The following is a 106645-nucleotide window of genomic DNA, read 5'->3' on the forward strand; positions in this document are numbered from 1 at the left end:
CGTGGTGCCGGCCCGGTGGGATCCTCGACAAGGACGGCCCCTCCGCCTCGATCCACCTGTTCGAACCCGTGTCCCGTCGTCGAACGCGGGATGCGATCGTCGACGCCTACCTGGCCGAGCAGACCGACGTCGGGATCGGCAGGCATACTGGCAAGGCTGGCTAAACAGAACCGTCGGAATTCGCCGGAATCTCTTCGAACTCCGTGGGATCGAACTTGGTGCAGGTGGATGAAGTGAAACCTGCCCTATTCGTCGCGTTGACGCTTTCACCTGCTCGACGGTGACTCGACAAGATTCGGTTCGGCCATCGTGACACCTGCCGACTGGGCAGACTCGCCGGGATCCGTCGTATGAGTTGCGCGGCATACCGGGCCGTCTGAGCCGAACTGTCAAGTATTTGAATCAGGTCGAGCTGAATGTGTCCGCGCGGAACTATCCGACGGTGTCCGTTGTTGACGCATGCAGCAGTCGCGGAGTATCGCGGCACTCGACGAAGGAGCACAAGAGATATGCGCATCGGAATCATCGGAGCTGGTCAGATCGGTGGCACGCTGACACGCAGGCTGACTGCGCTTGGTCACGATGTGCGCGTGTCGAACTCTCGGACACCCGACACCCTCGCCGACCTCGAGGCGGAGACCGGCGCGAAGGCGGTACTGAACACCGAAGCCGCCGAGGGTGCAGACCTGGTGATCGTGAGCATCCCGCAGAAGAACGTCGTGGACCTTCCCACCGACATCCTCGCCGGCGCTGCCCATGGTGCTCCGGTGATCGAGACCAACAACTACTACCCGCAGCAGCGAGACGGATTGATCGCCGCCATCGAAGACGGTCAGGTGGAAAGTGAATGGGTGCAAGAACGCCTCGGAGTGCCGGTATTCAAGGCGTTCAACGGAATCTGGTGGAAGCACCTTCTCGAGAAGGGCCTCCCGGAGGGGTCGAGCGGCCGGATCGCGCTCCCCGTCGCCGGCGACGACGCAGTGAAGAAGCAGGTGGTGTTCGATCTGATCAATCAGCTCGGCTTCGACCCCGTCGATGCGGGCACGGTGGAAGATTCCTGGCGTCAGCAGCCGGGAACCCCGGTCTACGGTAAGGATTTTGATCGAGAAGCGACGTTGACGGCACTGGCACAGGCAACGCCTGAGCGCACAGCCGAGTGGCGTGCTGTGGCGGAGTGAGCGATCGGTGCCGAGCGGCGGTTGCCGAATAGAACCACGCCGCGCGGCCGGTGGGTTGGTCCTGGGTGCGACGCGTTCCCAGGACGGCATCGGTGCCGAGACCGAGCGGCGCGGGCCCCGATCCGGTGGACGGCAAGCCGCTGGGCAGCGTGCGGGCGGTGGACCGGATCGGGACCTGGTCGACGATTCGATCCCTGGCTCCTCGGCGGCCGGCCTACACAACATCACATCGCGACCCACGCTGAGTTCGTCTCTCACTTTGTCGTGGCGGCGCTAGCGTTGTGTCGCGTCGGTCAACAGTTCGGCGACCAGGTCGATGTCGTCGGTGGTGATGTCGCGGTCGCCGACTGCATGGATCCGTTGAAGTGATTGTGGGCGGTTGCGGGTGAACCACAGGTCGACGTGGAGGGCGATGTCCTGCGCGGTGGCGGCGTCGGCGGTGCGGATCTGGGCCAGTGCTGCCGGGCGGGTGCTCTCGTCGAGCATCAGGTGCACGATGTCGAGCAGGTCGGTGCCTTGTTTGTCCGCCGAGCGGTTCATCACCGCTTGGAGTTTCATTGCGATCAGCGGTCCGGGCTCGGCGACCGGGGTGGTGACCGCAATTCGCTCACCGTTGGTGCGGATCACCTCGATGGTGATGTCGGTTGCGGTGTCGTTAGCCCAGGCGTGCGCCGAGGCGTGAAGGCGGTCTCCGGGGTCGTCGCTGGGGTGGTCGAGTTCGACCTGCCGGACTTCGAGCACGTCGACCTTGACCGCTCCGTACCGGGTGGGCAGCAGGACGGCCGCTGGCTCGACCGGTTCCGCGCCGTCGGCGGCGCGAAGGACCTCGAGTTGGGGGAGGTCGCCGAGAAGTCGGTCGACGAGGTCGAGGTCGACGGTGGCGCGGTAGGGGTTCGACAACCGTGACAGCACGGCGAGGCCACCGACGATGACGGGCGCGTGGCCGATGAGTGTACGAACCTCGATGACACCCGCGGCGACGGCGGCCATGGCATCGCCGACGAACACGACATGGCGGCTACCAGACACGGGTCCACCGATCGCCGGGTGTCCAGGCATCGAGGATTTCCCGGCCCCGCCCGAGGTCTTGGGCGAGATCGAGGGCAACGAAGAGTGGATGTGTGAGCGGCCATTCGAGCGGGTTGGTGTCCAGGTCGATCCGGGGCTGGATGGCCGCGGGAACCGGGGCGACCCGCACGGTGGCGTGCGCGTGCCGGGCGGACTCCGCGGTCCCGAGCAGGGTGCTCGCGCGCCGAAGGGTCGAGGGGTCGGGGACGAAGAAGTCGACGGATTGACCTTCACGGTATGCGAGAGGTGCACCGTATGCGGCGGCGGCAGCGGAGTCGGTCAGTGCCCACCCGGGCCCGTCGAGCGCGTCGAGACCGAGCCGGAGCGTGCGCTGCAAACTGGTATCGCCCGGCGTCGGGGGCCGGGCCAGGTGAACCCGCGGGCCCGTCCACCGGTCGGCGACCTGCCAGAACAGGTCGGTGCCGACCAGAGCATTGTTCTTGTCGAGGAGGCCGTCTCGGCGCAGGGCGGCGAGAATCTCCGAGACCGTGCTGGGGGAGCGACCGACCTCGCGCGCCAACCCGCGCACCGTGCCGGCTCGTTCGGGGCGGCGCAGGATGGCGGTGGCGACCTCGAGTCCGGCCTTGCCGGCGAGCGCCTCGGACCGTGCGGCGCGTTCTGTGACCGGCGCCACGTCGGCGTCGATCACCAGGCGATCGGTGCGCAGTGCGAGTCGGCCACGCAGGTCGAGGTAGCCGCCATGGTGGCGGATGAGTACGGTGCGCGCCGCGTCGGTCACGCGATCGGCCACGACGAGTAACGATGTGGACGCGCCCGAGGTGGTCGCGGGCGGGACTTCGGTGAGTAGCCGTTCGGCAACGTCGTCGGTGACTAACGTGCGGAACTGCAGCCGGATCGGCACTGTCACGCCGTCCGGGTCCACGACAAGGTCGGCGCTGCTCCTGGAGGCGGTCACGGGCGGGCGGGCCTCGATGTCCAACTGCGCGAAGGCATCGACTGCGAAGGCCTCGATGTCCGCCTCCGCGCGCCTCTGGCGCCGTCCGTTCACCGGTCCCATCCTGACAGGTGTTCGGTGTTCGGTCAATACCGAACACCGAACACGGAACAAATGCCCACGGTGGGGTGTCGGGCGTGCAGGGGGGGCGGTCACGCCTGGTGTCGCGGCCCGGCCCGGCCGGCCGCGGTGTCGGTGGCCGGCGGTGCGGAGTTGTGTGTGCAGCGCCTTTGGATCCGCTAGAGGTTGTCAGGCGTAGAGGAAATCGACGAAACCGAGCTCGTGGAGCCGCGAGTGACGAGAGTCCAGTAAGGACAGGGCCGTTCACGACAATGGCGAGCGCAGGGAATGGGGGACGATGTGGCACTGCTTCTGTCGCGCCACTGAGTGTGGGTTGCTGTACCCGGGTGGCCACCCCCGGCCCAATGACAGGCGACTGCGTCGGGGGCGTTTCTGATCGTGGGTGGTGTTCGTGCAGGTCGGGTCGCGTAACGGGCCGGGCGGTGCCTATGCTCAATCTCGGGAGTTTCACCGAGCGAAGAGGTGCATCAGCATGGCCCGAAACAGCGGCAACCGGCCGGTCGATGGCCCGGAGTTGACGGTCGGTGTCCGGGTGCTGGTCCGCAGGAGTTCCGGGGCCGATCTCACCGGTGAGGTGGTCGAGGACTATGCGGCAGTGACCGACCCGGGTGGCGGTGGTCACGAGTGGGCGCCGGTGCATCGGTGGGCGGTCGCGCTCGACGACGGGCGACTGGTCTTTGCCGACACCGACGACCTGACCATCGATCCGAGCTTCCCCATCCCCAACCCGAATCTGAACCCGGATTCGGCCGTGCGGACACCCGGCCGGCGCCGGGGAGAGTGATCGGCGGCAGCCGCTTCGTGGCCGGTTCTGGGCGGCGTCAAACATTGTGCACACGAATGTCGATAGCAGTCAGTCGATTACATGACTGACGCGGATGAGGTCCTGAAGGGGTGCTTCGATCTCACCGCACGATCTGCCGGGGTATGCCTGAGCCGTGGTACGGCGGTACCGGACGTGTTCTGTGCTGTGGTGTTGTTCGGAACTGACGTTTCCGGCTTACCGTGTCCGGTATGAGAGATGATGAGGCCCGCGTGGCCCGGGACTTCGCGGGTTGGTTGTCGTCTCAGGGGTGGACCGTCCGTACCGAGGTCGATTTCGTCGACATTGTTGCCGAGAAGGACGGACACCGGCTCTACGTCGAAGTCAAGGCTACGACCGAGGCGCCGGAGTTGGACGTCGATACCGCGATCGGACAGCTCGTTCGGCGGATGCCGAGCGAGGCGGATCAGGCGGTGTCGTTCGCGCTGGTCGTTCGGGACGAGCCGGGATCGGTGGAGGCTGCGGTGCGGACACCTGCGCGGATTCTGGATCTGTTGGGGATGGCGCTGTATGCGGTCGACGAGGACGGTGGTGTGCGGCAGCTCTTCGGCCGCGTGTGACGACTGCCCTGGGCACGAGCGGCGACGGTCAGCGCTGTGGAGTGGCCATCGCCGGGCCCGCGGGGCGGGTGGTGGGGTGAATGGGACGGTAGCTCACTTCCTGGGGCGGTGAGGGGATTGTGAGGCGCCGTTGCATGTCCCCTTGAGCGAGGCATGTCGTCGCGCATGCTGCAGGCTAGCGGCCGTCTCGACGTCGCCGAGGGTGGCACGATTCTGACGGTGGCGCGCTCGGGCAGGATTTGAGTCGTGAGCGACCGGACTGCAGCCGACCTCAAGCATGAAGTCGCCATGCTCGCCTTCGTTCGTGATCGTCTCCGGGCGTCGGAGGGCGAGGATGTCCGTCTCCCGACCACCGCCGTCGATCAGGTTCTCGACGAGCTGAGCAGTCTCGCACGATCGCCGCGGGTCCCGACCCGATCCGCGCAGTATACGGCCGAGATGACACGTCGTCCGGCTGTACCTCGACCGCAGCGGCGCTCGACCATCACGCCGGCACAATGACCGCCGGGTGATGCGGTCGGCCCGCCCGGCAGGGGATGGAGTACGCAATCCGTCGCTCGAGGCTAACTCGATGGCACGTCGAACTGTTTCCACTCGTGTGCCCAGCGCCGCAGCCGGTTTCGGGTGAACAGTCGGTGTGCGAGGGCTGCGATCAGCAGGACGGTGCCGGCGGTGAGTGCCCAGAGCCCGCAGGCGGCGGTCACCGCGAGGACGGTGTTCTCCCGGCTGTCGGGGATGGGGCCGGTGAGGTTGCCGTCGGCGTCGACGCTGATGGTGATGGTCTGGCCGGCCTTCGCGGGGGTGGCGGTGGGGACGGCTCCGGTGCGCTCCCCGTCGGGTGTGGTCCAGCGGGCTCGGGCGGTGTTCTGGGTGCCGACGGGACGAATCGCGTAGTCGGGGGTCCCGGGGGCGAGATAGGTGCCCTCGAGCAGGACCGCGGGGACGTGGTGCACGCCGGCGGCCAGTGCCTGGGCTTGTCGCTCAAGCCGGGTGTGCGTCGCGGTGCCGAACGCGGCGGCGACGGGGATCAGCAACAGAACCACGGCCGCGGTCAGCAGCACGATCATGGCCTCGAAACGGTCGCTGGCGCGCATCAGCTGGTTGCGGCTCCACGGGCGCAGCCGCCACCACCGAACCGGCGCGGCCACCGGTACCGGTGCTGGTTCCTCCCGACGCATGGTCACCTCCAAGGCGATAGCGCTCCCCCTTTCCTTCGATTGTGCGTCGGAATCCGAGGTGGCCGTGGGCGCCGGTCGCCTCGCAGATGCGGGGGAGGCTCGCGGCCAGCGGTGGCGGGGTGCTCGCACGCAGCCGAGATGGCCACCTTTACGGCCTGGAACTGCGGGTATAAGATTGCTTATAGAGGAGGTGTCGGTTATGACGATCATGATCGACCGGGACCGGTTGTTCAGGGGCATGGCCGAGAACCGGGCGCGTGAGGTGGTCGCGCATATCGGGTTCCTCCGCAACCTACGGCAACTGCACGAGGGCGGGGTCACCCAGACCCGGCTGGCGCAGGTCAACGGCGTCAGCCAGCCGGCGATCAGCCAGATGCTCCAGCGCGCCCGCATCGAGGCGCCGGATGTCCGGCCGGACACCCACGGCGGCACCGCATACGAGATCGCCGCCCGGTGCGCGGCGGGGGAGATCGATCCGGCGACGATGCGCGCCGAGCTGATCGGCTGGCAGTACGACAAGCCCCTACCTCCGAGCGGCTACCCGGATGTGGACGATGTCCGCCCCACCCCTGAGGGCGGCTTCAACCACCAGGTCGGCCGGGCGCTGTCCCACGGGTTCCTCACCGGTGAGGACTACGACCTGATCCTCGACGCACTGGCCGACTGACCTGTGCCGACCCACGAATTGGAGGATCGGCGTGCCTTTCTCGCCTCGCTGTCCACACCCGGTGGCCGCTGACGATGGATGCCGGGAGCGGTGCCACCGTGGTGCCGGGTGCGGCGCCGAGTTGCGACATGGCCGTTTCCGATCCTCGGTACCGGCGGTGGGCTGCGGTTGAATGGGAGGCATGGGGTCGTCCGCGGTGGAGCAGCTGTGGCAGACGTTGTCAGAGAACGAGTTGGCGTTGGTGTGCGTCCGGGGCCCGGAGTGTGAGTGGGCGGATCTGACGACGGCCTGGGACCACGTGGTGGGGGAGCTGACCTGGCTGGCCCGGGAGACAAGCGAGATCGCCGAGCAATACCCCCGAGGCGCCGGTCACCGCACTTCGGCGTCGTGACGGCGGGCGAACCTCACTGCGGCAGGGTGGGACGCGGTGTGGGCCGCCGATACCGCCGCCGTCGTCGGTATCCCGGACCACGCCGAGACTGCCAACCGGGAGGCCGCGCTTGCCGTCGTAGGGTGGTCAGCGCCGCTCGCTCCCAGACTCGGGCGGCCTCGACCCCGCCGGCCGGTACACAGTGCGACTCGCGATTGGCCGGCGGGGAAGGGATCAGCGCTGGCACGTCAGTTCGCAGGTATCCGCTGGCATCGCACTGGCGATAGTGCGCACGCTCGCGCGTCACGTCGTCTGCCGTGGTCGACTGCGGTTTCAGGGTGCTGGCGGCCCGTGATCTGCCGGGATCTCGGTCGGGCCCATTTCGATGGGGCCGTTCAGTGTGATCGGCCACTCGGCGGCGTGGGGTGGATCGGTCGGGGCCGCGGTGGACGGTATCGGGCGTGTGTGGGTACCCTGAAGTGGAATGATTCATTGTGAATCACGCGAAGAGGTGCTTGTCGTGAACACCATCGACCACCAGGCTGTCGCCGCACTCGATGCTGCGGCCGCCCGCCGCCGGGTCGCCGACCTCGACGTCCTGCGGGCGGTGGCCGAGGCGAACGCCGCCCACATCACCCAACGGGTCATCCATGAGCACATCGGAATCTCGCAACCGACGATTCACCGCATGCTGCGCACCGTGCTGGAGAACCCGGCCCTGCTCGACCGGACCCCGACCGAGGTCATCGACCGCCGCACCGCCGGCCAGATCAGCGATACCGAGATGATGCAGGTTCTGCTGGACTGGACCTTCACCTTCGGCCGGGTCCCGGTCAGCGGCGGTATTTCGGCGGATGCGTACGAGCCCGGTAGTTGGGACGAGATCGAACGCGCCTACTACCGCGGACTGCTGACCGACGATGAGATCGGCCGGCTGATGGAACTAAACAGGGACGCCCTTGAGCAGGCGGCACGGTCTGCGTGAACTCCCCGGATCCGCTGCGCGGCAAGGTCGCCGCGCAGCTCACCGCCATGTCCGTGGCCCGCTGCACACCAAGTCCGGCACCAGCACGATGGTCCGCCTCGCGGCGCCCCACGCCATGGGCTCCGATCCTGACCGGCGATCAGCTGGCGCGGCTGGGTTCGGGTGACGCCGTCCGACGCCGGGTCCTCCCACAGCGACCGCCTGCCTAACTCAGGGGTGGGGGTGAGAAACCCAAGACGGGTCAGGTTGTGAGCGAACGGCGGTCAGTTCGACGGGCGCACAGCGGTGTGCGTTGCCGCCGCCTTCCGGCGCCGGATCTTCGCCAGCGCGATGGTGGGGATCAGGGTGAGCGCGATGATGACGGTGCCGACGGCTGCCGGGCCGTCGAGGCCGAGTGACGAGGTCAGCGCGGCGCCGGCAAGCGGTGTGGTGACTGCGGTGCCGACATTGAACGCGGCCACGCTCAGCGCGGAGCCGAGTGTGGCCGCCGTGCCTGCGTATCGGACGGCGAGGTGGATCAGCACGCTGTTGGCGCTCAGGCCGAACAACCCCAGCAGTACGACCGCCGCGATCATCGCCCACGACGATTCGGACAGCAGGACGATGGCGAGCATCAGCACGGTGGTGATCGCGGGAGTGACGATGGTGACGGCGTGCGGGCGGGTGTCCCCGAGGCGCCCGCCGAGGAGGGTTCCGATGAAAGAGCCGATGCCGAACCCGGTGAGGACGAGCGGGACCATGGATGCGGGCACGCCGGCCCGGTCGGTCAGCAGCGGTGTGATGAACGAGTAGACCGCGAGTACTCCGCCGCTGGTGGTGGTGCAGGCGAGGAGGACGAGCCACAACCGGGCGGAGCGAAGACCGGCGAGCTGGGAGCCGATGGACGACGGAGTGTGGTCGGGAGGATCGGCCGGTACCTGGCGGATGATGAGAACGGTCACGAGGGCGGCGGCGAACGCCAACGCCGAAAAGGTTCCCCGCCAGCCGACGAGCTGAGCGATATAGGCGCCGAGCGGGACGCCGAGCACGGTGGCCAGCGAGCCGCCTGCGCCGACGATGCCGACCGCGCGGGAACCCAGCGTGGGTCCGGCAGCGCGGGTGGCGACCACGGCGGCCACCGCCCAGAAGGCACCCGTGGCCAGGGCGGTGATGAAGCGCGCGAGCATGATCTGGGTGAAGTCGGCACCGACCGCCACGAAGATGTGGCCGGCGACGAAGATGACGAGCGCGAGGATCAGCGTCAGCCGCGTGGACAGGCGCAACGTCAGCATCGTCATCACCGGCGCACCGACGACCATCCCGATCGCGAAGACGGTGATCAGCGAACCAGCCTGGGTGAGTGAGATCTGCAGGTCCGCGGCGACGTCGGGGAGGATGCCGGCGACCACGAACTCCGTGGTGAGCATGAGGAATGTCCCCAGCGCCAGGATGTAGACGACGAGCGGGAGACGGGGGGAACCGGTCGCCTCGGTGTCCTTGCCGGACCGCTCGGGGGCGGTCAGAACGGTGTGGTCCTGCATGTGAGCCTCGTGATTTTTCGAATAGTGGGGGTGTCGGTGCGCGTGGGGCAGCATTGTGTCGTGACCGGTCGCGACCCCGGCCACGAAAGCGAGTCGGCCGCGACTAGCCCCGGGGCCCGACGGCACGCGCGAGCGCGGTGATCGTCTGTGCGATCGGGGTCTGTCCGCCGGTCACGTCGACGACGATTGTGCGGTGGAGGTCGGGGTGGGTGGGGCCTCGACGATGAACCCGGCCAGGTTCTCGTCTCGGATATCCGTCTCGCGCAATGCGAGTGCTGCGGAGTTCAGCCCGTCGCCGGCGCCGCCCCGGAAGTGGCGGGGGTGAACGATGATCGGAGTCCGGGGCGGTGCAGTGAGATCGATTTCCGCGTGACCCTTCACTCTGATGTTGTGCTCGAAGCCTCCACCGAAACCCCTGCCGCTGGGAATGCGGACGTGCGTGGTGCGGTCAGTTGAGGGTGGTGGTGTCGATGACGAAGCGGTAGCGGACGTCGGAGGCGAGGACTCGTTCGTAGGCTTGGTTGATTTTGTCGGCGGGGATGAGTTCGATGTCGGATCCGATGTTGTGGGTGGCGCAGAAGTCGAGCATTTCCTGGGTTAGTGCGATGCCGCCGATCATCGATCCGGCGAAGTTGCGGCGGCCGCTGATCAGGGACATGACGTTCACGCTGAGTGGTTCGGCGGGGGCGCCGACGTTGACGAGGGTGCCGTCCACGGTGAGGAGACCGAGGTAGGTGTTGAGGTCGATGCCGGCGCTGACGGTGTTGATGATGAGGTCGAACCGGCCGGCGAGTTGTTCGAAGGTGGTGGGGTCGGAGGTGGCGTGGTAGGCGTCGGCGCCGAGGCGCAGGCCGTCCTCCTGCTTTTTCAGGGTTTGGGAGAGGACGGTGACGTCGGCGCCGAGGGCGTGGGCGATTTTGACGGCCAGGTGCCCGAGGCCGCCGAGGCCGACGATGGCGACCTTGGTGCCGGGGCCGGCATTCCAGCGGCGCAGCGGGGCGTAGGTGGTGATGCCGGCGCACAGCAGCGGGGCTGCGGCGGCCGGGTCCAGGCTTTGTGGGACGGACAGGACGTAGTCGGCGTCGACGACGACGTGGGTGGAGTAGCCGCCCTGGGTGGTGGTGCCGTCTCGGTCGACGCCGGCGTAGGTGGGGATCATGCCGTTTTCGCAGTACTGTTCGTCGCCGCCCTGGCAGTGGGTGCAGTGGCCGCAGGAGTTGACCAGGCAGCCGACGCCGACGCGGTCCCCGATCTGGTGGCGGGTGACGTCGGCGCCGGTCTCGGTGACGACGCCGACGATCTCGTGGCCGGGGACGATGGGGAAGGGTTGTGGGCCCCAGTCGCCGTTGACGGTGTGGATGTCGGAGTGGCAGATGCCGGCGTACTGGATGTCGATGAGGACGTCGTTCGGGCCGACGTCGCGGCGTTCGATGGTGGTGGGGGCCAGCGGCTGGCCGGCGGCGGGGGCGGCGTACGCGTTCACGCGCATGGCGGATGTTCCTTACGTCTGTGGTGGGCCCAGTGGTGGGCGGGGCAGGGCTGAGTGACCGGCGGCGCATCAGTGGATGGGGGCGCGCCGGGGTGGTGGTGTGGTGGGTGGGGTTAGCGCTTCTTGGTGCGGAGTTGGTCGGCCAGGGCACTCGCCTCGGCCGCGAGGAGCTCGGCACGGGGCTCGTCGCCGGCGTCGATGGCGTGCCAGTAGTCGATCTTGAGGTCGACGTAGCGTTGCCGGAGGGCGATCTGCTGGGCCTCGAGCTCGAGTTGCTGCCGGCGCTGGGTGAGCAGTTCGATCTGCGCGGAGGCGGCCGCGGCCCCGTGGTGTCCGTTGGCGACGTACTCCTTCATGTCGCCGACCGACATCCCGGTAGCGGCCAGGCACGCGATCCCCAGCAGCTGGCCCAGGTCGTCCTCGTCGAAGACCCGATGCTTGCTGCTTTCCCCGCGGCTGATCGGCGGAATCACCCCGACCGATTCGTAGTAGCGCAGCGTGCTGGCCGGGAGTCCGGTCAGCGCGGCCGCGTCCTTGATCGAGTAGTCGCGTGGGGTGGTTCGTGCACTCACGTCATCGACGCTAAGAACTTCAAGTACTTGAAGTCAAAGGTCGGATGAGTCACACCCCTGGTGGGGCGGTCGCGGCTGACGACGGCCGTGCGGTCTTTGTCGACGATGGTGACATCGAACCCGCGAGAGCCGGAGCGACGACGTCTCGCATGCTGACGCCTCGTCCGGAACGGTGCTCGGCAATCGCAGCGATGATCAGGGGTGCTGCGGTGGGCCCCAGCGCCGCCGGAAGATCGGGGTTTGGGACGGTTCGGCACCTCGGAATTACACGGACTGTGATGTCGGTGTACTTGTTCTCGGCGAGTAGTTGCTCCACGACTTCCTTGTACGTCCGGGGCCGATGATGACTTCGCGGATCGCGTTGACGTCGGGGATGACAGCGTGCGGTGCGGTCGAATCTTCACACACTTATCGCAGGATGGCAGCCGCGATGGGTACTGGTGGGCGAGTGTCGCGTGTCGTCGGCGCCGTGCGATGCGCTCTCCCGTGGCGTCTTACGGGTTCGCAGTCCAAATCCCACGCTTTTCGAGGGTTTCAATCAGCCGGTCCGCACCGGTCGCCGCCTGTGCGATCGATACCGCGGCGGCGGGCAACATGATCAGTTGCGCCCCTGGTGGAAGCACTCACTCTTCTCCAGCGCACGGATACAGGTGGCGCGGTGACCGGACCGAACCGAATGTTCACGAGGTGCGTCGGGCGTCGCCGATGCGTGGGATCGTGCCGGACGGGCGAAGGATGCGCTGCAGAAAGACGACGGTGAGAGCGATGGCGGCGCGGCGTTTCCGGAGCAGCCTCTCGAGGACGGGAAAGGCGTGCAGGGGTCCCGCGTTCGGCGGCGCGGATGTGTGGCAATTGTGCCGATGGTCACCGGGTGCGGCGTAGCAGCGCGGCGAGGGCCTGTCCGCCGCCGATACACATGGTGACGATGCCCAGTTCGAGATCGCGGCGTACGAGGTCCTTGGCCACGCGCAGGGTCAACATCGCCCCGGTTGCCCCGACCGGGTGGCCGAGGGCGATTGCGCCGCCGTAGGGGTTGGTTTTGGTTGGGTCGAGTTTGGCGTCGCGGATGACGGCGACGGCCTGCGAGGCGAACGCTTCGTTGAGTTCGATGGTGTCGATATCGGCTGGGGTGGTGCCGGTCTGCGCGAACAGTGTGGCGAGGGCGAGGACCGGTGCGTAGCCCATCAGCTCGGGTGCGAGCGCGGCGGTGGCGACGGATTCGATCACCGCGAGTCCACCGAGTCCCCGCTCGCGGGCGGCGGATTCGCGGGCGAGCACCAGCACGCCGGCGCCGTCGTTGATGCCCGAGGCGTTGCCGGCGGTGACGGACCCGTCGGCGACGAACGCCGGACGCAGCGCGGCGAGGGTTTCGAGGGTGGTGTCGGGCTTGGGGTGTTCGTCGGTGGTGACGGTCCGGGGCTTGCGGCCGCCGACCTCGACGGGGGTGATCTCCTCGGCGAATGCGCCTTTGGCGGCATCGGTGGCGGCGCGGCGCTGCGATTCGACGGAGAACTCGTCCTGAGCGGCGCGACTGATGCCGAATTCGCGGGCGACGTTCTCGGCGGTGACGCCCATGTGGATGCCGTGGAACGGGTCGGTGAGCATTGCGACGGTACCGTCGACGAGGGTGCGGTCGCCCAGCTTGTAGCCGTTGCGGGCGCCGAAGTCGTAGAACGGCATCCGTGACATGTTTTCGTCGCCACCGGCCAGTGCCAGGTCCGTTCCACCGCAGCGGATCTGCATCGCTGCCGACCAGATTGCCTGCAGGCCGGAGCCGCACAGGCGGTTGACGGTGTAGGCCGGAACCGAGACGGGCAGCCCGGCCGCCAGCGCGACGCGGCGGGCGTTGTAAGCGTCGGGGCCGACCTGTCCGATACAGCCCATGACGACCTCGTCGATGTCGTCGGCCGCGACACCTGCCCGGGCGAGGGCGGCCTTGGCGGCGGTCGCGCCGAGTTCGTGGGCGGGCATATCTTTGAAGGCACCGCCGAAACTGCCGATGGGGGTGCGCGCACCGTCGACGACGACGATCCGGTCCACGTTGCTCATTGGGGTAGTCCTGTTCTCACAAGCAGGTGCTGACGGTGTGTATGGGACATAAGGTTTCGCGGCCGCAGCCGGTGTACTCGCATCGAAGGTGGTCCGGAGCGCTGCAGCGCTCCGAACCACCCACCGCGCTGTTACGCGTGTCGAATCCATTCTTGGTAGAACGGTGGCATCGCCGATGCTCTCTCGGCGAATTTCGGGCCGCGCTTGTCGAGGAAGGCGTGCACTCCCTCAGCGCCGTCACCGCTACTGGTGTAGAACATCGCCAGTGAGTCGACGCGGTGCGCTTCGACGGGATGCGGCGCGGCCGAGTTGCGGTAGAGCATCTGCCGGATGAGTGCAACGGACACCGGTGATCGGTCCCTGGTCCACGCGTCCGCCAATTTCCGTGCCTCGGTGAGGAGTGCCTCGGGTTCGTGCACGGACTGTGCGAGCCCGGTTTCCCGAGCCGTGTCGGCGTCGAGGATGTCGGCGCGGTAGGCCAGGTCCAAAGCTGTGGTCATGTCGACGATTCGGGGCAGGAACCATGTCGAACACGCCTCGGGGACGATGCCCAGCCTTCCGAAGACCAGACCGAATCGTGCTCTGGACGAAAACAGGCGCGCGTCCATTGCGAGGGTCATCGTTGCACCGATGCCGACGGCGGCCCCGTTGATCGCGGCGATCACCGGCTTGCGGCACGCGTGGATCGCGAGCGTCACCCGCCCCCCGGTGTCGCGGATGCGGCGTAGTTCCGGGTCGTCGAGATCGGCCATGTCGGCCAGGGACGGGGTCTTCGATTCGTCGAGTCCGAATACGTTGCCCTCGCTGGACAGGTCCATGCCGGCGCAGAATGCGCGTCCCTCGCCGGTGACGATCACTGCCCGTACCGAGTCGTCGTCGTTGACTGCGACGAAGGTGCGTTCGAGTTCGTCGGCCATCTCGACGGTGAAGGCGTTGAGGTGCTCCGGCCGATCGAGATACACGGTGAGGATCCCGTCGTCGACCTCGTGCCGGATCGTGGTGAATTCCATGTTGTTCCTCTCCGGGGCTTGGTCAGCGGAGGCCGGAGCCGAGCCTGCGAATGGTGGACTCGGCGCCGGTGACGATGTCGGAAATGATTGTCTTGCAGGGAAGTACTGCGTCGATGAGACCTTGTGATTGGCCTGCCCACCACATGCCGCCCTCCATGTCGCCGTTGTGCAGTACTTCGGTCCGTCCGCGCGCACCGGAGGCGAGATGCGCCACATCGGCGAATTGTGCGCCGGGTCGGGCCGAGATCGCCGTGATCTCCTCCGAGATCGAATTCCGTGCGACCCGTGCCGTGTTGCCGAATTCGCGGAACACCAGGACCGTCTGGCGTTCGTCGTTGGCGACGATCTGCTCCTTGACGTTGGGATGGACGGGCGCCTCCTCGCTGGCGACGAAGCGGGTGCCCATGTTGATCGCGCAGGCGCCCAGAGCGAGGGCGGCTGCCAATCCCTCGCCGGTGGCGAATCCGCCGCTGGCGATGATCGGGATGTCGAGTACTCGGGCCGCTGCCGGGATGAGAATGAGGCCGGGGATGTCCTCGTTGCCCGGATGTCCGGCGCACTCGAACCCGTCGATGCTCACGGCATCGACTCCCAGTGCCTGCGCTTTGACGGCATGCCGGACTGCCACGGCCTTGTGGATGACCTTGATTCCGGCGGCCTTGAACGCGTCCACGTGCTCTTTCGGATTGCTGCCGGCGGTCTCGACGATCGTGATGCCGCTGTCGATGATCGCCTGACGGTATTCCTGGTACGGGACCGGCGTGACGGTGGGGAGGATGGTGAGGTTGACTCCGAACGGCTTGGCCGTCATCTCCCGGCAGTGAGTGATCTCGGCAGCGAGGGCCTCGGGGGTGGGCTGGGTGAGCGCGGTGAGGAAGCCGAGACCACCGGCATTGGCCACCGCGGAGATCAGCTCTGCGGTACCCACCCCGGTCATGCCCCCGCACACCACCGGGTGCTCGACGCCGAACAGTTCGGTGAAGCGTGTGTCGAGCATCGGTCAAGGCCTCCCGGCGTGCGGAATGTCGACGGTCGTGGACAGGATCTTGGCCTCGCGGGCGGCGCTGCGCTTGGTCTCGTCGAAGTCCGGGGCGACCGACAGGAACAACGTCCTGCCGTCGTGCCCGCCCAGTGCTACCGCAAATACGCCCAGCGGCGCGGTGCTGACCTCGTCGAGGATCTCCGCGCCCTCACCCAGGCGCAGCGCGCGCTGGTTGACGCAGTCGGCCACCCACACCGCACCCTCGGCGTCGAGCGCCTGCCCGTCCGGGGCGATGGTGCACGCCGCGAGACGCTTCTCCACGCTCGGTTCGTTCCCGAACTCGCCGAAGGACGCGAAGTCGCGGCGGGGGCCGAGTGATCCGTCTTCGGTGATATCGAATTGTGAGACCCGGTTTCCGAACAGTTCGTTGACGAACAGGGTCCCGCCGTCGGCGGAGATGGACATCCCGTTCGGGAAGGAAAGTCCCTTCGCGACCACCTGGGACGAGCCGTCGGGGTCGACGAGGACGACGACGCCGTCTTCGTGATCGGCGCCGCCCATCAGATCGAACCCGAACTCGCCGACGTAGGCCTGGCCGCTGTGCGCCACGACCATGTCGTTGGCGTGCCCGCCGCAGTGGTCGCCGATGTCGGCGTGCACGACCAAAGATCCATCGAACTCCCTGCGCAACACCGTGCGGTCCTTCATGGACACGACGAGCATCCGCCCGTCCGGCAGCCAACCGAGACCGGACGGCTGATGCTCGACAGTGCACACCCGCTCGACGGAGCCGTCCTCGCCGACGACGTTGACCGAGTGCGTGTAGAAGTCCACGAACCACAGCCGGCCCTCGTGCCAGCGGGGACCCTCGGTGTAGGTGAAGCCCCTCACGACTTCGGTGAGTTCTCGATCGGACACGTCGGTACCTCTTTCTGTGCGAACTGCGTAGGAGTTGCGCCGCCGGTTTCCGGCGTTCGCAGGGGTTTTCGAGATCCGGCCGGTGGATCCTGGTGGTCGGGGTCGTCTCCGATCAGTGTCGAGGCGGGCAGTGCGGTGGTTGTGTCTCATATCGCGACAGTCGAGTTCGCCGGGGGCGATTCCTCGGGATGCGGCCGACTGTCGCGATTTCGGACGGTCGGGGCAGGTGGCGGAGGTGGACGCTGTCTGACATCACCCACCGACCGGAGGTATGTCGCATGCTCACCACGATGATGGATCGTCCGCTGCTAGTGAGCTCTCTGCTGTGGCGGGCCGAGAGCGTCTTCGCTGATCGGGTCAACGTGACCTGTGAGAACGGGCTGGACACCGACTTCACGTACCGGGACCTCGGCCGGGCCGCCCGGGGGCTGGCCGGTGCGCTCGACGACTTGGGAATAGGGGTCGGTACCCGAGTCGCAACCCTGGCGTGGAACAGCGCCCGGCATCTCGCCGCGTACTACGCGGTTCCGGGTATCGGCGCGATTCTGCATACGGTCAACCACCGGATGTCCGCCGACCACATCGCGTACTCGATGCACAAGGCGGAGGACGAGGTGGTGCTCGTCGACGCGGATCTCCTCCCGATCGTCCTCGAGATTCTGGACCGCCTTCCCCGGGTGCGTCACGTAGTGGTCCTGGGCGAAGACACCGACGCGGTGGCGGAACTGCCGGCAAGGGTCGCCGGCTGGTCGTTCGACCGGCTGCTTCGCGAGGCCACGCCGATCGCCGAGTTCGCGGAGTTCGCCGAGACCACCGCGTCGTCGATCTGCTTCACTTCGGGTACCACGGGCCTGCCGAAGGGGGTGGTGTACAGCCACCGCAGCACTGTTCTCCACGCGATGGCGATCAGCGCCTCCGGGGGTGTGGCGATCGACGGCTCGCACTCCTACCTGCTCGCCACCCAGATGTCCCATGTCCACAGTTGGGGCGTGCCTCACGCCGGCGTCCTCCAGGGGGCGCGGTTGATCCTGCCCGGTCCGCATCCGACGCCCGCGGACCTGCTGCGGATCACCACGGATCAGTCCCCGGACGTCTTCGTCGGGGCACCGGCGGTCGCGGCGCTCATTCGAGAGCAGTACGAGGCCCGGCCGGCGGACTACGACCTGGGAACCGTGCAGACCCTCTGGCTGGGCGGTCAGACGCCGCCCTCCGGCCTGGTCAACTGGTGGACGCAACAGGGCACGACCGTCGTCAACGGGTGGGGGATGACGGAGACGTCGCCGATGGGAACGTTTTCCCGGACACCTACCAGTCAGGGCAGGCCGCTGCCGCTGTTCCAGGTGCGGATCGTCGACGAGGAGGGCGTGAACCTGCCGTGGAACGGTTTCACCACCGGCGAGCTGCAGGTCCGCTCCCCGTGGGTCACGGGTACCTATCTCGACGACGATCGTGCCGCCGGAGCGTTCGACCGTGGTTGGCTGCGGACCGGGGACGTCGCCGTCATCCATCCCGATGGGCAGGTCGAGATACGCGACCGGGTCAAAGACCTGATCAAGAGCGGTGGAGAGTGGATCTCCTCGATTGAATTGGAGAACGCGCTCATGCTTCATCCGGCGGTCGTGGACGCCGCGGTCATCGCGGTGCCCCACGACACGTGGCAGGAGCGACCGGTGGCGTGGGTTCGGCTCGTCACCGACGTTTCCGACGACGAGCTGAGGGCACACCTGTCCGCGCGGTTCCCGAAGTTCTGGATCCCGGACGTTTTCGTCCGGGTCGGGGAGATCCCCCGGACGTCGGTCGGCAAGATCAACAAGGCCCGGATGCGTCAGATCTGGAGTGAGGACGCCGCTGTGTAGCGTTCTCGGACACTCCCCGGGGCTGTGACTTCGGTTACATAATGGAACGTGTAATCGGCGAAGGGGTGTTGCGGAATGACCGGTCCGGTCGACAAGGCCAACTGGCGCGCGCGGGAGCTTTTCCTGGATACGCGAAACGACGATCCGACAGGTCTGCGGCCGGAGATCGAACAGTCGTGGCGCCGGTGCCGCGCGATCGGCATGGACGTGGGGGAGTCTCACCTCCTGTATTCGAACGACACGGCGGTCGATTCGAAGCTCACGCGTGCCGCCACACCGATCGTGAACCGGCTGGCCGAGCAGTTGGCGGACGCCCCCGTGACGATCCTGCTGGCAGATCAGGACGCGACCATCGTGGACCGCCGTGCCGGGCAGCGGCCACTGCTCGGCAGGCTCGATCGCGCGCAGGTGGCGCCGGGATTCACGTTCTCCGAGCAGTGCGCAGGCACCAACGGCATCGGCACCGCCCTCGAGGAGCGCAAAATTTTCCGGGTCCGCGGCGGCGAGCACATGCTGGAATCGCTGCAGCCGTTGGCCTGCGCGGGTTCACCGATCGTGGACCCCGTGTCCCGCACCGTGGTCGGAATTCTCGACATCACGTGCAAAATCGAGGACGTCAGCGATCTCATGGGCCCGCTCATCGTCTCCGCGGTCCGTGACATCGAGGAGCGACTGTTCGCCGAGTCCGCAGTCAGCGAACAGGTGCTGCTGCGCGAGTACCTGCGCAGCAGGCGGCGTGGCAATCCCGCCGTGGTGGCGATGAGCCGCGACACCGTGATCGCGACCCCCACCGCGTCGCGGCTGATGGACTCCACTGACCAGATGATGATCTGGGACTGGATCAGCAGCCATCTCGCCGGCCGGCAGGAATGGGAGGGCCCGCTCCGCTTCGCCGACGGAATCGAGGTCCGGATCCACGCCCGCCGCGTCGGCGAACCGGGCGACTCCCTGAGCGCGATCCTGGAGCTGCGACCCATGGTCTCCTCGACCGCCCGCGCCATCGCACCGCCGGCCCGCCCGGCCCCGCGTGGTCGCTCGTCCCTGACCTCCGGGGCGCGGCTGGCCGGCCGCAGCCTGGCCACCTGCCGCCTGCAGAGGCAGCTCGACGAGGTCGCCACCGACGTCGGGCCGGTCCTGGTGACCGGCGAACGAGGGGTCGGCAAGTCGTACGTGGCCGAGTACCTGCAACGCCGGTGGGGAAGCGGTGACGACGTCGTCGTCATCGACGGCGCCGCCCTGACCCCGACGTCGGTGGTGGATCTGCGCACGCAGCTGAGTTCTGGTGCGGCCCTGGTCATCGAGCACTTGGATGAGATCCCCGACGCTGCGGTCGGCCCGGCACGCCGTCTGCTCGACGAGGCCGCCGCGGGCCCGTCTGCGTTGGTCGCGACACTCACCTCGGGCGGACCGGACGGCGGACACCAGCTGCACGACCACATCCGCCGAAGGGTCTCTGTGTCGCCCCTCCGGGAGCGGATCGAGGACCTCGACGACCTGGTTCGTGAACTCATGGCCCGACACGTTCAGGACAGGCCCGTCCCACAGCTGCAGCCGGCCTCACACCGCGCTCTGATAAATCATGACTGGCCGGGCAACATCCGTGAACTGGACGCGGTCCTCGGGTCGGCGCTGATCCGCTCGATGGGATTCGACATCAAGCTCGAACACCTACCGAACGAGTATCGGACCATTGCGTCGGGTCGCAACCTGACCTCTCTCGAACGGGTCGAGCGGGGGGCGATCATTCGCGCACTCGACGAGACGGACGGCAACAAGTCGCTGGCCGCAGACCGGCTCGGGATCGCGCGGTCCACGCTCTATCGGAAGATTCGTGCCCTGGGCCTGGAGAACGGTCGCTTCACCGGGTGATCCGCGCGCCGTGTCGCATATCGGGACATCCCGGTGACCGGTCGTGCGACAACGATGACGGCAGGACCCGGCGCACGCGAGTTGCCGGGGCCGCTCCGTCCCAGTCGGGCGGTGCGCCGAACCGACGCGAAGGAACGAAAACGACGATGAAACGCGCCCTCTATGGAGAAGACCACGCCGCCTACCGGGAGTCCGTGCGCAGCTTCCTCACACGCATCTACGATCCGCAAGCCGACGATGTGCGCACAGGCAAGGGATTACCGCGAAGCTTCTGGCTGGAGGCGGGGCGCCACGATCTGCTCGGCTTGGAAGTTCCCGAGGCCTACTCGGGGGCAGATGCCGGTGATTATCGGTTCAACGCCGTGCTCATCGAGGAGCTCGCCCGGGTGAACGCTGCTCTCGCCTCGTCCGTGAGCATCCACTGCGATGTCGTCGCCCCGTATCTGGTCGAGCTCACCACCGACGAACAGAAGCAGCGGTGGTTGCCGGGCGTCTGTTCCGGCGAGATGCTGACCGCCATCGGGATGACCGAACCCGGGGGCGGATCAGATCTGGCCAACCTCAAGACCACCGCCACGGCGGACGGTGACAGCTGGATCATCTCCGGCGCCAAGACGTTCATCACGAACGGATACTCGGCAGACCTGGTGGTGATCGCCGCGCGGACTTCTCCCGAGAAGAAGGCCAGGGGCATCACACTTTTCGGTGTCGACACCTCGCTGGAGGGGTTCAGCCGCGGCCACAAACTCGACAAGGTGGGCCAGGACGAAGCGGACACATCCGAGCTGTTTCTCGACAATGTACGGGTGAGCGGCGCCGACGTGATCGGTGAACTCGACCAGGGTTTCATCCACATGATGTCGTTCCTGCCGCAGGAACGGCTCGGATGCGCGGTCTCCAACATCGCGCACGCCTCGCAGATTCTCACCGAGACCATTGCCTACTGTCACGAGCGCAAGGCATTCGGTGAGGCCATCGGGTCGTTCCAGCACAACAAGTTCCTGCTCGCGGACCTGACGACCCGCATCGAGGTGACCCAGGCATTCGTCGACCGCTGTATCGAGGCGCACGCCGACGGTGACCTCACCCCGATCGACGCCGCAAAGGCAAAGTGGTGGACGGCAGATGTCCAGAACCAGGTGATCGACCACTGCGTGCAGCTACACGGCGGGTACGGATACATGAACGAGTACCGGGTGGCGCGTGCCTGGCGGGACGCCCGAGTGAGCCGAATCTGGGCCGGATCGAACGAAATCATGAAGGAACTCATCGGTCGCGATCTCGGCTTCTAACCACGCCCCGACTCGACATCCTCGGTGATCAGTTCTGCAAGAAAAGATTTCGACACACCCGGCCAGAGGCCGCGCTTCTGGTCGTCGTGCAGGTCGCGAAGCATGGCGCCGAGCCGCGGACCGGCGTCGAGCAGACAGCGTCGCAGACCCTGCTCGGCGCAGACGGCGACTACGTCCGCGAGAACGGCGTGAGCTTCGTCGTCGTGTCCGGACGCGGCGAGGCATTCGGCGAGCAACCGCTTGGCCTGCAGGGCGCCGCGCCGCCGGGGACCGTGTTCGAGCACTGCGGCCCACTCCCGGGCGCGGGTGCATGCCCGCTCAACGCCGTCGGTTGCATTGCCGCGAAGAAGCAGCCGGATCGCCGTCTCGTCCACGAGCTGCGCGGTCCTGAGGCGGATGCCGTCGTCGGCCGGATTCGGCGCCTCGGGTCGAAGTTCGACGGCGGACTCCACCGGAAGCCCGAGCAGGACCCGCTCGTTGACGATCGCCGCGCGCAGCCGGGCGAGGCCGAGTGACTGCGCCGCCTGCGTTCCGTCGCGCAGGCATCGGTCGGCGCTGTCCAGGTCGCCGCGTACCGCCTTGATGCGGGCGGCCACGAGGTACCGCGCGATCATGAAGTCGACCATCCCGCCCTCCGAGCCGAGCTGATAGCTCTCCTCGACGAGGCGCTCTGCCTCGTCGATCCGGCCCTGGTCGTAACGCAGTTCGGCGAGGAGCGCTCCGGCGAGACGTGCAGCGTGCGAGTGGATTCCGCCCGCCCGCCGTGCGACGTGCACCGCATCGGTGAGCTGCGTGTCCGCATCGGCGATCTGGAGCTGCTCGTATGCCGCGAGCCCGGAGAAGGCGTATCCGTACATCACGCTGAACGGGCCTCCGGTGCGGGAATGGTAGGTGCTCGCCCACGCCTGCAGGGCGGGGATGGCCTCGAAGCGGTGCCGGTTCATCTCGACGAATGTCTTGATGTTGGCTGCAGCCGAGACCGTCCAGGGGCTGACCGCGTCGGGGCGGTCGAGCGCCTCGCACACCAGGTCGGGGATGGCGTCGATCCGGTCGGCGTACATCTCCAGCGCACTCTCGGCGACCGAGGCCTCGATGCGGATGCTCTCGCGATCGGCCGCCGCGAGCCCGCTGCGTTCCAACGCGGTGCGGACGCGTCGCAGTGCCGGTACCGCTGGGCCGGTGCGCTGCAGCAACATGTTCGCCCACGCGAATGCCAGTTGAAGGGACGCACTGTCGGTGACGAGCGACGGCGGGAGTTTGTCGATCAGGCCCAGCAAGGTCGACATTTGGGAGTGTTCGAGCAGGTAGGTCTGATTGTCCTCGACGAGCCCGACCGCCACGCGCTCGTCGCCGGCGGCGAGCGCGTGGTCGACGGCCTCGGTGAGGTAGCGATGCTCGGCGAACCAGTGTGCTGCTGTTCGGTGCAGGACCGGGATGCGGTCGGGGTGGTCACGCTCGAGTCGGCGGCAGAGGAACTCCGCGAAGAGATGGTGGTAGCGGAACCATTCCCCCTCGTCGTCGATCTGTCGTAGGAACAGGTCGCGGCGCTCGACCTCCTCCAGCCGTGCCCGGCCGTCGGGAATCCGCGCGAGCGCCGATGCGAGGGACCCGCAGAGACGTCCGGTGACCGCCGTGGCCATCAGGAAGTCGAGCAACTCCGGCTCGAGAGTGTCGAGGACGTTCTCGGCCAGGAATTCGCCGATGGCCTGGTGGCGGCCGGACAGTCGCCCGATGATCCGGGCGGGATCATCGCAGCCGCGCAAGGACAGCGAGGCCAGTTGCAGCGCCGCCGCCCAGCCGTCGGTGGAATCGGTGAGGTTCTCGACGTCGCGCTGCTCGAGCGGCAGGCCCGCCAGGTCGACCAGGAACGACCGCGACTCCGCCGGGTCGAACCGCAACGCCGCGGCATCGATCTCGAGCAGTTCGTTGCGCACTTTCATTCGGCTGAGCGGAAGGCCGACGCGGGTCCTGCTCGTCACGATCACCTGCACGTGGTGGCAGCAGTTGTCGAGCAGGAAGGCCATCGCAGCGTGCGTTTGCGGGCTGTCGACGCGGTGCCAGTCGTCGAGCACGACTGCTACTTCCTCTCCGCTGCGGTGGATTTCGTTGATCAGCGTCGACAGCACGTACCGCTCCGCCTCGTCGCCGTGCTCCTCGAGGACCTGGCCGAGCTCCCGGGCCAGGGCGGGCCGGACCTGCCGGATCGCCTCGACGAGATGTGAGAGGAACCAGACGACGTTGTTGTCGTCGGGGTCGACGCTGAGCCAGGCGGTCGGTGTGCCCTCGCCCGTGAGGACCTCGCGCCATTGAGCGGCCACCGTCGTCTTGCCGTAGCCCGCCGGGGCGTGGATCACGGTCAGGTGCCGGCCTTTGCCCGCACGTAGCGCGTCGAGCAGCCGGTCGCGCGCGACGAGCCGCCGGTTGGCAGAGGGTGGGCGGTACTTCGTCGTCGGCACGATCGGCGTTCGCGCGTCCCTGAGATGCCCGGGAGAGCCGCTGTCGAGCGGCCGCGGTGCGGCCGCAGTGGCCTCGGGGAGGTCCCGCTCGGCGGCCGCGCGTCGCGCGGGGGAGGGCAGCGCCATGTCGATCACAGTGAGGTCGTGGCGGTGCTGGGCCTGCTCGAGCTGTGCGCCGAAGTCGGCGGCTGTCGCCGGCCGGAGATCCGGTGACGACGCCATGGCATGTTCGATGGCGGCGCACACGTCCTGCGGGATGCCCGTCTCACGTAGATCGGGTACCGGCTGGTGTGTGATGCGGAGGAATTGCGCGACGAGTTGTTCGCCTTCGCGGCGCTCGAAGGCCGCATGCCCGGTGACCGCGCAGAACAGGGTGGCTCCGAGGCTGTAGACGTCCGCTTCGGGTGTGGGCGAGCGCCCGTGCAGAACTTCTGGCGCGGTGTATGCGGGCGAGCCGGTGACGATGCCCGTCGATGTCTCGAACCCGCCGACGATGCGGGCGATACCGAAGTCCGCGAGCAGGGGCTCGTCGTAGTCGTTGATCAAGATGTTGGCGGGCTTGACATCACGGTGCACTGTGCCCAGCCGATGCGCCGTCTCGAGCGCGCCGCACACCTTCACCCCCAGGGCGAGTGTGTCGCTCCAGGACAACGGGCCGCAGCGGCGAATCGTCGATTCGAGCGTCCCGTGTCCGCAATAGCGCATGGCCAGATACGGACGCCCGGTTCGAGTGACGCCGCAGCCGTAGATGTCGACGATGTGCGGGTGGCCCGAGAGCCGTCCCAGCGCCCGCTGCTCACGCAGAAATCGCTCGAGATTGTCCGACGACAGATCGGTGGTGAGTACCTTCACCGCCACGGTGCGGTCGAGCGCGCGCTGCAGACCACGGAAAACGACCCCGAACCCGCCTCGACCCACCGCCTCGGCGCCGGAAAACCCTTCGGCATCCAGCTCCTCGGCGATGGCGGCATCCTCGGCCGCCATGGTGGAATCACCCCCGCTCGGGGCGACCGGTTCAGATCCGGCCATTTGGTGCCTGCGAACCCACGGACCACCTCTTCGATCCCTACCGGCCCTTATGTTACCGCGGTGGAGCGCGACCGGGCCGACCGACACAGAAGGGGCTGTGGCACTCCGCCACAGCCCCTTCGGTCGTTCCTGTTGCCTCCGGTCGATCAGCTCATCTCGTAGGCCTCGTAGCCGTTGGCCTTGATTTCGTCCCAGCGAGAGAAGTACATCGGGACGCCACCCGAGTAGTTGAGCATCTGCGCCGGCTTTCCGGGCACGTTCGCGCCCCAGTACCAGGAACGGGCCTTGGTGAACATGGAGTCCAGGAACAGCTCGTCGACGTGCGCGCGCCACTCCTTCTCGACCTGCTCGGTGTTCTCGAAGCGAGTGACCCGGTTGTCCCTGAGATGCTCGAGGAACTCGACGACGATCTCTCCCTGGTACTCCGCGGAGGTCGGACCGTTGCAAAAGCCGGACGGGCTCTGCGGACCGTACAGGAACATCATGTTCGGGAACCCGTGCGTCGACAGCCCCATGCACGTGTCCACACCTGAACCCCATTTGTCCTGGATGCTTCGGCCGTCGACGCCGCGGATGTCGATGGCCATGATGCCGCCGCTGTTGTTGTCGAATCCGGTTGCCAGAACCAACAGATCACACTCGATGAGGCCGTCGTCGGTCACCACGCCCTCCGGGACCACGCGACGGATCGGGGTGAGATTCGAGTCGATGACGTCGACGTTGCTCTGATTGATGACGTCGTAATAGTCCTGCTCGAGCGAGGGGCGCTTGACACCGTACGGGTGAGGCGGCGTCTCCGGCGCCACGATGGCAGCCTTCTTCGGATCGGTGACCCGCTCGAGGACCTTGTTCCGCCAGAAGTCGTAGAAGGTCCGGTTGGCTTCCTCGTCGAGGAGAATGTCCTGGAAGTTGCCCAGCCAGAGCTCGAACCCGCCTTCGGCCCACATCTTCTCGTAGACCGCGTCGCGCTCCGCCTTGCTCAGGTCGACGGCGTTCTGCGGGAGGAAGTCGAAGTCGAAGCCCGCGAACGCCTTGTACCGTGCCTCGAACCGATCGGGCAGGTTCTTGCGAAACTCCTCGTTGTCCTGGTGCGTGAGCTTGCGCTGCTGCATCGGAATCGAGAGGTTGGGCGTGCGCTGGAAGACCGTGACGTGTTCGGCGACGTGCCCTGCCTCCTGGACCACCTGGACGCCGCTCGAACCGGTGCCCATGACGACCACCTTCTTGCCGGTCATGTCGACGCCGCCCTGCGGCCAGCGCGCGGTGTGGTAGCACTCGCCTGCGAACGAGTCGAGGCCCTCGATGGACGGGTAAAGCGGCTTGGCTCCGAAACCGGTGGCCACGATCACCTGGCGTGCTCTCTGCACCTTGCCGTCGGAGGCACGAACGGTCCAGATGCGCGAGTCCTCGTCCCAGACGCTCGATTCCGCGAAGGTGTCGAAGACGACGTCACGAGTGAGATCGAGCTTCGAGTCGACATACTCGAAGTACTCACGCACGCCCGCGAAGTCCGGGTACAGCTCCGAAAAGTTGTGGTCTTTCCACAGGTCCTTGTGAGAGAACTGGTAGATCTGTCCGGTGCTGTCGGTGCGGGCACCCGGATAGCAGTTCCACCACCAGATCCCGCCCAAGTCTCCCGCGGCATCCCACACCTTGACTGCGAATCCGAGATCGCGCAGGCGGTCGAGTGCGTACAGGCCGGAGAATCCGCCGCCGATGATCAGGACGTCGAGCACGTCGCGGTCTGCGTGCGAGCCGGTGCGGGTGGACGGGTCGGTCAGGGGTGCCGCCATTGCGTTCTCCTCGGGGTTCTGCCGGGACGTGCTTTCCTGCCCGGGTAGTGACGACACTAGGATTCGGTGTGTGACACAGAGTGTCCGAAATCGAATCAGGTTCTCGACAGACCCGAGAACCATGTATCCATGGGGCGAATGTCGCAGTGGAACGGCGACGGCGACCGTCATCGCCGCCAACACACCCGGCTGCGCGGACTTCGGCACCCGGCCGCACGAGTGAGCGGCGTGGGCGCAATGCCCACGCCGCTCAAGTGTTTTCGATGTATCAGCGTTGGATCGACTGGGTCGTCAGGAAGTCCTCCAGCCCGAACGAGCCGAACTCCCTCCCGTACCCGGAATCGCCGAATCCACCGAACGGCGCAGCGGGGTTGAACTGACCGCCGTTCACCTCGACCTGACCGGCGCGGATCCTCCAGGCCGTCGACTCGGCGAGCGTGCTGTCGGCACCCCACACGCCGGCGGCCAGCCCGTAGCGGGTGTCGTTCGCGATCGCGACGGCGTCGTCGAGGTCGTCGTACGGTTGCAGCACGAGCACCGGGCCGAAGACCTCCTCCCTCGACACCTCGGCCTGACGTCCCCGATCGGTGAACACCGTCGGGCGCACGTAGTAGCCCACCTCGAGTCCGTCGGGCGCGTCGGTGCCGCCGTGCACGAGTCGCACCCCGTCAGCGATGGCACGCTCGATGAATCCGCGCACGGTCGAGCGCTGACCGTCCGAGACCACCGGGCCCATCCGCGTGCGGTCACCGAAGGGGTCGCCGACCGGGAAGGTCGACACGGCGGCGGTGAGCACCTCCTCAGCGAGCGACACACGTCGTTGTGGCACGACGAGCCGTGTCAACGCGCTGCACATCTGGCCGGAGTTGATGAACGACCCCGACACCACTCGACGCAGCGCCTTCTCGTAGGCGGTGTCGTCGAGGTCGTCGAGCAGGACGGCGGGCGACTTGCCGCCGAGCTCGAGCGAGGTCGGGCGGGCACGCTCGCCGGCGAGGGACGCGACACGCGACCCGGCGCCGGTCGATCCGGTGAAGGAGACCATGTCCACCGACGGATGCCGCACGAGAGCCTCGCCGATGCGCGCGCCCGCGCCGGTCACCATGTTGAACACACCTCGCGGGAGGCCGAGACCGTCGATTATCTCGGCGAGAACAAAGGCGGCGAGCGGTGTCACCCCTGCCGGCTTCAGCACGACTGTTGCGCCCGCGGCCAGCGCGCCACCGACCTTGGCGGCGATCTGGTGAAGCGGGAAGTTCCACGGGGTGATCGCGGCCACGACCCCCACGGGTACGGACCGCACGAGCGAGTTGCCGATCGTCGTCTCGAACTCGTGGGTCTCCACGGCGTCGGCGAGCGCCGCGAAGTCCTTGATCGCCAGCCCGACCTGGATCGCCCGGCTCAGCGGGCGGGGCATGCCCAGATCGAGGGTGATCAGATCGGCCAGCTCCTCGGCCCGCTGCTCGAGCCCGTCCGCGATCGCACGGCAGGCCGCCGCCCGCTGGGCCGCGGGCACGGCCGACCACACCGGCAGCGCCGCTGCCGCGGCCTCGCAGGCGGCATCGATGTCGGCCTCGGTGCCACTCGGGATGTGGGCGATGACCTCCTCTGTCGCCGGATTGCGCACCTCGATGCGGTCGTGGCTGGACGCTGGTTGCCAGCGGCCGCCGATGTATATCCGCGACGTGTCCGGGATCGTGGACGTGGTGGTCATGCCGCACCTCCCTCGATCAGGATGACGGTCCGGGCGCCCCGGCCGTCGCGCATGTCGGCGAACGCCGTGTCGATCCCGGTGAGATCGCTGGTCGACGTCCTGAGTGCGGGAAGGTCGAGCCGTCCGCTCGCGTTCAGCTCGAGTAGTCGCGGTATGTCGACGTCGGGGTCGCTCCGACCGTAGACACAACCGTGGAGACTGCGCCCGAACCAGTAGAGCTCGAGCGCGGTGAACTCGACCTTGCTGTCCTTGCCGCCGACACCGACGACGGTGACCACTCCGCCGCGGCGGGTCGCCGACCACGCGGCCCGGGTGGTGACCGCACCGCCGACGCAGTCGAACGCGTGGTCGGCCCCGCGTCCGCCGGTCAGCTCCCGGACCCGTCGGGTCGCGTCCGGTCCGGCCGGCACGAAGTCGGTGACTCCGTGATCGCCGACGAGCTCACTCTTTTCCGCCGACGTGTCGATGCCGATGATCGGATCGGCCCCTGCGATGCGCGCGGCCTGGGCCACGGACACGCCGATGCCGCCGAGCCCGATGATGACGACGGACTGTCCCTTCTGCACGTCCGCGGTGTGGAACACGGCGCCGGCGCCGGTGAGCACCGCACACCCCATCACGGCGACATCGGACAGGTCGGTGTCCGCAGGCACCTGCACGACGGCACGCTCATCGACGATGGTTTCCTCCGCGAAGGCGCCGGTGCCGAGACCGGCATATACCGGAGTGCCGTCCGTCAGCTGCGCGTACGGCTCGGCCGCGGCGTCGTCGCCGCGCTCGCAGAGGTAGGGCTCGCCCTGCCGGCAGAACCAGCATTCGCCGCAGGACGGCGACCAGTTGAGCAGGACCTTGTCGCCGACACCGACGCGATTCACCTGCGAGCCGACGGCGATCACCGTGCCCGCGCCCTCGTGACCGAGAACGGCCGGCACCGGCTGTCGGAGTGTGCCGTTGGCGAGAGAAAGATCCGAGTGACACACACCCGCGGCGTACAGGCGGACGCGGACCTGCCGGGGGCCGGGCTCGGGGAGCACGATCTCGCAGATCTCGAGCGGCATCCCCGGTTCACGAAGTAGAGCTGCTTTCACCATTGTGTGTCCTTTCACCGGCACGCTGTCCGATCTGGTGGGATTTCGGTGCGACGGGCTCAGCGGAACGCGGCGATCCCGGTCACGGACTGGCCGACGGACAGTGCGTGCATCTCCTCGGTGCCCTCGTAGGTGAGGACTGTCTCGAGGTTCGCCATGTGCCGCATCACGGGATACTCGAGCGAGATTCCGTTGGCTCCCAACACGGTTCGTGCGCTGCGCGCAACATCGAGCGCTGCGCGTACGTTGGCCAGCTTGCCGACGCTGACCTGATGGTGGTGCAGCTGGCCGGCGTCCTTGAGCCGGCTGATCCGTAGGGACAACAGACTGGCCCGGTTCACCTCGACGACCATGTCTGCGAGCTTGCGCTGGGTCAGCTGGAACGATGCCAGTGGCCGGCCGAACTGCTCCCGAGTCAGTGCATAGTCCCGCGTCGCCAGGTAGCACGCGCGCGCCGCACCGACGACACCGGCGAGGATCCCGAACCGCGCCTCGTTCAGGCAGGTGAGCGGTCCGCGGAGGCCACGGACCTCGGGGAACGCCGCGTCCTGCGGCAACCTGACACCGTCGAGCACGAGCTCGGAGGTCACCGAGGCCCGCAGCGACAGCTTGTGTTTGATGACGGGCGCCGAGAAGCCGGGGGTGTCGGTCGGAACGACGAACCCGCGGATTCCCTCGTCCGTCTGCGCCCAGACGACCGCAACGTCTGCGACCGAGCCGTTGGTGATCCACATCTTCGTGCCGTCCAGCACCCAGTCCGACCCGGCGCGACGCGCCCGGGTCCGCATCGAGCCCGGGTCGCTGCCGGCATCCGGCTCGGTCAGGCCGAAGCAGCCGATGGCGTCACCGGCAGCCATCGCAGGCAGCCACGTGGTCTTGTGCTCCTCCGTGCCCCATCGGTGAATCGCCTTCATTGCGAGCGACCCCTGCACCGAGACGAAGCTACGCAGACCGGAGTCGACTGCCTCGAGCTCACGGCACGCGATGCCGTACGCCGTGGCACTCATCCCTGCGCAGCCGTACCCGTCGAGATGCATACCGAAGACGCCGAGCTTGCCGAACTTGGCGGCGAGTTCGCGGACGGGGAGAGCGCCCTCCTCGAACCACTCGCCGACGTGCGGGCTGAGCTCGTGGTGGGCGAAGTCGCGAACAGCGTCGCGGATGGCGAGGTCGTCACTGTCGAGCTCGGAGTCGACGTCGAGGAAGTCCGCAGGATCAGGGTGGGTGGTGTGAACAGGCATGCGGACAACATAGGGAGCCGGTCACGGCCCGCAGTGTCCGTTTTCGCAACACGTTCCGGCGCCCTCCGTCCGGCGCGTACGCCTCGGATGATCGAGCGCGGAGACACGCTCCAGGAGGGAGCGGACCTCGTCGGTGCGTGCGGTGATGTTCGATGCGGTGGGTGCTGCGTGCCAGCTGACCGCGAGCGCGGCGTGGGCGTGCTGTTGCACCGCGTGGACGACGTCGTGCCATCGCGTCAGGTGTCGGTCGTCGGCACCGAGTCGAGGCATCAAGTCCGCGCAGGCTAACACTTCGAACCGCAGATCACGGTGGGTCTTTCGGCCTTCTTCGGTGAAGGAACTGCCGGCGGCCGCGTGATCGAGTGCCGCTGTCGTCGCCCGCAGTGTGCGGGTGAGCTGCCGCTGCGCCGTCCGGATCGGCACACGGCGACCGGTGCTCACCAGTACGACAAGCGCGGTGGCTACGCCGATCAGGGTCGCGAGGACGCGTTGCACGACGAGACAGGACGTGACGTCGACCGAGGTGATGGCAATGTTGGCCTGCAGGGTCATGACCGTGATGAAGCCCGCAGCCAGCGCGTAGTTGCGGGGAAGAAACAGATTCATCCCCCACACGGCGACGATGACAATGGTGAGCTGGAGCACGGGCGGTGGCTGAAGCGGTTCCACGGCACTGATGACCAGTACCCCGACCAGCGTGCCGGCCAGTCGGTGACCTGCCCGCAAGAAGGTCGAGCCGCGGTCCAGGCCGCCGTGCAGCACGATCGTCGCCGACAGCACTGCCCAGTACGAGTGCCCGACGTGCAGAGCGAGGGCGAGCACTCCGGCTGTCAGCCCGGCGCCGGCACAACGGAGGCCGACCAGCAGGGGCAAGCGGACCGGATCTCCGCCGAAGGTGCGTCGCAGCAGATAGCGTGCAGAAGGCCGGCCAAGGGGGTGCGGGTACGGGCCGCTCCGTTCGTGCGCGGGGGCACCGGGATAGTCCTGCAGAAGCGCGCCGGTACCCAGTTGCCCGTGCAGCTGATGCAATTGCCGGCCGAGTTGGTGACGAACACGGCCCGGGGGGCGATGCTGCGATCGTGCAGCGCCCAGTACGGACGCGGCATGGTCGACGGCTGCTGTGGCGGTATGGCGCAGATGGCGTATCCGCTCCTCGTGCCGACCCGACTCTCCGGTCGAGGATGCCGCGTGGAGGAAGTCCTGGACGGCGGCTCGAGCGGCCGTGATTGCCTCGCGTTCCGGTGCGTGGCGGCGGAACAGGAGGTCGCTGAGGCTGAGTGTGGCGGTGAGCGCAGCGGACACCGCCGTCACCGTCACGATCGGCCATCCGTCGTCGGTGCTGCTTCCGAGGTATATCCCGATTGCACAGGCGTACAAGAGGTGGAGTGGTCCGGGGCCGGGTCCGAGAAAGAAGACGTGATATGCGACGGCCACCAGGAAGATGACGAGTGTCTGAGTTGCGATGGCGAGCGGGGGATGGGGTCCGACCCAGACGCCCAGCGCCATCGAGGCCGGAAATATCGGGGCCACCGCCGCATACATCCGTAGTCGGGAGCGCAGCGATCGGCCGGTGTTCCACAGTGAGATGAGGGAGCCGAATACCGCCATGGCGCCGAGTTGTATGCCCGTGAACGCCGTCACAGCGATGAGGGACGCCGCCATGGGTGCGGTGGTCAGCGTACCGTGCAGCCAGGCACCGGGTAGGGGTGCGATGTGGAAGAACCGGTGAAGTTGCGAGGCGAGCCGCCGCTGCCACACCCGGGCGAGGTCGGGGAGGGCGGCCGGCATGTTCAGGATTTCCTTCCGTCGGAGAATGGGGGCTTCGATTGGTCGTCGCAGTGCAGGTCGGTTCAGTCCGGATTATCCGACCAGGCGTACCGGCTGCTTCACGCTGCCTTTCCCACCGTGTGTCAGCAGCGCGCGTGTGTCGCGGATCGACTGTGCGGCATCAGCATCGAAGGCCGTGGTCGGGAGTGCGCCGATCTCGCTGCGGAGCAGTTCCACATCTTTGAGTAGGAGGTCGTCCTGCACGTCGATGAAGTTGTCGCTCATCCAACTCCGACCGGACGACACGCCGATCACGTCGAGGAAGTCGTTCGCACGAATTCCGAGATCCTCGGCCAACGCGAGCATGTGGGCAGTGGAGAGCAGGTTGAAGGTGCCCAGGGTGTTGTTGAGGAGTTTCACGGTCGCTGCGTCACCGTAGTTGTGCATGCGAAACACGCGACCCGAAATGTCGGCGAGCAACACCTCCTCCGCGGGAGTGCACGGGGGACCGCTGAGGAATACGGTCATCGTGCCCTCACGCGCGCCGTGCGGGCCGCCCGATACCGGTGCCTCGAACACACGCCAGGATTCCGGTGTCGAGGAGAAGAGCCGCCGAGCGTCTCTCGCGGCGAGTGTCGTGACCACCATGACGGTCAATGATCTTCCTGAGCAATACCTCTGAAGCGCATCAAATACCGAGGTGACCTGATCTGCCGTTCGTACCGCGACGATGACGGTGTCCACGGCCGGCCAGTCAACGGCGTCGAGGACGGAGCCGGCGGGTGCTCGAGTAGCTGCCGCCCAGTCCTGGGCCCGATCCGGGGCGAGGTCGAATCCGTATACCTTCCGACCGAGTTCGGCGAGTCGTTCGCCGATGTTTGCTCCGATCGGTCCGAGGCCGAATACCATGTACATGTTGGAACTCCCGTGATTGTCGTGGCTGAATGCGGCGACGTCGACAAGGGGACTCGACGTCGGTGATATGTTCGAGTGGACGCTCGGAGCTGAACGAGCGAAAGTCCTGCCTCAGTTCGTGTGGACTGCTCGGCTGCCGTCGAAGCCACGCTGGGCAAGAACCGATTTGACGATGTTGAGCGCGTTCAACACGCGCGGGAACCCGATGTAGGGGATCAAGTGGGTGATGGCTCCGACGATGTCCTCCTTCGTCAGTCCTACGGTGAGGGCGGTGTTGACGTGGAGTTCGATCTGGGGGTCGGTGCCGAGGGTGACCAGAGACGAAATGGTCACCAGCGATTGTTCCTTCTTCGTCATCCCCCCGCGGGTGTAGATGTCACCGAACGCGAACTCGACCATGTATCGGGGCACATCGGGTGCGATGTCCTTCAGGTCGTCGGCGATCTTCAGGTGTGTCGCGACGTCCGGGTCGCCCGTGACGGTGTACTCCATCATCTTGTCGAGTCCGCGTTGGTACCGATCGGTGGTCATGCTGTGCTCCTGAGTTGTCGGGGTGTCGTCCCGCCTCAATATGAAACGCTACGTACCGTATTATTGTAGCGTGAGTACTTAGCTTAGCGAAAGGTGTAATCGAAGTGCGAAATCCCACAGGAGCCGAAGACGTCGGAACGTCTGGGGTTACTCGGCCGGGGGCTCGCGGTCGGCGCGCCCGGACGGAAAGGTTGGTCCTCGACGCCACGCGGGAATTGCTGGCGGAGTGCGGTGTTCGCGGATTGACCGTAGAAGGTGTGGCCACCCGATCAGGGGTGGCGAAGACGACGATCTACCGCCACTACCGGTCGAAGACCGATCTTGCTCTGGCGGTCCTGCTCGACATGGTCGACGATGTGGGCACACCGAGAGAGGTGGGGGACGCATGCGTTGAACTGGCGGCCGTCGTCGACCGGACCGTCGAGCTCTTACGCTCCACCCTGATGGGGCGCATCATGAAGGGCCTGGTCTCGGAGGTCGCCGCGGATCCCGAGTTGGCGCGCGCGTACCGGGAACGCGTGGTCAACCGCCGGCTGGAGGATGTTCGCCGCGTGGTGGAGCAGGGCATCGCCAGGGGAGAGTTGCGACCGGATCTCGATCCCGAGATGGTGACCGACCTCCTGCTGGGACCCATCTACTACAGGTTGTTCCTCAGCGGCTCGCCCTTGGACGACGACTTCGGGGAAAGGCTCGTGAATGCCTTGCGTTCGGCTATCTGCCGCGAGGGGGCGCCCCGACCGGGGTAACTATTGGTGAGACTGTTCAGCCTGATCGCGGACGTCGGTGCGGGTGTCGGCGCCCCGCGGGCCTTGCCCGTCCGGTACCTGCACTCCGAGTCCGGCGTCGAGTGCGGCCACCCCGCCGAGGGCCGGTGCTCGGCGGGGTGGCGCGCCCTGATCCAGCGTCACGCCGACCACCTTCGATCCGGGGATGCCGGTGCGAGTGAAAGGTTCGGTGATCACGGTTGCGGCGAGCGTCTCGGCGGTGACGTCGCGGACCACACCGCCGAATCGTCCGACCGGTGTTCGCCGGGGTTCGTATCCGAATGTTTGGATGCTGGCACGGTCACATCGCGTCGATCCCGGTCAGGGCGCGTCCGATGATCAATTTCTGCACCTGGCTGGTGCCCTCGTACAGCGTCAGGACGCGGGCGTCGCGCAGGTACTTGCCCATGGGGTATTCGTCGATGAAGCCGTAGCCGCCGAAGACCTGCAGGCAGTTGTTGCTGACTTTGACTGCGGTCTCGCTGGCAACGAGTTTGGCCATCGACGATGGGAGGGTGATCTCCTTCGAGGACGCGCCGGCATCGACCAGGCTCGCGGCCCGCCAGGTGAGCAACCGCGCCGATTCGATCTCGACTGCGGAGTCCGCGAGGAGTTCTTGCACCAATTGCTTCGAGGCGATCGGCACGCCGAATTGTGTGCGTTCGGTGGAGTAGCGGACCGCCGCGTTGAGCGCGGCCTGGGCGACTCCGACGCCGCCGGCGGCGACCGAGATGCGCCCCTTGGCCAGCGCGGACAGGGCGATCGACAGGCCCTTCCCGACCTCGCCCAGGCGTGCGGTGTCCGGCACCCGCACGTCCTGGAATGACAGTGACGCGGTGGCCTGTCCGCGCAAGCCGAGCTTGCCGTGGATGGTGGTGGCGGTGAAGCCGTCGCTGTCGGTGGGGACGAGGAAGGCGGTGATGCCCCTGCCGCCGTCGTCGGAGGTGCGGGCGAAGACCAACGCCACCTTCGCCCAGGTGCCGTTGGTGATGAACATCTTCTCGCCGTTGAGGATCCAGTCGTCCCCGTCCCGCTTGGCGCGGGTGCGCAGCGATCCGGCGTCCGAGCCGCTGTCCGGTTCGGTGAGCGCGAAGCAGCCCAGGGCGTCGCCGCTGGTCAGTTGCGGCAGCCAGTGGCGCTTCTGGTCCTCGGTGCCGTAGTGGGCGATGGTTTTGCTCACCAGTCCGAGGGAGACGGAGACGATTCCGCGCACCGACGAATCACCGCGCCCGAGTTCCTCGCAGACCAGGGCGTAGCTGAGCATGTCGACCTCGGTGCCGCCGTACTGCTCGTCGATGGTCAGGCCGAGGAAGCCGAGTTCACCGAGGCGCCGCACGATCTCGGGGTCGACGGACTCGTCCCGGTCCCAGTCGCGGATGTTCGGAACGATCTCGGCGTCGACGAAGTCGGCTGCCATCTGACGCACACTCTGCTGGGTGTCGTCCAAGGTGAAGTCCATGCGGTGTCCTCTGAAAGAATGCGAATTGTCTGCGGTTCGGCTACTTGTTTTCGTCGAACCCTGCGATGGCCCCGGTCGGACTGGCCAGCTTGGCAATCAATGAACAATCCCGACCGGCCAGGCCCTCGTCGATGAGTGTCTGGAACTGATCGGCGGCCAGCCGAGCAGCCGGAAGGTTCACGCCCGTCTCCTGCCCGGCGGCCAGGGCCAGAGTCATGTCCTTGAGAGCACCCTGTACCGGGAAGTTCGGCGCGAAGTTCCGGTTGGCCGGCGCCGTCTCGACCACACCGGGGACGGGATACCAGGTCTTCAGCGGCCACGAGCTCCCGGAGGACACCGATGCGATCTCCCAGAAGACCTGGGGATCCAGGCCGAGGTGTTGCGCCAGTTGGCTGCCCTCCGCCGTCGCCATCAGGCAGGTGAAGAGCATCATGTTGTTGCAGATCTTGGCGGCAATGCCCGCTGTCGGGCCACCGGCGCGGATGACCGAGGACGCCAAGGGTGCCAGGACGGGTTCCGCGCGATCGAGGACTTCGGCGGTCCCCCCGACCATGACGGTGAGCGTGCCGGCAGCTGCCCCGGGGCCGCCGCCCGACACCGGGGCGTCGATGAAGTCGAACCCCCTGATGCGTGACTCCTCGTGACACCAGCGGCTGAGGGAAACGTCGACGGTCGACGCATCGATGATGAGGGCGCCCCGGGGTGCGTTCTGCCAGACCCCATCCGGCCCGTCCAGGACGGTCTTCACGTGGTCCCCGGTGGGGAGCATCGTGAAGACGACGTGGGCGCTCCTGACCGCATCGGCCACGGATTCGCTGAGGTGGACTCCGGCCTCACCCGCTTGGGTTCGGGCCTGCTCGCTCGGATCGACTCCGAGGACAGTGTGTCCGGCACGAACCAGGTTGGAGGCCATGGGCCCGCCCATGATGCCCAACCCGATCCAAGCGATGGTGGCCTTCGGGTTCTCGGTGGATCTCACACATGCCTCCGATAATGCGTTCAGGAAATGGATTGGGGTGCGGGTTCCGGGGCTGCCTCAGGCGGCTTGCCAATTGTTGTGGTTGCGACGGATCAGCATGCCCGCGACGGAGACCAGCATCATGACGGCGGCGTAGATGGCCACTGCAACCCAGGAACCCGTCTGGTCGAGCAGGGCCACGGAGATCACAGGCGTCAGTCCGCCGGTAATCGCGGACGCCGCCTGGTACCCGAAGGACACGCCCGTGTAGCGAACACTACCGGAGAAGAGTTCGGCCATATAGGTACTCAGGGGGCCGTAGAGAAGGCCCATGAACGCGAGACCGAGGGCGAAGGCGATCGCGGCGAACCCGTAGTTCCGAGAATCGACCAGGGGGAACATGACGAAGATTGCGAACGCGAAACCCACCACGCCGACCAGCATCGGCAGCCAGCGCACTGTCTTGTCCGACCAGTAACCGCCGATGAAGATGAAGATCAGGAACGAGACGGCGGCAATCATCGCCAACGAGTTCGAGGCCTCGATGGTGAATCCCGCTGAGTTGCGGGCGTAGGACAACAGGAAGACGGTGGTCAGGTAGTAGCCGGCGAACTGGCCGACGGGGACCAGGATCGATTTGAGGACCTCGAGGGGGTGTTCGCGGAACAGCCTGATGAACGGAACGCGCTGCTGAGGCTCGGCCGACGTCGCAACCTCGCTCTGGATCCGATGGAATTCGCTGGATTCCTCCAGCTTCACTCGGATGTACAGACCGACGCCCACCATGATCGCACTGGTCAAGAACGGTATGCGCCACCCCCACTCGGTCATCTGCTCTTCCGTGGTCAGTGAGGCGGTGAGAGCGATGACGGCGGTCGCCAGGAGGAAGCCGATGGGCGAGGCGGCGCCGAGGAACGCGCCGAAGAATCCCCGGCGGCCTTGGGCTTTGGCGTTCTCCACGACCATGAGCACCGCTCCGCCGTATTCACCACCGAGGGCGAATCCCTGGAGTACGCGGAGCAGAATCAGCAGGATCGGCGCGAGAACTCCGATTTTGGCGTACGACGGAAGCAGTCCGATGGCGAACGTGGACAGTCCCATCATCAGCAGGGCAACCACGAGGACCTTGCGCCGACCGTAACGGTCCCCGAAGTGTCCCAGGACGACGGCGCCGAGGGGCCGCATGAAGAACGCCACGGCAAACGTGGCCATCGAAGCCATGGTGCTGAGCCATTCGTTGTCGCTGGGGAAGAAGACCGGACCGAGCAGAAGTGCCGACATCGAACCGAAGATGAAGAAGTCGTACCACTCGATCGCCGTTCCGACCATGGAGGCCATGACGACTTTCTTGAGTGAACCGCCCTGAGATCGATTACCCGGCGATGGACTCGGGGTGGCAGCTACTCGGGCACTGTCCGGGAGAGAGCTGGGGGAGGAAGTACTCAAAGCGGGCTCCTGCGTTAATACATGAACGACGTACCGCGTGCCGCGACTTTGTCTGCAAGGGGGACAGGTGCGGCGAAGACGTCGGGCATGAAGTGCCAGATGTGATGGTGAACACGCTACGGACCCATTGATCACGAGTCCAATAGCGATATCCCAACAGGCGATAAGCGAAATGCATCAGTTGTGCGGTGCTTGGTCCACGGCGAAGTGAGTCATGTGGATTCGTTATCAGTTCCCTATTCGGGTGACCTGCTGTTGACGCCGGCACGGTTCACCCGGCCACCGTGGTTTTTCCGGTGGGTCCCGAGGAGGGTTGCCCGACCGGCATCAATGGACGGTGGGCCATCCCAGGCGCCACGATTGGCGTCGGAGTAGCTCATGGAGATCGCGACCGACGGTCGAGCGTGGCGCTAAATGCCCTGGTCTCGGGGCGGGAACGGTCGCGCTCGCCACCGTGGGAGTTCGTTTCGTTGCTCATGGCCGTACTGACGCTTGCGCGGTGCGGTGTGACATGCCGCTCCGATTATTCGATTCAGTCACAGGAATGGGGATTATCGCGGGGCCACGGGCATGTCTTCATGGGCTGTTCCCCGGCCGGCGACGTCGCGTGTCGGGTGCGGCGCGTCGTTCGGTGTCGGGAGGGTCTCCTCGGCGAGGGCCAGCACCGCCCTGGTCGCAGGAGTTGCCTGCTCGCTGTGCCAGGTGAGGATTGCCGGGATCGGAGCGGGCTCCGGTAGCAGCGGACGATAGACCAGTCCCGGGATGCTGATGTGCTGCACCGAGGCCTCGGTGATGGAGATCCCGACGCCGGCGGCCACGAGGCTGAGGATCGAATACGAATCGGGTGCCTCCTGGATGACGTTCGGCCGGAACCCGGCAGCCTCACCCACCTTCATCAGGGCTTCGCGGACCCGCACGCCGCCGGTGCTCGGGTAGGTCACGAATTGCTCGTCGGACAGGTCCTCGAGCCGGACCGCGTCCCGGGAGGCCAGGGGGTGGTCAGCGGGCAGGGCCAGGACGACCGACTCCATCTCGTACACGCGATAATCGACTTGGTCCTCGGTCACGGGCAATCGGCTGAAGCCGATATCCAACTGCTTGCCTCGCACCATCGCACTGGCCACGCCGGAATATACTTGGCCGCGCAACTCCAGTTCCACACCCGGCAGTCGGGCCCGCACCGCTCGGGCAAGCCGGGGTATGGCCTTGCTGGCGCAGGTGCCCGCAAACCCGATGGAGACGTTGCCGACCACGTCCGACGGATCCAGATGTACCGCGCGCTGGGCGATCCGGGAGGCTTCGAGTAATCGGTAGGCCGGTTCGAGGAACGACTGCCCGGCCGCCGTGAGCGACACGGCGCGGGTGTTTCGGTGCAGCAACCGCACGCCGACGTCCTTTTCCAGCGCTCGGATCTGCTGGCTGACCGCCGGCTGGGTCATGTTGAGCCGCTCGGCGGCCCTGCCGAAGTGCAGTTCCTCGGCCACCGCGAGGAACGTCTGGACCTGACGGAGCTCCATACCCGCCCCTCAGTGAATCGAACTGGTTATTAGATAGGGCAAATCCATTCTTGCACCTTCTCGATGGTCGACGTCAATCGTGAAAGACAGCCTCGCGGGGCGCCCGCGGCTCGCGGGGAGCGAGGACTCCTGATGCGGGTCGTTTCATCTCGAGCAGCATTGATAAGAATAGTGCATCGAGTTGTTCAAACTTATGATTGGACTTACTTGATTCTCGGTGTCAACCTTTTCTCAGTGTTGCCACAGTCACATGCGCTCTCATGTCGGCTCGTGCGACCGCCGATCGGCCGACGGCGCATTGCCTGCCTGTCCGTCGTCGAGCCTTCCCACGGCGAAGACAGCTCCGTCCTCCCGAAGGTTCTCCAACGCAATCAACATCGAAAGGTTCGATGACAGTGGACAAGACAATTGCCAACGCTGCAGACGCGGTGGCCGACATCCCCTCGGGAGCGAGGCTGGCCGTGGGCGGGTTCGGAGTGTGCGGCATCCCGGCGGTGCTCATCGACGCGGTGTGCGAGCTCGGCATCGACAAGTTGGAAGTCATCTCCAACAACGCCGGCATCGATGGCGTCGGCCTGGGGCGGCTTCTCGCCGCCCACCGGCTGCGGCGCGTGGTGGCGTCCTACGTGGGGGAGAACGCCGAATTCGCTCGCCAGTACTTGGACGGCGAGCTCGAGGTCGAGTTGACTCCCCAAGGCACCCTTGCGGAGCGGCTGCGTGCGGCCGGTGCGGGAATCCCCGGTTTCTACACCATGACCGGTGCCGGCACCCAGGTCGCCGAAGGTGGCCTGCCCTGGAAGTACGACGCGGACGGCAACGTCACCACGTTCTCGCCGGCCAAGAATGTCCGTGTCTTCGATACATTCGGCGAGGAGAAGGGGTACGTCCTCGAAGAGGCGCTGGTAGCCGATTTTGCGTTGGTCCGTGCGGCCGTCGGCGACCGTCACGGCAACCTGAGGTTCAACGCGTCCGCCCGGAACTTCAATCCGGTGGCCGCCATGGCCGGGCGCATCGCGATTGCCGAGGTGGAGGAACTGGTGGAGCCGGGAGAACTGAAACCCGAAGACATCGACCTTCCCGGGATCTACATCCACCGGGTGGTCCCCCTGACCGCAGCGCAGGCCGCCGACAAGGGGATCGAGAAGCTGGTGGTCCGGGAACGTTGAGACTGCCCCGGTCGGCTATCGGGGCAGTCGAGCGCACATCGAACCGAAGACTCGAGAGGAAACACCATGAAGCTCAAGCGAACAGAGATTGCCGCACGCGCGGCGCAGGAACTCGGCGACGGCCAGTATGTCAACCTGGGCATCGGCGTACCCACGCTCGTTCCGACGTTCATTCCCGACGATATTTTCGTCGTCTTCCAATCCGAGAACGGATTGCTCGGATTCGGTCCGAACCCGTTCCGCGGTGAGGAGGACCCCGACCTGATCAACGCCGGCAAGGAACCGGTCACCATGCTGGCCGGCGGTGCCTACTTCGATTCGTCCATGAGTTTCGGGATGGTCCGGGGCGGAAAACTCGATGTGACGATGCTTGGTGCCATGCAGGTCACGGCCACTGGTGACATCGCGAACTGGATGATCCCCGGCAAGATGGTCAAGGGCATGGGAGGTGCGATGGACCTGGTCCACGGGGCCAAGAAGGTCATTGTCCTCATGGAGCACGTTGCCAAGGACGGCACCCACAAAATCGTGCAGGAATGCACCCTGCCGCTGACCGGAAAGGGAGTGGTGAACCGCATCATCACGGACCTTGCCGTCATGGATGTCGAACCCGGGGGACTCATCTTGCGGGAACGGGCCCCAGGCGTCAGTGTCGAGGAAATCAAGGAGGCCACCGGAGTGCCCCTGACCGTCCTCGACGAGGTTCCGGAGATGCAGGTCCTCGAGACCGTCTAGCGCCGCACCCGCAGGGGACGTGCGCACATGGTCCGACGATCGGGACCGAACAGTCGCCGTTCTGCCACAGCTCGCGGGGCGCGCCGCCGGAGCCCCGGTCCTCGACGATGTCGCCGGGGACGGCGAAGTCGTAGAACCAGCAGGCGTTGTCGGGGCTGACGTTCGGGCACCCGTGCGAAACGTTGGTGTTGCCGCGCGAGTGCCTCCACTAGTCTGGCGTGAGCGTTTCCGCAGGATGTGGGCGGAAGTGCGTAAGCCTTCACGATGCGCGAGTATGCGTCGACGTAGATACGTCAGGTGCTCGACGATCGCCTTCTCTGCTGCGTCGGGATTCTGGTTCTTGATGGCGCGCAGAATGGCGGCGTGCTGGCGGACAGTCTCGCGACCGTGCGATCCCGTTCTGCGGCCTCGGTACCCCCGAAGAGATCGCCTCCGCGGTCCGGTCCTTCGCGTCCGACGACGCCGACTTCGTCATCGGCCAGTGGCTCAGCGTCTCCGGTGGCCTGACGATGGCGGGCTGAACCAGAGTACGAACACACTTTCATCGAAAGGAAACACAATGAACCTCGAGGCATACGAAAGGCTCCTTTTCGAGCGACGTCCCGGTGGCGTTCTGCTCATCACGATCAATCGGCCCGAGAAGCACAATGCGGCGGACCGGCAGATGCTCGCCGAGTTCACCCGGGTGTGGAAAGACGTCGCCGAGGACGACGAGACGCGGGCTGTGGTCATCACCGGCAATGGGCGGGCGTTCTCCGCCGGTGGAGACCTCGGTGAGGAGGTCGAGAAGCTCAGCGATTTTCCGGCGGTTGTCAAAACCCTCGAGGAGGCTCGTGGGCTAGTCTCGAACATGGTCGAGTGCGACAAGCCGGTGATCTCGGCGATCAACGGTGCGGCTGCCGGTGCCGGTCTTGCAATTGCGCTGCTCGCGGACATCAGCATCATCGGCGAGGACGTGGCGTTCACCGACGGTCATGTCAAAATCGGACTGGCGGCCGGCGACCACTCGGTCATCATCTGGCCGTTGCTGTGCGGTATGGCCAAGGCCAAGTACCTGCTGCTCACTGCAGATCGGATCGACGGTCGTGAGGCCGAACGGATTGGTCTGGTGAGTAAGGCTGTACCGAACGACGAAGTGCTTTCCGAGGCATTGAGAGTGGCGGATCAGCTTGCGCGCGGGCCGAAGTACGCGATCCAGTGGACCAAACACGCACTGAACAACTGGCTGCGCCTGGCGATGCCGTCGTTCGAGGCCTCCCTCGGCCTGGAGTTGCTCACGTTCTTCTCTCCTGACGCCAAAGAAGGCATGTCCGCGTTCCTCGAGCGTCGCGAACCGAAGTTCGACTGACCGGATTCCTCTTTCCGCCTGTAGTCCACCGCATGGGCGTGTTGCCGATCGACCGCACCGAGACCGTCACGACGCTGAGGACCAGCCATACCTTGATGGCTCAGTGTCTTGATCTGGCGAGTGCCGAGCGGTTTCGATGTTGTTTCATCATGACCTGTCGTGCTGTGGGCATGGCAGATGCCCGGCTGTCGCGTCAGGTGGGCGCCGGATTCCACTGTCCGGGAAGGTGTTTTGGCTCGGTGGAGCAGGTGCTGGGCGGATCGTTAGCCGGATCGGGGCAGCGCCTGGATGCAGGCGAAGATCGCCACGATCTGGTTGGTCCACGGCCAGGTGGGAGGGAAGTTGAGCCAGCGGCGCCGGGAGCCGCGGGTGAGCGAGGCGGGCGCGTGCAGGACCCGGTCCTGCAGTGTCTTGGGTTCGGCCTTGGCGAGCTCCCGTCACAGGCCAGTAGCCGGGTCCAGGCGAGCAGATAGTCGGCGACGCCGTGCAGCATGACCCAGGCGGTGTTCGCGGCGAATTCCCGGAACGGGTATTTCGCTGCGCCGGTCTGCTTTCCGCAGCGGATGCGGTCCTCGACGCGGGCGTGTTTGCGGTGCCGGGCGTCCAGCCAAGCGGTGTCGCCGCCTTCGGTGTTGGTGGCGAACAGCTCGTAGCGCCAGCCGGTGACCGCGTTGTCGGCGGCCTCGGCGCCCCCGTCGAGCTCGAGCTGGGCGGCCACGCCGGGCAGCGGCTTCGCAGTGGTGTCGCGCAGCGGTTTGACCCGCCGCACGAACACACGCAGTCCGTGCGGCCACGTGGCCAGGTGCGGCAACCGGTCGGTGAGTTCGGCGACCTCGCCGACGGTGTCCGCCCCGGGTGTTCCCCCCCGAGATGTGGACATCAATTCCTATGCGGCGGTTGCCAGCTTAGCCGATCGCCGTTCGAACTCGATCGGACAGATCTGACCGAGCGTGGAATGCCTCCTTCGTGTGTTGTAGCGCGTGATCCAGCGGAAGACGGCGGCACGCGCCTCACCCACTGTTCCAGCGCTTCCGCCCCTGCAGCGTCTCCCGTTTCAAGGACGCGTTCAACGATTCGGCGGCGGCGTTGTCCGCCGACGTTCCGACCGCACCCCCTGGACCGGGTCACCCCCAGTTCGCGGCACACATCCGCGAAGTCCTGCGAGACATATTGGGCGCCGTTGTCGGAGTTAACCAGAATTCAGTTTAACAGCGATGCGGGCTCGCAATATACGGCTCTGCGCTTCGGGGAAACCCTGTTCCTGCAAGGGATTCGGCCGTCAGTCGGGTCGGTGATCGACGCCTACGACAACGCCCTCGCCGAGACGACGGTCGGGCTCTACAAGGCCGAATGCATCGCCGACGACTCCCCGTTCCGCAAGGGGCCGCTGCGCACCGTCGGCGACGTCGAGGAGGCCACCTCGGCCTGGGTGCACTGGTACAACACCGCCCGGCTGATGCACCGACTCGGGCGGATCCCGCCCACCGAGTACGCAGCCAAGTACTACGCTACACACCGTGCCGATCAACCGATCGCACACAAATAACACTGTGTGCATCAGACTCGGGATGGTTCAAGAACCCCGCAGCGACACTCTCGGCCTACCCCGGCACCGTCCGTCAACTTGCCATCGCCGGCCTCGGCCACGACGAACCCACCATCCTGATCACCAACGACACCGACACCCCCATCAAGAACATCATCGAGGCCTACGCCCGCCGGATGAACATCGAACAACGCCTCGCCGAAGCCATCCGCTCCTTCGGCCTCGACGCCCTGGCAGGCGCCGTCCCCCTCAACGTCGACCACGACGTCGTCCTCACCGTGCTCGCCCGCACCGTCTGCAACGCGCTGCGACGTCGGCTACCCGGCTACGCCACCGCCACACCCGACACCCTGCAACGACGATTCCTCTCCACCGGCGGACAGATCCTCAACCGCGGCAACGAGATCACCGTCCGACTCGACCGGCGCACCTACTCACCCGTCCTCCGCCAAGCCCACCTCCCCGACACCGAGGTCCCCTGGTGGGACGGACGAACCCTGCGCTACGAGTTCACCTGAACTGGGGTCGAACTTCCTGCGCGAGAATCCGCGCTAACCTCGATTTTCGGTGCGTGGTTTCCGGGTCGAGTGGTCGCCGCGCCGTGTCTCGGAGGCCGTGGATCGCAGCGGTTTCCGGATGGCCGCCGGGTAACCTCAGGCGATCTATCAGAATGAGGACCCAACCTCCGCTTCCACGGTTTCCCCGGCACGAGCCGGTCACCGCACCAGTCCGGTGAGTAAGACTCCTGCAATCTAGGATGTTTCGGCGTGTCAACCCGCCCACTTCGCGAATCGCTGCCGAAACCACTCTACGATAGATCCATGTCATTCAGGAAGATCCCCTGAGATATGCGATCCGGGGCCGAGTACTTCCTCGAACCGGACGAACCCGCACAACGCCAGTACGAGGCACTGCGGGCCTACTTCGTCGACTCCGCCACCGCCGCACAGGTCGGCCGGGACTTCGGGTATTCCGCGGCCACCGTCCACCAGATGGCGCACGAGCTGCGGACGGGCAAGACCGACCTGTTCCGCTCGTCCCGGCCCGGTCCGAAGGGACCACGCAAGGCCGACCGGATCCGCGATCGAGTACTCGACCTGCGCGCCCAGGACCGGTCGGTCACCGAGATCGCGACCGCGCTGACCGCCGAGGGCACCCCGGTCTCGGCGCAGACCGTGTGGACCATCCTCGACGCCGAAGGCCTCGAACGCCTCACCCGCCGCGCACCGGCCGACCGCGGCACCCCACGGCTCGCACCGGTCAAGGCCCAGCCACTGCGGCACTGGCCCACCGGCACCAGCCTCGACTGCGACCACGCCGGCCTGTTCCTGCTCCTACCCGCGATCGCCGAGCTGGGCCTGCACGACCTCGTCGACCGGGCCGGATACCCGGGCACCCGCACGCTGTCGGCCTGGCACTCGATCGGCACCCTGCTGCTGGCCAAGTGCGCCCGCAACCCGCGACCCTCCCACGTCACCGCCCTCACCGACGATCCCGGCCTCGCCCTCGCCCTCGGACTGACCGCTCTGCCGAAGACCACCCACCTGACCAGCTACTCCTACCGCGTCCGCCGCGAATCCAACCACCAGACGATGGCGGGGCTGACCACCCGACTCAGGGAACTCGGGATGGCCACCGGCGAAGCCGGATTCAACCTCGACTTCCACGCCATCCGCCACCACGGCGAGGACGCCCCACTCGAGAAGCACTACGTCCCCAAACGCTCCCAACGCACCCGCAGCGTGCTGACCTTCTTCGCCCAGGACCACGCCTCCACCGAGATGGTCTACGCCAACGCCGACATCACCAAGAACGAGGCCGCCCGCGAAGTGCTGTCCTTCGCCGACTACTGGGCCCAGGTCGCCGGCACCGATCCCGGACTGCTGGTCTTCGACTCCCAGCTGACCACCTACACCGTCCTCGACGAGCTGTGCACCCGCGGCATCCGCTGGCTCACCCTGCGCCAACGCGGCCACACCGTCCTCGACCACCTCGCCGCCCTACCCGCCTCGGCCTGGACCACCGTGCGTATCAGCAGATCCGGTCACTACCGACACCCGCAACTGCACGACGAACTGGTACGCATCAAGGGCATCGGACAACAGATCCGGCAGATCGCCGTGCGCAACATCGGCCGCGACGAACCCACCCTGCTGATCACCAACGACCTGACCACCCCGGCCAAGGCACTGTTCGCCCGCTACGCCGAACGCATGCTCATCGAGAACGAACTCGATGCCTACATCGGCGGATTCCACCTCGACGCCCTCACCTCGGGCCTGCCGCTGAACGTGGACCTCGACACCACCCTGACCGTGCTCGCCGGCAACTGCTACCGACTACTCGCCCACCGACTCCCGCGCTACGAACACGCCACCCCCGACCGGATCTGGCGGCACTTCCTCGACGCCACCGGCACCCTGCACATCACCGACACCACCGTCACCGTCGACCTCGCCCCACGCACCTACCACCCGGTCCTCATCGACGCCGGCTACGCAGACCGGGCCGTGCCCATCCCCTGGTGGAACAACCGAGAACTACGCTTCCGCTTCCCACCCCGATGAAACCTCAGGTCGATAACCTGACCGACAATCGAGGCTAACCGGCGAGGGTGTCCATCAGTTCGGTGGCCAGCAGTGCGGCGTTGGTCGAGACCTGGGTGGGGTTGCCGATGCCCTCTTCGGCTTTGCCGGCCATGTCGGCTCCGGTCGCGGAGGCGTTGCCGAACATTTCGGGTAGCCAGTCGAGGGCGTGTTCGGTGGTGGTGGTGCTGATCGGGTCGGCGAGGAGTCGGCGGAAGTTGTCGGCGAGGTCGTCGGGTTCGGAGGCGACGAGCATGCGGTAGATGTCGTGGGCGTCCTTGTTCTGCAGGCGTCCGGGGGTGTCGAGGCGTTCGTGGATCTTGTGGATCTTGGCGACCAGGAGCGCGGCGGTGCCGGCGACCCGGACGTCGTAGGCGCGGTGATCGGCGTTGTCGAGGGCGGTGATGGTCATGACGGTGTTGTCGACGACGCAGCCCTCGAGGCCGGTGGCGATCCGCATCGCGTTCTTGGCGTGCGGCGGCAGTCGCGGTGAGCGCCCGGTGGGGCTGGTCCGGTTGGACAGGGCGGAGGGGACCATCAGGTCGACGGGGATGCCATCCTGGTTGACCCAGGCGCCGGGTTGCCCGTTGGTGTTCAGGTAGAACCCGGCACCGGTCATGGCGTCCTCGAGGTGTGGGTCATCCCCGAGGTTGCGGGGGTTGACGGCGAGGTCGCTGTCCTTCGTCGACTCGGCCAACGCGACGACGGCGGCGCCGCTGCGCAGGTACACCGCTTGCGCGCCGATCACGATCAGCGCGTCGCGGTGTTCGTCGAGGGCGTGCAGGGCGTCGAGGAGTGCGCTGCGGGCTTCGGCGAGGAGGTTATCGCCGCCAGGCTGATTCATGGGCCTGCATCCATTCTATGAGTTCTTCGCCTTCGGCCGGGTTGCGGCCGGGCCCGGACAGTAGGTCGACGGCGACCTGCTCGATCGCGGCGATCGTGTACCCGTCCTTGGCGCGGGAGGTGTTGTCGAAGACGACCGAGTATTCGGGTTCTCCGAGAATCACGTTCGCCGCTTCCGCGGTGTCGGGGTCGACCGGGTGCAGTCGCCACGTCCGTGCCGCCTCGTCCAGATTGTCGGTGTAGATGAACGCGGCGCGCGCCGGCGCGTACGGCGCCCATTCGGCTGCGGCGACGGATCCGGTGACCGCGTACCGGAAGCCTGGGTCTTTTTCTTTCGCAAGCTTGTTCAGCAGTGATGGGACACCGCGGGGGTCGATGTACTGATACGTCTGGGTGTTGTCGACGAAACTGTAGTCCCGGCTCCACCGCCGGAGCAGCTGCGGCCAGTCGGTGACCTCGAACCGCTTGTCGGCGGTCCTGGTGACCAGCTCCTCTTCCTGTAGGAGTTCGAGTACCCGGTAGGTGGCTCCGGTGGAGACCCCCGACCGTGCAACGAGTTCCCGCGCCGACCACGGCCCGTTTTCTCGGGTCAGGGTGCGGATGAGCCTGGCGGCGGGCTCACCCTTGAGCGTCGCCCGGGGCCGGCCCGGACCCCGGAACGGGTCCTGGGCCGCGCCCCGGTCGCGCAGGACCATGGCCGGACGGCGCGCGGTGACCATCACATTGCCGGTGGCATCGATGTACGACAGGCTGCGCTCCCGCAGCAGCTCTTGCAGGGGAGGGGAGATGTACCGGGCCATCACCAAACCTTCCGCAGGAACGTCGTCGGTGGCATCGCCGAGCCGACCCGCCACCACGCCGATGTCCCGCCGGTTCAGCACCCGTTTGACCTCGACCAGGAAATCGGCGGCCTCACCGTCCGGAGGCGTGATGCGAAGGCGGCCATCCACGCGCGCCGGGGCCGACCGTGACCCCCGTGCCGATGGGTCGGTGAATGCCTCGGACCGTACGTCCCAGTCCTGCGGCAACAGGCCCCGCAGCAGCTCGGTGCATTGCCGCAGGAGGCCACGCTCGCTCTTGGTCGCAGACATCACATCACCTCCTCTGTTCGGAATAATACAGTACTCCGCTGCGTAGCGGACGGATGTAATTTCACGAACAGGATGGCGGTTCCGGGGCCTGGCAGTAATGTTCGGGATATCAGCTTGTTCCGATGAGCACCGGAATAGATGCTTTCCATGCACTTCAGGGGACGCGAGGCAGAAGGGGAGCGACTGCCCTCGGGCGGAATCAACCAGCGGGACGGTCATCTGCAGCAGACGGGTGCGTGAGTACGCCGCCGATCTGCCCGCACGCTGCGGCTTCTTTTTCTGCTAGGGCAGCGTGGTGGGCGGCGCTGGTTGTCGCGGCGGCACTTTGTGATGCGGCGCGGGAGGTTTGCGCTTCTTGTTCGTCGACGGTGTCGTCACAGCGTTCTATGGCTGCATCCGCGATGGCACGTGCTTGTGGGAGTGGAAGGCCGACGTCGGCGGCGTAGCGCTGGTCATACCAGGGGTTGCCGTCGTTGTCGCCGGTCTCGAGGTAGTGAAGTAGCTCGGGTCCGAAGTCGCAGGAGTCGTGCCGGGCGTTGACGAGTCCCTCGGGCGATGAGTACGGGGCAGTAGTGGGGTTGAAGGACACAATCGGGGCACCGGGGCACGAGAAGATCGGTGTCCCAGGGCCGCAAGTCTTCGTCGGGGCAGAAATTCGTGTCGCATCGTCAGGGTGCGAGCAGGATGTCGCGAGCGCGGCGGCGACGCCTATGGCCACGGTGAGAAGGGTGGTCTTCCAGTTCATCTCGTCATCCTTGCAGGCCTGCTCGGTTCACCCCGGCCAGGACCGAGAGGGGATCTGTGAAGACGCAAAGTATCCGAAGGTCCTGGTGTGGCAACCGCGAGCGGTAGAACTAACCGCACAGCCGTTGGACTGCTCGTTCAGCTGTTTCCGCGTTCAGGCCAGGCTGGTGGCCGCGCCGCGGACGTTCTGCCGGAGGTGGCGCTGGTTTGAGGCAGTCACCGCTGTGGCTCGTGCCGTGCGAGGCCGGTTGTCATTCGTGTGAATGACACTGAGGTGCAGCCTGACTGACTCATCACCGTGGTCCGGGGGTGTCTTGGCTGTGGTGTCGGACCGGTCGGTGATACTGGGCTTTCTGGATGGGTGGGAAGGGGGCGGTCGTGTCCGCGAGTGATGGTGAGCCGGTCGGGGTGTTGGAGTGGTCGGAGTCGGTGGCGTTGGCGGCGATGCAGGTGTCGTTGATGCAGTCGGATATCGGCGCGACGAAGTCCGACAAGTCCCTGGTCATCAAGGAAGCGGTGCTCGGCGATGCCGTCACCAGCTTCCGCCGGGTGGCGGCAGAGGATCGGCCGGATCGACCGGACTGGCTGACGGCGCTGGTGGTGGACATGGACACCCGGGAGTCCGCGGCGGCCGCCATCACCGCCCAAAGCCGGTGCCTTCCCAGGTCCTTCGGCTCGCGGGAGCGGTCGTTGCTGGTGCTGGTCGACCTCATCCTGTTCGATCCGTGGCCGGCGAAAGCGTCCTGGCATGCCGCGACCCGCCGCACCACCTTCGAGGCGTTGGTGGACGAGTTCCCGCACCTCGACCGGGCCGATCTGGATCGGATGCGGGACGAGCACAGACTGCTGCTCCGGCGGCTGCGGCGTAAGAGTGTGCAATGGGGGAAGGTGGCTGTCATCGGTGCGGCCGGACTGGCAGCCGGTGTTGCGACCGGTGGTTGGGCGGCGCCGGCGATCGGCGCCGCGATCGGCAGCGCCGCCGGTCTGACCGGGGCAGCCGCAACGTCGGCCGGGTTGGCCACCCTCGGTGGCGGCGCGATCGCGGCCGGCGGTTTCGGCATTGCCGGCGGCACCGCCGTGGTGACCGGGCTCGGTGGCATCGCCGGAGCGGGCGTCGCCGCGGCCGGGGCCCGCTGGACGCCGTGGACGACCGGTCAGGTGGTGGCGGAGGCGATGCGCCTGGATCTGATCGCACGGTGTGTGCTGATCGAGGCGGAAAACCGGGACGAGAAGCAACGCCGCGTCGTCCTGAGCCTGCAGGAACGGCTCGAGAGGGTCGTCGCCGACGGTGAGCGACTCCTGGACCGGATCCGGGAACTCTCGCGTGAGAACGCACGCCTGACCGCGGAGAACAAGTCATTGCGTGAGGAACTACGCAGGCAGCACGCCGACGTCAAGCGGGCGGAGGGTGCGCTCGAGGTCATCCTGGAGCGTCTCCCGGAAACCGCCGCGCTATGAGCAGTATGGACGACAGTGTCGACCGAAACCTCGACACCCTCAGCCGCCGGCTCGCCGAGCTGGAATCGGCCACCGACACCGCCCTGGCCGGCGGGGTCCCGGACCGGCTGCCGGACAACGACACCGCCGAACTCGCCTCGTATGCGGAGTTGACCGTCGCCAATGACCAGCTCCGTGCCCGGCGCGGCTGGACCGGCGTTGACCTCGACAGTGCGTTCACTCCCGAGCAGCGGGCCGGGTTCGACCGGTGGCGGGCCCGGCAACGCATCCCGTGGGACCACGAGGACGTCCTCGCGGTCGGGTTCGCGACCGTGCTGGGGGTGGCGGCGACCTGGTACGACACCGCCATCGACGGAGCGGTCGCCCAGGGGCTCGGCGCCACCAGGAAGACCGGGTGGATGCGCGGGTGGGAGCGGGCCGGGAAGAGATTGCCGATCGACTACACCGGTCCCGGGTTCGGCGGCCGCGCCCACCGAGTCCGCTCCCCGGGGCACGATCTGGGCCGGCCGTTCGAGGCGCTGCGGCAGATCCGGGCGGGCGAGTTCCGCGGCATCCGCTGGGATTACGGCAACAAACACGACGTCACCGTCGGGGGAAGGTTTCGGGAGGTCGACTCCCTCCCGGAGGCACTCGTCCTGTGGGCACAGCACCTGGCGGCGGACGTGGTGACCCCGATGAGCCTGCCGATGCCCGGCTCCTCCTGGCTGTACGAGCTCGACAACCGCGCCCTGCGTACGTTCGCGCACGAGGTGTACCTGGGAACCTCGGCGGGCAACGGGCTCAACGTGCGATCCGGGATCCTCACCCCTTCACTGAGCGTGATCACCACCGAGGTCATTGTCCGTACGCACGTGCATGCCCGGGCGTACGCGGTCACCGGCAGCGCCCACCTGGGCGAGCGGGAGCAGGCCCGCCGTGATGAGCTGCTCCTCGCGGCCCATTCGTTGGTCGGGCTCGCGTCGGCGGGGAAGACGTTGGCACGGATGATTGTGCTCGACGACCGGAAGGGCATGGCCCTGCGCCACCTCAACGTCCCGGTGCTCCTCCGCATGGGATGCTTGGCAGTTGAGGTCGCTCACGATCGCCGGACACGTAGTCGTGCTGTGGCTCAGGACTGGGACGAGCTGGCTGTGCAGCTGCTGGAGTAAGGCATTGCGATTTGGAGCCGACTGGCATCTCGCGTGAATTAGTTCTCGAGTGTCAACGGAATCTGAAATCCTCTCGGCCGTCGCCGTGGCACGCACGTCGTGAGATCACCCGGGGATCCGGCGCCGCCGCCCTGATGAGCCAAAGCTAGCCGGTCGGAGTGGGTTTCCGCTCCAATCGGGCCTCGAGGGAGATATCACATGGCCTACTCGACTCTGATGCCGCGTGCGCGCAGTTCGTCGACCTGTGGTGCGACAGTCCATCGGCGTCCGCGTTCTGCTCCGTATCCCGCTGCCAGATCGGCATTCTCGTTGGATCGGTAACCGCCGTCGATGTATCGGTGGTCGTCGATAGGGCACGCACATCCGGCGAATCGCCCTGGAACCAGCGCCGAGTCGTCCACACCGGACCATCTCATGGGATCGCTGATCTGCTGTGAACCCACAGCAGATCAGCGATGCTTCTACAAGTGCTTTGTAGGTAACCTCCGTTTGGCCTGCGCAACCATTCGGCGTGTGTTCGCCTGCATGTCGGGTGGGAGGCGTTCGATGTAGATTTCGGTCGCAGCCGTCCGCATGTCTTCGAAAAAATCGAATCCGAGTTTGTGCTCGTGCTCAGGAAGCGGTCCGTCGTAGCCCCTGTGCTGCTCGTATAAGTCGACGGAGCACTGGAATTCAGGGTGGGAGACGCAGTAGTTCCGCCAATCTAATAGAAGTTTAGCGAAGTGCACTCCTCGCTTTTCGGCCAACCCTTCAAGAATGCGAAGGTCGCGCCAGCTCACTATTGTCGCAGGTAGTACGCGATTACCGAATTCCTCGAATATGGATCGAGAAGACTCCAGAATCAACCGCTCGGTCATCCTGTTGCTTGGTATGCCATCCTCAGGTCCTACAACAAGTGGCACGAAGGTGGTCTGATCATCGATGATCAGACCACCTGACTTCCAGCCGAATTTTTGGAACTGCTCAATAGTTCGCTTGAGCTGTATAAACTTCTTGGTGCTGAATCTCAACCTAATTTCCGAATCGAACTCCTCAAGCGTACCGGTACCTTCTGCGAAACCCTGCATTAGGTGCCGATTGTTCGCATCGATCAAAATGCACAGATTGTCCGAGACGTAGGCGAAGTCGCAAACGCTTTCGTTGGATCCCTTCTTGATTCTGAATGCTTTGATCATTTCATCTTCGGAGATGACACCGTCACCGCTGAGATGATTTGAGATCCGCTTGAGTGTGGCGCCGATTTTTGTCTCAAATTTGTGGTTTACGGCGTTTCTGAAGTGCTCGGATTCGGCCGTATCAGTGTTCTTGAGGATCTCGTTTACGTCGACAACGAGGGGTTCGCCCATGAAGCGCTGAACGAGGTACTGAGGCCTGACGAGGAGGAAGCTTCCACTCGCCAACTGGATGAATGGTCTCATTTGCAGGTAATATCGCGTCCACGGTGTCCCAGAACTCCCGTCGCGCTCTAATCGCAGCCGCTCACGCAGATCAGGGAGCTGCCAGACGCATCGGTCCTTGAATGCATCTATGACCTCGTCACCGAGATTCATAACGACGAAATTTCCCTCTCCGAACTGAACTTTCCCCTCCTGGCTAACCATGTTGTAAAGCGTCCAGCCTAGTGTCATAAATTCGAGAAATTTGACACCCACAGCCTTCTCGAAGATCTGCCGCGGCTCCCCTCCGATCGATTGCACTACTTTCGGTCCGGTAGTCGATGGCCATGGCTGGAGCCAGTTCTGGGCCGCCTCCGACGCGAGGGTTTCGAAAGTATAAGGGTAGTCAAGGGAATGCTGAGCGATGCTGTTCATCACGGCAGTCGAATCGATCCCGGCGCCATCGGCGCCCACTGTGGTGGTCGTGGCAACGATGTCCTCGTTGATACTCAACACGCAGTGCGCGAAGTCGAGTGGGAGCACATTGGCCTGGCCGTCCTCGCTTGCAAACTCGACCACCTCCTTGAGGCATTGGAGCATTGTCGAGACGGTCAAAATCGTCTGCTTCTTCCGCAATGCCTTCAGGAGATCGGTCCGCAGCGGTCTGGGAACGCCGCCCGCCCAGCGTTTCTCCACTTGCGGACGTGAGCGGGAGGAAACAGCAAGATCGAGTTGTGCGAACAGAGTCGACAACATCGTGAGCGTCGGCTGCAATCCGGCCTTTTCCCAGACCGCCTTGCGTTCTTCAATGCTCAGGTGCCGGGCCGACAGCTTGGAGGAAGTGGTCACAGCCACATTTGGCTCTGGTATCGCTTGACTCATCGTCCCCACTGTCTTCTTGCATCGTGAAACTGCTTCTCGCCACCGCATCTGGTGATCACCGGCTTCCTAAGGTTGGATAAGGGCCTTAATGCGACGGCTATTTGTGCCACGACCCGACTGTCGGCGGTGCGTTACCGCGAACGGCGATGTGAAATATGTTGTGGTTCGTCTGATATTCGATGAGGGTTTCGGCACGGCCGATGATCGGACCCCATCCGCCGCTGAGGACGATTGCGGCGCCCGTCGTCTTGTCGGTGATGGTGACCCCGTCGACGTCGATCGAGTCATCGTCTAGATTCAGTCGCCACCACGGTTTCGTGGCGAGCGTGTCGAGAAGGGCACGCACCTCGTCGGCGTTAGGTGTGACCAGCACAGTGTGGCCGCCTAGTTGGCGGACATAGTAGGTAGTCGAGTGTTGGATCTCAGCTGCATCCTGCTGGATTCCGGACTCAATTTGGACTGCGTACCCCATCGGCGTAGCAATCTCGTTGAGTGCGCGCGCTGTGGCGACACCTTTGTGCATAGGTAGAAATCGGCTATCTGTCATGCGATGGTCCAATGCTCGGGTCGGGCGCGTCCAGCAAACGATAGCTACCCCCACTGACAAGGCGGACGTGCCATTGCGCCGCCCAGGTTAACCATCAGCGTCCGCCCGTCGAACCAGTGGGTGGGCCCGGGTTTGGAATAGTCCCCGGACGGTAGGTGAGCCGGGTTTCGCGTTTCTACCGCACGTCCACGGTCTTCGTCACCAGGGGCCGCACCCGGGCGGGCCATTCTCCGCCCTTGGCCGGGCACCAGGCGACGGCGTTGGGGATCCACACCATCGGTCCCTGCTTTGCTCGCAGGTGGTGATACGTCAGGTGCTCGCGGATGCCGTGTTTGCCGACGGCCTCGTACAGCACCCGTCGGTCCGCCTTCATCGTCGAATCGTCTTGCTCGAGGACCAGGCGAGAGGCCTGCAGTTCGGCCAGGTCCGCGACCAGCATCTCCAGAGAGCGTGGCCGCCCTGTTTCGGGGTGAGGGTTGCGGCGTTGTAGATGTGCACGCGTACGTCCGGTTTGAGTGCGGAGCAGATTTCCCGCCTGCGGGAATCGCGCTCGGATTTGAAGTGCAGGCGCTCTTGCCCTTTCAGGCGTAGTTCGGTGAGCACCTTCCGGGCGTATGCCAGCGACAGTGGATCGGCGATGGCGGCGGCCACCATGATCCCGCGGACGGTGTTCTCATCGACGAAGGCATGCACGAGCACCCAGCTTGGAGACGCGCTCTCTGGCACCGTGTCCCCGCAGTGGTCAAAGCGCAGCGCCGCGCGCGGCTACGGGACCGCAGCCACCAGCGCCGCGCCTCGGCTGCTCGAGTCGTGGTGCTCATCGGTGTGGCGAGAAGCTGGGCGGCCGTCGGACGAGGAACCTTTCGACGCCGGGGTATCTCTCGCCGAGCGAGGTGCGGGTGAACCCGGTCTTCTCGTAGAAGCACAGCGCGGCGGTGTCGGTTTCGGCGACGAGCGCGATGCCGGGGTGGCGGGCGTGCACCCAGTCGATGAGGGCGGTGCCGATGCCGTGTCGCCGGAAGTGGGGGCCGGTGGCGAGGTGCAGCAGCGTCGTCTGATCCGGTGCGGTGCGGTATCCGATCACACCGACCGGGATCCGGGAGGATCGGGCGACGGCGAGGACTGCGGATCCGCTCCGGTAGGGCACGAGCGCCACGTCGAGGCGGTCTCGATGTGCTGATCCCACCGCGTACGTCAGGAGCGAGAGAACTCCCTCGGCATCGGGATCGGTCTCGTCGATGGCGACAGGGATTCTGCTCACGTGGCCACGGTAAGGCCGGTGTTCTCGGCGCGCCTGTCGGCGATTCGCTCGGCTCGCCGTCGGGTGCGGCAAGTCGCGAAGCCTGGGACGTTCCCGACCAGTCGGGGCGATACCTCGAAGGTGGCGGCGCAGAATGGGATTGCGTCGATCAAGGGCATCGTCGTAACCGCTCCCGCGCGGAGGATCTGAGCTGAGTTCTGCTGTCCTGTGGTGCAGCGGGGGTCGTTGGGTCGGGTGGGGTGGACGGATTTCGCCGAGGTGTGCGGGTTTACTCGTGGGGTTGGGGGGTGTTCGGTGAGTTGGTGTCGGATGCGCTCGCGCATGTCGTGCGGGCTGATGGCGGTGAGGTGGGTGAGGATTCGGGTTCCGGTGCAGGTGGTGTCGGCGAGGAGGGCGAGTAGGAGGTGTTCGGTGCCGATGGTGTCGTGGCCGAGCAGCGAGGCTTCCCGCAGGGATTGTACGAGGGTCTATTTTCAGGGTCGGGGTGAAGGGGGGCCCGGCGCATCCGGGGTCGGTGTCGTTGGGGTAAGCGGGGATCTGGTCGAGGGCGCTGTCGAGGTGGCCGGTGGTGAGTCCCCAGGTGGTGAGGGTGGCCGCGGTGGGGCCGTCGGCGGCGAGGGTGCCGGTGAGGATGTGTTCGGTGCCGAGGCGGTTGTGGTGGTGGGTGCGGGCCGCGTCGGAGGCGAGTACGACGACGTGGCGTGCTTGGTCGCTGAATTTCTCGAACACCGTGTGATCACTCCTCGGCGAGCCCTGCGCGGGGGTGGCGCCCGTCGCCCTTCCAGTATCCCCGTGTGGGGACGCTGAGCCGGCAAGGATCACGTTGTTCCGGGGAGGGTGTGATTGGGCGCTCGGTTGCGGCGGACACCATTGTCCGTGCCGCCTGCTCGGGGTGATCTCGGTGCGCGTGCAGCCGCGGGACCGCACCGTGCACTGCGTGGAATAGCACGGACCGGTGTCTACGGGGCCGGCGAAGCGTCGAACCGGGCCGCACCGGCGGAGAGCTGCGCGCGTATGGGGAAGTCGCGGCCGGCCGGGCCGGCACGGCCCTCGCGGGCGGCCGGGTTCCGGACGTCTTGGGCGATGCTGCTTGGCGTGGCGTTTGTTGTGCGGCACTGGGGCTCGGGCTGATCGTCGGCGTATCGCATCGGTGGTCTCCCTGGTGTCGGCGTGATTCGGGTCGGGCGTCGTTGCTCCCGGACGGGGATCTGATCGGTCCTTGGCTGTGATGTGGGTGGGCTAGCGTGGGGGTTTGTGACAGCAGGTATTCCGGTGCCGTCGCAACAAGATGGCGCCGAGCCCGGAGGTGGCGCTCGACTTCGCTCGGGAGTGGGTCGAGTTCCTCGATCCTGACAACGCCGAGCATCTCATCGCCGCGGACATGACGTGGCTGCTGTCGCGCTGGACCTGTGTGTTCGGCACCCCGGCCTGCCAGGGCATCATCGCGGGCCGACCCGACGACGGCTGCTGCTCGCACGGCGCGTTCTTCACCGACGAGGACGATGTCGAGAGGTTGCACGAGTCGGTGAAGCTGCTGACACCCGAGGATTGGCAGTTCAGGAAGCAGGGGCTGGGGAAGCGGGGTATATCGAGGAGGGCGAGGTCGAGGACGAGCCGGCGCTGCGGACCCGCCGCTACCGGGGTGCGTGCATTTTCCTGAACCGTCCCGGCTTCGAGGGTGGGATCGGGTGCGCGTTGCATGCGATGGCGCTGCGGCGTGGGATCGAGCCGCTCGAGGTGAAGCCGGACGTGTGCTGGCAGCTGCCGATCCGGCGGACCCAAGAGTGGGTGGAGCGACCCGACGGCGAGCAGGTCCTGAAGACGACGATCACCGAGTACGACCGCCGGGGTTGGGGTGAGGGCGGCGCGGATCTGGACTGGTACTGCTCCGGCTCGCCGGACGCGCACGTCGGCGCCGAGGCGGTGTGGCAGTCGTATGCGCCGGAGCTCACCGAGTTGCTCGGTGAGGCCGCGTATCGGGAGTTGGCGCGGCTGTGCAAGCGACGCGAAGGTCTCGGCCTGATCGCGGTGCACCCGGCGACCGCGGTCGCCGAGAAGAATTGCCCGTAGCGCAGCGGCGGTCCCTGACGACGTCGACCCCGATTACGGCGTTACGGGCGTCGACGGCGCGGTCCTACGACGCCGACGGCACCCCAACTCGCAAACTCGCACAAGGGTGACACCGAGCCGCAGGTCACCCGAGCACCCCGGCTGAGAAGCTTTCCTGCGTAATGACATTGAGATGTCGAGGAACGCCCGCTGGAACCTGTGTGCGGCGGGCGTCACGCCGGGGGTTAGTGCAGGGTGGTGGTGTCGATGACGAAGCGGTAGCGGACGTCGGAGGCGAGGACTCGTTCGTAGGCTTGGTTGATGCGGTCGGCGGGGATGATTTCGATGTCGGATCCGATGTTGTGGGTGGCGCAGAAGTCGAGCATTTCCTGGGTGAGGGCGATGCCGCCGATCATCGATCCGGCGAAGTTGCGGCGGCCGCTGATCAGGGACATGACGTTCACGTTGAGTGGTTCGGCGGGGGCGCCGACGTTGACGAGGGTGCCGTCCACGGTGAGGAGGCCGAGGTAGGCGTTGAGGTCGATGCCGGCGCTGACGGTGTTGATGATGAGGTCGAAGCGGCCGGCGAGTTGTTCGAAGGTGGTGGGGTCGGAGGTGGCGTGGTAGGCGTCGGCGCCGAGGCGCAGGCCGTCTTCCTGCTTCTTCAGGGTTTGGGAGAGGACGGTGACGTCGGCGCCGAGGGCGTGGGCGATTTTGACGGCCATGTGCCCGAGGCCGCCGAGGCCGACGATGGCGACCTTGGTGCCGGGGCCGGCATTCCAGCGGCGCAGTGGGGCGTAGGTGGTGATGCCGGCGCACAGCAGCGGGGCTGCGGCTGCCGGGTCCAGGCTTTGTGGGACGGTCAGGACGTAGTCGGCGTCGACGACGACGTGGGTGGAGTAGCCGCCCTGGGTGGTGGTGCCGTCGCGGTCGAGGCCGGCGTAGGTGGGGATCATGCCGTTTTCGCAGTACTGTTCGTCGCCGTTTCGGCAGTGGGTGCAGTGGCCGCAGGAGTTGACCAGGCAGCCGACGCCGACGCGGTCCCCGATCTGGTGGCGGGTGACGTCGGCGCCGGTCTCGGTGACGACGCCGACGATCTCGTGGCCGGGGACGATGGGGAAGGGTTGTGGGCCCCAGTCGCCGTTGACGGTGTGGATGTCGGAGTGGCAGATGCCGGCGTACTGGATGTCGATGAGGACGTCGTTCGGGCCGACGTCGCGGCGTTCGATGGTGGTGGGGGCCAGCGGCTGGCCGGCGGCGGGGGCGGCGTACGCGTTCACGCGCATGGCGGATGTTCCTTACGTCTGTGGTGGGCCCAGTGGTGGGCGGGGCAGGGCTGAGTGACCGGCGGCGCATCAGTGGATGGGGGCGCGCCGGGGTGGTGGTGTGGTGGGTGGGGTTAGCGCTTCTTGGTGCGGAGTTGGTCGGCCAGGGCACTCGCCTCGGCCGCGAGGAGCTCGGCACGGGGCTCGTCGCCGGCGTCGATGGCGTGCCAGTAGTCGATCTTGAGGTCGACGTAGCGTTGCCGGAGGGCGATGTGCTGGGCCTCGAGCTCGAGTTGCTGCCGGCGCTGGGTGAGCAGTTCGATCTGTGCGGAGGCGGCCGCGGCCCCGTGGTGTCCGTTGGCGACGTACTCCTTCATGTCTCTGACGGACATGCCGGTGGCGGCCAGGCACGCGATCCCCAACAGTTGGCCGAGGTCGTCCTCGTCGAAGACCCGGTGTTTGCTGCTTTCCCCGCGGCTGATCGGCGGGATCACCCCGACCGATTCGTAGTAGCGCAGCGTGCTGGCCGGGAGTCCGGTCAGCGCGGCCGCGTCCTTGATCGAGTAGTCGCGTGGGGTGGTTCGTGCACTCACGTCATCGACGCTAAGAACTTCAAGTACTTGAAGTCAAAGGTCGGATGAGTCACACCCCTGGTGGGGCGGTCGCGGCTGACGACGGCCGTGCGGTCTTTGTCGACGATGGTGACATCGAACCCGCGAGAGCCGGAGCGACGACGTCTCGCATGCTGACGCCTCGTCCGGAACGGTGCTCGGCAATCGCAGCGATGATCAGGGGTGCTGCGGTGGGCCCCAGCGCCGCCGGAAGATCGGGGTTTGGGACGGTTCGGCACCTCGGAATTACACGGACTGTGATGTCGGTGTACTTGTTCTCGGCGAGTAGTTGCTCCACGACTTCCTTGTACGTCCGGGGCCGATGATGACTTCGCGGATCGCGTTGACGTCGGGGATGACAGCGTGCGGTGCGGTCGAATCTTCACACACTTATCGCAGGATGGCAGCCGCGATGGGTACTGGTGGGCGAGTGTCGCGTGTCGTCGGCGCCGTGCGATGCGCTTTCCCGTGGCGTCTTACGGGTTCGCAGTCCAGAGTCCACGCTTTTCGAGGGTTTCAATCAGCCGGTCCGCACCTTCGAGAATGTGCCGCTGCATGAGATTGCATACTTTGACCGAATCACGCTTCTTGAGTGCTCGCAGCATCTTGACATGATCGCCGCGAGCGCCTTCGACGTGGCCTTCGATGGTGGCGTAGAAGGAGTTCGGCAGTTGTTTCACGACTGAACCGAGCAGTAAGGCAAGGCGGTGAGAGTCGGCCGCCAGGTTGATCTCTCGGTGAAAGGAATGCCCGAGATAGGCGATTGCCGGCTGATCGTCATCGGCGATGGCGAGCTGGTACGTCTCGATGTTCACTTCCAGCCGCTCGATCTGTTCCGCGTCCATTCGCTTTGCGGCGCGCGTAGCCAACTGGCCGGCGTACTGCGCTTGGGCCCAGAAGATGTCTCGAATATCCTGCTGTGTGATCGGTGCGACGACGAAACCGCGTCGCGGCACAAGTTGAACAAACCCTTCGCTGCGCAGAGCAAGGAGCCCTTCTCGGACCGGGGTGCTGCTTACCCCGACTGCCTCCGCAATGGGCTCGATTCGGAGGAACTCGCCGGGGCGCGCGCCGCCCGAGATGATCAACTCGCGGACGTAGGATGCCACCTCTTCGGGGAGTTGAGTCCGCTTCGTACCTCTGTTCAGGGGAAGTGTGAGCGCGGTACCGGTCATTGGTCAGTCCGTCCTTCCAGAGTGTACGTATCAACATAATACACAATCGATCATCGAGTTGGCAGCTGTTGACGGTTCAGGTGTGCGGACGGGTCCGGTGGTGATCGCCGTGCGGTCGCCACGTGACATCCCGTCGCGAACGATGATATATAATCGATGAACGATCGGAGGGGTTCTGGCGTTCTGCAACCCGGCCCGAATAACGGTGGGGCGTCCCGAACAAATCAAAACGAACCGAGGTGTGGTCAATGGAAAGTGTCGACCAGGAGGGGCTACGGAGCCGTTACCGGGACAAGGTTGCGATCGTGACGGGCGCCGGGTCCGGTATCGGCCGCGCGATCGTGGAGGGTTTGGTCGCCGAGGGGGCATACGTTGTCGCGAATGATATTTCACTCGATCGGATCGAGTCACTCGAGAGTGAACGGGTCACCGTGATTGCCGCTGACGTGAGTGAGGCGTCGGCGGCCGGTCGACTGACTGCCGAGGCCCTGAAGATGCGCGGAGGTAGGATCGATGCTCTGTTCAACGACGCCGGAATCGGCTCGGCCGGGCCGGCCGTCGATATCGGCGCCGAGGAATGGCGTCGTGTCATGGCGATCAACATCGATGCCGTGTTCCAACTCGCTGCTTCAGTCGGGCGGGTGATGATCCGTCGAGGCGGCGGTGCCATCCTCAACACGGCCTCGGTGGCTGGGACGATGGGTCTTCCGGGCCGCGTTCCCTATGTGGTGTCCAAGCACGCCGTCGTGGGATTGACGCGTGCGTTGGCTGTCGAATGGGGAGTCCACGGAGTGCGCGTCAACGCCCTGTGCCCGGGCTTGACCGAGACGGCAATGAGCGAGCGGCTCAGAAGAGAAGCGCCGGACTACTGGGCGAAACGTGAGGCCGTGGTGCCACTGCGGCGTGCGGGGACCTCGGCCGAACAGGCGGCTGCTGCGCTGTTCTTGAACTCGGAGGAAGCGTCCTATATTTCTGGGTTGATCGCCGAGGCGGACGGCGGAGCCCATGCGTTGTATTCCGGGTATACGGTGAGCCGTCCGCAGGGGGACTCGGGCGGTGTCGCGGCGTCGGGGATGGAGCGCGAAATTACGCCCGGCGCCGGTTTGTAGCTGGTACGGGTGGCGTCACCGGGGAGCGCTGATCGGCGCTCGGAACTCTGCCGCGGGCGAATAGGGGCCGCGGCACAGGGCTGAGAGAATTCACGAGGCTGGTTCGTCCTTGTTCCAAATGCCGCGCTCCTCCAGGATCGCGACCAGTTGGTCGCCGCGGGCGAGGATGTGTTGCTCCATCAACGTCCGCGCCTTCCGGACGTGGTGCTTGCGGAGGGCCTCGAGGAGGAGGGGGTGTTCGATCCGGCTGGAGTCCACGCCGCCGGCGATCATGGTGTAGAAGCGGTTCGGCAGATTCTTGACCATGTAGCCGAGCAGTGAGGTGAGGCGAGGTGAGTCCGCCGCCAGATTGATTTCGCGGTGGAAGGCGTGTCCGAGGGAGGCCAAGAGTTCCTCGTCGCCGGTCTCGGCCGCTTTCTCGTATTGCTCGACCAGCGCCTGGAGTGTGCTGACCTGCTCCGGGGTGATCTTCTGGGCGGTGCGGGCGGCCAGTTCGCCGGCAAGGTGCGCCTGAGCGAAGAACAGATCGCGCACGTCCTGCTGTGTGAAGGATTCGACGACGAAGCCGCGGCGGGGAAGCATCTTGACGAAACCTTCCCTTTCGAGGATGAGAAGGCCTTCGCGTACCGGTGTGTAGCTGACTCCCATGGTTTCGGCGATAGGGTCCATGCGCAGGAATTCGCCCGGGCGTATTGCACCCGAGATAATCAGCTCGCGGGCGTAGGTCGCCACCTCGTCGGGAATCTGCTGTCGCTTGCCCCGGCGGTTGGTCACGGCGAATGTCTCGGTCATCCTAGCCCTCCTGGCTTTATGCATTATGTATAAACAATACTCGATGTGCGCAGGCTTTCCCACCCAAGGGTACGGGTGCGAGTGCGCGAACGGGATGCCAGCGGAGGGACGAACGTGCAGCGGACCGCGACTGTGGCCGCGATCCGCTGCACGATGAAATGCCGAGGGTGAGGGTGTGGCTGTAGCGGAGGTTGCTATCCCGGGGGCGGGGTGCGGTCGGGCATAGCGAGCGCATACGGGGACGTTGCGGCTTTGCGCTGATCCATTCCGAACGCGCCGGCTGTGGAGACTTTGAAGACCACCCGGCCGGCAGACAACCAGATCCGGTCGTGTTCGTCCTGGTCCTCGATTCCCGGTTTGGGGTATCGGCGGTGCATCTTCACGCTCAGTACGTTGTCCGGGTCGGAAACTTCCTGTGCCGTTCCGTTGACGAGGACGTACCCGTGGATCGGTTCGTGGTCGAAAATGGAGACGGACACAGAGGGATTGCGCCGCAGACGCAATGTGAGACCTCGTGTGGGTGTCGAGGAGAAGTACAATGCGGTGCCGTCGTAGTAGTAGCCCATGGGGATGACGAACGGCGTGCCGTTCTTGCGCATGGAGGCGACCGCGGCGAACCGGCCGGGGGCCCGCAGGTAGGCGTCGATCTCCTCCTCGGACATCGTTGTCTCACCGAGATCGATCATCGTCGCACCTTCCGGTCGGACGAGCTATCGCACGGTGCGTCTGCACGCCCGTGGTCGCCGACGCCGCACGGCGATTCGATCCGATGACACCGTGGCGTTCTGGTCATTTTTGTCGGTACTCCTCGAGAAGCCGCCGGCCGATGATCATCCTCTGAATGTCCGCGGTGCCTTCACCGATGAGGAGCATCGGAGCTTCGCGGTACAGTCGCTCGATCTCGTATTCCTTGGCGAACCCGTAACCACCGTGGATCCGGAAGGCATCCTCGACGACCTCCTTGCAGGACTCGGCGGCGAGGTATTTCGCCATACCTGCCTCCAGATCGTTGCGGTTCCCGAGATCCTTGATCCGCGCGGCACGCACCACCATCTGGTGGGCGGCCTGGACTTTTGTTCCCATCTCGGCCAGGCGGAACAACACTGCCTGGTGATCGGCGATCCGCTTACCGAACGTCTCGCGTTGCTGCGCGTAGCCGATCCCGAGCTCGAACGCCCGGTTGGCCACACCGACGGCGCGGGCGGCGACGTTGACCCGGCCTACCTCCACCCCATCCATCATTTGGTAGAAGCCGTTGCCGGGTTCCTTACCGAGGATCTGCGTGGCGGCGACTTTGTGGTTGTCGAAAATGAGTTCGGTGGTGTCGACGCCCTTGTAGCCCATCTTTTCGATCTTTCCGGGGATGGTGATACCGGGCGCTGTCTCACCGAAACCGGGTTCCTTCTCGATCAGGAAGGTGGTCAGGTTCTGGTGGGGCTTCGGTCGGCCCTCGTCGGTGCGGACGAGAACGGCGACGAGGTTCGCGGAACCGCCGTTGGTCAGCCACATCTTCTGACCGTTGATGAGGTAGGTGTCGTCGTCCTGCCTGGTGGCCTTGGTCTTGATGGCGGCGACGTCCGAACCGAGGCCGGGCTCGGACATCGAGAAGGCGCCTCGGATCTCGCCGGTCGCCATCCGGGGCAGGTATCTCTGCTTCTGCTCCTCGGTTCCGTGTTGCTGCAGCATGTACGCCACGATGAAGTGGGTGTTGACGATCCCGGACACGCTCATCCACCCGCGGGCGATTTCTTCGACCACCAGGGCGTAGGTGAGAAGCGACTCGCCGAGGCCGCCGTACTCCTCCGGGATGGTGAGGCCGAAGATGCCGAGTTCTTTCATTTCCTCGACGATCGCGGTGGGGTATTCGTCCTTGTGTTCGAGTTCGGTGGCGACCGGCAGGATCTTGTCCCGGACAAATCGTCGAACGGTGTCGAGGATCTGCTCCTGAACATCGGTGAGATCATCGGTCTCACACAGTTTCGGCATGGATGGGTCCTTCCGTGTATTCACTGTGGCCCTTCCTCGTATACGCCAAGTATGTACGCAGGGAAGGGCAGTGAGCGTGTTGTCGATAGGGGTGCCGCGGAATCCGAAGCGTCATGCGTGGCGGGGGAGCCGAGACAGAGTTGAGTGGAGGCGGTAGCGCTGCTACGCCTCGAGTTCCTCGAAGATGACTTCGTCGGCGAACAGCTGCTTGATGCGAACCTCGTCGTACACTTCTGCGGCGACTTCGCGGGTGTGCTGGCCGATCTTGGGGGCAGGCCCGGGCCGCTCGGGTCGCTGCCCACCGAACCTCCACGGGGGCCGGACCAGGGCGACTCCGTCCTTCTCCGGTTCGATGAGGTCGAGCCATTCCACTTGTGGGTGCTCGATGAACCCTCCCATGGTCAGCACCGGGGTGAAGGGAACGTCGGCCGCCGTGAGGCGCTGTTCCCAGTACTGCGCGGGCTTGCCGATGAATTCCGCTTCGACGATTTCGACGAGGTCGAAATAATGCTGGACGCGGAGCGCGAACGTGACGAAGCGGGGGTCGTCGGCGAGGTCCTGCCGATCCAGCGCCTCGAGGAAGCACAGCCAGAACTTCTGCGAGGACGAGAGGTGGATGGCGATGTTTTCGCCGGTCGAGGTCGCGAGGCAGAAGTTCTGGGCTTGTGGGTGTCGGCTCTGCCGGGTCGGCTCCTGATGGTCCTTGTCGAAATACTGGGTGAGAGCCTCGATGGTCAGCGTGCTCATCGCCTCCATGAGTGAGGTCTCCACACGTTGGCCTGCGCCGGTGGCCCCGCGTCCGACAAGTGCGGCCAGAATTCCGGTCGCCGTCGTCAGGCCGGTGATCAGGTCCGCCACGCAGGTACCGGACAGTTGCGGCGAGCCCGCATCGCTGAGCACCGAATACAGACCGCCCACGGCCTGACCGATCGTGTCGTACGCCGGGCGTTGCGCGAGAGGCCCACCAGGCCCGAAGCCGGTGACGGAGGCATACACCAAGGCGGGAGCGAGTGCGGCACAGTGGTCTGGACCCAGGCCGAGTGCGGTGGCCTTGCCCGGGCGCATGTTCTCGAGGACGACGTCGAACCGTGGAACGAGGGCCTGGACCAGCCCGAGACCCTCAGGATGTTTCAGGTTCACCCCGATGCTGCGCTTACCGGCGTTGTACTGCCGGAAGAACGGGCTCCGGTCGTTTTGCTGGAAACGGTACGCGTCTCCGCCGCCCGTGTTCTCGACCTTGACCACATCTGCGCCCAACGCGCACAGAAGTGAGCTTGCGTAGGGCGCGGAAATGTAGCCTCCGAGCTCCAGGACGCGGATGTTCTCGAGCGGCTTGTGCTGCATTCGTCACCTCGTTCAATACGGGACCCACCGCTGGTGGTACCTCGCTCCGTCCACATCATCCTATACGAGTCACATTATATATTATCGTAAGTTGATCTGGCTACAATATGTCGAGGAGTGGGATTCCGCAGGTCAGCAGCTCGCCTGTTCGGCGCGACGCGAGCTGCGGCGGCCGTCGGCAACGGAAATCGAGCCCGAGAATGCACCACCCACTGCTCTCGTGTCCGGGATTTGCCGCCCCCCTCGGCTGGTAATTGGGGGTCCGGGCCCCGAGGTGGGGGGTCGTCCACCGCGTAGCAACCGTTCCGTTCGACTGTGGGATGTCTGGGCTGTGGTTGCATCGAGATCGATTCTGTTTCAACGTGTCTCACTCGTCGTCTGGGAGTGATGTCGTGGGGTGGCCGTGTCCTCGGCGATGAACCGCGGGCATCTTTCGCGTCCGCGATGCACGCCTCGTCGGACTCCGCAGGACGTTGCGTCAACTCCGCCTCTAGATCGATAATGCATGATAAGTGTACGCTGCGTGAGGACTAACGGGCGGCCGAGCCCGAGGAACCGAGGACTAATGGTGTGCGCGTTTACCATTCCCGTGGGCGTTCGACTGCCGTTGGTGGGCCCGGGGGTGACACCGGAGGGGTTGCTCACCATAAGCCGGTGCGCCCTCGAACTGGGATTCAGCTCATTCTGGGTCGGGGATCACGTGGTATTGCCGGAGTCCACCGCATCGGTCTACCCGCATTCCGAAGACGGACGACATCCGTTCCGGGCGGACACGCCGTGGCTCGATCCTCTCGTTCAGCTCGCCTGGCTGGCCGGTCAACTACCGGAGGCCACGTTCGGGACGAGCGTGCTGATCATGACGCTGCGTAACCCGACGCTACTCGCCAAGCAACTCTCGACCATGTCGTGGCTGACCGATCGTCCCCTCGCACTCGGAGTGGGTACCGGATGGCTGCGTGAGGAATACGATGCGGTCGGGATGCCCTTCGAGAAGCGGGGGAGCCGCGCCAAGACGGACATCGCGCTGATCAGGGAACTACTGAACCGAGGAAGACACGAGTACACCGTGCGGGGCGTCGACGACGCACCGGAGGCGAAGACCTTCACCATGCTGCCCGAGCCGCCGGCACCGGTCGAATTTCTCTGGGGTGGACACAGTCCGCTGGCGATGCGCCTGATCGCCTCGGCCTGCGACGGCTGGCTGCCTGCGAAACAGAGTCTGGAATCGTTGGAGGGTCATTTGGTGCGACTGCGGGCAGCGTGCGACGCCGTCGACCGCGACTTCACCGAGCTGAAGCTGATCGTCAAGCCCGGTCCCGGTCCCGACCCGGAGTCGGGGGCTATCAACGCCGACAACCTCGAGGTCTATGCGGAGATGGGCTTCCACGAAGCGATTCTCGAGTTGCCGTACGAGCCCGACCTGGCCGGCGCGATGCGCACGCTCGAACGCGTTGCCGGCCGAAGTCGGCCCCGAGCCGAACAAACAAACAATGGGAAGGAACAGATATGACCGACAGCGGGATGTTCGAGAAACTCTTCGACGTCAGCGGCAAAGTTGTCCTTGTGACGGGCGGCAGTAGAGGAATCGGTCTCGCGATCGCCGAGGGATTCGTCAGGTCCGGCGCACGGGTCTACATCTGCGGACGCAACGCCGAGGCCTGCACCTTGGCGGTGAAGGAACTTTCACAGTACGGCGAGGCCATCGCCCTGCCGGCCAACCTCGGTGCCGTCGACGGGTGTCGCTCGCTCGCCCAAGCACTGGGAGAGCAGGAGGACCACCTCGATGTGCTCATCAACAACGCGGGAGCGCTCTGGGCCGAAACGCTCGCCGAGTACCCGGAATCGGGGTGGGACAAAGTCTTCGACCTGAACGTCAAGGGTTCCTTCTTCCTGATCCAGGCCCTCACCCCACTGCTCGAGGCGGCCGCCTCTCCGGAGGATCCTGCCCGCATCATCAACATCGGATCGATCGACGCGTTCCATGTCCCCAAGCACGAGACCTACGCGTACTCGTCCTCGAAGGCGGCGGTCCATCACCTCAGTCGTCACCTCGCCGCGCAGTTGGCACCCCGGTCGATCACGGTGAATGTGATCGCGCCCGGCATGTTCAAGAGCAAGATGCTCGAGGGCACGCTGGAACGACGAGGCGAGGAGGCGGTCCTGGCTCCGGTCCCGCTCAAGCGGTTTGTCGCCGAGTCGGATATGGCAGGCACGGCCATATACCTCGCGTCCCGGGCGGGCGCCTACGTCACCGGTGCGGTCCTGCCGGTCGACGGTGGTACAGCAACCACCCTCTGACACGCCGTGAACCGAGGGGTTGGGCAACGGCGCCGAACCCCTCGGATCGCTCCGAAGCGCTTATCCGGTGTGCGCGGGCTGTGCCGACCCGTTTCCGGCGAGTCGCGCCCGCACCGCTCCCTGCGGTCGAATGAGGCCCTCCTGGGCCACGGACGCCAGCAACCGCCCTTGCGTGTCGAACACTTTCCCGGTGGACAGCCCTCGCGCTCCGCCGGCCCAGGCCGACGACTGATCGAAGCGCATCCACTCGTCGGCCTGCACCGAGTCGTGGAACCACAGCGAATGGTCGAGGGAGGCCCGCGGCACACCTGGGGCCCAGACGAGGAAGCCGTGCGGAACGAGGGACGCCGAGAGCAAGCCGAGATCGCTCAGGTAGGCGAGCACACACGTGTGCAGGAACGGGTCCGTCGGCAGCGGGCCGTTCGCGCGTATCCAAACATGTTGCAGGCCGGGAGTCTCCGCGCGCTGATCCTCCGGTCGAGTATCGCAGGCATACCTGATGTCGAGAGCCTCCCACTCGCGCCGCCAGAATGCCGCCGTGTGCACGTCGGTCATCTCCATGAGGTTGGCAAGGGGTGGCGCGTCGTCGTACGACGACGCCGCGGGGCACGACGGCCGATGTTCGAACCCCGGTTCCTCCCTATGGAACGAGGTGGTGGCGTGGAAGATCAGGTCACCATGTTGGTGGGCTGTCACCCGTCGTGAACTGAAGGAGCCGCCGTCGCGAAGATTCTCGACCTCGTACACGATAGGGATCTGCGTGTCACCACCGAGCAGGAAATGGGCGTGCAGCGAATGCACCTTCCGGTCTCCTGGCACGGTACTCCCTGCGGCCATCAGTGCCTGTGCGACGACCTGCCCTCCGTAGACCTTGACCAGCTCGGTCGATCGGGCAGGTCTTCCTCGGAAGGTGTTCGGTCCGATCGTGTCGAGGTCGAGAAGGTCGACGATCTCGGTGACTGACTGCGGCATCGGAGTTCCTTTCGGGAACGAATGTGGACCTGGCGGCGTGAGTGGGATGCGTCGACGAATGCTTCGAGCAATGCACTTTTGGCTCGCCGTCGCGGGGCAGAGTCGAATGTCTACCGAGGGACTCTTCCCAGCAGGACCCTGATCCTGTATTTACAATTATGTATAATCTTACAGAAGGTGCCGTTTCACGATTTCCTCACAGTAGGAGACCCGTGAAATGCGGATCGGATGCCTCCGAGGGCGATCCTGCCCCATGCGGTTCCACCGCGAAGGCCACGAGTATCGGGAGGTTTCATGACAGACGCAGCTCCAACTCTGGAACGCGCCGTTGCGCAGTTCGTGACGCGTTACAGTTGGAACGACATTGACCCCGCCACGCTCGCCGCGGCAAAGGCGCTGATCAAGGACCAGTTCGCAATCCAGATCGGCGCCTCGCAGCTGCCGTGGTCGAAGATGACGCGTGAGTTTAAAGACCCGCGCCCCGGAAAGGCGAGGATCGTCGGTGAAACGACGCGGGCTGGTGCGGTCGATGCGGCATACCTGAACGCGACCTTCGGCCACGGCTTCGAATACGATGACTTCCTCGGCAACGCGCATCCCGGATGTTGTGTCGTACCAACGGCCTTCGCCATCGGCGAAGAGGTCGGCGCATCGCTGCACGAGACTATTGTGGCGATGGTCGCGGGCTATGAGACCTACGTCCGGATCGGAGCGCTGGCCTCGCCTGCGATTCTCAACGTGGGCTGGCAGCCGCATGCGGTGTTCGCGAACTTCGGCGCCGCCGCGATTGCGGCAAAGCTATACGGCCTTGACGAGGACAAGACCTTCCACGCCCTCGCCATTGCGCTCAGCCATGCAAGCGGGACGACCGAATATGCCTCAACGGGGGGCTCCATCAAGCGGGTCCATGCCGGGATCGCCGTGCGCAACGGCATCGAGGCTGCGCAACTTGCCCGCGCGGGCGTGACCGGTCCACGGCGCTTTTTGACCGGCGACCGTGGTCTCTATCGAATGTTCGCCCATGCGGACGTCACCGACCAGGCCCGCGACGGTTTCCTTCCCGGCGCACCCAATATGCTGCCGGGCCTGTCGTTCAAGCCCTATTGCTGCTGTGCCCTGACATTCTGCTACATCGAGGCCATGGAGCATTTCCGAGACCGCGCCGGCGAGATCGACAGTGTCGTGGCCCGCATCCAGACGATGACCGACAGCGTCGTGGGAACCCGAAACGCACAGCTCTACAACCCACGAAATATCGAAGAACTGCAGTACTCGCTGCCTACACAGATGGCCCTGTCGGCGCTGGGCAAGGGCAACGGCTACGCGACCCACCGTGCCTTTCTGGAAGGGCGACTGGACCTGTCACCCGACTCTGAGGTCATGCAGTTCGCCCGTCGGATCACGCTCGAAGTGGCGACGGATCTCGACGAGAAGTACGAGTTCTTCGTCTCGGATGTGACCGTCCACTTCAAGGATGGGACCGCCGCGCACTATTTCCAGGAGCGCGCCAAGGGCTCGCCGGTGAAGCCCTTCACCGAAGCCGAATTTCAGGACAAGCTCGATGAACTGACCGGCGAAGTGATCGGGCGCGATCAGGCCGCGCGGCTCTTCGAGCTTGTCGATACACTGGCCCCCACCTGCGAGGTTGCCGATCTCACTGCGCTCTTGCAGCCCGGGTCCGGTTCCCCCGCATCGTCCTCGCCGAACAGCGTCAGCGAGGTGACGGTGTCCTGAGGGCAGTCGGGGCGAGGGCGTCCGCCCTGCCCCTTTCCCCGGACGCCGCGCCAGGGGAAGGTACACGTCGTCGATCACCGGCGGGGGAGCGCCCGAACGCGCAACTGCCGGTGTTCGGAGGCGCTCCTGCATCCGGTTCAGCGCCTGGTCCGCCGGAGAAAACCGTGGACTGGTGGATGCGGGCGAGACGAGTGAGACCAGCACTCTCAACGTGGTCGTAACGGTCGTCGCCCCGAGTCGAGAGCCACGTCGTGGAAGCGTGTCCGGATGGATGACGGACGCGGGGACTTGTATCGCCGACGCGGCGGTTCTCCTCGGGACTGCCAAGGACTGGCGGTGACGACCGGTCTGGGCGATCGCTCCGCTATCGTGACGCTCGACCAGAACCGGCCCCGAAGCAGTGTCTATCGAGGGGCCGATGAGGCCGTACGTCGCCGATCGCGACCGCCGACAAGAACGCCGGTCGATGTCGAGCTCTCGCCCAGGCGCCCGTGTCCGACGACGCACGATCGAGTGGCACTCTGCCCTCGAGGCGCCGTCCCGTGCCCGGATAGCGGGCATCAACGTTCCGGTCGCGGTTGCGCTCGCGGGCTATCGCACCGCGTGCCCTCGAGACGCCCACCCGCGACGTCACCTGTGACCGCCTTTCCGGTGTCGGGAGCCGACAACTGAATTGCGCCTCCCGCTCTGGCCACCGGGGGGCAGGCAATGACACCTACCGGCCGCATCCGACCAACGGCTGAAGCGTCCAGATCACATCCACCGGAAGTCTTGCGCTTTCTGAAGATACCGTTCTCCGTCGGAGCCTTCCGGCATCGTCCCTGCGACTGGACGGCAGGGCTGGTGATGCCCGGCAGGGCCCTTCGGGGCCGACCGTTCGGCGCGGTCGGCCTACCTCGTCCGCCGGGCGCCGGCGACTTCCAGAGAAATGAACGGATCCGCATCACACGGTCGACGAAAACTGTTGTGGTGCAGTGAATATCTTTGGCTCGTCCGGAGTGCCGGGCCATGGGTGGCCGAAAGTCTGCGGGCCGCTCGCGAGTGGGTGAGTGTGATGACGGCAAGTCCGTGGCCACGAACCAGATCATCGATAATCGGAAATCCTTGTGCCAGGGTCTCACATAATATATGGTTTGCTTCAGTCACTGAGGAGGATTCATGAGACCCCTACGTTCTCTGCTGTTCGTGCCCGGTCACCGGGGAAGCTGGGTGGACAAGGCGGTGGCGTCCGGTGTGGACGGCCTGATCTTGGACCTGGAGGATTCCGTTCCGTCTCATCTGAAGGCGGAGGGGCGGGCGGAGGCCGCCCGATCGATCGCCCGCCTCGCCGAGTCCGGTGATCGGCCGGCAGTGTACGTCCGGCTCAACTCGCTGGACACCGGACTGACCGGAGACGACATCGAGGCCGTCGCCATCCCCGGGCTCGACGGATTCGTGCTGCCCAAGACATTCGGTCCCGATGACATCGTGCGATTCGACGCGTTGGTCACGCATTTCGAGGCCCGCAACGGCGTCGATGCCGGGACCATCGAGTTCATCTGCTCATTGGAAACCGCCGAAGCATATGAGAACTGCGAGAAGATCGCGGTCGCATCACCGCGGGTGGCGACCCTGTTCGCCGGTACCGCCCGAGATGCGGATGTCTCCCGCTCGATCGGCTTCCAGTTCACTCCCGGCGGTCAGGAGACCCTGTACCTGCGGAGCCGGGCGTTGCTGGCGGCCCGCGCCCACGGTCTCGAATTCCCACTGGTGGGTGTGTGGCAGGACCTCGCCGACCCGGACGGAGCGCGCACCTTCGCAATACAGAACCGCGAGCTCGGCTTCCGCGGACAGGTCCTCATCCACCCCTCCCACGTCGCGGTCGCGAACGAGGTGTTCAGCCCCTCGAAATTCGAAGTCGACTTCTACGCCGGCATGATCACCGCCTTCGAAGAAGCCGAAGCCGCCGGGGCGGCCGCCGTCCTGTACGAGGGCATGCACATCGACTACGCGCACATCAAAACCGCACGTGAGGTGCTCAAGTACAGCCGCCTCCTCGACAACAACCGTTCCGACAGCCAGGCCGACCTGGCCGTCGCCAAGTAAACCCTGGAAGGCCCTTCTCATGCCTGGTCTCTACTTCGAAGAACTCGAACCCGGTGCGGTAATCGAACACGCCAGTAGGCGCACGGTCACCGAAACCGACAACGTCCTCTTCTGCTCCATGACGCTGAACCTCGCACCCCTGCATCTCGACGCGGAATACAGCAAGGACAGCATCTACGGGCAGCGGCTCGTCAACAGCCTGTTCATCCTCGGACTGGTCACCGGCATCACGGTGCCCGACACCACCCAGGGCACCACCCTGGGCAACCTCGGCTTCCAGGAAGTCACCTTCCCCAAGCCGGTCTTCCACGGCGACACCATCCGGGTGCGCACCGAAGTCGTGAGCAAGCGTGAGTCGAAGAGCCGCGACGACTCCGGCATCGTCTTCTTCCGCCACTACGGCATCAATCAGCGCGACGAGGTGGTCTGCGACTGTGCCCGCGCGGGCCTGATGCTCAAGCGGTCGGCCGCCGAAAAGCCTGTCGCCGTCTCCTGACCGTCCGGCAACCCACACGAAATGGAGGAGTAGCGATGCGTGAAGCCGGCCCGGTCGGTGGTTCGGGCACCCCCGTATGGGTGCCGGAGGAGGCCGACCGCAAGCGCAGCCGACTGCTTGCGGCGATGCAGCGGTGGGGATCTGCGGATCTCGACGCACTGCACAGGACCTCGGTCGACGACCCGGAGTGGTTCTGGCGTGCCGTGGTCGACGACCTGGACATCACCTTCGACACACCGTTCGAACGGGTCCGCGACGACAGCGAGGGCACACCCTTCCCCCGCTGGTTCGTCGGGGGCTCGCTCAATGCGGCCACGCTGTGCGCACACCGCCACGCCACCGGGTCGATCGCCGGCAAGGAGGCCGTGGTCTACGAGGGGGACGGCGGCCAGCGACGATCCCTGACCTACGCCGAGCTGGACGCGGACGTGCGGCGATTCGCTACCAACCTGCTCCGGCTCGGGGTCGTGCGGGGAGATCGGGTGGTTCTGTTCCTTCCGGTGGTACCCGAGGCCGTCATCGCCTACCTCGGATGCGCCATGATCGGAGCCATCTCGGTGCCCGCCTTCACCGGCTACGGTGCCGAAGCCCTCGCCACCCGACTGCGCGACGCCAAAGCGGTCGTCCTGGTCACCGCCGACGGGACGACACGCCGCGGCAAGCGGATCCCGCTCAAGCAGACCGCGGACGAGGCACTCGAATCCGCACCGTCGGTCCGCCACGTCGTCGTCGTGCGGCACCTCGCCGACGGTGCCGACATGCACAGCGGGCGTGACATCTACTGGGATCAACTCGACCGTGACCCCGAACCAGCTGACACCGTCGCCACCGACGCCAACGACCCTCTCACGATCATCTACACCTCCGGCACCACGGGCGCGCCGAAAGGGATCGTTCACTCCCATGCCGGCTTCGCTGTGAAGGCCGCGGTCGACTTCGCCTACGGATTCGACATCCACGAAGACGACGTCATTGCCTGGATCGCCGACATGGGATGGATGCTGGGACCGCTGCTGATCATGGGCGGACTGCAGCTGGGCGCGACGATCGTGCTCACCGAAGGTGTGCCGGATTACCCGTCGCCGCAACGGTTGTGGGAGATAGCTGAACGAAACGGGGTCACCTTCCAGGGCATCGCACCCACCGCCGCGCGCGCGGTGAAGGCCCACGGTGACCGGAATTTCGGGGACCTCGGACGGATCCGCGCCTTCGCGTCGACCGGCGAGGCATGGGACGAGCCGACATGGCGGTGGCTCTTCGAGACGGTGGGTGGGTCCCGCCGCCCGATCGTGAACTACAGCGGCGGCACCGAGACCGGTGGCGGAATCCTGGTCAGCTACCCCTTCCTGCCGATGGAACCGGCCTGCTTCAACGGCCCACTGCCCGGCATGGACGTGGCCGTGCTCAACGGTGACGGCCACCGTGTGACCGGTGAGGTGGGCGAGTTGACGGTGCACAACACCTGGCCGGGCATGACCCACGCCTTCTGGCACGACCGCGAGCGATACCTGAAAACCTATTGGACGCGCTGGGACGACGTCTGGCTCCACGGCGACCTGGCCAGCGTCGACTCCCACGGCAACTGGCGGATCCACGGCCGATCCGATGACACCATCAAGGTGTCCGGTCGGCGCGTCGGCCCCGCGGAGATCGAAGCGGCGCTGCTGAAAGACCCCCGGATCGCGGAAGCCGCGGTGATCGGTGTTCCCGACGAACAGCGCGGCCAACGGGTCGTCGCCTTCGTCGTGGCCCGCCCCGGGGACCTCGATCTCGACGACCTGACCGAAACGGCAGTGCACCATGTGGGCCGCTCGTTCGCGCCCACCCTGCACGTCGTGGCCACCGTGCCGAAAACCAAGAACGGCAAGGTGATGCGGCGTGCCATCCGCGCCCGTTACCTCGGCGGACCGCAGGGTGATCTCTCCTCACTCGATCCCGCCACCCCCCTCGACGACATCCCCACCCATCACGAAGCAGGAGTACAGGCATGACCGCAGTCGCAACCGAGCAGAGCGATCTGGAACTGATTCGCCAGACAACGCGGGAACTGGCCCGCAAGTTCGATCTCGAATACTGGCGGGAGAAGGACAAGAAGGGCGAATACCCCTGGGAGTTCGTGAAGGCCTTCGCCGACGGCGGTTGGCTCGGCGCGATGATCCCGGAAGAATACGGTGGACTCGGGCTCGGGCTGACCGAATCGGCGATCATGCTCCACGAGGTGGCCGCCTCGGGCGCCGGCACGGCCGGCGCGTCGGCGATCCACTTCTACATCTTCCCGCCGGGCCCGATCCTGCGTCACGGGTCGGAGGAGATGAAGCGCAAGTTCCTGCCGAAGATCGCCGCGGGTGAACTGCTGATGGCGTTCGGGGTCACCGAACCCACCGCAGGTGTCGACACCTCACGGATCACTACCAAGGCCACCAAGACCGACAACGGCTGGGTCGTCAACGGCCACAAGGTATGGATCACGAACGCGCAGAACGCCCAGAAGATCCTCCTGCTCACCCGCACCTCGCCACGGTCCGAAGAGAACCCCCTCGACGGCATGACCCTGTTCTTCACCGATCTCAACCGGGAGCGCATCACCGTCCGCGAGATCGAGAAACTCGGCCGCTCCGCTGTCGACTCCAACGAACTGTTCATCGACAACCTCGAGGTCACCGCAGACGAGGTCGTCGGTGAGGTCGGCAAGGGCTTCTACTACCTGCTCGACGGCCTCAACCCCGAGCGCATCGTCGTCGCCATGGAGCAGGTCGGACTCGGTCGCGCCGCCCTCGAGGTCGCGACCAAGTACGCCAACGAACGCGTCGTCTTCAACCGCCCGATCGGCAAGAACCAGGCCGTTGCCCACCCGCTGGCCGACTCCTGGATCCGCCTGCAGGCCGCCGAACTCACCGCGATGAACGCCGCCGCGCTCTTCGACTCACATCAAAAGTGCGGAGCGGAATCCAACGCCGCCAAATTCCTCGGCAGCGAAGCGGGATTCCAGGCCTGCGACCGCGCAATGCAGACCCTCGGCGGCTACTCCTACGCGAAGGAATACCACGTCGAGCGGTTCTGGCGTGAGTCCCGGCTCCTCAAGGTGGCGCCGGTGTCGCAGGAGATGGTCCTCAACTACATCTCCAACAAGGTCCTCGGCCTGCCGAAGTCGTACTGATGAGCGCACCAAACCCCACCGCGGCGCCGCGGCTACTCGACAAACAGGTCGCCATCGTGACCGGAGGCGGCCAGGGCATCGGCCTCGCGATCGCGGAGACGTTGACGACCCACGGCGCGCGGGTTCTCGTTGCCGACATCGACGGGGACAAAGCGCAGGCCGCGATCGCCCCTCTGGTGGCCGCCGGTGCCGAGATCGCAGCGCATCAGTGCGACGTCACCTCCGAGGCAGAACAAACCGGCCTGGTCCAGGCGTGCCTGGACCGGTTCGGCCGGGTCGACGTCCTCGTCAACAACGCGGGCGTCACCCGCGACGGCTACATCTCGAAGCTCAGCGAATCCGACTTCGATCTCGTCCTCGACGTGAGTCTGAAGGGGGCCTGGCTCGGAACGCGTGCGGTCGCCCCCTTGATGCGATCGCAGGGGAGCGGGTCCATCGTCAATGTCTCCTCCCTGTCGGGAAAGATCGGCAACCCGGGACAGACGAACTACAGCGCGGCCAAGGCCGGACTCATCGGACTGACCAAGGCCTCGGCGAAGGAACTCGGACCCTCCGGGGTACGCGCCAACGCGATCCAGCCCGGACTCGTGCGCACCGCGATGACACTGGCGATGAAACCGGAAATCTTCGCAGCCAAAGAAGCGGAAGTGCCGCTGGGCAGAGCGGGCCTACCCGAGGAAGTCGCCGGAGCGGTCATCTTCCTGGCATCCCCGCTCGCGTCATACGTCAACGGAGCCGTGCTCGAAGTGACCGGCGGCCGAGGTATCTGAGCGCCACGAAACGCAGCGCCAACAGAGAAGGAAGAAGGAAGACATGCGCGAGGCAGTGATCTGTGAACCGCTACGCACCCCGGTCGGACGCTACGGCGGCGCGTTCAAGGACGTCCCTGCTGCGGATCTCGCCGCCACCGTTCTGACAGAGCTGATCCGCCGCACCGGCATCGACAGCTCAGACGTCGACGACGTCCTGTTCGGACAGTGCTACCCGAACGGCGAGGCCCCCGCCATCGGACGTGTCGCGGCGCTCGACGCCGGACTTGCGGTCACGGTTCCCGGACTGCAGATCGACCGGCGCTGCGGCTCCGGTCTGCAGGCAGTCATCGACGCGGCCATGCGCGTGCAGACCGGCATATGCGACCTGGTCATCGCCGGTGGCGCCGAAAGCATGAGCCAGGCCGAACATTACGCACTCGGATTGCGGTTCGGCTTCCGCGGTGACTCCACCCCCCTGTCGGACCGCATCGCTCGTGGCCGCGTCACCGCCGGCGGTAAGCATCACCTCGTGGCAGGCGGCATGCTCGAAACCGCGGAGAACCTCCGCAAGGAATACAGCATCAGCCGCGGCGCCCAGGATCGTCTGGCCCTGGCCTCGCATCAGCGGGCCGTGGCTGCCCAGCAGGAGGGCCGCTTCGCCGACGAGATCGTCCCGGTCACGGTGTCGACCCGCAAGGGCGAGGTGACCGTCGACGTGGACGAGCACCCCCGGGCCGAGGTGTCCCTCGAGAGCCTGGCCGCGTTGACACCGGTCCGGCGGTCCGTCGACCCCGACTCGACCGTCACGGCCGGCAATGCCTCCGGGCAGAACGACGGCGCCGCGGCCTGCATCGTCACCACCCCCGAGCGTGCCGAGGACCTCGGCCTACGCCCCTTGGCGCGATTGGTCACCTGGGCTGCCGCCGGCGTCGAACCGGCCCGGATGGGCATCGGCCCGGTGCCCTCGACGGAGGCCGCTCTCGGCCGTGCCGGACTCGAGCTCAAGGACATCGATCTGATCGAACTCAACGAGGCCTTCGCCGCACAGGCGCTCGCGGTGACGACGGCATGGAAACTCGGCGAGGACGACTTCGATCGCCTCAACGTCAACGGTTCGGGTATCTCACTGGGCCACCCCGTCGGGGCGACCGGGGTGCGGATCCTCACCACGATGCTGCGCGAACTCGAACGACGACAGGCCCGCTACGCACTCGAAACCATGTGCATCGGTGGGGGGCAAGGACTCACGGCCATCTTCGAACGCGTCTGAGGACGTCGAACGGCAGACACCCGTGCTCATTTCTCGAGAATCGGTGATTCTTCAGCGGAGGAGGTGGATATGACCACAACAACGGCGGCGTGCCCCGAGAAGGCGGCAACGCGGGCACAGGATGAAACAATTGCGGGACCACTGGCCGGGGTCCGTGTCGTCGTCCTGGCAGGAATGGGGCCGGTGCCGGTCACGGCCATGATGCTCGCCGACATGGGGGCACGGGTGGTGCGGGTCACGCGCCCGTCCCACCGACCGGCCAGGGCGCTGAGCTCCACCGACGGTCTGCGGGAAAGGTGCGACCTCGTCAACCGCGGTGTCGAGACCGTGGCCGTCGACCTCAAGAGCGAGGACGGTGTCGCCACCGTACTGAGGCTGGCAGCGGCGGCCGACATCTTCCTCGAGGGCTACCGGCCCGGAGTGACCGACAGGCTGGGCCTCGGCCCGGAGACCGTCCTCGACCGGAACCCGGCGGTGGTGTATGCCCGGCTCACCGGCTACGGCCAAACCGGGCCGCTCGCACACACCGCCGGCCACGACATCAACTATGTTGCCCAGTCGGGAGTGCTGCACGCGATGGCGCGGTCCGGTGAAGCACCCCGGCCACCGATGAACCTCCTCGGTGACTACGCCGGCGGCGCCGCCATCAGTGCCTTCGGCATCATGTGCGCCCTGTTCGAAGCCCGCACATCCGGGCAGGGGCAGGTCGTCGACGCCGCCATGGTCGACGGAGTCGCACTCCTAACCACGAAGATCCAAGGTTTGCGCGCCGCTGGTCTCTTCTCCGACGAACCCGGCACCAACTGGATCGACTCCGGTGCCCCCTTCTACGACACCTACCGGTGCGCCGACGGTCGATACCTCGCGGTCGGTGCCCTCGAACCGGACTTCTACCACGAATTCCTCTCACGCCTGGGTGCGGACGTCTCCGGATGGCCCGATCAGGACGACCAGACGCGATGGCCGCAGTTGCGTGATCTGATCGCGGCGCAGGTCGGATCCAAGACCCAGGCACAGTGGTCCACGATCTACGAAGGCACCGACGCCTGCGTCACCGCCGTGCTGACCTTCGACGAAGCGGCGGAGCACCCACACAACCTCGAACGCGGTCTCTTCCAGCGCCTCGACGGAGCGCTCCATCCCGCTCCCGCACCCCGGTTCAGCCGAACCCCCGCACGAGCTGTCAGCACACCGAACGAGGGCGCCGTCGACGTCGAGATCGTCCTCGCCTCATGGGATCCGAGATCCCCGGCACCTTCATCAACCGAATCGCCCCACCAGGAAAGGACGATCTCATGATCGACAAGTACAAGGAGTTCACCAGCATCTCCTTCGAGAACAACCAGCCCGGGGTACTGGAGGTGATCTTCGACGGCCCGAACCTCAACGCCGTCGACGAGGCCACCCACAGCGACATCCCGCAGATCTGGTCGGTCATCGACCAGGACCCCGAGGTGCGGGCGGTCGTCGTTCGAGGCGCCGGCAAGGCCTTCTCCGCCGGCGGAAGTTTCGACCTCATCGACGCGCAGATCAGGGACTACGACGTGCGGATGCGGGTGATGCGTGAATCGCGGGACCTGTTCTACAACATCGTCAATTGCAACAAGCCGATCATCTCCGCCATCCACGGCCCGGCCGTCGGGGCCGGACTCGTCGTCGCCTTGATGGCCGACATCTCGATTGCCGCGAAGAACGCGCGCATCATCGACGGCCACACCAGACTCGGTGTGGCCGCCGGCGACCACGCATCGATGGTCTGGCCGCTGCTGTGCGGCATGGCGAAGGCGAAGTATCTGCTGCTGACGTGCCGGGAAATCTCCGGGGAGGACGCCGAACGCGCGGGCCTGGTCTCGCTGTCCGTCGACCAGACCGAACTGCTGGACACCGCCCGGGAAATCGCCGGCCAGATGAGTGCGGGCGCCCAGGAAGCGATTCGCTGGACCAAGTACTCGCTCAATCAGTGGTACCGCCAGCAGGGCCCGCTGTTCGACGCCGCGCTGGGCCTTGAGTTCCTGGGCTTCGGCGGCCCTGACGTCGTCGAGGGCGTCGCCTCGCACCGGGAGCGCCGCGCGCCGAAGTTCCGGACGGAGACGTGGTCGTGACCACGGCCGTTGCGGATCTGCTCTTCCGGCCGCGCAATGTCGTCGTCTACGGGGCATCCTCGGACCCGGCCAAACTGTCCGGTCGGCCCCTGGACTACCTGAAGAAATTCGGCTACGCCGGCGGCATCTACGCGATCAACCCACACCGCAACCAGGTCCAGGGCGTCCCGGCCTACGCGGACATCTCCGACATCGACGCACCGATAGACCTGGCCATTATCGTCGTCCCGGCCGCAGCGGTGGTGGAGGCGGTCGAGCGCTGCGCGAACGCCGGTGTCGGCACCGCGATCATCTTCGCCTCCGGGTTCGCCGAGATCGGTGACCCGGGAACAGCGATCCAGGACCGGATCACCGCGGTCGCCCGCCGCAGTGGGATGCGCGTGGTCGGCCCGAACTGTCTCGGCAGCTTCTCGGCCGGAAACCGCGCATTCGCAACCTTCTCCACCGCCTTCGACGACGAGGGCGAACGTCCCGACTCACCGATCGCACTCGTGTCCCAGAGCGGGGCGGTCGGCACCTTCACTTACAGCACGATGAACTCACTCGGACTCGGGGCACGCTACTTCGCCAACACCGGCAACGAGGCGGACGTGACGGTGGTCGAGTTGCTGGCGGGCCTGGTCGACGCACCGGATGTGAACCTCCTGCTCGGACACATCGAGGGAGTCAAGGACTTCGCCGCCCTCGAGGGGCTGATGCGCTCGGCAGCCGACCACGGCAAACCTCTCATCCTGCTCAAGGCCGGACGGTCCCCGGCGGGCTCGCGTGCCGTCGCGGCACATACCGCGAGCATCGCCGGCGACGACGACGCGTTTGAGCAGGCCGTGACTACTTACGGCGCGATACGGGTGCACAGCATGGAAGCGATGGCCGATGCCGCACTCGCCTTCGCCGCCGGACGGGCCGCAGCCGGACGGCGGCTGACCGTCGTCACCCAGAGCGGCGGCGCCGGCGCCCTCGCGACCGACACAGCCGTCGAACTGGGCCTCGTCGTCGAACCGTGGCAGTCCGCGGACCGCGAACGACTTGCTTCGCATCTGCCGTACTTCGCCTCGACGGCGAACCCGATCGATGCCACAGGGTCGTTGATCAACGACGTCGGGATCTTGACCCGGACCCTGCAGGTGGTCTGCGACAACGACGACACGGACGCCGTACTCGTGGTCCTCGGGAACTCTGACGCCAGCGCCGACGCCATGGTCGAGGCTCTCCGACGTGCCTACGCTGCGACATCGAAACCCTTCTTCGTCGCCTGGACCGGCGGTAGCGGCCGACCACGTCGCCAACTGCTCGATGCCGGGATCCCGACCTACCCCGAACCGAGTCGCGCCGTCCGCGTACTCAGCTACCTCGTCGAACACAGCCTCCGCCGAGCGGTGGAGTCGGCTGCGGGATGAACGGGGAACATGGCAATGGAGGAATCCGCGCCACAGCTTCGGAGACGAAGGTCGACGCGCCGCTGGCGTCGGTCGAGACGTGGGCATGATGTGTGAATCCGCCGGAGGTGCCCGCCCCGCGGAGGACGAAAAGGGAGTGATGGCATGGGTCAGCGCGTAGCCGGCAAAGTGGCGATCGTGGTGGGGGCAGGACAGGTCGAGGGACGGACCGTCGGCAACGGACGCGCCGCGGCACTGCTGCTGGCACGCGAAGGGGCGAAGGTGCTCGCCGTCGACAGGGATCTCACATCGGCGAAGGAGACCGTTCGGCAGATCGTCGCCGACGGTGGCGAGGCGATCGCCGTGCGGGCGGATGTCACGTGTGAGCAGGACATCGCCGCAATGACGGCCACCTGCGTGCAGGAATGGGGGCAAATCGACATCCTGCACAACAACGTGGGCGTCGGCGGACTTTCCGCCGGGGATGCGCCGGTCAGCGAGATCGATGCCGAGGCATTCACTCGAATCATTGCCATCAACCTGCAGGGCATGGCACTGACCTGCAAGCACGTCATCCCGGTGATGCGCGATCGCGGTGGCGGTGCGATCACGAACATCTCCTCCAATGCGGTACTGATCAATTATCCGAACGTGGGCTACAAGACCGCCAAGGCGGGCGTGGTTGCGCTGACCGAACACATCGCAATCACCGAGGCGCAGTTCGGCATCCGCGCCAATACGATCCTTCCAGGACTGATGGACACGCCGATGGCGATCGAACAACGGGTCGGAAGGGCGGGCGCAACCCGGGAGCAGGTTGCGGCCGAACGGAATGCGCGTGTTCCGCTGCGAAATCGGCAAGGAACCGCGTGGGACGTGGCACAGGCGGCGCTGTTCCTGGCGTCAGATGAGGCCGCCTTCATTACCGGTGCGGCGTTGGTCGTTGACGGTGGTCAAAGCCTGTTGACGGGGTGAAGGAAACGGTTTGGGCGTCGGAACTGTCTTGACGACAAACCGCGATCACCGGTCAACGATCGCGTCATGTCCGGTCGTCGGCTCGCGGCCCTGGCATGCCTGGCAGGTACGACTCGCCCGCGCTCGGCATGAGGAGGCGGTTCACTTCTCGTCGGTGCCGCGATCGTGGGCCAGCTGTCCGGTGTGCAGCTGCGTCGAAAACCGATCGCGTCACTGGATGGAGGGGCGGAATGCGCCTACTGCGTTCAGTCGAATACCACTGCGGCCGTGGTGCACGGCGAATTCTTCAATTCGCGCTGGCCGCGGTCCTTGGCGAGTTCCGGGCGTCTGCCCCGATGGTAGTGGGCGGAGTCATACCTATTGCCAAATGTGATCGATCATATATTATCGAGGTAGGCCGCGGGCCGTGCCGATGCTCGTCCAACGAGCGGTGAATTTTCCGTCCGACCGGACGGCACCCGAGCGTCTGCCTGCGGCGAAGAACGACATCCGCCCAGGAGCAGGCGTCGCAGCATCGACAGACCCGTTCCCTACGCCCGGGTATCGCACGAGCCCCGCCGCGGGTCATATCATCGGAGATGAGGCAACTTAAGTGAGCACACCAGGACTGACTTCCCGAGCCGTGGAGCCGACCGGCACACGACCCGGCAAGGTTTTGGCCGCCTCGGTCGCGGCATCATCGATCGAGTACTACGACTTCATGATTTACGGAACGGCGGCCTCGCTGATCTTCAACAGCCACTTCTTTCCGTCGATCAACCCCACTGCCGGCGTCCTCGCCTCGTTCGCGACGTTCGCTGTCGGGTTCGCCGCACGCCCGGTCGGGGCCGCAGTCTTCGGCCACTTCGGCGACAAGTTCGGCCGCAAGCCGGCACTCCTCGGCGCCATGCTGCTGATGGCGATCGCCTCCACCTTCATCGGAGCCCTGCCGACCTACGCGACGATCGGGGTCGCGGCACCGATCGCCCTGACGATTCTGCGGTGCGCGCAAGGCGCTGCAGTGGGGGGACAGTGGGGCGGTGCAGCACTGATGGCCATCGAACACGCGCCGCCGAACCGCCGCGGCCTCTACGGTGCCGTCCCCCAATTGGGCGTCCCGGTGGGGATGATCACCGGCACCCTGTTGTTCCTGACACTCAATCAGGTTCTCGACGCCGATCAGTTCTCTGCCTGGGGATGGCGGATACCCTTCCTGCTCAGCATCGTGATGTTCCCCATCGCCTACTACATCCACCGCTTCATCGAGGACACCCCCGCGTTCCAGCACGCTGACAATGCCTTGGCGGCACGGTCGCACTCGGTCAAGCGCTCCTCGGTCTTCGAGGTGCTGCGCCGCCCGCGACAGCTTCTCCTCGCCGCCGGCACCTTCGTACCCGCCACCATCGCCTTCTACGTCATCAACACGGGCATGCTCGACTACGGCACCCGCGACCTCGGAATGAGCAAGAGCACGCTGCTTACCGCGGTGTTGATCTCGATGGTCGGGTGGACGGTCGGTACCCTCGGATTCGCCTGGCTGTCCGACATCGTCGGGCGGCGGCCGGTCTTCGCCGGTGGTGCAATCTTCACCGGTATCTGGGCATTCGCAATCTTCCCGCTGGTACAGACCCGCAGCTTCGCGCTGGTCGTCCTCGCAGCGCTGGTCGGGCTGCTTGCCGTCGGCGCCATGCAAGGACCCGTCGTCGCCCTCTTCGCCGAGATGTTCCCGCCGAGCGTGCGGTATGCCGGTGCATCCATGGGAACCCAGGGCGCAAACATCATCGGAGGCGGTCTCGCCCCCCTGATCATGGTCGCCCTCCTCGAAACCACCCACACCACCATCTCGGTGTCCGTCTACGTGGCCTCCGCCGCCGCACTCAGCCTGATCCCGTTGGCGATGATCGGCCGAGCGCCCCAGCACACGAATTAGCTCGGCCACCGAGGTGAGCCCCGGCGCGGCATGCCTCGGAAACACCGAGCCGACCGGAAACCGAACAAAGGTCTGTTGGTCGGAAGCCGACGTTTCTACGATGTGAGCGCGGATCGCAGCACAGCAACGACACATCGTTTGCCCAACGCCCGAGGAGAGATGGCATGAACGACAGAGAAGAACCGGCGCCCGCGCTGCAACGCATCCTGGACCGTCAAGACATCCACGACGTGCTGTGCCGGTATGCCCGGGGGGTCGACCGCGGGGACTGGGAGCTCGTCCGGTCGGCCTACCATCTCGACGCCTACGACGACCATGTGGAATATCAGGGAAACATCGATGGACTGATCGATTGGCTGGACACCCGGTTCGCTGGTGTCGACAACTCGATGCACTTCCTGGGCAACAGTCTGGTCGAGCACACCGCGGCAGACTGCGCCTCAGCGGAAACCTACTTCGTCAGCTCTCGCCTGATTCCTCCCACAGGAGACGCCGCGGCTCGTACGTCGCCGGGTGACGCCCTCTGCCGCCAAGCCTGGGGACGCTATCTGGACAGATTCGAACGCCGTGACGGCGCGTGGCGGATCGCGTACCGCAGAGTCGTCCTCGATGCGCGGTTCACGTCGGTAGCGATCAACGGAATTCGAACGGACGGTACGTACTGGGGACTGCGCGATGCGGGGGATCCGCTTTACGCGGAACACACCACGCTGCCCGGCCGGGCCTGACCGCACCACCCGGAGCGGCGGGCCGTCGAATCTGCGCGGGCCGTGACGGGCATCGACGATTTCGCTGTCGTGCCCGGACGCGCACGATCCGCTGACGGTCGATTCGTCGCCCGCCGCTTGAGAAGGTTCGTAATTGAGCGAGCGGTGCTGTGGCACAGGTCGTAGTTCGAGCCGATCCGGGTCAGCTCGGTCTCGGTCGCGATGCGGACCTCGCCGAGGATGTCGGGACAGAGGTTGGCGAGTTCGGTGGATTTCACGTTGCCCCAAACTTGTTCGATGGGGTTGAGCTTTGGCGCATACGCAGGGAGGCGTGCGACGTGAAGCCAGGCGCGCCCTGGTGTTCAGCCGCGCGGTCATCGCCTTCGGTCCACCGTCGATACCAGCGGGAGGCGGTCTGCTGGGAGGCGTCCAACTCGACCGCGACATCGACCTGTCGCCGTCCCGTGGCGACCGTCTCCGCCGCCCGCATCCTCCGGTCACGCAACGCCTCGAGATCGCGGCGACCGCCGCTGCTTGACTTTCCGGGCGTCCCAGCCCTCATTCGTCAACTGATCAAGCAGTACAGTGTGAATCACCTGCAACGACACACCCTATTACCGAAACATCGTCAATTCGATCCGGGCACGAGGGCAGGTTTCCCTGATGTCGGGAGTCGGTCCGTCGGCGCTCTCGCACCCTCCAACTCCAGGCATCGTCAGATGCGGGGAAGGCGCATCCCCATAACAGGTTTACGCCCAACCGCAGTGGGCCCCTTTCGATCCGCAGGTGAGTACGCCGTGCGCATCCCTGGGTGGACCCCCGCGTCCCCCGATGTGGACCTTCCCCCGGCCCAACCAGGTCATACGTGATGCCGGGGCTCGAGGTGGAATCTGGGTGGGTGGCGGCTTCCTCTGCCTTCCATGGTCCATTACGGAACGATTCGCTCGACGTCGAGATCGCCCGCCGAATCTAATCGGGGACTGCCCCTGACAGGATCGCGCCGGAGCCGCGAACGGTGCGGACAAGATCGCACTCGTATCGCAATAGCCTTGAAGCGAAAAGCCTTTCGGCCAAGTTTGTGTTCGCACCGGTGAACGTCGGGAGGCGCGTGGCCCGAGGTGTCGTGGGCATTCTCCATGACTTCTCGGGTGCAACAAAAGTCTACTTATCTTCGGGTAAAGCCTTGCCCAAACTGATTCTGTGACGCACCATATATTATCGACTTTCAGTGATCGAGTTCACGCAAGGAGTCCCCGCATGAGCGGACAATCGACAGCGACGCTGCCGTTGCAGCGTCACCGAAGAGAGCTGGGCCGGCAGGGGCCGTGGATCGCTCTGACCGCACTGGTCGCCATCCTCGTGCTCATTCCCATCGTTCCTCTGCAAAGCAAGGTATTTGCAGACGGTGGTGCCGGCCTGAAAGAACTCGGAGAAATGCGAGGTCTGGGATCGGTACTGGTCAACACCCTGTACCTCGGGATCGGAGCGACGGTCGTCGGTCTGGTGCTCGGCACGGGCCTGGCGATATCCGTCCATTCGCTGCCACCGAGGCTGCGCAGCGCCCTGTCATTCGCTCCGGTGCTGCCAATCATCATTCCCGCGGTCGCGCACGTCGTCGGGTTCGTGTTCCTGTTTTCACCAGAGAACGGGTATGCCAATACCCTGCTGAGGGCTACACCTCTGTTCGATGACGATGGGTCCGGTCCGATCAACGTCTACACGCCGTTCTGGATCATCGTCTACACCGGCATCCACCTCTCCGCATTCGTGTACCTCTTCGTCTACAGCGGACTTCAAGGACTGGGCGAGGACTACGGTCTCGCCGCGCAGGCGAACGGCGCCGGTGGCCTCCGGATCCTGCGCACCGTCACCCTGCCGATGCTGCGGCCGGTCTTCGTGTACTCGGGAATGATCGTGTTCCTGCTGGCGCTCGGCCAGTTCACCGGACCTCTGATCCTGGGGCGGCGCGAAGGGCTCGACGTCCTCACCACCAGAATGTTCGTCCTCACCACCGAGTATCCGATCCACTTCGCGCTGGTCGCCTCGCTGGGCACCCCGCTGCTGGTCCTCGCGTTCTTCCTGATGTTCGTCCAGCGCCGACTGCTCGGCGACCAGAAGCGTTACGTGGGCCGAGGCGCGATGAGCATGGCAAAAGCACCCACCCGCCCCTGGACCACTGCGGCGGCCACTGCCTTCATCGCTGCCTTCGTCGCAATCTCCGCAATCCTGCCGCTGCTCGCGCTGACGTTCGTGGCGTTGTCCCCGTACTGGTCCGGAAAACTGAGCGGAGAACACTTCACCACCGCCCACTTTGTTCGGACACTCTCGGATGCCCGGGTGCAGGAATCGATCACCACCAGCCTCACCGTGACACTCGCCGGCGTCATTCTGGCGATGCCGATCGGCCTGCTCGTCGCCCTCGCCGTCACGAACAGGGACCGCATCTGGCGGCCGGTCTCGATCGTGTTGGACGTGGCGGCCGCGCTACCGCTCGCGGTTCCCGCGGCCCTGATCGGTTTCGGTTTCCTCTTCGCGTTCTCGTCGACAAATACCGGACTGTACGGAACGAAAACAGCACTGCTGATCGCCTACCTGGCGATCATGTTGCCGTACGCCGTTCGATACCAGTTGACGACCTTGATTGCGCTCGGCCCGCAGACCATGGAGTCATCCCGGGTGAGCGGCGCCGGACCGCTGCGCACCTTCACCCGGATCGTCTTTCCGCTGTCCCGTGCCGGAATGGCCGCGTCGGCGGCGGTGATGTTTGTTTTGCTCATCCACGAGTTCGGTGTCTCGTTGCTTCTCCGGTCACCGGAAAGCACCGTGATGTCGGTGGTGCTGTACGAGGAGTTCAGCACCGGGTCCTACCCACGGGTGGCCGTCGTGGCCCTCGTCATGACTGTCATCACCGCCGGCGGCGTCGTCGCGGCGCTTGCCTTCGGCGGAACCAAAGCTATGGAGCGACTGTGAACGAATCGACCGTGACCACCGAAAAGACCGGATCCGAGCACACGCACTCGGCGCTAGACGTCGAAGTGCGCGTTTCCGGGTTGAGCAAGGCCTTCCAGCGGCGACGCGAGAACATCCGAGTTCTGAAGGAGGTCGACCTCGAAGTCCGAAAAGGGGAGTTGCTCGTCCTCCTCGGCCCGAGCGGGTGTGGAAAGACCACGCTCCTTCGATGCCTGGTCGGCCTCGAACGACCGGGCGAGGGACAGATCGAACTCGGCGGCGACCTGGTCGCCGATCCGGGGAAGGGAATCTTCACACCCCCGAACCGACGCAACGTCGGCATGGTGTTCCAGAACTACGCACTCTGGCCGCACATGAAGGTCTCGCAGAATGTGGCCTACCCGCTGAAGGCGCGAAAGCTCAAGAGCGCACTCGCGGGTGGCAGAGTGGAAGAGGTACTCGACATCGTTCAGTGCGGCCACCTGGCCGACCGCTATCCGCCCGAACTCAGCGGCGGTCAGCAGCAGCGTGTTTCGCTGGCCCGTGCTCTCGCCCCGCAACCGGCCGTTCTCTTGTTCGACGAGCCGCTCAGCAACCTCGACGCACTTCTCCGCCTCGACATGCGTGCGCAAATCCGTCGCCTGCACAGATCCTTGGGTTTCACCGGCGTGTACGTCACCCACGACCAGGAGGAAGCGCTGTCACTCGGCACCCGGGTGGCCGTGATGAACGACGGATGCATCGAACAGATCGGCGCGCCACAGGAGGTCTACCGCAATCCGGCAAGCGAGCGAGTGGCGGACTTCCTCGGCGCTCGGAACTCGATTCCGATGGTCGTCGACAGCTCGGGCGCCGCCATGGCGGGTTGCCGCATCCCAGATTCCGCCGCTCCGTCGTTGCCAGGGGACTACGTCATGCGGATTCGGCCCGCCCATGTCCAACTGCGGCGACCGACCGACCGCGGGCATGACGACCACATCACATGGTTGAGCGGCGGAACTGTCGTGGAGATCCTTCCCGGCGCCGACCGAACCGAGTACATCATTGAACTCGCTGACAGTGTCCTTTACGTCGAAATCCCGGTCAGCGGAATCGGTTTCCACATCGGAAGTGCTGTCGACGTCGGACTTCCACACGCCTCGACGCACTGTTACGGCGAAGACGGTGCGTTGACACCGACCGAACATGTACGGGTCGGAGTCGCGTGATGACGCACAAAGCAGATGCGCTCCGGGCATCGTTGCGACCCACCTACAGCGGCGACCCGAGCAACGGGCCGTTCCCATCGAACCAGGGCGTCGCCGCGCCACGATGGAGACGCCGGATCGCCGTCGTCGCCGCCATCGTGCTTGCCACTGTCGGCCTCACGGCATGCGGAACCGACGAACCGACGACGTCGTCCGGGGCCGACTCGTGGGACGCCGTCGTGGACCGGGCCGACGACGAGGGCGTTGTGAACTTCTATTCCGTCGCCCCCGAACTGCAGAACGTGCGATTGGTCGAGGCATTCAACAGTGAGTATCCGGACATCAAAGTGCGGGTCCTCAGGGGTGGCGGTGAGCTACCGTCCCGAGTCTCCGCGGAAATTCAATCCAGCTCGAAGGGCGCCGACGTCCTACTGTTCAGCGACCCGAACTGGTTCACCAAGAACGCTGATCATCTGATGACATTGGAAGGGCCCGAGGCGGAAAGCTGGCCGGAACAGGTGTGGAGGGTAAAAGGCAGGGCAATCGTCCCGTCGGCGTATCCGTTCGGAATGATCGTATGGAATACCGACCTCTTCCCCGCCGGCTTTGAAAACTGGGACGATCTACTGGATCCGTCAGTCAAGGGGAAATTTGGTACCCGATCCGACGTAACCCCCTCCTACGCGGGCTATCTCGATTTTCTGGAGAGGACCATGGGACCTGCGTACCTTCCCGCGCTTGGCGCGCAAAAACCCAAGTTCTACCCCTCGGTCGTACCCATGACTCAGGCCGTAGCCTCCGGCGAGATCGGCGTGGCCAACACGACAACACCTTCGATCGTGAAAGAACTCCAGGAATTGGGCGCGCCGATCGACGCCGTCGTTCCTCCGCACACCTATGCAATCGAATGGGGTGCAGCCGCCATCGACGGCTCTGAGCACCCGAACGCCGCCCGAGTATTCATGGACTTCATGATGTCGCAGCACGGCCAGCAGGCTCTCAACGGCGACGGCCTTGGGATATCCGGGCGCACCGACATTCCCGGCGTCATCCCGCAGGCGGGCATGGAGATGCTCAAATCGGAGAAGTACCCCGCCGATGTGCTCGCGGAATGGAGCCGCAAGGTCGACGAATACCTGTCCTGAGCAGGGTATACTCCAAAAGAAATTGGAGGTGCTGTGCTGTGTCGTGAGCGGCGCCTAATGGCCGACACAGATGTCCAGGCCGATCCGGGAATAGGTGTTTCTGACCGGGAAGGCGAACACCCGGGCGGGCTTCTTTGCGACCTGATTGCGTCTTCGAATGGGCGACGAGGCGACGCATGTTTCAGCCATCGACATCGAAGCCCACCGTGCTACACGTTCTGTCGTCACGACGGCTGTGCCTCGGAGGCGTCCTCCCAGAGTCCGTGCTGGTCAAGATCCTCAATCAGGCGGTCGGCTCCGTCGAGGATGTGCGCCTCCATGAGGACCGTTGCCTTTTTGGGCGCGTGTTTGCGGAGAGCGTCGAGAAGGAGTGGGTGCTGCTCCCGCGTCGTGGTGAGATGACCTTCGATGGTCATATAGAAGCGATTAGGGAGGTTTGTGACGATAGACCCCAGGAGCCGAGCTAGCCGAGGGGAGTCCGCGGCTAGGTTGATTGTGCGGTGGAAGGCGTGACCCAGGGCGACGATACGTTGATCGTCGCCCTGGTCGATCGCGTCCTGGTGTTCTTGAACTATGGCCTCGAGTTGCTCGACTTGTTGCTTGGTGATGTTCTTGGCGGCTCGTGCGGCTAGCTCCCCGGCCAATTTGGCCTGTGCCCAGAACAGGTCGCGTACGTCTTGCCTTGTGAACGGAGCCACGACGAAACCGCGTCGGGGAACCATCTCGACGAATCCCTCGCTGCGCAGGGTGAGAAGTCCTTCGCGTACGGGGGTCGTGCTCACCCCGACAGCATCGGCAATCCGCTCTATGCGGAGGAAGTCGCCCGCACGGACCTCCCCGGAAATGATCATCTCACGTACGTAGGAGGCGACTTCCTCGGGAAGTTGCTGTCGTGCGGGCCTATCGTTCAGCGGCATTGGTGGCACCTTCCCCCGGATCGAAGAACACATATGATATACCGGCGCGTCCGAGCGATGGCGAGACGGGGCGGCTCACCGGTTCGTCTCGCCTCGCGAAACGCTTGGCCAGCCGACGGCGATATCCCGACTCGGCCTCGAGTGGCTTGTCGGCTTCTTCCAACGCGGATCGAAGAGTACGTGGCTTCCCATGCCCCGGAGACAGACGGGTCCCCGTGGAACCGCCGGCACGCCCGCGCCGGCGAGATTGGTCAGTTGTGACCGTGTGCCTGTTCCACGACCCAGGCGGCGACTTGTGTCCGGGAGGTGAAGCCCAGTTTGGCCAGGATGTGCTCGACGTGCCCCTGTGCGGTGCGGGGTGAGATCACCAGCCGGTCGGCGATGGCCTGATTGGTCAAGCCTTCGGCGATCAGGTCGGCGACTTGGCGTTCCCTCTTGGTCAGTCGCGTCGACGTGCCCGTGTCACGCGCGGGGGTTCCGGATTGTTGCTCGTGGAGGGCGTAGGCGATGGCCGCGTCGAAGCCGAGTTGCTCGCCTTTTCGTCTGGCGGACTGGAATGCTTTGTCGCCAAGTTCCTTCCGGGAATTTTCGACGTATTCGTTCTGGAAGACCATCAGACTGGAGTGAATCACCGCGGAACTGCCGATCGCTCGTGCCAGCCCGTCCGCGGCTCCCATCAAAACGGAAGCCCGGAGGGCATCGTGTCGGTCGAAACTGATCCAGGCGAGCGCTGCGAGGCAAGCCGACACGACACGGGGACTGCGCACCTGCCGGGTCAGCTCCAGCGACTCCTCGAGTAATCGTACGGAACGATCCGCATTACCCTTCTGCCACAGGGCAATTCCCAGGGCCCACAGTGCATGCGAGCGGTACATCTTCTCGCCGTACCGCTCCGTGATCGCCAGGACCCGCTCCAGGCATTCGATCGCCCGCTCTGTCCGCCCGGACAGTCCGTAGGCCAACCCCAACAGGTAGAGGGCACTGGTTTCGAGCGTGCGTTCACCGCGTTCGGTGAACTCTGCGAGTGCTGTCTCGAGGTGAGAGGATGCGCGCGCCGGATCACCGCTGTAGAGAGCCAGCATGCCATCGGCGTTAGTCATCAGAGCGCTCATCATGGGATCGCTGATGTGCGCGAGGAGCGCACGCCCCTCCGCAACCAGCGCGGCTCCTGCCTGGAGATCACCTTGCACATTCGCCATCACGCTTGCGCAGTAGAGTCCCTTGGCCCAGTCGACCGTCGGTCGGCCGCTCTGGCGTGTGAGCAGCAGGGTGAGCCAGCGCCGGCCCTCGCTATAGAGGCCTTGGGATGCCCAGAACCAGTGAAGTGAGGCGGCGGTGCGCAGTCCCGTGGTGGGGTCGTCGTCGACGCCGAATTCGAGGGCCTCTCTCAAATTCGGTTGTTCCCGTTTCAGCCTGGTGATCCACTCGACCTGGCGGACGCTGATCCACTCGGCCTCCGCGTCGAGCGCCAACCCCCCGTACCAGTCCCGATGCCGGCGACGCAACGACAGCGCCTCACCAGTCTGCTCGAGTTTCTCGTACCCGTACTCCCGGAGCGTCTCGAGCATCCGGAACCGCACCCCCGACCCGTACTCCTCCCGGATCAGGATCGATTTCTCCACCAGGGAGGTCAAGGTGTCGAGCAGCTCGTCCGGGTCGAGTCCGGCACCGCAGACCTGCTCGGCGGCATCGAGTTCGAAGCTTCCGGCGAACACCGACACCCGCCCCCACACCAGTTGCTCACCGGCGGTGCATAACTCGAAACTCCAGTCGACAGACAACCGCAACGTCTGCTGCCGCGACGGCGCGCCCCGGCTGCCCCGGGTCAGCAGCGTGTAGCGGTCGGTCAGCCGCTCGAGGATCTGCTGCGGCGACATCGCCCGCAACCGCGCCGCCGCAAGCTCGATCGGCAACGGCAGCCCGTCGAGCCGGTGGCAGATCCCCACCACCGCCGCCGCGTTCTCCTCGGTCAGCGCGAATCCGGGAACCGCCGCCGCGGCGCGCTCGGCGAACAGGGTCACGGCGTCGTAGGTGGGCAACCCCCGCATCGTCGGCTGCTGGTCGGGGCCGGGCACAGTCAGCGGCGGCACCCGCAGCACCGCCTCCCCACCGATGCCGAGGGGTTCGCGGCTGGTCGCCAGAACCCGCACCTGCGGGCACACCCGCAGGACGTGACCGACGAGTTCGGCGACCGAATCCACCAGGTGCTCGCAGTTGTCGAGGATCAACAGCACCTCCCGCGGGCTGAGGAACTCGATCAGCACCTCCGACAGCGGCCGCGCCGAGTGGTCCCGCAACCCGACCGCGGCGGCCGCCGCGTCGACCAGCGACGACGCGTCGCGCAGTTCCCCCAACTCGACCAGCCGCACACCGTCGGCATACTCGCGCTGCACCGCCGCCGCGATCCGCATCGCCAACCGGGTCTTGCCGACGCCGCCGATCCCGGTCAACGTCACCAACCGCGACCCGGCCAGCAGATTCCTCGCCTCGGTCAACTCGTGCCGCCGGCCGACGAAACTCGTCAGCTCCAGAGGGAGGCTGCCCGTCGCGCCCGACGTGGAGGAGGGCGGCGACAATCGGCCACGAGAGGTCACCTGCTGCCCGTATCCCTGAGCATCGGTTTCCGCGCGCAGGGCCATCTCGTCGACCGGAAAGCCGTGGTCGCGTTGCAACCCGCGCAGTTCCTCCCCGAGATCGGCTGCGGAGGCCGGACGCTCACCCGGTTCGCGGGACATCACACGGGCAATCACCGCCGCCACATCCTCGTCGATTCCGTGCTTCCGCAGATCCGGTATCTCCTGCGTGGTGATCCACAGGAACTGCGCCACCACCTGCTCGCCGCTGCGGCGTTCGAACGCGGCATGCCCGGTCAGCGCACTGAACAGGGTCGCGCCCAGGCCGTAGACATCCGCGGCCGGGCTCGGCGGATCGCCACCCAACACTTCCGGCGCGGTGTAGGCGGGCGACCCGGTGACCGCACCCGTGGCGGTCTCGAACCCCCCGCTGATGTGGGCGATGCCGAAATCCGCCAGCTCCGGCTCGCCGTACTCGGAGAGCAGAATGTTCGCCGGCTTGATGTCCCGATGCACAATCCCGAGCCGGTGCGCCGACTCCACCGCACCGGCCATCTTCACCCCGAGCCGCAGCACCCGATCCAGCGCCAACGGCCCGTCGCGGCGGATCAGCGCATCGAGGGAATCCTGCGGGTGATACGGCATCACGATGTAGGGAAGTCCGCTCTCGGTGGCACCGACCTGCAGAACACTCACGATGTTCGGATGCCCCGTCAACCGTCCCATCGCCCGCTGCTCCCGGAAGAACCTCGCCCGGTTTTCCTCGTCGAAGTCGACGGTGAGTACCTTCACCGCGACCGTGCGGTCGAGGCCGGGCTGAGTGCAGCGGTAGACCACGCCGAACCCGCCGCGACCGATCTCCACCGCATCCCCGAACTCGGCGCCCGCCAATTCCGCGGCCGGCGACGGCCGATACCGCTGAGTGTCGAGCGGATCACCTTCACCCATCGCACGGACTCTTCACCCCGCCGGCCCATCGGCCATCGCGTGCTGGTCCCGACGGCATGACCAGCGCACATTCCCGGAGGCGCACCTCACGGTGGCGTCCTCTCGAGGATATCGCTGTGGCTGAGAATGCGAGTACGCGAGCTCCATCGATCGTCTCGCCTCGGATTCTCAAGTCTCGCGAAGTGCGACAACGATTTTTCCGAGCGCATTACCCGAACGCAGCCGATCCGCAGCCCGCTGGAATTGCGCGAGCTCTACGGTTTGGTCGATCACGGGATGGATCTCACCACGTGCGACGGCCGGGATGACCTCAGGTAGGAGCCCGGCGATGATGTCGGCCATCTCCCAGTCGCGGGTGAAGCCGAAGGACACGCCGTGGACGGTGAGGTGGCGGTAGGACAGATGGTCGAGGTTGATCGTCGACTCGGCGCCGTCGAGGCGTCCGATGTTGACCACGTGACCGTCCCCGGCGGTGGCGGGCAGGCAATCTGCGAAGGTCTGCCCGGCGATGTGGTCGAGCACGACATCGACGCCCTTGCCCTCGGTCGCTGCCAGGGTCGCCGCGGTCAGGTCCTGTTCGCCGGTCACGATGACGGTGTCGACCCCAGCACCGGTGAGCAGGTTCCGCTTGGCGCTGCTGCGGGTCGTACCGATCACGTGTGAGGCACCCAAAGCCTTGACCACCTGGGCGCCGATGAGGCCGATCGCGGACGACGCACCGGTGATGAGCACGCTCTGCCCGGCCGTGAACCCGGCGGCGGTGAGCGCACCGTGCTCGGTCAGCAGGGCGGTCGGCAGCGCGCAGGCGATCTGCGGGTCGAGTCCCTCCGGGCGGGGCAGGACGAACCGGTGGTCGGCGACCACATACTCGGCGAAGGCCGACGGGATCGACCCCATCACCGCGTCGCCGACCTGCCAGGTATCCACACCCTCGCCGAGTGCGACCACCTCGCCGGCGTACTCGAACCCGGCGATGAACCTCTTGCCGTGACCACCGTGGGTGGGATCTGCCTCGGCGAGCATCGGAATGTCGGCGTTGTTGGTCGCAGCGGCCCGGTTTCGGATCAGGACCTCACCGGGCCCGGGCTGCGGGACGGGAACCTCCTCGAGGACCCATTCCGGTCCGATCCCGCCGATGAGGGCGCGCATTGTGTCAGTCATGTGTGGTCTTTCGTCCGGGAACGAGTCGGGCACGGTTGTCAGGAGCGGCGGGTGCGCGGCGCGTGGTACTGCTCGTCGGTGACTTCCTCGAGCCAGGTCGTCTCCGGCGTGCTGGACCCGTCGCCTTCCCAGATGGCCAGGTGCTCCATGAACCGGTCGTCGGTGGCGCCGTGCCAGTGCTCTTCACCGGCCGGGCAGGTCACGGTCTCCCCGGGCTGGGCTGCGAAGACGACACCGTCGCGGATGCCGACGAGCGCGGTCCCGCTCACGACGTGCAGGGTCTGCCCGAGGACGTGGTGATGCCAGAACGTGCGGGCTCCGGGCGAGAAACGGACCATGTTCGTGCGCGCCCGCGAGGGTTCGGTACCGGCGTAGATGACGTCGTACCAGACGTCGCCGGTGAACTGCTCGGCCGGGCCTTTGCCCGTGGGGCCGGGGGTGATGAACTCCATGATTCCTTCTCCTCAGTTGTCGATATCGAGGTCGAAGCCGAGCTCGCGGGAGTCCTCGGCCTGCGCGCTGATCTGACGTCCCTTGTCGATGACGGCGGGGATCGCGTCGGATCCGGCGACGAACCGCAGCGGCGGCTTCTCCAGCTCTGCGACCTTGACCAAGGCGTGGGCGAGCTTGACCGGGTCGCCGGACTGCTGCCCGTTCATCGACTGCCAGGCCGCCTTCGTCTGGGCGGTGCGCTCGGCGTAGTCGTCGATCGACTGGTCCGCCCAGGTGGTGGACGCCTCTTCGAGCAGTTCGGTGCGGAAGAACCCGGGCTCGACGACCGTCGTCGTGATCCCGAACGGTTCCAGATCGAAGCTCAGCGACTCCATCCAGCCCTCGACACCGAACTTCGTGGTGGCGTAGGCGACGCAGAACTCCTGGCCGATGACCCCGGCTAGCGACGAGACTGTCATGATGTGCCCCGACCGTTGCCGGCGCATCTGCGGCAGGACGGCGCGGGTGACGTTCATCGGGCCGAACAGGTTCGTCTCGACCTGCGCACGCATCGCGGCGTCGGAGATCTCCTCGAAGTAGCCGGCTTGGAAGGTGGCGGCGTTGTTGATCAGCACGTCGATCCGGCCGAACCGCTCCACCGCGGCGGCGACCACGGCCTCGGCGTCGGCAGGGTTGGTGATGTCCAGCGACGCGGTCAGCAGGTTCTCGCTCTCACCCAGCAGTTCCTGCACTTTCTCCCCGCGGCGGGCCGTGGCGACGACCTGATGGCCCGCCACGAGGGCCGTGCGGGCGATGTCGGTGCCGAGCCCGCGGCCTGCGCCGGTGACCAGAATGACCTTGCTCATAAGTATGTGTCTCTCGATTCTTCGTTCGTCACGGTCTTTTGGTTGTTTGTGGTCAGCTGTTCTCAGGAGTCGCGCGCAAGGCCTTGAGTTTCCCGAGCGCGCCCATCGCATTCGGCCAGCCGGCGTAGAACGCCAGATGCGTCAGCGCCTCGACGAGCTCGTCCTCGCGCAGCCCGTTGTCCATCGCGTACCGCAGGTGGAAGTCGAGCTGATCGCCCCGGTACAGCGCCACCAGCGCCGAGACGGTGACGAGGCTGCGATCGCGTGGCGAGAGGCCAGGCCGCTCCCAGATATCGCCGAACAGCACCTCGTCGGTGATATCGGCGAGCCTCGGGGCAATGTCTCCGATCGCCTTCTGCGCTGCTGATGGCTTTTCGGCCATGCTGGCCTCCTTACGTATAGGTTTTTGTTCGCGACCGCGGTCGGTATGCGCACGGTATGCGCACGGTGCGTGGCGCGCGTTTCACCCGATTGCTGTACTTCGATAGTCCTGCGCGAGTCAGGTTCTGCACAGGGGAAGAAAGTCTCCCAGGGAGAAATTTCTCCCCCTCACAACCAACAGGGCTGGTGAGACACTGGTGTCATGAGCGGTGACACTCAGATGAACGAACTCGGTGTGTTTCTCAAAGCCAGGCGCGCCGAGTTGACTCCGCGCGGGGTGGGCCTGCCCGATACTGCCGGTCCGCGCCGCGTCACCGGGTTACGCAGGGAAGAAGTCGCGCATCTGGCATCGATCAGCACCGATTACTACACCCGCGTCGAACAGGGCCGGATCCGTGCTTCGGCGCCGATCTTGAACACCCTCGCAGACGTACTCAAACTGGACGACGACCAGCGCACCTACCTGTTCAGCCTTGCCGGAAAACCGTCCACGCGGGCACCCCGCCAGACCAAGCAAACGGTGCAACCCCAGCTGCGGCGACTCCTGGACGACCTCAGCTCGGTCCCCGCCATCGTGATGGGCCGCCGCATGGACATCCTCGGCTGGAACCGGCTCGCCGCCGCGATGATCACCGACTTCGGACAAGTCCCCCAGAAGCACCGCAACTACGTGCGCATCCTCTTCACCGACCCCACGATGAAGGCGCTCTACGCCGACTGGGAGACCGTCGCCAAAACCGCCGTCGCCCAACTCCGGATGGAGGCCGCGAAGTACCCGGACGACCCCCGGGTCGCGGCACTCGTCGGCGAGCTCTCCGTCCAGGACCCACAATTCAGCCAATGGTGGGCCGCGCAAAATGTCGCGAGCCTTTCGGTCGGCACCAAGACGATGAATCATCCGGTCGCCGGTGAACTCGTTCTCGACTGGGACACCCTCACCGCCACCACCGACGCCGAACAACAACTCGTCATCTGGACCGCCGCACCCGACACCCCCACCCATGAGGCACTTCGATTCCTGGCGTCCTGGACCGAACGTGAACGCGAACCAGACACGGCCACAGAAGAATCCGCACGCACCCAACCCTGAGCACGTCATCGAGGCGGGTTCCGCCGCCGTCACGGGCGGGGAGTCTTTGCATTCGAGGAAAGAAGGCGGGCGCGCCCCACCACTGTTATACGGACGGATCCTGCAGCGCGCCTCACGTGACCGCCTGATTTGTTTGCCGGACCGAGCGCCGTGCTGTGATCGGATACCACTGTCATACCATGCGGCGAAGCGCTTTACGATAAGCCAAACTCGAACATGCTCGGACGTTCCGCACCCGCGAATTTGAGGGTGACCGCGCGCTATTCGCCGCTCGGACGCATGCAAATGCCCGAGCGGCGAACCCGTCAGTATATTCCTCTCGCATCCCAGAAATCGCAATTATGTACGTGGCCAAAGCTTTGCGAATCCATCCGGGGCTCCGGCAGAATGAGACTCATAGTGTTCTCCTCCGCGGGACTGTATTGCGGCCATTCCTCCTCCCGGTCTTCCGCACCCGCTGCGTTCGACCAGTAGTCGACCATCTTATCGGAGAGTTTCTCTTGAAGTGGATTGAGCTCTATGGGATTGCCTGCACCGCCGTGAAACCGGGGAAATAGGTACGCCAGCTCGAACGTGTGCGCAGCACCCAACGCGAAGGTCGTGGGGTTCAGATAGGACGGGGCCGTCCTATCTGAGAACTCGAAAGCATACGTAGGTGTCTGGTCAGCCATCCATCGGTTGATCGCCCTGCCAGGGCAGGCGAATTGCATGTCAGTGACGGCTGCCCCCAGGGCCTCGCTCGGGTTGCTGAAAGCATCAAGCGGATATTCCTTCAGCACGTCTTGTGTCAGGGGGCCGAAATAGGCATCCAACGCGCCGGGGTAGCCCGGGGCAGTCAGGGGGGCTCCACTCTCATTCTCAGGGAAGCCGGCAAAGAATGTTCCTTCGTCGCGAGTACTTCCGTTGATCAGCGTTACATGATTGAACTTCCCAGACTTGAACGCTTCAGCAGGGTGCGTCGGAATAACCCTGCCGTCGATGATGACCTGATTGATGAGGTAGGGGCTCTGCGTTGCAAGGATTTGATTTAGAGGGAGTTCGCGCAGGCACTCCGGGCCCCGGCTTCCGCAACCGACAGCCTTTGTAAAATCGGTTCCCGTCCTTTCTGCGACGTCGAGGGGCCTCGGCGCTCCGAAGACCGGAAACTGCAGGGCGATGGCGGCACCACTCATCGGAATCGCGTGCTGAAACTTGCCGGACGACAGTGGTGATGCCACATGCGCCAGCACGCTGTTGCCCCCAGACGACTCTCCGGAAATCGTCACGTTGCCAGGATCTCCCCCAAATGTTGCGATATTTCTCTGCACCCAATCCAATGCGAACTGTTGATCCATAAGGCCATAGTTTCCGAATGGATGACCCTCGCGGTCGAGTGCCGGATCGGCGAAGTATCCCAGCAGCCCGAGGCGATAGTTGATGGTTACCACCACCATTCCACCGTCTACGGCGAGCTTGCTGGGATCGTAGTCGCCTCCTCCTCCAACCGCCAACGCGCCGCCGTGAATCCACACGAGCACGGGAAGCTTCTTTTTGCTTTCGGCCGACTTTTTGCTCACGAATACATTGAGATTAAGGCAGTCTTCGTTTCCTCCGGCCTTCGCGAAGACTCCGAGATCTGCATTCTGTGGGCAGGAATTGCCGTATTCCGTTGCATCGAGCGGGGAAGTCCATGAGGGAGGTTGCTGAGGCGGCCTCCAGCGCAGATCTCCCACAGGTGCTGCCGCATAGGGTATTCCCAGGTAGGAATGCATTTCTCCGTGTTCGTTGCCTTGCACTGCTCCGCTGTCGATTTTTAAAACTGCGCCCTCCGGGCTGGACGTCGTCATGCACGCCGAGAGGCCTAGGGCCATTCCCGCTGCGGATAGTAACGCAGTGAGTTTGATCAATTTTCTAGCGATTTTTCGTTCTGCCGATGTCACGACATCTTTCTCCATTTTCTAGCATTCGGTTCTTGGGCTCGTCCTGGACGACCAATCTGCTGCGGACAAGTGCTCACGTGTGGCCGACATCGTCGTCGTTTTCGTGAATCAGGTATTCGATCCAGGCTCAGTTGAGCGCGAAGGACCGGCTGAAGGATTTCCCGGACTCCACGAGTCGTTGTGCTGCGTGGAGTGAACGTTGCTCGTACGTCAGCAGCGCCGCAGACACCGGGACGCCGCCGCGGATGCCCGGCTCGAGCGCTTTCGCCAGTGCCCCGGCGTCGTCGAGTGATGCGGCGAAACCGCGTCCGGTCATCGGTGTCGGCACATGTGCGGCGTCACCGACCAGCGCAAGCCGTCCGGAAACCATTCGGCTCGGCACGTATTCGGCGATAGGGGTGGCTGTCACGTCACGTCGCGCGACACTGGCGAGCATTGCCTCGCGCCACGGGGACGGCCAAGTACGCCGGATCTCCGATGCCAGATCTTCGTATGTTCCGGGTGGGATATCGTGAGGGCGGAGGGTATGGTGCACCACGTTTCCCCGGACGCTTCCCAGGCGCCGGAAGAGCTCGTTGCGGGTGGCGTCGTACCACGCCCAGCCGAGGCGCCGATGGCCGGGAGTTCGTGTGCCGTCGTTGTCGGGAAGGGGGTAGCCGAGCAGGTAGTGGGCACCACCCGAGCAGATATCCAGACTGGTGGGCCAGCTGGTGTCCAGTTCCAGGGACCGCTCGTCGGTGATCCCGAGCCACAGAACGTAGCCGGCGAACCGAGCGTCGGGTCGTTCAGGGGCGACGCTCCGGCGCACGAGGCTGCGGTGTCCGTCGGCTCCGACAACCGCATCCGCTACAACCGTGGGGTGACCGCGCATGGTGACCCACGCCCGGTCGTGGTCCTGGCCGACACTCTCCACCCGGCTGTCGTAGCGCACATTGATGAGTGGATGATCCGCGGCGCCGTGGTGCAGCGCTCTGTGCAGCATCTCCCAGGTTACTGGCAACCCCTTGTCCCACTGCTCATCCGACGGTGCGATGGCACTCAGGATAGGGCCCGCGATGTCGTCACCGAGCACCGCGCGCAGCTGTGGCCCGTCGACCGCTAGTGCCGCGCCGCTGCGTGGAGCGCTTCCTGTCCGCTCGAGCACGGTCACACGCGATCCTGCGCGCGCCAGCGCAAGGGCGGACATCAGTCCGGACAGCGACGCACCGACGATTGCAACGTGGACTCTCGTGTCGGTTCTCTCCGCCACCATGTCAAGCATTGTCGATCGCAAAAGGGAACCTGCTGGCATCGACGACCGTCGGGTCCGGACCACCCCGAACCCCCGTGTCCAGGGCATCGATCGCGGCTATCTCGTCGGCAGCAAGCGCGAAGTCGAAGACGCCGAAGTTCTCGGCGATGCGGCTGGGATCCACGGACTTTGGTATGACGGCGAGGCCGTGCTCCAACTCCCAGCGGATCACTACCTGAGCGGGCGTCTTGCTGTGGCGCTCAGCGATCGATACCACCACCTGATCGTGGAGGACGTTCTTGACTTCATCGGGGTCGTTGGGCTGGTAGACGTACACGCCGCCGAGCGGCGACCACGCCTGGGTCACGACTCCCAGTTCGGCATCGTGCCGCCGCACATCGGGTTGACTGAAGTACGGGTGTAGTTCCACTTGGTTGAGCGCAGGGACGATACCGGTGCGGTCGATCAACGTGTCGAGATGCTGTGGACTGTGGTTGCATACGCCGATCGCGCGGGTGCGCCCCTCTGAGAGCAGCTTCTCTGCAGCACGGTACGCGCCCACGGTCTTCTCGAAATCGGACGGCATTGGCCAGTGCAGAAGGTAGAGGTCGACGTAGTCGAGTCCGAGGCGTCGTAGACTGCCGTCAAATCCTTTCAGGGCTCCGTCGTACCCGTAATCGCTGATCCACAGCTTTGTGGTCACGAATACCTCACTGCGGTCGGCGCCGGAGGCCCGGATGCCCTCGCCGACCTCGCGCTCGTTGCCGTAAGCGGCGGCTGTGTCGAAGAGGCGGTACCCAACCGCGATCGCTGCCTGCACTGCAGCCACGGTCTGTTCAGGCGCACTCTGGTAGACGCCGAGACCCAATGCTGGCATCTGGACGCCATTGTTCAGCATCAGAAGCGGATTTGTCGTGCTCATTCTCGAGGTTCCTTTGCGTTAAATTCGGGGATGGATTCACCGGGGCTCGCGCCGGCCGAAATGGACTACCTATTGAGTGCGAAAGCGGCTGGGTGCCGAGCGGGTGCGGCGAGTCGACGGACTGACCCGACTGCCTGGCTCGTGGTTTGCGATCAAGCGATGCGAGTGACGGGATGCAGCGGAAGGGGATCGTCTCGGCGGGTGTACGAGGTTCTCCGGCGACGCCTGCTTTCGTCCTTCGATGAGTGGTCCAGGACTGCGTCAATCGCGTCTCTCTGTAACTGACCATGTGGCCGCAACGTCCACCGGAGGGGGACGCTCGGGCGGAGATTTCGTCGAGTCGCTGTCGAACTCTGTGCAGCCCTTGGTCGGCGGTCGCCGCAGCCCCGGCTGACGGTCGCTGAACTGTGCCTCTCACCTCCAGCGTGAAACGGAGTTAATGTATCCGTTTAGAACATAGCAGAGGAAGCGGATATGGACAATCCGTTTTGGTGGTAGCTTCGTCGTATGAGCGACAAGACCTCGCGGCGGAGAGATGCTGCACGCAATCGAGAGCGACTTCTGACCGCTGCCACGGAACTCTTCAAGGCGCGTGGACTCGAAGCGACACTCAACGACATCGCTCACCACGCTGGCGTGGGAGTCGCCACCGCATATCGGAACTTCGCCAACAAGGAAGAGGTCGTCCAGGCCCTATTTCGTGATCGGCTGGAAGCGATGATCGAACGAGCGGAACTGGCCCTCGAAGAAGAGGATGCGTGGGTAGGGCTGGTTGGTTACTTGAAACATTCGATGCAGGCGAAGCGTGATGACCGCGCGCTTGCTGAGCTTCTGGGCAGCCCCGATCTCGCCGGCGAGCTCGCCGATCAGGCGCGCGACCGACTCGGTGTCCTGACAAACGCCCTCGTGCGCCGAGCCCAGAGCCAAGGGGCGCTGCGCACCGACGTCACTGGCACGGACACCGTGTTCATGGAAGTGGGGCTCAATGCTGTGGTGGATCGAACCCGCGATGCCGCGCCAGATTTGTACTGTCGGCTTCTGGCAGTTTTTCTCGATGGATTGCGCGCCCGCGGCGAGAACACCGTGCTCGTTCCGGAACCGCTGTCCGTCGAGGCGACACATAATGTGATGAGAGGTCGCCAAAGGTAGAAATATGTTGCGGTGCAGTGATTTAGGTAATGCCATCCGAGATGGCCATCGCGCCGTCTGCCTTCTGGCTGCCACGGGTTTGTCCCGTGTGAGCTGCCTCGTGGCCATCAGAGAAGCCCGCTGCACGGCTTTGGTTGATTCGTGGACAGGACGTTGTTCGCAGTGGCGGGTAGCTCTTCAGGTCATCATGGACCTGCTCAATGATCGCGTGCCCGCGGTGAACCTTGACCGCGGCCACGGTGTCCGGGACGGCCGGGTCGGTGGTGGCGGCTAAACGCGTGGAACCGCCAGGTGTCGAACAACGCTCGCCCGGATCCTCCGCCAAGACCACATCGAAAAACAACTCGCTAAACGGCATCTCGACCCGAAAGTGAACCCATTCCGGATTGCGGTGTTCGACCTGTCCTTCTCTTAAAGATGTTTCGGTAATAGGGCGTGTCGTTGAACGGGATTCACACTGTGCTGCTGGATCATTGATGAATGGCAGGTAAGGAACCCGCTCTCATCTGGGTTCCGTTTGGCGGTGCACCTACCGCGGAGATCTTTCAGCGCTTTGGAATGTCAAGAGAACGATTTGGGGAGATTCTCTGGGAGAGAATTCGAGGAAAATCAGCAGACCCCGCGGTCGCCGGCCAGCTCGCACCGGTCTATCCGCCGCGCCGGCCTGCGCGGGATGCCGGGTTCGGTTCAAAAGCTGACCGAATTTGCGAGGAGTGAGCGTCGGTTCATTGGATTCGGGGCCGCCAGGGTGTGAGAACAATCAGCCATCCGTTCGATGCGT

General features: G+C 65.5%; 90 protein-coding genes and 5 pseudogenes. 41 read left to right on the top strand and 54 right to left on the bottom strand.

The genetic code is table 11. The features are described 5' to 3' along the window. Window positions 1-416 precede the first annotated feature (416 nt). Entirely contained in the window at window positions 417-1178 is a 762-nt protein-coding gene (locus ACFU5V_RS37085; RefSeq protein ID WP_378705712.1) for an NADPH-dependent F420 reductase, read from the top strand. 273 nt (window positions 1179-1451) lie between these two features. On the opposite strand, the gene ACFU5V_RS37090 is transcribed toward ACFU5V_RS37085, so the two are convergent. Together ACFU5V_RS37090 and ACFU5V_RS37095 are read right to left on the bottom strand one after the other, a co-directional pair. Continuing rightward, window positions 1452-2207 (bottom strand): nucleotidyl transferase AbiEii/AbiGii toxin family protein, encoded by a 756-nt coding sequence (locus ACFU5V_RS37090; protein ID WP_378705714.1) that lies wholly within the window; start codon window positions 2205-2207, stop codon window positions 1452-1454. After that, window positions 2197-3255 carry a transcriptional regulator gene (locus ACFU5V_RS37095; RefSeq protein WP_378705717.1) on the bottom strand — a complete coding sequence of 353 codons (1059 nt, stop codon included), beginning with the start codon at window positions 3253-3255 and terminating at the stop codon, window positions 2197-2199. Before ACFU5V_RS37095 ends, ACFU5V_RS37090 begins: the two co-directional genes overlap by 11 nt. A gap of 499 nt (window positions 3256-3754) precedes the next feature. Here ACFU5V_RS37095 and ACFU5V_RS37100 point away from each other — a divergent pair, with 499 nt between their 5' ends. Together ACFU5V_RS37100 and ACFU5V_RS37105 are read left to right on the top strand one after the other, a co-directional pair. After that, window positions 3755-4066, top strand: coding sequence for a hypothetical protein (locus ACFU5V_RS37100; protein ID WP_378705720.1), 312 nt, complete (start codon window positions 3755-3757; stop codon window positions 4064-4066). 251 nt (window positions 4067-4317) lie between these two features. Further along, window positions 4318-4665, top strand: a complete 348-nt coding sequence (locus ACFU5V_RS37105) for a hypothetical protein (protein WP_378705892.1) — start codon at window positions 4318-4320, stop codon at window positions 4663-4665. Between the two features lie 563 nt (window positions 4666-5228). On the opposite strand, the gene ACFU5V_RS37110 is transcribed toward ACFU5V_RS37105, so the two are convergent. Continuing rightward, on the bottom strand, window positions 5229-5843 hold the full coding sequence (locus tag ACFU5V_RS37110; RefSeq protein ID WP_378705894.1) for a hypothetical protein: 615 nt from the start codon (window positions 5841-5843) through the stop codon (window positions 5229-5231). Window positions 5844-6042: 199 nt separating this feature from the next. Between ACFU5V_RS37110 and ACFU5V_RS37115 the strand changes: the two genes are divergently transcribed. From ACFU5V_RS37115 to ACFU5V_RS37125, 3 genes are all read left to right on the top strand, one after another. Next, a complete protein-coding gene (locus ACFU5V_RS37115) occupies window positions 6043-6510 on the top strand; it encodes a hypothetical protein (RefSeq protein ID WP_378705723.1) in 468 nt (155 codons plus the stop codon). 181 nt (window positions 6511-6691) lie between these two features. Beyond that, window positions 6692-6901, top strand: coding sequence for a hypothetical protein (locus ACFU5V_RS37120; protein ID WP_378705725.1), 210 nt, complete (start codon window positions 6692-6694; stop codon window positions 6899-6901). A 499-nt stretch (window positions 6902-7400) separates the two neighbouring features. Continuing rightward, the gene (locus ACFU5V_RS37125; RefSeq protein WP_378705728.1) at window positions 7401-7865 is read left to right on the top strand and encodes a helix-turn-helix domain-containing protein; all 465 of its coding nucleotides are present in this window, start codon (window positions 7401-7403) and stop codon (window positions 7863-7865) included. Between the two features lie 263 nt (window positions 7866-8128). Here the strand turns inward: ACFU5V_RS37125 and ACFU5V_RS37130 are convergent, their stop codons facing one another. From ACFU5V_RS37130 to ACFU5V_RS37165, 8 genes are all read right to left on the bottom strand, one after another. Beyond that, complete coding sequence (locus tag ACFU5V_RS37130; protein WP_378705730.1) at window positions 8129-9385, bottom strand: MFS transporter; 1257 nt, start codon at window positions 9383-9385, stop codon at window positions 8129-8131. A 171-nt stretch (window positions 9386-9556) separates the two neighbouring features. Continuing rightward, window positions 9557-9766: a hypothetical protein gene (locus ACFU5V_RS37135; protein ID WP_378705732.1), complete on the bottom strand. Its 210-nt coding sequence runs from the start codon at window positions 9764-9766 to the stop codon at window positions 9557-9559. Window positions 9767-9833: 67 nt separating this feature from the next. Further along, window positions 9834-10874 (bottom strand): NAD(P)-dependent alcohol dehydrogenase, encoded by a 1041-nt coding sequence (locus ACFU5V_RS37140; RefSeq protein WP_378705734.1) that lies wholly within the window; start codon window positions 10872-10874, stop codon window positions 9834-9836. A 113-nt stretch (window positions 10875-10987) separates the two neighbouring features. Next, window positions 10988-11446 (bottom strand): MerR family transcriptional regulator, encoded by a 459-nt coding sequence (locus ACFU5V_RS37145; RefSeq protein ID WP_378705736.1) that lies wholly within the window; start codon window positions 11444-11446, stop codon window positions 10988-10990. A gap of 864 nt (window positions 11447-12310) precedes the next feature. Then, window positions 12311-13495 carry a thiolase family protein gene (locus ACFU5V_RS37150; RefSeq protein ID WP_378705738.1) on the bottom strand — a complete coding sequence of 395 codons (1185 nt, stop codon included), beginning with the start codon at window positions 13493-13495 and terminating at the stop codon, window positions 12311-12313. Between the two features lie 131 nt (window positions 13496-13626). Further along, window positions 13627-14505 (bottom strand): crotonase/enoyl-CoA hydratase family protein, encoded by an 879-nt coding sequence (locus tag ACFU5V_RS37155; RefSeq protein ID WP_378705741.1) that lies wholly within the window; start codon window positions 14503-14505, stop codon window positions 13627-13629. Window positions 14506-14527: 22 nt separating this feature from the next. Then, window positions 14528-15502, bottom strand: a complete 975-nt coding sequence (locus ACFU5V_RS37160) for an NAD(P)H-dependent flavin oxidoreductase (protein ID WP_378705743.1) — start codon at window positions 15500-15502, stop codon at window positions 14528-14530. 3 nt (window positions 15503-15505) lie between these two features. Continuing rightward, complete coding sequence (locus ACFU5V_RS37165; protein ID WP_378705746.1) at window positions 15506-16405, bottom strand: SMP-30/gluconolactonase/LRE family protein; 900 nt, start codon at window positions 16403-16405, stop codon at window positions 15506-15508. A gap of 278 nt (window positions 16406-16683) precedes the next feature. On the opposite strand from ACFU5V_RS37165, the gene ACFU5V_RS37170 reads away from it, so the two are divergent. From ACFU5V_RS37170 to ACFU5V_RS37180, 3 genes are all read left to right on the top strand, one after another. Further along, a complete protein-coding gene (locus ACFU5V_RS37170; protein ID WP_378705748.1) occupies window positions 16684-18261 on the top strand; it encodes an AMP-binding protein in 1578 nt (525 codons plus the stop codon). Between the two features lie 75 nt (window positions 18262-18336). After that, window positions 18337-20130 carry a sigma-54-dependent Fis family transcriptional regulator gene (locus ACFU5V_RS37175; protein WP_378705751.1) on the top strand — a complete coding sequence of 598 codons (1794 nt, stop codon included), beginning with the start codon at window positions 18337-18339 and terminating at the stop codon, window positions 20128-20130. 146 nt (window positions 20131-20276) lie between these two features. Continuing rightward, complete coding sequence (locus ACFU5V_RS37180) at window positions 20277-21422, top strand: acyl-CoA dehydrogenase family protein (RefSeq protein ID WP_378705753.1); 1146 nt, start codon at window positions 20277-20279, stop codon at window positions 21420-21422. Here the strand turns inward: ACFU5V_RS37180 and ACFU5V_RS37185 are convergent. The 8 genes from ACFU5V_RS37185 to ACFU5V_RS37220 form a co-directional block, all read right to left on the bottom strand. Beyond that, window positions 21419-24862: a protein kinase gene (locus ACFU5V_RS37185; protein WP_378705755.1), complete on the bottom strand. Its 3444-nt coding sequence runs from the start codon at window positions 24860-24862 to the stop codon at window positions 21419-21421. The two genes, ACFU5V_RS37180 and ACFU5V_RS37185, sit on opposite strands and share 4 nt — an antisense overlap. 191 nt (window positions 24863-25053) lie before the next feature. Further along, window positions 25054-26700, bottom strand: coding sequence for a flavin-containing monooxygenase (locus tag ACFU5V_RS37190; RefSeq protein WP_378705758.1), 1647 nt, complete (start codon window positions 26698-26700; stop codon window positions 25054-25056). Window positions 26701-26968: 268 nt separating this feature from the next. Next, window positions 26969-28414 (bottom strand): aldehyde dehydrogenase family protein, encoded by a 1446-nt coding sequence (locus tag ACFU5V_RS37195; protein WP_378705762.1) that lies wholly within the window; start codon window positions 28412-28414, stop codon window positions 26969-26971. Then, window positions 28411-29505, bottom strand: coding sequence for an alcohol dehydrogenase catalytic domain-containing protein (locus ACFU5V_RS37200; protein ID WP_378705764.1), 1095 nt, complete (start codon window positions 29503-29505; stop codon window positions 28411-28413). The genes ACFU5V_RS37195 and ACFU5V_RS37200 overlap by 4 nt, the downstream gene beginning before the upstream one ends. Window positions 29506-29561: 56 nt before the next feature. Then, window positions 29562-30743 carry an acyl-CoA dehydrogenase family protein gene (locus ACFU5V_RS37205; protein WP_378705766.1) on the bottom strand — a complete coding sequence of 394 codons (1182 nt, stop codon included), beginning with the start codon at window positions 30741-30743 and terminating at the stop codon, window positions 29562-29564. 21 nt (window positions 30744-30764) lie between these two features. Further along, on the bottom strand, window positions 30765-32531 hold the full coding sequence (locus ACFU5V_RS37210) for an FUSC family protein (protein WP_378705768.1): 1767 nt from the start codon (window positions 32529-32531) through the stop codon (window positions 30765-30767). A 72-nt stretch (window positions 32532-32603) separates the two neighbouring features. Then, a complete protein-coding gene (locus tag ACFU5V_RS37215; protein ID WP_378705770.1) occupies window positions 32604-33425 on the bottom strand; it encodes an NAD(P)-dependent oxidoreductase in 822 nt (273 codons plus the stop codon). A 111-nt stretch (window positions 33426-33536) separates the two neighbouring features. Further along, window positions 33537-33956 carry a carboxymuconolactone decarboxylase family protein gene (locus ACFU5V_RS37220; protein ID WP_378705772.1) on the bottom strand — a complete coding sequence of 140 codons (420 nt, stop codon included), beginning with the start codon at window positions 33954-33956 and terminating at the stop codon, window positions 33537-33539. Window positions 33957-34060: 104 nt separating this feature from the next. Between ACFU5V_RS37220 and ACFU5V_RS37225 the strand changes: the two genes are divergently transcribed. Next, on the top strand, window positions 34061-34702 hold the full coding sequence (locus tag ACFU5V_RS37225; RefSeq protein ID WP_378705774.1) for a TetR/AcrR family transcriptional regulator: 642 nt from the start codon (window positions 34061-34063) through the stop codon (window positions 34700-34702). Between the two features lie 54 nt (window positions 34703-34756). Here ACFU5V_RS37225 and ACFU5V_RS37230 read toward each other — a convergent pair. The 5 genes and pseudogenes from ACFU5V_RS37230 to ACFU5V_RS37250 all read right to left on the bottom strand — a co-directional run. Further along, window positions 34757-35011: pseudogene (locus tag ACFU5V_RS37230) on the bottom strand (acetyl-CoA C-acyltransferase); the annotation flags it as partial. A gap of 10 nt (window positions 35012-35021) precedes the next feature. Beyond that, the gene (locus tag ACFU5V_RS37235; RefSeq protein WP_378705776.1) at window positions 35022-36179 is read right to left on the bottom strand and encodes an acyl-CoA dehydrogenase family protein; all 1158 of its coding nucleotides are present in this window, start codon (window positions 36177-36179) and stop codon (window positions 35022-35024) included. 40 nt (window positions 36180-36219) lie between these two features. Continuing rightward, the gene (locus ACFU5V_RS37240; RefSeq protein ID WP_378705778.1) at window positions 36220-37158 is read right to left on the bottom strand and encodes an NAD(P)-dependent oxidoreductase; all 939 of its coding nucleotides are present in this window, start codon (window positions 37156-37158) and stop codon (window positions 36220-36222) included. Window positions 37159-37215: 57 nt separating this feature from the next. Beyond that, window positions 37216-38475: an MFS transporter gene (locus ACFU5V_RS37245; RefSeq protein ID WP_378705780.1), complete on the bottom strand. Its 1260-nt coding sequence runs from the start codon at window positions 38473-38475 to the stop codon at window positions 37216-37218. Between the two features lie 659 nt (window positions 38476-39134). Next, window positions 39135-40100: a LysR family transcriptional regulator gene (locus ACFU5V_RS37250; RefSeq protein WP_378705782.1), complete on the bottom strand. Its 966-nt coding sequence runs from the start codon at window positions 40098-40100 to the stop codon at window positions 39135-39137. A 389-nt stretch (window positions 40101-40489) separates the two neighbouring features. Here ACFU5V_RS37250 and ACFU5V_RS37255 point away from each other — a divergent pair, with 389 nt between their 5' ends. Both ACFU5V_RS37255 and ACFU5V_RS37260 read left to right on the top strand, forming a co-directional pair. After that, window positions 40490-41266: a CoA transferase subunit A gene (locus ACFU5V_RS37255; RefSeq protein WP_378705785.1), complete on the top strand. Its 777-nt coding sequence runs from the start codon at window positions 40490-40492 to the stop codon at window positions 41264-41266. A 66-nt stretch (window positions 41267-41332) separates the two neighbouring features. Next, window positions 41333-42001: a CoA transferase subunit B gene (locus ACFU5V_RS37260; protein ID WP_378705787.1), complete on the top strand. Its 669-nt coding sequence runs from the start codon at window positions 41333-41335 to the stop codon at window positions 41999-42001. Window positions 42002-42041: 40 nt separating this feature from the next. On the opposite strand, the pseudogene ACFU5V_RS37265 reads toward ACFU5V_RS37260, so the two are convergent. Continuing rightward, window positions 42042-42200, bottom strand: a pseudogene (locus ACFU5V_RS37265) (L,D-transpeptidase family protein); the annotation flags it as partial. A gap of 226 nt (window positions 42201-42426) precedes the next feature. On the opposite strand from ACFU5V_RS37265, the gene ACFU5V_RS37270 reads away from it, so the two are divergent. After that, window positions 42427-42522: a hypothetical protein gene (locus tag ACFU5V_RS37270; protein ID WP_378705896.1), complete on the top strand. Its 96-nt coding sequence runs from the start codon at window positions 42427-42429 to the stop codon at window positions 42520-42522. A gap of 38 nt (window positions 42523-42560) precedes the next feature. After that, window positions 42561-43349 (top strand): enoyl-CoA hydratase/isomerase family protein, encoded by a 789-nt coding sequence (locus ACFU5V_RS37275; protein WP_378705898.1) that lies wholly within the window; start codon window positions 42561-42563, stop codon window positions 43347-43349. 193 nt (window positions 43350-43542) lie between these two features. On the opposite strand, the gene ACFU5V_RS37280 is transcribed toward ACFU5V_RS37275, so the two are convergent. Both ACFU5V_RS37280 and ACFU5V_RS37285 read right to left on the bottom strand, forming a co-directional pair. Then, window positions 43543-44229 (bottom strand): hypothetical protein, encoded by a 687-nt coding sequence (locus ACFU5V_RS37280; protein WP_378705789.1) that lies wholly within the window; start codon window positions 44227-44229, stop codon window positions 43543-43545. 6 nt (window positions 44230-44235) lie between these two features. Next, window positions 44236-44546, bottom strand: a pseudogene (locus tag ACFU5V_RS37285) (transposase); the annotation flags it as partial. Between the two features lie 10 nt (window positions 44547-44556). Here ACFU5V_RS37285 and ACFU5V_RS37290 point away from each other — a divergent pair. The 3 genes and pseudogenes from ACFU5V_RS37290 to ACFU5V_RS37300 form a co-directional block, all read left to right on the top strand. Beyond that, a pseudogene (locus tag ACFU5V_RS37290) lies at window positions 44557-44895 on the top strand (integrase core domain-containing protein); the annotation flags it as partial. Window positions 44896-45071: 176 nt separating this feature from the next. After that, window positions 45072-45413 carry a hypothetical protein gene (locus ACFU5V_RS37295; RefSeq protein ID WP_378705792.1) on the top strand — a complete coding sequence of 114 codons (342 nt, stop codon included), beginning with the start codon at window positions 45072-45074 and terminating at the stop codon, window positions 45411-45413. Between the two features lie 330 nt (window positions 45414-45743). Further along, a complete protein-coding gene (locus ACFU5V_RS37300) occupies window positions 45744-47462 on the top strand; it encodes a hypothetical protein (RefSeq protein ID WP_378705794.1) in 1719 nt (572 codons plus the stop codon). A 34-nt stretch (window positions 47463-47496) separates the two neighbouring features. Here the strand turns inward: ACFU5V_RS37300 and ACFU5V_RS37305 are convergent, their stop codons facing one another. From ACFU5V_RS37305 to ACFU5V_RS37315, 3 genes are all read right to left on the bottom strand, one after another. Further along, the gene (locus tag ACFU5V_RS37305; RefSeq protein ID WP_378705796.1) at window positions 47497-48324 is read right to left on the bottom strand and encodes a hypothetical protein; all 828 of its coding nucleotides are present in this window, start codon (window positions 48322-48324) and stop codon (window positions 47497-47499) included. After that, a complete protein-coding gene (locus ACFU5V_RS37310; protein WP_378705798.1) occupies window positions 48302-49414 on the bottom strand; it encodes a helix-turn-helix domain-containing protein in 1113 nt (370 codons plus the stop codon). The genes ACFU5V_RS37305 and ACFU5V_RS37310 overlap by 23 nt, the downstream gene beginning before the upstream one ends. 199 nt (window positions 49415-49613) lie before the next feature. Further along, the gene (locus ACFU5V_RS37315; protein ID WP_378705800.1) at window positions 49614-50159 is read right to left on the bottom strand and encodes a hypothetical protein; all 546 of its coding nucleotides are present in this window, start codon (window positions 50157-50159) and stop codon (window positions 49614-49616) included. 377 nt (window positions 50160-50536) lie between these two features. Here ACFU5V_RS37315 and ACFU5V_RS37320 point away from each other — a divergent pair, with 377 nt between their 5' ends. Further along, complete coding sequence (locus ACFU5V_RS37320; RefSeq protein ID WP_378705803.1) at window positions 50537-51616, top strand: hypothetical protein; 1080 nt, start codon at window positions 50537-50539, stop codon at window positions 51614-51616. Continuing rightward, window positions 51613-52764, top strand: a complete 1152-nt coding sequence (locus ACFU5V_RS37325; RefSeq protein ID WP_378705805.1) for a hypothetical protein — start codon at window positions 51613-51615, stop codon at window positions 52762-52764. Before ACFU5V_RS37320 ends, ACFU5V_RS37325 begins: the two co-directional genes overlap by 4 nt. 461 nt (window positions 52765-53225) lie before the next feature. Here the strand turns inward: ACFU5V_RS37325 and ACFU5V_RS37330 are convergent, their stop codons facing one another. The 5 genes from ACFU5V_RS37330 to ACFU5V_RS37350 all read right to left on the bottom strand — a co-directional run bounded on the left by ACFU5V_RS37330 (window position 53226) and on the right by ACFU5V_RS37350 (window position 57282). Beyond that, on the bottom strand, window positions 53226-55022 hold the full coding sequence (locus tag ACFU5V_RS37330) for a hypothetical protein (RefSeq protein ID WP_378705808.1): 1797 nt from the start codon (window positions 55020-55022) through the stop codon (window positions 53226-53228). A gap of 97 nt (window positions 55023-55119) precedes the next feature. Further along, window positions 55120-55569 (bottom strand): hypothetical protein, encoded by a 450-nt coding sequence (locus ACFU5V_RS37335; protein WP_378705810.1) that lies wholly within the window; start codon window positions 55567-55569, stop codon window positions 55120-55122. Window positions 55570-55744: 175 nt separating this feature from the next. Next, a complete protein-coding gene (locus tag ACFU5V_RS37340) occupies window positions 55745-56008 on the bottom strand; it encodes a hypothetical protein (protein WP_378705812.1) in 264 nt (87 codons plus the stop codon). 378 nt (window positions 56009-56386) lie between these two features. Beyond that, window positions 56387-56830, bottom strand: coding sequence for a GNAT family N-acetyltransferase (locus ACFU5V_RS37345; RefSeq protein WP_378705814.1), 444 nt, complete (start codon window positions 56828-56830; stop codon window positions 56387-56389). Then, window positions 56827-57282 carry a Clp protease N-terminal domain-containing protein gene (locus tag ACFU5V_RS37350; protein ID WP_378705900.1) on the bottom strand — a complete coding sequence of 152 codons (456 nt, stop codon included), beginning with the start codon at window positions 57280-57282 and terminating at the stop codon, window positions 56827-56829. The genes ACFU5V_RS37345 and ACFU5V_RS37350 overlap by 4 nt, the downstream gene beginning before the upstream one ends. Before the next feature lie 836 nt (window positions 57283-58118). Between ACFU5V_RS37350 and ACFU5V_RS37355 the strand changes: the two are divergent. Then, window positions 58119-58900 (top strand): annotated as a pseudogene (locus tag ACFU5V_RS37355) (hypothetical protein). A 224-nt stretch (window positions 58901-59124) separates the two neighbouring features. On the opposite strand, the gene ACFU5V_RS37360 reads toward ACFU5V_RS37355, so the two are convergent. The 3 genes from ACFU5V_RS37360 to ACFU5V_RS37370 all read right to left on the bottom strand — a co-directional run bounded on the left by ACFU5V_RS37360 (window position 59125) and on the right by ACFU5V_RS37370 (window position 61930). Then, window positions 59125-60165 (bottom strand): NAD(P)-dependent alcohol dehydrogenase, encoded by a 1041-nt coding sequence (locus ACFU5V_RS37360; RefSeq protein WP_378705816.1) that lies wholly within the window; start codon window positions 60163-60165, stop codon window positions 59125-59127. Window positions 60166-60278: 113 nt separating this feature from the next. Next, complete coding sequence (locus ACFU5V_RS37365) at window positions 60279-60737, bottom strand: MerR family transcriptional regulator (protein ID WP_378705818.1); 459 nt, start codon at window positions 60735-60737, stop codon at window positions 60279-60281. A gap of 494 nt (window positions 60738-61231) precedes the next feature. Then, on the bottom strand, window positions 61232-61930 hold the full coding sequence (locus ACFU5V_RS37370) for a GntR family transcriptional regulator (protein WP_378705820.1): 699 nt from the start codon (window positions 61928-61930) through the stop codon (window positions 61232-61234). Between the two features lie 305 nt (window positions 61931-62235). Here ACFU5V_RS37370 and ACFU5V_RS37375 point away from each other — a divergent pair, with 305 nt between their 5' ends. Further along, window positions 62236-63039 carry an SDR family NAD(P)-dependent oxidoreductase gene (locus ACFU5V_RS37375; RefSeq protein ID WP_378705822.1) on the top strand — a complete coding sequence of 268 codons (804 nt, stop codon included), beginning with the start codon at window positions 62236-62238 and terminating at the stop codon, window positions 63037-63039. Between the two features lie 90 nt (window positions 63040-63129). On the opposite strand, the gene ACFU5V_RS37380 is transcribed toward ACFU5V_RS37375, so the two are convergent. The 4 genes from ACFU5V_RS37380 to ACFU5V_RS37395 form a co-directional block, all read right to left on the bottom strand. Beyond that, complete coding sequence (locus ACFU5V_RS37380; RefSeq protein WP_378705824.1) at window positions 63130-63831, bottom strand: GntR family transcriptional regulator; 702 nt, start codon at window positions 63829-63831, stop codon at window positions 63130-63132. A gap of 194 nt (window positions 63832-64025) precedes the next feature. Next, window positions 64026-64517: a pyridoxamine 5'-phosphate oxidase family protein gene (locus tag ACFU5V_RS37385; RefSeq protein WP_378705826.1), complete on the bottom strand. Its 492-nt coding sequence runs from the start codon at window positions 64515-64517 to the stop codon at window positions 64026-64028. 103 nt (window positions 64518-64620) lie between these two features. Then, complete coding sequence (locus tag ACFU5V_RS37390) at window positions 64621-65817, bottom strand: acyl-CoA dehydrogenase family protein (RefSeq protein WP_378705828.1); 1197 nt, start codon at window positions 65815-65817, stop codon at window positions 64621-64623. Between the two features lie 162 nt (window positions 65818-65979). Further along, entirely contained in the window at window positions 65980-67161 is a 1182-nt protein-coding gene (locus tag ACFU5V_RS37395; RefSeq protein WP_378705830.1) for a CaiB/BaiF CoA transferase family protein, read from the bottom strand. A 589-nt stretch (window positions 67162-67750) separates the two neighbouring features. On the opposite strand from ACFU5V_RS37395, the gene ACFU5V_RS37400 reads away from it, so the two are divergent. Together ACFU5V_RS37400 and ACFU5V_RS37405 are read left to right on the top strand one after the other, a co-directional pair. Beyond that, complete coding sequence (locus ACFU5V_RS37400; RefSeq protein ID WP_378705832.1) at window positions 67751-68671, top strand: LLM class flavin-dependent oxidoreductase; 921 nt, start codon at window positions 67751-67753, stop codon at window positions 68669-68671. Further along, window positions 68668-69459 (top strand): SDR family oxidoreductase, encoded by a 792-nt coding sequence (locus ACFU5V_RS37405; protein WP_378705834.1) that lies wholly within the window; start codon window positions 68668-68670, stop codon window positions 69457-69459. Before ACFU5V_RS37400 ends, ACFU5V_RS37405 begins: the two co-directional genes overlap by 4 nt. A 60-nt stretch (window positions 69460-69519) precedes the next feature. Here the strand turns inward: ACFU5V_RS37405 and ACFU5V_RS37410 are convergent, their stop codons facing one another. Then, the gene (locus ACFU5V_RS37410) at window positions 69520-70431 is read right to left on the bottom strand and encodes an acyl-CoA thioesterase (protein WP_378705836.1); all 912 of its coding nucleotides are present in this window, start codon (window positions 70429-70431) and stop codon (window positions 69520-69522) included. 294 nt (window positions 70432-70725) lie between these two features. Here ACFU5V_RS37410 and ACFU5V_RS37415 point away from each other — a divergent pair, with 294 nt between their 5' ends. From ACFU5V_RS37415 to ACFU5V_RS37475, 13 genes are all read left to right on the top strand, one after another. After that, window positions 70726-72165 carry an MmgE/PrpD family protein gene (locus tag ACFU5V_RS37415; RefSeq protein WP_378705838.1) on the top strand — a complete coding sequence of 480 codons (1440 nt, stop codon included), beginning with the start codon at window positions 70726-70728 and terminating at the stop codon, window positions 72163-72165. 1158 nt (window positions 72166-73323) lie between these two features. Beyond that, window positions 73324-74250, top strand: a complete 927-nt coding sequence (locus tag ACFU5V_RS37420) for an HpcH/HpaI aldolase/citrate lyase family protein (protein WP_378705840.1) — start codon at window positions 73324-73326, stop codon at window positions 74248-74250. A 19-nt stretch (window positions 74251-74269) separates the two neighbouring features. Further along, on the top strand, window positions 74270-74746 hold the full coding sequence (locus ACFU5V_RS37425) for a MaoC family dehydratase (RefSeq protein ID WP_378705842.1): 477 nt from the start codon (window positions 74270-74272) through the stop codon (window positions 74744-74746). Between the two features lie 35 nt (window positions 74747-74781). Beyond that, a complete protein-coding gene (locus ACFU5V_RS37430) occupies window positions 74782-76737 on the top strand; it encodes an AMP-binding protein (RefSeq protein ID WP_378705844.1) in 1956 nt (651 codons plus the stop codon). Next, window positions 76734-77903, top strand: a complete 1170-nt coding sequence (locus tag ACFU5V_RS37435; RefSeq protein WP_378705846.1) for an acyl-CoA dehydrogenase family protein — start codon at window positions 76734-76736, stop codon at window positions 77901-77903. The genes ACFU5V_RS37430 and ACFU5V_RS37435 overlap by 4 nt, the downstream gene beginning before the upstream one ends. Then, on the top strand, window positions 77903-78673 hold the full coding sequence (fabG, locus tag ACFU5V_RS37440; protein ID WP_378705848.1) for a 3-oxoacyl-ACP reductase FabG: 771 nt from the start codon (window positions 77903-77905) through the stop codon (window positions 78671-78673). Before ACFU5V_RS37435 ends, fabG begins: the two co-directional genes overlap by 1 nt. 43 nt (window positions 78674-78716) lie before the next feature. Beyond that, complete coding sequence (locus ACFU5V_RS37445) at window positions 78717-79925, top strand: acetyl-CoA C-acetyltransferase (RefSeq protein ID WP_378705850.1); 1209 nt, start codon at window positions 78717-78719, stop codon at window positions 79923-79925. A 129-nt stretch (window positions 79926-80054) separates the two neighbouring features. Next, entirely contained in the window at window positions 80055-81224 is a 1170-nt protein-coding gene (locus ACFU5V_RS37450) for a CaiB/BaiF CoA transferase family protein (protein ID WP_378705902.1), read from the top strand. Beyond that, window positions 81221-82027 carry an enoyl-CoA hydratase/isomerase family protein gene (locus ACFU5V_RS37455; RefSeq protein WP_378705852.1) on the top strand — a complete coding sequence of 269 codons (807 nt, stop codon included), beginning with the start codon at window positions 81221-81223 and terminating at the stop codon, window positions 82025-82027. Before ACFU5V_RS37450 ends, ACFU5V_RS37455 begins: the two co-directional genes overlap by 4 nt. Beyond that, window positions 82024-83424, top strand: a complete 1401-nt coding sequence (locus tag ACFU5V_RS37460; protein ID WP_378705854.1) for a CoA-binding protein — start codon at window positions 82024-82026, stop codon at window positions 83422-83424. The genes ACFU5V_RS37455 and ACFU5V_RS37460 overlap by 4 nt, the downstream gene beginning before the upstream one ends. A 144-nt stretch (window positions 83425-83568) precedes the next feature. Further along, on the top strand, window positions 83569-84378 hold the full coding sequence (locus ACFU5V_RS37465; protein ID WP_378705856.1) for an SDR family NAD(P)-dependent oxidoreductase: 810 nt from the start codon (window positions 83569-83571) through the stop codon (window positions 84376-84378). Between the two features lie 592 nt (window positions 84379-84970). Then, the gene (locus tag ACFU5V_RS37470) at window positions 84971-86287 is read left to right on the top strand and encodes an MFS transporter (RefSeq protein WP_378705858.1); all 1317 of its coding nucleotides are present in this window, start codon (window positions 84971-84973) and stop codon (window positions 86285-86287) included. A gap of 164 nt (window positions 86288-86451) precedes the next feature. Beyond that, window positions 86452-87015: a nuclear transport factor 2 family protein gene (locus ACFU5V_RS37475; protein WP_378705860.1), complete on the top strand. Its 564-nt coding sequence runs from the start codon at window positions 86452-86454 to the stop codon at window positions 87013-87015. 253 nt (window positions 87016-87268) lie between these two features. Here the strand turns inward: ACFU5V_RS37475 and ACFU5V_RS37480 are convergent, their stop codons facing one another. After that, complete coding sequence (locus ACFU5V_RS37480; protein ID WP_378705862.1) at window positions 87269-87556, bottom strand: helix-turn-helix domain-containing protein; 288 nt, start codon at window positions 87554-87556, stop codon at window positions 87269-87271. Window positions 87557-88251: 695 nt separating this feature from the next. On the opposite strand from ACFU5V_RS37480, the gene ACFU5V_RS37485 reads away from it, so the two are divergent. The 3 genes from ACFU5V_RS37485 to ACFU5V_RS37495 are packed head-to-tail and all read left to right on the top strand — an operon-like array spanning window position 88252 to window position 92275. Further along, window positions 88252-89964: an ABC transporter permease gene (locus ACFU5V_RS37485; protein WP_378705864.1), complete on the top strand. Its 1713-nt coding sequence runs from the start codon at window positions 88252-88254 to the stop codon at window positions 89962-89964. Continuing rightward, window positions 89961-91151, top strand: a complete 1191-nt coding sequence (locus ACFU5V_RS37490; protein ID WP_378705866.1) for an ABC transporter ATP-binding protein — start codon at window positions 89961-89963, stop codon at window positions 91149-91151. The genes ACFU5V_RS37485 and ACFU5V_RS37490 overlap by 4 nt, the downstream gene beginning before the upstream one ends. After that, window positions 91151-92275 (top strand): ABC transporter substrate-binding protein, encoded by a 1125-nt coding sequence (locus ACFU5V_RS37495; RefSeq protein ID WP_378705868.1) that lies wholly within the window; start codon window positions 91151-91153, stop codon window positions 92273-92275. The genes ACFU5V_RS37490 and ACFU5V_RS37495 overlap by 1 nt, the downstream gene beginning before the upstream one ends. Before the next feature lie 224 nt (window positions 92276-92499). Here ACFU5V_RS37495 and ACFU5V_RS37500 read toward each other — a convergent pair whose 3' ends face one another. The 6 genes from ACFU5V_RS37500 to ACFU5V_RS37525 form a co-directional block, all read right to left on the bottom strand. Then, window positions 92500-93192 (bottom strand): GntR family transcriptional regulator, encoded by a 693-nt coding sequence (locus ACFU5V_RS37500; RefSeq protein WP_378705870.1) that lies wholly within the window; start codon window positions 93190-93192, stop codon window positions 92500-92502. 251 nt (window positions 93193-93443) lie between these two features. Next, window positions 93444-96713: a protein kinase gene (locus ACFU5V_RS37505; RefSeq protein ID WP_378705872.1), complete on the bottom strand. Its 3270-nt coding sequence runs from the start codon at window positions 96711-96713 to the stop codon at window positions 93444-93446. Window positions 96714-96881: 168 nt separating this feature from the next. Then, window positions 96882-97874, bottom strand: coding sequence for a zinc-binding alcohol dehydrogenase family protein (locus tag ACFU5V_RS37510; protein WP_378705874.1), 993 nt, complete (start codon window positions 97872-97874; stop codon window positions 96882-96884). Window positions 97875-97912: 38 nt separating this feature from the next. After that, entirely contained in the window at window positions 97913-98326 is a 414-nt protein-coding gene (locus ACFU5V_RS37515) for a cupin domain-containing protein (protein WP_378705876.1), read from the bottom strand. A 12-nt stretch (window positions 98327-98338) separates the two neighbouring features. Further along, window positions 98339-99172, bottom strand: a complete 834-nt coding sequence (locus tag ACFU5V_RS37520) for an SDR family oxidoreductase (protein WP_378705878.1) — start codon at window positions 99170-99172, stop codon at window positions 98339-98341. A gap of 52 nt (window positions 99173-99224) precedes the next feature. Next, window positions 99225-99554, bottom strand: coding sequence for a carboxymuconolactone decarboxylase family protein (locus ACFU5V_RS37525; protein ID WP_378705880.1), 330 nt, complete (start codon window positions 99552-99554; stop codon window positions 99225-99227). Window positions 99555-99755: 201 nt separating this feature from the next. On the opposite strand from ACFU5V_RS37525, the gene ACFU5V_RS37530 reads away from it, so the two are divergent. Then, complete coding sequence (locus ACFU5V_RS37530) at window positions 99756-100643, top strand: helix-turn-helix domain-containing protein (RefSeq protein ID WP_378705882.1); 888 nt, start codon at window positions 99756-99758, stop codon at window positions 100641-100643. A 305-nt stretch (window positions 100644-100948) separates the two neighbouring features. Here ACFU5V_RS37530 and ACFU5V_RS37535 read toward each other — a convergent pair whose 3' ends face one another. The 3 genes from ACFU5V_RS37535 to ACFU5V_RS37545 all read right to left on the bottom strand — a co-directional run bounded on the left by ACFU5V_RS37535 (window position 100949) and on the right by ACFU5V_RS37545 (window position 104715). Beyond that, a complete protein-coding gene (locus ACFU5V_RS37535) occupies window positions 100949-102562 on the bottom strand; it encodes a carboxylesterase/lipase family protein (RefSeq protein ID WP_378705884.1) in 1614 nt (537 codons plus the stop codon). A 127-nt stretch (window positions 102563-102689) separates the two neighbouring features. Further along, entirely contained in the window at window positions 102690-103814 is a 1125-nt protein-coding gene (locus ACFU5V_RS37540; RefSeq protein ID WP_378705886.1) for an FAD-dependent monooxygenase, read from the bottom strand. Between the two features lies 1 nt (window position 103815). After that, window positions 103816-104715: an aldo/keto reductase gene (locus tag ACFU5V_RS37545; protein ID WP_378705888.1), complete on the bottom strand. Its 900-nt coding sequence runs from the start codon at window positions 104713-104715 to the stop codon at window positions 103816-103818. Between the two features lie 507 nt (window positions 104716-105222). Here ACFU5V_RS37545 and ACFU5V_RS37550 point away from each other — a divergent pair. Next, on the top strand, window positions 105223-105864 hold the full coding sequence (locus tag ACFU5V_RS37550) for a TetR/AcrR family transcriptional regulator (RefSeq protein ID WP_378705890.1): 642 nt from the start codon (window positions 105223-105225) through the stop codon (window positions 105862-105864). Between the two features lie 22 nt (window positions 105865-105886). Here ACFU5V_RS37550 and ACFU5V_RS37555 read toward each other — a convergent pair whose 3' ends face one another. Then, window positions 105887-106222 carry a hypothetical protein gene (locus ACFU5V_RS37555; protein ID WP_378705904.1) on the bottom strand — a complete coding sequence of 112 codons (336 nt, stop codon included), beginning with the start codon at window positions 106220-106222 and terminating at the stop codon, window positions 105887-105889. Window positions 106223-106645 lie beyond the last annotated feature (423 nt).

It is taken from the genome of Rhodococcus sp. NPDC057529, from assembly GCF_042802055.1.
In the GTDB taxonomy this organism is placed as follows: Bacteria; Actinomycetota; Actinomycetes; order Mycobacteriales; family Mycobacteriaceae; genus Rhodococcus_F.

What these genes read in the sequence shown, in the direction of transcription:
- ACFU5V_RS37085 (WP_378705712.1), top strand. Translation starts at nt 417, where the DNA reads ATGTGTCCGCGCGGAACTATCCGACGGTGTCCGTTGTTGACGCATGCA.
- ACFU5V_RS37100 (WP_378705720.1), top strand. Translation starts at nt 3,755, where the DNA reads ATGGCCCGAAACAGCGGCAACCGGCCGGTCGATGGCCCGGAGTTGACG.
- ACFU5V_RS37110 (WP_378705894.1), bottom strand. Translation starts at nt 5,843, where the DNA reads ATGCGTCGGGAGGAACCAGCACCGGTACCGGTGGCCGCGCCGGTTCGG.
- ACFU5V_RS37115 (WP_378705723.1), top strand. Translation starts at nt 6,043, where the DNA reads ATGACGATCATGATCGACCGGGACCGGTTGTTCAGGGGCATGGCCGAG.
- ACFU5V_RS37120 (WP_378705725.1), top strand. Translation starts at nt 6,692, where the DNA reads ATGGGGTCGTCCGCGGTGGAGCAGCTGTGGCAGACGTTGTCAGAGAAC.
- ACFU5V_RS37130 (WP_378705730.1), bottom strand. Translation starts at nt 9,385, where the DNA reads ATGCAGGACCACACCGTTCTGACCGCCCCCGAGCGGTCCGGCAAGGAC.
- ACFU5V_RS37140 (WP_378705734.1), bottom strand. Translation starts at nt 10,874, where the DNA reads ATGCGCGTGAACGCGTACGCCGCCCCCGCCGCCGGCCAGCCGCTGGCC.
- ACFU5V_RS37150 (WP_378705738.1), bottom strand. Translation starts at nt 13,495, where the DNA reads ATGAGCAACGTGGACCGGATCGTCGTCGTCGACGGTGCGCGCACCCCC.
- ACFU5V_RS37155 (WP_378705741.1), bottom strand. Translation starts at nt 14,505, where the DNA reads ATGGAATTCACCACGATCCGGCACGAGGTCGACGACGGGATCCTCACC.
- ACFU5V_RS37160 (WP_378705743.1), bottom strand. Translation starts at nt 15,502, where the DNA reads ATGCTCGACACACGCTTCACCGAACTGTTCGGCGTCGAGCACCCGGTG.
- ACFU5V_RS37170 (WP_378705748.1), top strand. Translation starts at nt 16,684, where the DNA reads ATGCTCACCACGATGATGGATCGTCCGCTGCTAGTGAGCTCTCTGCTG.
- ACFU5V_RS37175 (WP_378705751.1), top strand. Translation starts at nt 18,337, where the DNA reads ATGACCGGTCCGGTCGACAAGGCCAACTGGCGCGCGCGGGAGCTTTTC.
- ACFU5V_RS37180 (WP_378705753.1), top strand. Translation starts at nt 20,277, where the DNA reads ATGAAACGCGCCCTCTATGGAGAAGACCACGCCGCCTACCGGGAGTCC.
- ACFU5V_RS37185 (WP_378705755.1), bottom strand. Translation starts at nt 24,862, where the DNA reads ATGGCGGCCGAGGATGCCGCCATCGCCGAGGAGCTGGATGCCGAAGGG.
- ACFU5V_RS37190 (WP_378705758.1), bottom strand. Translation starts at nt 26,700, where the DNA reads ATGGCGGCACCCCTGACCGACCCGTCCACCCGCACCGGCTCGCACGCA.
- ACFU5V_RS37195 (WP_378705762.1), bottom strand. Translation starts at nt 28,414, where the DNA reads ATGACCACCACGTCCACGATCCCGGACACGTCGCGGATATACATCGGC.
- ACFU5V_RS37200 (WP_378705764.1), bottom strand. Translation starts at nt 29,505, where the DNA reads ATGGTGAAAGCAGCTCTACTTCGTGAACCGGGGATGCCGCTCGAGATC.
- ACFU5V_RS37205 (WP_378705766.1), bottom strand. Translation starts at nt 30,743, where the DNA reads ATGCCTGTTCACACCACCCACCCTGATCCTGCGGACTTCCTCGACGTC.
- ACFU5V_RS37210 (WP_378705768.1), bottom strand. Translation starts at nt 32,531, where the DNA reads ATGCCGGCCGCCCTCCCCGACCTCGCCCGGGTGTGGCAGCGGCGGCTC.
- ACFU5V_RS37215 (WP_378705770.1), bottom strand. Translation starts at nt 33,425, where the DNA reads ATGTACATGGTATTCGGCCTCGGACCGATCGGAGCAAACATCGGCGAA.
- ACFU5V_RS37220 (WP_378705772.1), bottom strand. Translation starts at nt 33,956, where the DNA reads ATGACCACCGATCGGTACCAACGCGGACTCGACAAGATGATGGAGTAC.
- ACFU5V_RS37235 (WP_378705776.1), bottom strand. Translation starts at nt 36,179, where the DNA reads ATGGACTTCACCTTGGACGACACCCAGCAGAGTGTGCGTCAGATGGCA.
- ACFU5V_RS37245 (WP_378705780.1), bottom strand. Translation starts at nt 38,475, where the DNA reads ATGGCCTCCATGGTCGGAACGGCGATCGAGTGGTACGACTTCTTCATC.
- ACFU5V_RS37250 (WP_378705782.1), bottom strand. Translation starts at nt 40,100, where the DNA reads ATGGAGCTCCGTCAGGTCCAGACGTTCCTCGCGGTGGCCGAGGAACTG.
- ACFU5V_RS37255 (WP_378705785.1), top strand. Translation starts at nt 40,490, where the DNA reads ATGACAGTGGACAAGACAATTGCCAACGCTGCAGACGCGGTGGCCGAC.
- ACFU5V_RS37260 (WP_378705787.1), top strand. Translation starts at nt 41,333, where the DNA reads ATGAAGCTCAAGCGAACAGAGATTGCCGCACGCGCGGCGCAGGAACTC.
- ACFU5V_RS37275 (WP_378705898.1), top strand. Translation starts at nt 42,561, where the DNA reads ATGAACCTCGAGGCATACGAAAGGCTCCTTTTCGAGCGACGTCCCGGT.
- ACFU5V_RS37280 (WP_378705789.1), bottom strand. Translation starts at nt 44,229, where the DNA reads ATGTCCACATCTCGGGGGGGAACACCCGGGGCGGACACCGTCGGCGAG.
- ACFU5V_RS37295 (WP_378705792.1), top strand. Translation starts at nt 45,072, where the DNA reads ATGAACATCGAACAACGCCTCGCCGAAGCCATCCGCTCCTTCGGCCTC.
- ACFU5V_RS37300 (WP_378705794.1), top strand. Translation starts at nt 45,744, where the DNA reads ATGCGATCCGGGGCCGAGTACTTCCTCGAACCGGACGAACCCGCACAA.
- ACFU5V_RS37305 (WP_378705796.1), bottom strand. Translation starts at nt 48,324, where the DNA reads ATGAATCAGCCTGGCGGCGATAACCTCCTCGCCGAAGCCCGCAGCGCA.
- ACFU5V_RS37310 (WP_378705798.1), bottom strand. Translation starts at nt 49,414, where the DNA reads ATGTCTGCGACCAAGAGCGAGCGTGGCCTCCTGCGGCAATGCACCGAG.
- ACFU5V_RS37315 (WP_378705800.1), bottom strand. Translation starts at nt 50,159, where the DNA reads ATGAACTGGAAGACCACCCTTCTCACCGTGGCCATAGGCGTCGCCGCC.
- ACFU5V_RS37325 (WP_378705805.1), top strand. Translation starts at nt 51,613, where the DNA reads ATGAGCAGTATGGACGACAGTGTCGACCGAAACCTCGACACCCTCAGC.
- ACFU5V_RS37330 (WP_378705808.1), bottom strand. Translation starts at nt 55,022, where the DNA reads ATGAGTCAAGCGATACCAGAGCCAAATGTGGCTGTGACCACTTCCTCC.
- ACFU5V_RS37335 (WP_378705810.1), bottom strand. Translation starts at nt 55,569, where the DNA reads ATGACAGATAGCCGATTTCTACCTATGCACAAAGGTGTCGCCACAGCG.
- ACFU5V_RS37340 (WP_378705812.1), bottom strand. Translation starts at nt 56,008, where the DNA reads ATGCTGGTCGCGGACCTGGCCGAACTGCAGGCCTCTCGCCTGGTCCTC.
- ACFU5V_RS37360 (WP_378705816.1), bottom strand. Translation starts at nt 60,165, where the DNA reads ATGCGCGTGAACGCGTACGCCGCCCCCGCCGCCGGCCAGCCGCTGGCC.
- ACFU5V_RS37370 (WP_378705820.1), bottom strand. Translation starts at nt 61,930, where the DNA reads ATGACCGGTACCGCGCTCACACTTCCCCTGAACAGAGGTACGAAGCGG.
- ACFU5V_RS37380 (WP_378705824.1), bottom strand. Translation starts at nt 63,831, where the DNA reads ATGACCGAGACATTCGCCGTGACCAACCGCCGGGGCAAGCGACAGCAG.
- ACFU5V_RS37385 (WP_378705826.1), bottom strand. Translation starts at nt 64,517, where the DNA reads ATGATCGATCTCGGTGAGACAACGATGTCCGAGGAGGAGATCGACGCC.
- ACFU5V_RS37390 (WP_378705828.1), bottom strand. Translation starts at nt 65,817, where the DNA reads ATGCCGAAACTGTGTGAGACCGATGATCTCACCGATGTTCAGGAGCAG.
- ACFU5V_RS37395 (WP_378705830.1), bottom strand. Translation starts at nt 67,161, where the DNA reads ATGCAGCACAAGCCGCTCGAGAACATCCGCGTCCTGGAGCTCGGAGGC.
- ACFU5V_RS37405 (WP_378705834.1), top strand. Translation starts at nt 68,668, where the DNA reads ATGACCGACAGCGGGATGTTCGAGAAACTCTTCGACGTCAGCGGCAAA.
- ACFU5V_RS37410 (WP_378705836.1), bottom strand. Translation starts at nt 70,431, where the DNA reads ATGCCGCAGTCAGTCACCGAGATCGTCGACCTTCTCGACCTCGACACG.
- ACFU5V_RS37415 (WP_378705838.1), top strand. Translation starts at nt 70,726, where the DNA reads ATGACAGACGCAGCTCCAACTCTGGAACGCGCCGTTGCGCAGTTCGTG.
- ACFU5V_RS37420 (WP_378705840.1), top strand. Translation starts at nt 73,324, where the DNA reads ATGAGACCCCTACGTTCTCTGCTGTTCGTGCCCGGTCACCGGGGAAGC.
- ACFU5V_RS37425 (WP_378705842.1), top strand. Translation starts at nt 74,270, where the DNA reads ATGCCTGGTCTCTACTTCGAAGAACTCGAACCCGGTGCGGTAATCGAA.
- ACFU5V_RS37430 (WP_378705844.1), top strand. Translation starts at nt 74,782, where the DNA reads ATGCGTGAAGCCGGCCCGGTCGGTGGTTCGGGCACCCCCGTATGGGTG.
- ACFU5V_RS37435 (WP_378705846.1), top strand. Translation starts at nt 76,734, where the DNA reads ATGACCGCAGTCGCAACCGAGCAGAGCGATCTGGAACTGATTCGCCAG.
- fabG (WP_378705848.1), top strand. Translation starts at nt 77,903, where the DNA reads ATGAGCGCACCAAACCCCACCGCGGCGCCGCGGCTACTCGACAAACAG.
- ACFU5V_RS37445 (WP_378705850.1), top strand. Translation starts at nt 78,717, where the DNA reads ATGCGCGAGGCAGTGATCTGTGAACCGCTACGCACCCCGGTCGGACGC.
- ACFU5V_RS37455 (WP_378705852.1), top strand. Translation starts at nt 81,221, where the DNA reads ATGATCGACAAGTACAAGGAGTTCACCAGCATCTCCTTCGAGAACAAC.
- ACFU5V_RS37465 (WP_378705856.1), top strand. Translation starts at nt 83,569, where the DNA reads ATGGGTCAGCGCGTAGCCGGCAAAGTGGCGATCGTGGTGGGGGCAGGA.
- ACFU5V_RS37475 (WP_378705860.1), top strand. Translation starts at nt 86,452, where the DNA reads ATGAACGACAGAGAAGAACCGGCGCCCGCGCTGCAACGCATCCTGGAC.
- ACFU5V_RS37480 (WP_378705862.1), bottom strand. Translation starts at nt 87,556, where the DNA reads ATGAGGGCTGGGACGCCCGGAAAGTCAAGCAGCGGCGGTCGCCGCGAT.
- ACFU5V_RS37485 (WP_378705864.1), top strand. Translation starts at nt 88,252, where the DNA reads ATGAGCGGACAATCGACAGCGACGCTGCCGTTGCAGCGTCACCGAAGA.
- ACFU5V_RS37495 (WP_378705868.1), top strand. Translation starts at nt 91,151, where the DNA reads ATGACGCACAAAGCAGATGCGCTCCGGGCATCGTTGCGACCCACCTAC.
- ACFU5V_RS37500 (WP_378705870.1), bottom strand. Translation starts at nt 93,192, where the DNA reads ATGCCGCTGAACGATAGGCCCGCACGACAGCAACTTCCCGAGGAAGTC.
- ACFU5V_RS37505 (WP_378705872.1), bottom strand. Translation starts at nt 96,713, where the DNA reads ATGGGTGAAGGTGATCCGCTCGACACTCAGCGGTATCGGCCGTCGCCG.
- ACFU5V_RS37510 (WP_378705874.1), bottom strand. Translation starts at nt 97,874, where the DNA reads ATGACTGACACAATGCGCGCCCTCATCGGCGGGATCGGACCGGAATGG.
- ACFU5V_RS37515 (WP_378705876.1), bottom strand. Translation starts at nt 98,326, where the DNA reads ATGGAGTTCATCACCCCCGGCCCCACGGGCAAAGGCCCGGCCGAGCAG.
- ACFU5V_RS37520 (WP_378705878.1), bottom strand. Translation starts at nt 99,172, where the DNA reads ATGAGCAAGGTCATTCTGGTCACCGGCGCAGGCCGCGGGCTCGGCACC.
- ACFU5V_RS37525 (WP_378705880.1), bottom strand. Translation starts at nt 99,554, where the DNA reads ATGGCCGAAAAGCCATCAGCAGCGCAGAAGGCGATCGGAGACATTGCC.
- ACFU5V_RS37530 (WP_378705882.1), top strand. Translation starts at nt 99,756, where the DNA reads ATGAGCGGTGACACTCAGATGAACGAACTCGGTGTGTTTCTCAAAGCC.
- ACFU5V_RS37540 (WP_378705886.1), bottom strand. Translation starts at nt 103,814, where the DNA reads ATGGTGGCGGAGAGAACCGACACGAGAGTCCACGTTGCAATCGTCGGT.
- ACFU5V_RS37545 (WP_378705888.1), bottom strand. Translation starts at nt 104,715, where the DNA reads ATGAGCACGACAAATCCGCTTCTGATGCTGAACAATGGCGTCCAGATG.
- ACFU5V_RS37550 (WP_378705890.1), top strand. Translation starts at nt 105,223, where the DNA reads ATGAGCGACAAGACCTCGCGGCGGAGAGATGCTGCACGCAATCGAGAG.
- ACFU5V_RS37555 (WP_378705904.1), bottom strand. Translation starts at nt 106,222, where the DNA reads ATGCCGTTTAGCGAGTTGTTTTTCGATGTGGTCTTGGCGGAGGATCCG.